Source organism: Pseudomonas sp. Pse1 (assembly GCF_024519635.1).
Lineage (GTDB): Bacteria > Pseudomonadota > Gammaproteobacteria > Pseudomonadales > Pseudomonadaceae > Aquipseudomonas.
The window spans coordinates 225,143-335,434 of record NZ_JALJRO010000005.1; the positions used below are offsets into that span (position 1 = coordinate 225,143).

Genomic DNA, 110,292 nt, shown 5'->3' on the forward strand with positions numbered 1-110,292 from the left:
TCCGGCTTGCAGGTTTATAAGCCAAAGCATATCCAGCGAATGATCGATCGCACGGGTGCCCAGGAAATACTGCTCGCAATCCCCTCCTCGAATCGTGGCCGCCGCCGTGAAATCCTCGGGTTTCTGGAAAGCTTCCCATTGCATGTTCGCAGCGTCCCGGGATTCATGGATCTGGCCAGCGGTCGAGTGCAGGTCGATGACATCCAGGAGGTCGATATCGCCGACTTGCTCGGTCGTGACGCTGTACCTGCGCAAGGCGACCTGCTCGAGCATTGCATCAAGGACCAATCGGTTCTGGTAACAGGGGCGGGCGGCTCCATTGGTTCGGAGTTATGCCGGCAGATACTCACGCTACAGCCCACCACGCTTTTGTTGTTCGAACACAGCGAATTCAACCTCTATTGCATTTTGTCGGAACTGGAGCAGCGCATCGCCCGCGAGTCTCTTTCAGTCCGGCTGTTGCCAATCCTGGGGTCGGTGCGAAATCAGCACAAACTGCTGGATGTCATGAAAACCTGGCACGTCGATACGGTCTATCACGCGGCGGCTTACAAGCATGTTCCCATGGTCGAGCACAATATTGCCGAAGGTGTACTTAACAACGTTATTGGTACGCTCAATACTGCCCAGGCCGCCCTGCAGGCAGGTGTGGCGAACTTCGTACTGATTTCCACGGACAAGGCGGTGCGCCCAACCAATGTGATGGGCAGTACCAAGCGCCTGGCCGAGCTGACCCTACAGGCATTGAGTCGCGAACAGGCGCCGGTGATGTTTGGTGACAAGACCAACGTGTCTCGGGTCAACAAGACTCGGTTCACGATGGTGCGATTCGGAAACGTACTGGGATCTTCCGGCTCGGTCATTCCGCTTTTCCACAAGCAGATCAAATCAGGCGGACCGCTGACGGTTACACACCCGAAAATCACTCGCTATTTCATGACCATCCCGGAGGCCGCGCAACTGGTGATACAGGCCGGCTCGATGGGGCAGGGGGGGGACGTGTTTGTACTGGACATGGGCGAACCAGTGAAAATCGTCGAGTTGGCAGAGAAAATGATCCATCTGTCCGGCTTGAGCGTACGTTCCGACAAGAATCCCCATGGTGATATTTCGATTGAGTTTTCCGGCCTGCGCCCTGGCGAGAAACTCTACGAAGAATTACTGATCGGGGACAACGTTGCACCGACTCAACACCCGATGATCATGACCGCCAATGAAGATCACCTGTCCTGGGACGTGCTCAAGCTTAAATTGACCGAGTTACTCAGCGCTGTTGAACACGACGACTACGCTCGCGTTCGGCAACTCTTGCGTGAGACAGTCAGCGGTTATGCGCCCGATGGCGAGATCGTCGACTGGATCTATCAGCAACGTCGTCTTGAGCCCTGATTGTTACACACGCTGCAACGTACGGTTTTTTGACAGATCACTTCCATGACCTAAGTTTGAGAAGCAGCTTCGGAAAGCTGCTCTTCCCAACTAGGTCATGGAGTGTCACCTATGCGCAATAGCTACTTCTACTCTCTGGTTTTCGCCCTGCTAACCAGCCTTTCCATAACGACGAATGCCGCTCCTGCAGCGAAGAGCGAGCCAGCTCCTGCCGCAGTTGTGCAACCTTCGTCTGCGGCGATGTCGGCAAAACTGGATTTGAACAAGGCGGACGCTGCCACCTTGCAGCGTGAGCTCGCCGGAGTTGGAGCGACCAAATCGCAAGCAATTGTTGCATATCGTGAAAGCAACGGAGCTTTCAACTCGGTGGACGAACTGTTGGAGGTCAACGGTATCGGCAACGCGATACTCGAGAAAAATCGCGAGAAGCTCGAAGTGAACTAAGCGGGCAATATCGTTTCGGAGGCCGGTCATTGACCGGCTTTTTTGTGTCAGCCATCCAGGATTTGCCGAGGCATAACGCTCGAGCGCCAATACTTGCGTCATTCCCGCAGAGAAGGTTAAGGACGTTCAGCCGACCAGAATTTTCACTTGATTGAGTTCTTGAGGTGCGTTCGGGAGACATTGAGGATTCGCTGTGCAAGCAGCGGATTCTCGACGCTGCGTGACAGCAGCAATGCACCGACAAGCGTCGACATGATAACCACACTCTGATCATCTGCGCTGTCGTTACCGAGTGCGTTCGCTACCTGTTCAAGGCGCGCATCGAGCACTGCGTCGGTCGTTGGACTCGGTTGGCCGCGCAAGCCGAGTTCCGAGGACATGGTCGGTAATGGGCAACCTTCGTGAGGGGTGGTTTGATGCCATTCGGACAGGTAGCTGTCGATGAAAGCTTCCAGTGGACGGTCCTCTGCAAACAGCTTTGCGCAATGAGCATCCAGCTCAGTACCTGCCGCTTGCAAGGCCTTTTCAACCAGTTCGTCTTTGGAGGCAAAGTGTGAGTAGAAACCGCCGTGAGTCAGGCCCAATGCCTTCATCAGGGGTTGCAAACCAGTGGCGCCAATTCCGTCGCGACGAAAGCGTGCAGCGGCTTCCTTGATGATTCGCTCATGGGTCTGGGCCTTATGGTCTTGCGAGTAGCGCATCAGTAATCTCCATGATAATGCGCCATATTAACCAAGCTTGATGGAATGGTGATTGTACTTCTACTCGCAAATGCCATGCAGATGCAACCAAGTTATGCCGCGCTAGCTGTGGTATCGCTGTTGATAGCGGAAGTTAGCAACTGGCGCGGTCATCTCTTAGCGGTCTTGAGCGTCTTTGGCGTCCATCTCTGCGTTACGCTCGGCCACGCGTTTACGTTGCTCATCGGTCAGTTCAACTTTGTTCGCGGTATCCCGCAACATCATTAAACCTCCGACGATCGATCCGATCGCTACCACCAGAATCAACCAGGCATACCAAGGCATAGGGCTCTCCTTAAAGATACGTGTCGAGGCGAACGGTTTCGCGTAGATATCTCACGTACTTCTTTTTTGAGTCATAGCACAGCCCAACGTTCCCTTCGAGGTCTTGGGTACTTGAAGTCGGCTTCAAGGAAATACTTCGGCATCTTTGAGGAAGGACGCTGCCTCGTCCTTGGCGGAAAGCCGAGGTGCTTGATCCATTTGCCAGTCGATGGCGAGGTCAGGGTCATCCCAGCGAATACTCCGCTCTGCCGCAGGTGTGTAGTAATCAGTGGTTTTATAAAGAAACTCGGCAAACTCGCTCAGCACTACAAATCCATGGGCGAAGCCTTCTGGAACCCACAACTGGCGATGGTTATCTGCCGACAATCGAACCGCGGCCCATTTTCCAAAGTGTGGTGAGCTTCGGCGAATGTCCACCGCAACGTCCAGCACTTCACCAGCCGTTACACGCACCAGCTTGCCCTGGGTGTTTTCAAGTTGGTAATGCAGGCCGCGTAGAACACCCTTTTGCGAACGGGAGTGGTTGTCCTGCACAAACTGGGTGGTCAATCCCGTCGCCTGCTCAAACGCCCGCGCATTGAAGCTCTCGTAAAAGAAACCTCGCTCGTCACCGAAGACCTTTGGCTCGAGAATTAGAACACCGGGCAGATCGGTAGGGACTACATTCATCACTTTCTCCAGCATTAGATATTGATGGTCGACATTCTTACCCAAACTGTCGGTCGAATGCGAACAATCGCCTCCGTGGAACACCAGCGCTGTGAGTCCCGAAGCAGTTGCGTTGCAGGTCACTCTTTACACTTTCTTTATGCCAGGCCCGCCCCCTCGATCTCGCACCTTTACGCCCTGACCACAGAAAATTCCTCCACACGCGGCAATACGCCGTAACACGGAGAAATTCCATGAGCGTTCTGGACGGGGTGTCCCTGCTGTTGGCAGTGGGACTGTTCATTTATCTGTTGGTTGCGCTTTTGCGCGCGGATCAGGGGTAGGGCGGCTATGCACAGTTATGACTATTGGCTGATTGTTGCCTTCTTTGCTCTGGTGTTGATCCCGGCACCGTTTTTGGGGCGTTTCTACTACAGGGTGATGGAGGGCCAGCGTACCTGGTTGTCGCCGCTGCTCGGGCCGGTCGAGCGGGGTTGTTATCGTCTGGCCGGTGTCGATCCGCAAACCGAACAGAGTTGGCAGAAGTACACCCTGGCCTTGCTCGCCTTCAACCTTGCGGGATTTTTGTTGCTGTTCATGATCCTGTTGTTTCAGGACCATTTGCCGCTCAATCCGCAGAACCTGCCGGCCCAGGAATGGACCCAGGCCTTCAACACTGCAGTCAGTTTCATGACCAATACCAACTGGCAGTCCTACAGTGGTGAGGCCAGCCTAAGTTACTTGAGTCAGATGGTCGGTCTCACGGTGCAGAACTTTGTCAGCGCGGCGACCGGCCTCGCCGTGCTGATCGCGCTGTGCCGGGGGATTGCTCGCAAGTCGACGCAGACCTTGGGCAACTTCTGGGTCGATATGACCCGCGCCACGCTCTACGGTTTGCTGCCACTGTGTCTGTTGCTGGCACTGTTTCTGGTCTGGCAGGGTGTCCCACAGACGTTCGCTCAGTACGTGAATGCACTGACCCTGCAAGGTGTTGATCAAGTTGTTCCTCTGGGGCCGGCTGCGAGTCAGATCGCGATCAAGCAATTGGGCACCAACGGGGGCGGTTTCTTCGGCGTCAACTCGGCCCATCCGTTCGAGAACCCGACGGCCTGGAGCAATCTGTTCGAACTTGCCTCGATCATTCTGATCCCGGTGGCGCTGGTGTTTACCTTCGGCCATTACGTCAAGGATCTGCGCCAGAGCCGGGCAATCATTGCCTGCATGTTGGCCCTGTTCCTGATCGGTGGTGCCGTGTCGTTGTGGGCCGAGTACCAACCCAACCCTCTGTTGAACAACGTTGCGGTGCAACAGACAGCGCCACTGGAAGGTAAAGAAGCGCGCTTCGGCACCACAGGCACGGTGCTCTGGTCAGTGACCACCACGGCAGCCTCCAATGGTTCGGTCAACGGCATGCACGACAGCCTCAATCCGTTGAGCGGCATGGTGTCCCTGGTCAACATGATGGTCGGCGAAGTGATTTTCGGCGGGGTGGGTGCAGGCCTCTATGGGATGTTGCTCAACGTGCTGATCGCGGTGTTTCTTGCCGGGCTGATGATTGGCCGAACCCCCGAGTACCTAGGCAAGAAACTGCAGGCCAGGGAAGTACAGTTGCTCGTGGTGACGCTGCTGGTGATGCCGTTGGGTGTACTGGTGCTGGGTGCCTTGGCAACGAGTCTGCCAGGTCCGGCCGCGACCATCAGCAACCCCGGCCCTCACGGTTTCAGCCAATTGCTCTATGCCTACACCTCGGCCAGCGCGAATAACGGTTCGGCCTTCGCCGGGCTGGGCGCCAACACGCCCTTCCACAACCTGATGCTCGGTCTGGGGATGTTGATTGGACGCTTCGGTTACATCCTTCCAGTGTTGGCACTGGCGGGCAGCCTGGCGCTGAAAAAGACCGCGCCGATTGGCCAGAACAGTTTCCCGACCCATGGTCCGCTGTTCGTGACGCTGTTGACCGTGACCATTTTGCTGGTGGGCGGCCTGACCTTCCTGCCGAGCCTGGCGCTGGGTCCCATCGCTGAACACCTGAGCCTGGGCTTCTGAGCCTCTTTTTCTGGAGCTGGATGATGAACATGCCCGCAACCAAAGCCGCCGCCGCCAAGGCGCCGGCGCAACCCAACACCGCGATCTCGGCCCTGTGGCGGCCGGCACTGGTGCAAGCCTTCGTCAAGCTTGATCCTCGGCAGTTGAAGCGTTCACCGGTGATGCTGGTAGTCGAATTGACCGCGATACTCACCACCCTGTTGTGCCTGGTCCCGGACACTGCGGTGCCGACCCTGGTCGCGGCGCAAATTGCCCTGTGGCTGTGGTTTACCGTGTTGTTCGCCAACTTTGCCGAAGCTCTCGCCGAGGGTCGTGGCAAGGCTCGGGCTGACAGTCTCAAGGCCGGGAGCGAAGGCCTCAGCGCCCGGCGCAAGCAGGCCGATGGCAGTTTTCAGGTGGTGCCCGCCACCAGCCTGCGCAAAGGTGATGTGGTGCGGGTTGCAGCCGGGGAAATGATCCCGGGGGACGGCGAGGTCATCGAGGGGATTGCCGCCGTCAACGAAGCGGCGATCACTGGTGAGTCGGCCCCGGTGATTCGAGAGTCGGGTGGTGATCGTTCGGCGGTCACCGGTAATACGCGACTGGTGTCTGACTGGCTGCTGGTGCGCATCACCGCCAACCCCGGCGAATCGACGCTGGACCGGATGATCGCCCTGGTCGAAGGCGCCAAGCGCCAGAAAACCCCCAACGAAATCGCACTGGATATCCTGCTGATCGGCCTGACCATGATCTTCCTGGTAGTGGTCGTGACCCTGCAGCCTTTCGCTCACTTCGCCAATGGCAGCCTGCCGCTGGTGTTCCTCGTGGCGCTGCTGGTCACGCTGATTCCCACCACCATCGGCGGCCTGTTATCGGCCATCGGTATTGCCGGCATGGACCGTCTGGTGCGCCTCAACGTGATCGCCAAATCCGGCCGTGCCGTGGAGGCTGCGGGGGACGTGCATGTGCTGTTGCTGGACAAGACGGGCACCATCACCTTTGGCAACCGTCGTTGTTCGGCCATTTATGCCGCGCCCGGCGTGACTGCCAAGGAACTCGCCGAGGGGGCATTGTTCGCTTCGCTGGCCGATGACACGGCTGAAGGCAAATCGATCGTCGAGTACTTGCGTGGGCTTTATCCACAGGCTGAGCCGACCGCCGACGCCCTGACCGCCGTGCCCTTCAGTGCTGAAACCCGGTTATCCGGTGTGGACTATCAGGGCCGTGTGTTCCGTAAAGGCGCGGTGGATTCGTTGCTGGCTTTCATCGGCCAGAGCCGTGGCGACCTGCAACCGGCGATGTCGCGGGAAATTGAGCGGATTGCCCAGAGTGGTGGTACGCCGCTGCTGGTGTGTGCCGATGGCAAGTTGTTGGGTGCGATCCATCTCAAGGATGTGGTGAAGCCCGGGATCCGCGAGCGCTTCGCCGAGCTGCGCAAGCTGGGGATTCGCACGGTCATGGTCACTGGCGACAACCCTTTGACGGCAGCGGCGATTGCTGCCGAAGCGGGGGTCGACGATGTCCTGGCCGAAGCGACGCCGGAGAAAAAACTGGCACGCATCCGCCACGAGCAAAATGACGGCCGCCTGGTTGCCATGTGTGGCGACGGTGCCAACGACGCGCCGGCGCTCGCTCAGGCGGATGTCGGCATGGCGATGAACGATGGCACCCAGGCGGCACGGGAGGCGGCGAACATGGTCGACCTCGACAGCGATCCGACCAAGCTGCTGGACGTGGTGCAGGTCGGCAAGGAATTGCTGGTGACCCGTGGGGCGCTGACCACCTTTTCCATCGCCAACGATGTGGCCAAGTACTTTGCGATCCTGCCGGCGCTGTTCGCCTCGATTTATCCACAGCTTGGTGTGCTCAACATCATGCATTTGAGCAGCCCGCAAAGCGCGATTGTTTCGGCCATCGTCTTTAACGCGCTGATTATTGTCGCGCTGATTCCTCTGGCCCTGCGTGGTGTGCGGGTGCAGGCCGCGAGTGCGGCCCATCTGCTGCGGCGCAACCTGCTGATCTACGGGGTTGGCGGGATCGTCGTGCCGTTCGCCGGGATCAAGCTGATCGACCTGCTATTGACCGCGCTGCACCTGGTGTAAGCGCTGCGTGCCGCGCCAGGGGGCGCGGCGCTCAAACTGATTCGAGGGTTTCGCCATGTCCACAATGATTCGCCCAGCCTTGAGCCTGCTGCTTCTGATGACCCTGATCACCGGCGTCGCCTATCCCCTGGCGGTGACCGGTATCGCCCAGCTTGCCTTTCCTGAGCAGGCCAACGGCAGCCTGCTGCGGGACGCGGACGGCAAGGTGCGTGGTTCGGCACTGATCGCCCAGGATTTCGTCGGTGATGCCTGGTTTCATCCACGGCCGTCAGCGGGTGGGTTTGCTACCGTTTCCAGCAGCGCCAGCAACCTCGCTCCGAGTAATCCGGCATTGGCCACGCGAGTGATCGAGGCGGCCACTCAGCAGCAGGTTGCAGGACAGGGGCCGGTGCCGCTGGCCTTGCTGACCACTTCCGGCAGCGGCCTGGATCCGCACTTGCCACCTGAGGCGATTGCCTATCAACTGGCGCGGGTTGCCGCTGCTCGCAACCTCTCGCAGGCCACTCTGCAACAGTTGCTCGAGGCGCATATAGAGCGGCCGCTGGTAGGCCCGCCAGTGGTGAATGTGCTGGAATTGAACAGGGCTTTGGAAAGGTTGTAGCTGTTGATGGATCCGTTAATTCGAACAAAGAGAGTTCCCGATGAGTGATTCCGGCCGCGCCGACGCATTGCTGGCTGATTTACCCCGCGAGGGGCGCGGCCGACTCAAGGTATTCCTGGGGGCCGCTCCAGGAGTGGGCAAAACCTACGCCATGCTGCAAGCCGCCCACAGCCTCTTGCGCCAGGGCGTGACAGTCATTGCGGGCGTGGTGGAAACCCACGGCCGTGCTGAAACCGAGGCCTTGCTCGCCGGCTTGCCGCAGCAGCCATTGCTGCGCAGCGAATACCGTGGCGTACAGTTGGAGGAAATGGACCTCGATGGCCTGATGCTGGCCAAGCCGAAGCTGGTACTGGTGGACGAGTTGGCCCACAGCAATGCCCCCGGCAGTCGACATGCCAAGCGTTGGCAGGATATTCAGGAACTGTTGGCCGCCGGGATCGACGTCTATACCACGGTCAACGTGCAGCACCTGGAAAGCCTCAATGATCAGGTGCGCGGCATAACCGGCGTGCAGGTGCGCGAAACCCTGCCCGATTGGGTGTTGCAGGAGGCCTATGAACTGTTGCTGATCGACTTGCCACCCCGTGAGCTGCTGGAGCGTTTGCGTGATGGCAAGGTGTACGTGCCCGAGCAGGCGCGGGCGGCGATCGACGCGTTCTTCACGCAGACCAATCTCACTGCGCTGCGCGAACTGGCGATGCAGACGGCGGCGGCGCAGGTCGATGATGACCTCAGTCGCGGCTATCGGCAATTGGGCCAGGCGGCGCCGGCGGTGCGCGGGCGTTTGCTGGTGGGGGTCGACGGCGATGCCCAGGCCGAGCGCCTGGTACGCCATGCCAGTCGCGTCGCGCAGCGTCGGCATTTGCCCTGGAGCCTGGTGCATGTGGACAACGGCAGCGTACGCGATGAGCAGGCGCGGCTGCGCCTGCAAAGCGCCCAGCAACTGGCCGAACGGTTGGGCGGCGAAGTGGTGTTGCTGCGGGCGGGTGAGGTGGCGAAAACCTTGATCCAGCATGCTGCCGAACGGCGCGCCAGCTTGGTGCTGGTCGGTCAGTCCCAGCCGCGTCTGCGGCGCCGGCTGTTCGGCGGTGGACTGGCTTCACGGTTGTTGCGCAATGCCCGTGGCCTGGAAATCAACGTATTGGACAGCGACGAAGAACAACATCAGCCGCGCCAGCGTCCGGTGCAGTCGCTGGTGTGGTTCGATTACGCTCTGGCACCGGTGGCGACGGTGCTGGCCAGCGCCCTGGCCTGGGCCGTGTCGAGTGTGTTGCCGCTGCCGAACATCTCCCTGGTGTTTCTGGCCGCCGTATTGCTGGTGGCGGTGCGCAGCAGTCTGGGGCCGGCGCTGGTGTGTGCGGTGCTGTCTTTCCTGACCTACGATTTTCTGTTCATCCCGCCGAATTTCTCCTTCGCGATTCAGCGTGAAGAGGACGTGCTGACTCTATTGTTTTTCCTGCTGATGGCGGCGCTCACAGGCAACCTCGCCGCACGTCAGCGCCGGCAATTGCAAGCGCTGCGCGATACTCAGGAGGAAACCAGTGAACTGCTCGATCTGTCGCGCAAACTGACTGCGGCCACCGATCGGCAGGCGGTGGTCAGTGCCGCGGCGCAGCACCTGCTGGGCTGGAACGATCTGCAGCTGTGCCTGGTAAATCGGGACGGGCAGGGCGGCTGGAAAGTCGAGACGGGCGGCCCGCTGCAGTTCAATGAAGCCGAGCGCGCCGCCGCCGATTGGGCCTGGCAGCACGATCAGCCGGCGGGCATGGGCACCGGGACGTTGCCCTTCGGACGTTGGTGGTGGTGGCCGTTGTCGGTGGATGACGGTCCCCTGGGTTTGCTGGGTGTTTGCCCCAAGGCGGGAGAGGTGTTCAGCGCCCAGCGCCGACGCTTGCTGACCGCACTGAGCCAACCATTGGCCCAGGCATTGGCCCGGGCCCGCCTGGCCGAGGACCTGGAGGCCGCGCGCCTGCATGGCGAGACCGAGCAGTTGCGCAGCGCCTTGCTGGCCTCGGTGTCCCACGATCTGCGCACGCCATTGACCTCCATGCGCGGCAGCATCGACAGTTTGTTGGCCTTGGGCGAGGCTATCCCGCTGGAAGATCGTCGAGAGTTGCTCGAAGGCACCCGCGATGAGGCCGAGCGACTGGATCGCTACATCCAGAACCTGCTGGACATGACTCGCCTGGGGCATGGTGCGCTGAAGCTTACGCGCGACTGGGTGGCTCCGGCCGATATCGTCGGCAGTGCGCTCAACCGACTGCGCGCGGTGCTGGCGCCGCTGCAGGTGATCATCGAGGTGCCGAGCGAGTTGCCGCTGCTGTTCGTCCACGCCGCGTTGATCGAGCAGGCGCTGGTCAACGTGCTGGAAAACGCCGCGCGTTTTTCTCCCACCCACGGCCGCTTGCAAGTGAGTGCGGGCGCTGGCGACAGCGAAGTGTTTTTTTCGGTCAGCGATGAAGGTCCGGGGATTCCGAAGGACGAACGAAGCAAGATCTTTGACATGTTCTACACCGCGGCGCGGGGTGATCGGGGCGGGCAGGGCACCGGGCTGGGCCTGGCCATCTGCCAGGGCATGGTCGGTGCCCATGGCGGGCGGATCAGCGTGGCCAGTGGCATTCAAGCGCGGGGCACCTGCATTACTCTGCACCTGCCCCTGCAGGAGCAACCGGGGCTTGAGGGTGAAGCCTGATGCCTGCTGCGCTACTCTCTTGCCACTAACCTGAGCTGAATTGAATACATGACGCAGACCGCGACCATCCTGGTCATTGATGATGAGCCGCAGATTCGTAAATTCCTGCGTATCAGCCTCGCCTCCCAGGGCTACAAAGTGCTGGAGGCGGGCACCGGCGCCGAGGGCTTGGCCCTGGCGGCGCTGAACAAACCGGACGTGCTGGTGCTCGACCTGGGCTTGCCGGACATGGACGGCCAACAGGTGTTGCGCGAATTTCGCGAATGGTCGACGGTGCCGGTGCTGGTGCTGTCGGTGCGCGCCAGTGAAGGCCAGAAGGTCGAGGCGCTGGATGGCGGCGCCAACGATTACGTGACCAAGCCGTTCGGTATTCAGGAGTTCCTCGCCCGAATTCGTGCGCTATTGCGCCAGGCACCAGGCGCAGAGGCACCGGAGGCGGCACTGAAATTCGGTCCATTGACGGTGGACCTGGCCTATCGACGAGTGCAGCTCGACGGGGTCGATGTCGCATTGACCCGCAAGGAGTACGCGGTACTCGCGCAACTGGCGCGTCACGCCGGCCGGGTGATTACCCAGCAGCAACTGCTCAAGGACATCTGGGGGCCTACTCATACCGAGGACAGCCACTATTTACGCATCGTCGTCGGGCATCTGCGCCAGAAACTGGCAGATGATCCCACCCGGCCGCGGTTCATTCTGACCGAGGCGGGTGTGGGCTATCGCTTGCTCAGCGAGACGTGAACCATTGTTCTTTGCAGATCAGTCGCGCTCATTCTCGTAGCGGTCCAGGGTGTCCCGCGCAATCTCACGTCCCAGGGCGATCAACTCCGGCGCCTTGTAGAACTCGAAAAACCGGCAGACCCGTTTCGGCACGTTGATCAGGACGTCCGGTGGATAACCGGCGATCTTGTACTGCGCCAGGGACGTTTGCATCACCTCAAAGCTTTGGTTGATCAGGTCCAGCAATGAGGCGGGGCCGACGTTATCGATGATAAACGAGCCGGTGGCCGACTTTGGCGCACCTTCGTTTTCCGGACCGTTGGCCGGTTGCTGGGCTTCGGGTTCGGCGGGCTCGATCCAGGGGTTGAACTCCGCGGCTTCACTGCGCAGTGCTTCCTGTTCCAGCAAAAGCAGTTGCTCGGCCTGTTTGCGGCGGAACGGCATATGCGAGCCGAGAGAGTTGAGCAGGCTGTCGAAGCGGCTTTTGAAGGCTGCCGGACGCTGGATCACTGGCAGTTGGTAGTGTTTCTGGTTGGTCGAATTGAGATTGACCGCGATGATCAGGTCGCAATGGCTCGACACCACCGGCACGATCGGCAAGGGATTGAGCAGGCCGCCATCCACCAGCATGCGGTTGCCCTGCATCACCGGGGTGAACAGGCTGGGAATCGCCGCCGAGGCACGCATGGCCTGGTGCAGGCAGCCTTCCTGGAACCAGATTTCCTGCTGGTTGGTCAGGTCGGTGGCTACGGCGGTGTAAGGGATGCGCAGCTCTTCAATGTTGATCTCGCCGACAATCTTGCGGATCTGCCCGAAAACTTTTTCACCCCGTATAGCACCCAGACGAAAACTGACGTCCACCAGGCGCAGGACATCGAGGTAATCCAGGCTTTCAATCCAGTCACGGTAATCGTTCAGTTTGCCAGCCGCGTAGATGCCGCCCACCACGGCCCCCATGGAGCAGCCAGCGACACAGGCAATGTCGTAGCCGCGTCGTTCAATTTCTTCGATGACCCCGATATGGGCATAACCCCGGGCGCCACCGGAGCCGAGTACCAGTGCGACGCGCTTCTTCATGTAGGTGTTCCTTGCCCAAGCAGGTTTTAACAATGCACCTTTTCGGGGGCGTGCTTCAATCACACTGACTCGTTCATGCCGTTTTTTCGACACTGCATGACGGCAGATGGGTATTCTCGCCGGCGCTATTGTTTCCAACGCTCAGGCAAGGCACTTTTGCTCGCGTTGACCGTCATACCCAGCACGATTGTTTTTCTACCTTGAGGTGTCTTTGATGAAAGCATGGATTTGTCTGCCATTGGTTGCGTTGCTGTTGGCCGGTTGCGCAGGAAAGACCGCCTATCGCGATAGCTGCGCCAGCCAACTGGATGCCGCCTGGAAAGAACTGGACTTGGCCAAGGCCGAAGGATTTGCCGGCACCGTGAGTTATTCCAAGGCCCTGTCGCTGCTGACCGGCGCCAAGACCCAGCAGCAATTCGAAGCCTTTGAAGGTTGCAGCAACAAGGCTGAGAAAGCGCGCTTCTACATTCGCGAATCCCGCGCCGGTCGTTGAGTTCCGGTTGATCCGGGGCAATACCGGTGTCTGGAGTTGTGCCGATCATGGGTGCAATGGGGTGAAGGTTGAGTGTGGAGTTCGGTATGTCAGTGTTGGTTGATCGGTTGGTGGCTCAGGTGCTGGGCGTGCAGGTGCGATTACTGGCGTGTCAGGCGCGCTTGAGTGCCAGGACCGACCCAGAGGCTTTGCACGATTTACGCACCACGGTTCGCCGCTTGCGCAGCCTGTTACGGCCCTTGCGTGGCTTGCCCGGGGTCGAGCAACTGGAAGCAGCGGCGGCGAGCGTCGGCGAACTGACCACGCCGCTGCGCGATCGTGAAGTGTTGGCCGCCTATCTGCTCGAGCAGGGGCATATGCAAGCGGCCGAGCAGCGGATTCGGCAAATGGCCACGGCCTTTCCCGAAGTAGCGGACAGCGCTCAACTGTCGCAATTGCTGATGGTGCTCGATGTGTTCCCACGCTTTTTGCGAGCCTCCCAACGCCAGGGGTTGCTCAAGGGCTTGCGCGGGCGTATCGAAAAGCGCCTGGCCAAACAATGGAAAACCCTCGACCGGACCCTCCATGACCCAGCCCATGATCGGCATCGCCTGCGCCTGCTGATCAAGCGTGTGCGGTACGCCATCGAAGCCTACCCCGAACTTGACCGTTTGCCGGCCGCCGCCATGCCGCGGCTCAAGGCGGCGCAAAGTGCCCTGGGCGACTGGCATGATTGCTGGCAATGGCTGGCGCGTGTCGAGCACGAATCGGACTTGGTGCCCTGCGTTGCGGTCTGGCAGCAGACCATGCTTGAGGCACAGGAGCGCGCTGATCGGGTGCTCGACAAGTTGAGTGCGGCCTGCTTCAAATCTTGAAGCGGCGGCGTATCTGTCAGTCACTTTGGCCTAAACAGGTGCTGTGTAGAGCCTTCGGGCTGGGTAAGATCGGACAATTCCTACGCCCTGTTCCGAGGTTTCCATGCGCTTTTCAGAATTGATCGATGCGGTTCGGCGCTCACCTGCCGGGTTGGTGATCCCTGCCCAATGGAGCCAGGGACGCGCCAGTTTTGGCGGCCTGGTCGCGGCTCTGCAGTACGAAGCCATGCGTGCCAGGGTCCCGGCGGATCGCCCGGTGCGCTCGCTGGCGATCACCTTCGTCGGACCGGCCGCGCCCGACGTGCCGATTCAGTTTGAAGTGGAGGTGCTGCGCGAAGGCAAGGCCGTGAGTCAGGTACTGGGACGCGCCATGCAAGATGGCCAGGTGGTCACGCTGGTACAGGGCAGCTTCGGTGCCTCGCGTGCTTCCGAAGTCGAGATCGCGGCCGCTCCTGCGCCGCAAATGAAGCATTGGGACGATTGCCAGGAGTTGCCGTACATCCCGGGAGTGACGCCCGAATTCATGCGCCATCTGGCGATGCGCTGGAGCATCGGCGGCTTACCGTTTACCGGCAACACTTCGCGGGAAATGGGCGGCTGGGTTCGATTGCGCAATGAAGTCGAAGCGCAACCGCTCAGCGAAGCCTGCATCCTGGCGCTGGTCGACGCCTGGCCACCGGCGCTGTTGCCGCACCTGAAAAAGCCCGCAGCCGGCAGCACCCTGACCTGGACCATCGAATTCGTCCAGCCGTTGCTCGAGCTCAGTACGCTGGACTGGTGCAAGTACTGCGTCACCACCGAGCATGCCCGCGATGGTTACGGGCACGCCGCGGCGGCACTGTGGAGTGCCGAGGGCAAGTTGATTGCTTTGAGCCGGCAGACGGTGACGATCTTCGCCTGATGCCGCTCAGCGGCGGTGGCGCTCACGCCAGGCGCGCCACCAGCCGCCACTGAGGACATAGCGCGGAAAGGTCAGGAACTGCTCGACCAGCAAGCGCGAGAGGGCGTCCTTGCGATCACTGAAAGGTTCGGCCGCCTCCGCTTCCAGGCTGTGCCCATGGCGCTGCAGACCCAGTGCGGCGAGCAACCCGATGATGCCAATCGCAACGTTGGTGAAGCTCAGGCTGAACACGCCGGACACGATCAACAGAAACGCCAGGATAAACAGCGGCACGGCAATCAGATGCAGGACCAGGTTGGTCGGGTGCTGGTGATTGTTCGGGTAGGCCCGCCATTGCCAGGCGGGAAGGTTGGGGTGACGTTTGCCCATGAAGCTACTCCTCGATCCGTGTGAAACACATGGTTGAAGAATAGGCCGGCCCGCGGTGGCCGGCGAATCAAGGTTGGCTATCGAGTTGATAGTGGGCCTTTCAGTTAAAGCTTGAGCTGGCCGATCGCCTTGTTCAGTTGGCCGGCCAAGGTCGCAAGCTCGTGGCTGGTGGTCGCCGAATCCACGGTCTGCTGCACGGTGTCCTCGGTTACATCGCGAATACTCACCACCGCGCGATTCATCTCTTCGGCAACCTGGCTCTGCTGCTCGGCGGCCACCGCGATCTGGGTATTGCTTTCCCGCATCTGTGCCACGGCGCCAGTGATTTTTGCCAGCGCGCTTCCCGCTTCCTGCGCCTGCTGCACGCAGTCGTCGGCTTTGAACGAACTCTCCTGCATGAAATCCACGGCGTCGCGGGTCCCGGCCTGCAGCGCTGAAATCATCCGGGTGATTTCGTCGGTGGAACTCTGCACGCGCTTGGCCAGGTTACGCACCTCATCGGCGACCACTGCAAAGCCGCGGCCCATTTCGCCGGCGCGGGCGGCTTCGATGGCGGCGTTGAGGGCCAGCAGATTGGTCTGCTCGGCAATGCTGTGAATCACGCTGACCACGCCATTGATTTTCTGGCTGTCCTCGGCCAGGCGCTGGATCATCTCGGCGGTCTGTTGCACACCGGTGGACAGCCCGGCGATCGAGTCCTGCACCCGGCTGACCACTTGCTGGCCGCTGCCTGCGAGGTTGTCGGCGGTTTGCGACAGATCACGGGTGGCGCCCGCGTGTTGGGCAATGTGATGAACCGTGGCGGACATTTCGTTGATCGCCGTGGCGGCCTGGTCGGTCTCGCTTTGTTGACCGAGCATGCCATGACGCACGTCGTTCATGCTGCTGGCCAGGCGTGCGGCGCCAATATCGAGTTGGCGTGCGGTGTCGGCCACTGTGGTTACGACCCGTTGATAGCCGGCCTGCATGGCGTTGAAGGCGCTGGCCATCTGACCCACTTCATCGGCGCAGGACAGCGGTACGCGAGCCGCCAGGTCGCCGGTTTTCTCCACGTGCAGCATCACATCCTTGAGGGTGTTGAGTTGGCTGAGCAAAAAGCGGATCAACAACTGCGATGCGCCGAGCATGGCCAGCATCAGGATCAACACGGCCAGCGCATAGTTCATGAAGCGGTCGCTGAAGACCTGGGTCAAGCTGGGGCCGTAGGCCAGTACGGCCGTGCGCTGACCCTCAGCACCGGGCACGACTTCGGCGCCGATCAGCAGGTCGCGGCCAAACACCGGCATGGAGTTGAGCGGTACCCAGCCGCTGGCCTGGCTCAGTTGGGGCAAGGGCTGTTGGTTCAGGGTTGGAATTTGCTCCGATCCGTAGCTCAGCAGTGAGTCGGATTTCGGCAACGCTTGATCGGCGGGCCAGTGACGGATCAACTGCGCCTGTGCCTCGGCACCCTGGCGTGCCGCCTGATGGCGAGCCTGTTGCTCAAGCTGCACCGCGTACAGCACCAGGAGCAGGGTGGTGACGAAGGCGACGGCATTGACCGCCCAGAATTTGTACTTCAGCGAGATATTGCTAAGCCAGGCACCCATGGAGGTCTTCTCTGATAGCGGAAACAACATTGGCAAGGTGCCATCATTGTGCCGCTATGAGAGACGCTGTGTCTTGATATGGGTCAAGAGTCGCTATCGGCAAGCGTAGGCAAAGCGAAAAAAGCCCGTGCGCATGCAGTGCTATGGGTTGCAAGATCTTCGATGCTTTCGCCCCGATGCAGCGCCACTTCTCGCAGGACCTCAGTCAGGTAAGCCGGCTCATTGCGGCCATTCTTCGGCTTGGGGCGCAGGCTGCGCGGCAGCAAGTAAGGCGCATCGCTTTCCAGCATCAGACGACCACGGGCAATCTCGCGCACCAGTGGGTGCAAGTGGGTGCCACGGCGTTCGTCGCAGATCCAGCCGGTGATGCCAATGTGCAGGTCCAGATCCAGGTAGCTGAACAGGGCTTTCTTTTCACCGGTGAAACAGTGCACCACGGCGGCGGGCAGGCGGTCGCGGAAGTCCCGCAGGATCTCCAGCAGGCGCTGGCTGGCATCGCGTTCGTGGAGGAACACCGGCAGTTGCAATTCAACCGCCAATGCCAGGTGTTCTTCGAGGACTTTCTCCTGCTGCGGGCGTGGCGAAAAATCGCGATTGAAATCCAGCCCGCATTCACCCACGGCGCGCACGCTCGGTTGCTTGAGCAAGTCGCGCAGGTGCCGGGCGCTGTCGGCATTCCAGTCGCTGGCGCTGTGAGGATGAATGCCGGCGGTAGAGAACAGGCGCTGGCCGCCTTCATCCAGTTGCTGGCACAGTTCCAGGGCTTGTTCACTGCCCTCGACACTGGTGCCGGTGAGCACCAATTGGCAGACGCCGGCGGTGTAGGCGCGATCAAGTACCGCCTGGTGTTTGTCGGCGAAACTGGGGTTGGTCAGGTTGACGCCGATATCGATGAGTTGCATGGTGCTACCCTGGGTCTGCGGCCGGAAAGCATAGCAGAGCTGTAGATTTATAAGAAAAACCAAGAACTACAAAGAGTTAAAGCTGTCTTTTGATGCCGGCAGTGCGCCGCGTCGGATTTGTCTTCCGTCGTTGCTCCTGCCTCCGCTCGTTGCCAGCGCTCCAGGCGCTCTGTTTCTGTCGACCTTCTGCCGATTTTTTCCGGCAGTGGGACAGTATTCTTTCCGGAGAACGGATGACGCGACTCCAGGTTTTACTCGTGCTGTGCTTGTCGATGCTGCTGCCGTTTCCGGCGCAGGCGCGGCTGGCCGGGCCAGTGGAAGCGCTGCCGTCGGCCAAGGTTCGTGACTTGGCGCAGATCCGCGCCAGCCGCGTGCTGCGGGTGCTGGTCAATCAGAGCCGCAACAGTTCCGCAGAAGTCCAGGGCCAGAGCATCGGCATGGAATACCATCGTCTGCGCGCTTTCGAGCAGTACCTCAATGGCCATGCCCGGGATGGCCAGGAAATCTCCCTGAAGATTATTCCCAAGGCTAAAGATCAACTGCTTGGCGCCCTGCAACGCGGCGAAGGCGATCTGGTAGCCCCGGGTGAGTTGCTCGACGCGCAAAGTATTCATGCGGTCAGCAGCAGTGAGCCGATTGTCAGCAACGTGCCGTTGCTGCTGGTGGGGATCAAGGGCGAACGTCGCTATACCAAGCTTGAGCAACTCTCCGGCAAAACCCTGGCGCTGCCCACTGGGAGCGCCGCTGGCGAGGCAATCAATCAGATCAACCAGAAACTGGCGCTACGCAAGTTGCCACCGGTGACCATCGAGTGGGTCGATCCGAGCCTGGCGGTCGAGGACGTGCTGGAGATGGTCCAGGGCGGGATTTTCCACCTGACCATTGTCGAGCAACCGATTGCCGAGCGCTGGGGCAAGATCCTGCCAAAACTGCGTTTCGATCGTCAGGTGCTGATCAGTGAGCCGGGGGAGGAATACTGGTTCGTACGCCGCGACGCGTCGATGCTGCGAGCCAGCATCGACCGTTTCCTGACCACCTACAAACCGCCGTCCGACCAGGACGTGGCCTTCCTGCGGGTCTATCGCCGCCTGTATCAGGTACGCGATCCGCTGGCGCGCGCCGACCGGCAACGGCTGGAGAAGGTGCGCAGCGTCCTGCAAAAGCACGCCCGGGAGCAAGGCATGGACTGGCTTAATCTCGCGGCGCTGGCGTTCAAGGAGTCGGCGTTGCAGCCCACTGCCCGCAGTGGCAGCGGTCCGACCGGACTGATGCAAATTACCCCGTCTGCGGCGCAGCGGGTCGGGGTCAACAATGTTCAATCCTTGGACAACAACGTTCAGGCTGGAGCGAAGTACCTGGCCTTGATTCGCCGCAAGTTTTTCGCCAGCCCCAAACTCAACGAGCGTGAGCGCATGGCGTTTGTCCTGGCCGCCTACAACATCGGTCCGGAACGGGTCCAGGGCATGCGCGCCGAGGCCCGGCGTCGCGGCTTGAATCCCAATCAGTGGTTCTTCCAGGTCGAGCGCATTGCCATGGAGCAGGTGGGAATGGGCCCGGTCAGCTACGTGAACAGCGTGAACAAGTATTACTTGGCCTATGACCGGCAACGAGAGTCGTTGGAGCCGCAGACGCAGAAAGTTGTGTCTCGTAAGTAATCGAAAAAGTTGATTTGTTTGCGGAGGTTTTTGCGCTTTTCTCATTCATTTTACTGTTTATGATGGCGGCCAACCAACACACTCTCACTTGGATGGCAGAGCATGAACACAATGATCAACAAGGTACTTTCCACTCGCGCCGGCTACGGCCTCACCGTGGTGCGCCTCTTCGTCGGCATCATCTTCGCAGCCCACGGCGCGCAGAAACTCTTTGGCCTGTTCGGTGGCTACGGGATTGCCGGGACGGCGCAGTACATGGAAAGCATTGGCCTGGCCCCGGGCCAGTTGATGGCGATCCTGGCCGGCGGGACCGAATTCTTTGCCGGACTGGCGTTGATCATCGGCCTGCTGGTGCGCCCGGCCGCCCTGGGGCTGACGGTCTTGTCCCTGGTGGCGATCTTCTCGGTGCACATCAGTAACGGCCTGTTCATGGTCAACAACGGCTACGAGTTTGCGCTGGCATTACTGGGCGGCAGTATCGCGGTGCTGGTGGAAGGGGCCGGCAAGTTGTCGGTAGACCGTGCCATCGTTGGCTAAGTGCTCTGGCTCAAGGCTAAGGCCCGCATTGTGCGGGCCTTTTTTGTTATTGGCGATTCTTGACACTGTCCGGTCAGCTTCTCTAGGATATTGTCATGCGCCGATTTAAACAGCTACTTGCGGGGCGCCAGGTGACCTATCCGTTGCCGTCAGAAGCTGCAGCAAGCTTCGAAATACCGCTAAAGCGCTGGTTCGGTGTTGCCTCTCACCTGCCATGCAGACCTCTGGGGCAGAGACACGACATAATGAATGCACTACACCCGCCAGTACGTCCCGCGCCGATCACGGCCCATTTGACTCAACGCAACCCGAAAATCCTGCTTGGCGGTAATCACCAGCCGACGCTGTTGCGTTATCTGGACGGTTGGCCACGGCGCAACAATGGCCCGGCGGCCTTCCTGATCCAGTTCGTCGAAGACGGTGAGTCACTGGCGCGCTTTGCCAGCGACAGTTTCGATCTCGCGGTGATCCAGTCGCCCTCTGCCGAAGAGGCCGGCGAAGTGATCACGCAATTGGTGCGTGTGGCCCGTCAGGGTTTGATTGCTCGCCGCTGAATGTCAGGGGTAGTCGATCGCGGTGATGTAGACGAACTGCTCGCCTTCCGGTGTCTGCACCCGCACTTCCGCATCCAGCGCTTTACCAATCAAGGCTCGCGCCAGCGGTGAGTCGATGCTGATCAGGCCTTGCTTGAGGTCCAGTTCGTCCGGGCCAACGATGCGATAGCGTGACTCCTTGCCCTGCTCATCCTCGATGGTCACCCAAGCGCCGAAATAAACTTTGTTCGGGTCGCTGGGTTTTTCGCTGACCACTTTGAGCGCTTCCAGGCGCTTGGTGAGAAAGCGCACCCGGCTGTCGATCTCGCGCAGCATCTTCTTGCCGTAGGTGTATTCGGCATTTTCCGAGCGGTCACCCTGGGCTGCGGCTTCGCTGACGGCCTGGGTCACTTGGGGCCGACGCACGTGCCAGAGCTCATGGAACTCGGCACGCATCCGCGCTTCGCCTTCGGGTGTGATCAGGGCAGTGCCGGCAGGACGAGGAGGGCGGTAACGGCTCATTGCGGTTTCTTGTGTGGGGAAAGCATCGAGTCTATCAACCCTCGCGCAGGACTGTCAGCGGGCTGGCGTTCAATGCTCGTCGCGTGCCGAACACACCGGCGCCGCCGACCAGCACGGCGCCGATTACCGGTAACACGAGCAACCAGGGATGGGGCTGCCAGGGCAGATCGAAGGCGAAGCGATACAGCACCAGGCTGACCAGTTCCGATCCCAGTGCCGCCAGCAAACCGCTGACCGCACCGAGCAAGCCGAATTCGATCCGCCGAGCCTTGACCAGCAGATGCCGCTCCGCACCTAGCGCCCGCAGTAGCGCGCCCTGGCGAATGCGCTCGTCCAGCGTCGCCTGCAAGCCGGAAAACAGCACGGCCATGCCCGCGGCTAAAACGAACAGCAGCACGTACTCCACCGCCAGGGTCACTTGCGCCAGGATACTGCGCAATTGCGCCAGCAGCGCCTCGACCTGCAGGATGGTCACCGCGGGAAACGCCCGCGACAGCTCGACGATTTGCTGATCGTGACCGGCTGCCAGGTAAAAGCTGGTCAGGTAGGTTGCCGGCAGATCCTTCAAGGTGCCGGGTTGGAAGATCATGAAGAAGTTCGGCTGGAAGTTGTCCCAGTTGATGCTGCGCAGGCTGGTGACCCTGGCCTCGCGGTTGACCCCGGCGACAGTGAACACCAGATGATCGCCGAGTTTGAGCTTGAGGCTCGCCGCGACTTTGCCCTCGACTGAAACACCGGGAATGCCGTCTTCGGGTTGTGCCGACCACCAGTTGCCTTCGGTGATGGCGTTGCCCGATGGCAAGTCGGCAGCCCAGGTCAGGCTCAGGTCGCGTTGAATGGCTCGGTCGCCTTCGCTGTCCTTGCTGACGATGCCGCGCACCGGTTCGCCATTGATGCTGATCAGGCGTCCCGGTACCACTGGATACAGCGGCGCCGATTGCGCCGAGAGGTTGACCAGGCGCTCGGTAAACGCCTGCTTCTCAGCCGGCAGAATATTCAGCGCGAAGTAATTGGGAGCATTTTTCGGCAGCTGGTTTTGCCAGGTGTCCAGCAGCTCGCCCCGCAGCAGGGCAATCAATGCCATCGACAGCAGAATCAGGCCGAACGCCAAGGATTGCCCCGCTGCCGCCAGCGGATGGCGCAGCAGTTGGCCCAGGCCCAGGCGCCACGGGAGGGAGGCGCGCGCCAACAGGCGGCGCAGGCTCTTGAGCACCAGCAGCAATAATCCACCTAGCACCAGTGCGGCAATCACTCCGCCGCCTAGCAATGCGAAAGTCAGTACCAGGTCCAGGCTCAGGCGCCACATGATCAGGCCGAGCGCGGCCAGGGCGGCGCCATAAACCATCCAGGTGCTTGAGGGAATGGGCAGCATGTCGCGACGCAATACCCGCAGCGGCGGTACGCGGCCGAGAGCGGCTAAAGGTGGCAGGGCAAAACCGGCCAAAGCCACCAGCCCGGTGCCGATCCCGGCGATGGCGGGAAGCAGGCCGCCTGGTGGGACGTCGCTGGGCAATAGCTGGCCCAGCAGGGCAAAGAGCCCCAGTTGGGCGACCCAGCCGATGACGGCACCGCTGATGCTGGCTAGCAGGCCCAGCACGGCCAGTTGCAGGGTAAACAGCAGCAAGGTTTCCCGGCGCGACAAGCCAAGGCAGCGCAACAGCGCGCTGGCGTCGAAACGCCGGGTCGCGAAGCGGCTTGCCGAGAGCGCGACCGCAACCCCGGCCAGCAACACTGCCACCAGGCTCGCCATGTTCAGGTAGCGCTCGGCCTTGCCAAGGGCGCCGCCAATTTGTCGATTGCCGTCGCGAGCGTCCTGCAGGCGCTGGTTGGCCGCCAGTGCGGGGGTGACCTGTTGCCGGTAGGTTTCCAGGGCCGTGGCGTTGCCGCGCCACAGTTCGCGGTAGCTCACGCGACTGCCGGGCTGGACCACGCCGGTGGCGTCCAGGTCCGCGAGGTTGATCATCACGCGCGGCGTGAGGCTATAGAAGTTGCCGGCTCGATCAGGCTCGTACGTCAGCACTCGGGTCAGGCGCAGGGATTTCATGCCGACGTCGATGCTGTCGCCAATGTGCAGGTCCAGCGCGGTGAGCAGGCGTGCCTCGACCCAGGCTTCACCCGGCTGCGGACCACCACCGGGTTGCTCCGGGGCAAATGGCTCGGGTGCGCTTTTCAGTTGGCCACGCAGAGGGTAGGCGCTGTCGGCCGCCTTGATGCTCGACAGTTGGATGCCCTTGTCGGTGGCGATGACGCTGGAGAACTCGACGACTTGCGCATGCTGCAGGCCTAGGGTCTTGCCGCCTTCTATTTGCTCCGAACGGGCAGGTGAGCTGCCCTCAAGGAGCAAGTCGGCGCCGAGGAATTCGGTGGCGCGCAACAGCATCGCCCCGTTGAGGCGGGCGCCGAAGTAGCCAATGGCGGTGCTGGCCGCTACGGCCACCACGAGCGCGAAGAACAGGACCCGCAGTTCGCCGGCGCGGGCATCGCGCAGCAATTGGCGGATGGCGAGGCTGAACAGGCGCAACAGCGGCAAACGTGCCATCAAGGCTCCAGGGGGGCGACCATCAGGCCGGCTTCAAGGCGGATCAGGCGGTGGCAACGATGGGCCAGGCGCTCGTCGTGGGTCACCAGCACCAGGGTCGTGCCGCTTTCCTTGTTCAATTCGAACAGCAGGTCGCTGATGTGCTCGCCGGTGTGGGTGTCGAGGTTGCCGGTGGGTTCATCGGCGAACAGCACATCAGGCTCGGCGGCAAAGGCCCGGGCAATGGCCACCCGTTGTTGCTCTCCGCCGGACAGTTGGCGCGGTGAATGGCTCAGGCGTTTGCCCAGGCCGACCCGGCGCAGCAACTCGGTGGCGCGCTCGCGGGCGTCTTTGCGGCCGTCGAGCTCCAGCGGCAACATGACATTTTCCAGGGCATTGAGGCTGTCGAGCAGTTGGAACGACTGAAAGACGAAACCGACATGTTCGGCTCGGATGCGTGCACGCTGGTCTTCGTCCAGTTGGCTCAGGGCCTGGCCCGCCAGGGTGACTTCACCACTGCTGGGCAGGTCCAGTCCGGCCAGCAGGCCGAGCAGGGTGGACTTGCCGGAACCGGAGCTGCCGACAATGGCCAGGCTGTCGCCCTTGTTCAGTTCGAGGCTGAGTTGGTGCAGGATGGTCAGTTCACCTTCCGCGCTGGGAACCACTTTGCTAAGGTTCCGCGCAGTGAGAATGCTTGCGCCCATGGAGAGTCCGATGCGTGTGTGGTTTTTGAGTGCTGGCCTGGCCCTGATGTGCATGGCCCAGAACGCAGCGGCGGGTACTGTCCTGATCGTTGGCGATAGTATCAGCGCGGCTTTCGGCCTGGATACCCGGCAGGGCTGGGTTGCGCTGCTCGAACAGCGGCTGCGCGACGAGGGTTACGACGATACGGTGATCAATGCGTCCGTCAGCGGCGACACCAGTGCCGGTGGCCAGGCGCGGCTGCCGGCGCTGCTTGCAGCCCATAAGCCGGAGTTGGTAATCCTTGAGTTGGGAGGCAATGACGGCCTGCGCGGACAGCCGCCAACACAATTGCAACAAAATCTTGCATCGATGATTGATCAGTCGCGAGAGAGTGGCGCCAAGGTGCTGTTGCTGGGCATGCAACTGCCGCCCAATTATGGCCCGCGTTACACCCAGGCATTCGCTCAGGTCTACGACACCCTGGCCAGCGAGAAAAAAGTCCCGCTGGTGCCGTTTTTCCTCGAGGGCGTCGGCGGCAAGCCCGAGCTGATGCAGGCCGATGGTATCCACCCGGCGGCCGGGGCCCAGGACCAGATGCTGGAAAATGTCTGGCCAACGCTAAAACCACTGCTTTGACGCTTTTCTAGCGACGGGCTTTCGGCTAATGTGGCGCCCCCCTGATCTGGAGCCCCCGATGCCGCGTCCCGCCTGGTCCCTGTTTGCCTACCAACTGATCGAGCCTGACGAGCAGCTGGATCTGTTCGCCTGCCAGGAAGTCCGGGTGCATCTGGTGACGCGTCAACTGGAGTTAGGGGGCTCTGCCGACCGTACCCTGTGTGGCACCTTGCTGCCTGCGCAGCCACGCTGGTCGAGCGTGGACCGTCGGGTGTTCCAGGACCAGCGTCTGTGCTCGCTGTGCCGGGCGATCCTCGAATCGCAAAAGCGCGGCACTTCGCCGATCTGGCCGGAACTGCGTTTCGAACTCTAGTTCCCATGACGGGCGGACTGTCGCCCGGCTCCCCGATTGCATGAGCGTCGGTGTACAATCGCGCCTTTAATCTTTCCGTCGACCATGCAAAGGATTTTCCGGATGTTGTCGCGCTTTCCCGCTGTCGCCCGTTGCCTGTCACTTGCCGCCTTGTGCGTGGCGGGTCCCGTTGCAGCGCTGGAGCTGCCTCTGCCGCCGCCGGGCGAGGATATCGTCGGCCAGGTGCAGGTGATCAAGGCCAAGTACGAAGACACTTTCGCTGACCTGGGTACCACCTATGATCTGGGCTACCTGGAAATGGTCGCGGCCAACCCGGGCGTCGATCCCTGGCTGCCGGGTGCCGGCACCGAAATCATCCTGCCAACCCGTTTCATCCTGCCGCCGGGGCCACGTGAAGGCATCGTGATCAACCTGGCCGAGTACCGGTTGTACTACTTCCCCAAAGGCCGCAACGTGGTCTACACCTTCCCGCTGGGTATCGGCCGCGAGGGTTGGGGCTCGCCGATTGCCCATACCAGCATCGTGGCCAAGACCCCAAACCCGACCTGGACCCCACCGGCTTCGATCAAGGCTGAACACGCCGCCGATGGCGACCCGTTGCCTAACGTGGTCCCGGCCGGTCCGGACAACCCGCTGGGGCCGTTCAAGTTCACCCTGGGCACCCCTGGCTACCTGATCCACGGTTCGAACAAGAAGTTCGGCATCGGCATGCGTACCAGCCATGGCTGCTTCCGGATGTTCAACAACAACGTATTGGAAATGGCCAGCATGGTGCCGGTGGGGACTTCGGTGCGCATCCTCAATGATCCGTACAAGTTCGGCATGAGCGGCGGCAAGGTTTATCTGGAAGCGCATACGCCAATTGATGACAAGGGCAATCCGTCGGTGGTGGACAAGCACACCGCGGTGATCAACGCGATGCTCAAGCGTGAAGACATCACCAGCAACATGCGCATGAATTGGGATGTGGTGCGCGATGTGGTCGCCGCTGAAGATGGCCTGCCGGTAGAAATTGCCGTACCGAGCGGCGCTGCGCCGATGGTCTCGAGCACGCCGGTCGAGCTGCAGTAGGCCTGTCAGGAACCTGTCGTAGCCTCAGCGCTGCGGCGGGTTTTTTATTGCCTGGACGAATGCCGGGCAATAAAAAAGCCGACCCAAAAAACGGATCGGCTTGATAACAATCCCGAAGGACTATTACTTGCGGCTAGCTTTTTCCAGCATGCGCAGAGCACGCTCGTTAGCTTCGTCAGCAGTCTGTTGTGCTTTTTGAGCAGCAGCCAGAGCTTCATCAGCTTTACGGTAAGCTTCGTCTGCACGAGCTTGGGAGCGAGCTGCTGCGTCTTCGGTAGCAGTCAGACGTGCTTCGGTTTCTTTCGATACGCTGCTGCAACCGGTAGCCAGAACTGCGGCCAGAGCCAGAGCAGAGAATTTCAGAACGTTGTTCATCGTGTTCCCCTTCAAGGACTTTCTATTAAATAGCTATCACCTCAGAGTGAGGAAACAGCCGGCGTACATACTACCCATTACTTTTAGTAAGTAAACTGACGTAGAGCAAGAAGCAAAAAAAATTGTAGGCGCTGATTCTTTTTCGAGCAACTTTTAATCGTCCTGTATAAAAAGTGCGCAGCCAGGAGGCCCGTCCTCAGCGAGTCCGTTGAAGCCTGCGAGGCAATCTGATAGCAGTTCGCAGTAACGCCCTAAAGTCGCTCTATATTGATTCGTCTACACTTTTGTTGAGGAAATGTGCAGTCTCTCACGTCTGTTTTGCAGTTAGAGGTGACTTTAACTAGCGAGCTTCGTCTCAAGTCTCAATATCCGGCAATGTTCAGGCGACCGCCCACCCAGGCGTCTCGATCGAACGGCCTCGACGTGACGCGTGTCGAACCTTGCAGCAGACATCGTGACAAGCGTGCCTTGAGCATTTACGGCTTTGGTGCCTACTATTTGACACGTGCCAGGCTGCGTGAGATCGATCCAGCTTTTTCTCGGTGTCGCACAGGCACGGGGTGGCGTAGAGGTTCCTTCGCCGGACAAACATCGGTAAGGTAGGGTCAGTTGAAGACCCGCGAGGAGTAGTGATGAGCGAGGCGTTGTCCATCCACCATGACCAGGCTGGTCATCAATTCGAGACCAATGTGGACGGTCATCGTGCCTACCTGACCTATATGGACCTGGGTAAGCAGACCCTGGATATTTATCGCACCTTCGTGCCCAACGCGCTGCGTGGCCGTGGTATTGCCGCCGCGTTGACCGAGCAGGCGCTCGATTACGCAGAAAAAATGGGTTACACCGTCATCCCTTCATGCTCATACGTGGAGCGGTACATGGAGCGTCACCAGCGGCACGCCGCCAAGCTTTGATCAGGATTTCCCAATAAAAACGCCGGGCTGAGCCCGGCGTTTTTGTGTGCGGCAAATGCCGGTCAGGTGCGCTCACGTTTAGGCAGCACATCCTTGAGCTTGGCGTGCATGCTGCGCAACGTGGTTTCGGTCGCGGACCAGTCGATGCAGGCATCGGTGATCGAGACGCCGTACTGCAGCTCGGCGAGGTCCTTGGGAATCGCCTGGCAACCCCAGTTCAAATGACTCTCGACCATCAGGCCGATAATCGACTGGTTGCCTTCCAGAATCTGGTTGGCGACGTTTTCCATCACCAGCGGTTGCAGTGCCGGATCCTTGTTGGAGTTGGCGTGGCTGCAGTCGACCATGATGTTCGGTTTGACCTTGGCCTTGTTCAACGCTTGCTCGCACAGCGCGACACTCACCGAATCGTAGTTCGGCTTGCCGTTGCCACCACGCAGGACCACGTGACCGTAGGCGTTGCCCTTGGTGGTCACGATCGACACGCCACCTTCCTGGTTGATACCCAGGAAACGGTGTGGACTGGAAACCGACTGCAGGGCGTTGATCGCAACGGTTAGGCCGCCATCGGTGCCGTTCTTGAAGCCAACCGCCGAGGACAGTCCGGAGGCCATTTCGCGGTGGGTCTGGGATTCGGTGGTGCGTGCGCCAATCGCCGACCAACTGATCAAGTCCTGCAGGTACTGCGGCGAGATCGGGTCGAGGGCTTCGGTTGCGGTGGGCAGGCCCATTTCGGCCAGGTCCAGCAGCAACTGGCGGCCGATGTGCAAGCCGTCCTGAATCTTGAAGGAGTCGTCCAGGTACGGGTCGTTGATCAGGCCTTTCCAGCCGACGGTGGTACGTGGCTTCTCGAAATAGACTCGCATGACCAGATAGAGGGTGTCCGACACTTCTGCGGCAAGGACCTTGAGGCGCTCGGCATATTCGTGTGCGGCCTTGATGTCGTGAATCGAGCAAGGCCCGATAACGACGAACAGGCGGTGGTCGGTGCCATCCAGGATATTGCGAATGACTTCGCGGCCCTTGGTCACGGTGCGCAAGGCGGCATCGCTCAGGGGAATATCACGTTTGAGCTGGTCAGGGGTGATCAGCGTCTCGTTGGAGGCGACGTTTAGGTCATTGATCGGTAAATCAGCCATCGTGTTACTCGTCAGGTCACGGGTGCCGGCCGCCAGCGATCCCCGCGCGGCGGAGCACAGCATGATTTAAGCGCAGCGGGGAGCCGAACCTTAGCGCGTTAGACGGTGGCTCGACAATGGGCAGGCAGCGGTTTAATCCAGTGCAGGCATCGTAAAAGCCTGGCGAACGGTCTCGTGCGAGTACTCGCTGGCGTGCTGGTCGACCCATTGCAGGGCCAGTGCCTGGCTGCCGGGTTGTTCGCCCTGGAGTTGCTGCTGGCGGCAGTAACGTTCGATCTGGCAGACCTGCTCACCCATGCGGGCCATGAACAGTGTCTGTTCGTCGATGAAGGCGATGCCCACCAGATAACTGTGCTTGCGACGCAGGCACCAGGCTACGTAGCCCAGGTAGCAGACCTGTTCGCTCAGGGTCGGCATGCGCACTTCCAGTGCCGTTCCCTTGCGCCAGGCGCGGTGATAATTGCAAGCCACGCCGCCGAGACTGATAGTGTGCAGCTCTTGCCGAGAGATACATTCATGCTTGCGCAACGTCAGCTCGACAGGCACATCGTCAGGATGAGGAATGAAACGCCCCATGAACACGGACTCCAAATGTCGGTCATTCGACAGTGTTCCCCCCAGTATAGTGGTCGAATCGGATCTGACCGATTTTGACCTCGACCAACAGCTGTTGGCGATGAATGGTGTATCGCTGGTGATTTTCACCAGTGTCGGCTGCTCCAGTTGCCGATGGGCACGCCAGCAACTGCCAACGCTTGGGCTGGATGTCGATCGTTTGTGCTGGATCGATGCTGGCGACAACGGCGGTGCGGTCGAGCGTTACCAGGTCTTTCATTTGCCGGCGTTGTTTGTGGTACGCGACGGTGAGTTTTTTGGCGCAGTCCAGTCGCGCCTGAGCCGCAGCGAACTGAATGCGGCAGTGGGGCAGGCGCTGTGTCGTATTCCTGAGGAGTTGCCATGACAGAATCAGTAGTCAGACCGAAAATCGGCGTTATCGGAACCGGGGCCATTGGCGGCTTCTACGGCGTGATGCTGGCGCGTGCCGGTTTCGATGTGCATTTCCTGCTGCGCAGCGAATTCGCAGCGGTGGCTGAGCACGGCTTGCAACTGCGCAGCGCCGCCCATGGTGCTATCACGCTTAGTCCCGTGCAGGCTTACAGCGCGGCGCAAGACATGCCAGCGTGCGATTGGTTGCTGGTCGGCACCAAGACCACCGGCAACGCCGAGTTGGCGCCCGCGATCATCAAGGCAGCAGCGCCGGGGGCAAAAGTCCTGTTGCTGCAAAACGGCCTGGATGTGGAGGACAGCTTGCGTGATCTGTTGCCCGATTCCCTGCACCTGCTCGGCGGCCTATGTTTCATCTGCGTTCACCGTGCCGGTCCCGGGATCATCGAACACCAGGCGCTTGGGGCCGTCCACGTGGGCTATCACAGCGGTCCGGCAGGGACCGACCAGGCAGCGCGCCAGCAGATCGTGGAGCAGGGCGCGGGACTGTTTCGTGCCGCTGGTCTCGATTCCCAGGCCATGGCCAATTTGCAGCAGGCGCGTTGGCAGAAACTGGTCTGGAATATCCCCTATAACGGCTTGTCGGTTTTACTCGGTGCGAGCACTACGCCACTGATGGCGAGCGAGTACAGCCGGGAACTGATCCAGGCTTTGATGGCCGAAGTGGTGCAAGGTGCACTGGCCTGTGGGCACAGCATGGCCCCGGGCTATGCCGAGTATCTGTTCAAGGTCACCGAGCAGATGCCCGATTATTGGCCGAGCATGTATCACGACTACCTGCATAAACGGCCGCTGGAACTGGCGGCTATTTACCAGGCGCCTTTGGCCGCGGCCAACGCTGCGGGTTGTCGGTTGCCGAAAATCGAGGCGTTGTATCAAGCCTTGCGTTTTATCGATGAGCGAAACGGCTGAGGGGTTCGGCCTGGGGGAAGCAGATGGCAAAGGGCATTGATGACAAGCTGGTGCTGGCGATTTCTTCGCGGGCGCTGTTTGACCTGAGTGAAAGTCACAAGGTTTATCTGGCCAATGGTGTCGAGGCCTACCGGCAGTACCAGATCGAACATGAGGACGAGATCCTCGAACCCGGCGATGCGTTTCCTTTGGTGCAAAAACTGTTGAATCTCAACACGAGCCTGGGCAAGGCGCGAGTCGAAGTGGTGCTGGTTTCGCGCAACAGTGCCGACACCGGTTTACGTGTATTCAACTCTATCCATCATTACGGTCTGGCGATGTCCCGAGCGGCCTTTGTCGGTGGGCGCAGCCCCTATCCGTATCTCAAGGCTTTCGAGTGCGATCTGTTTCTCTCCACACACGCCGAGGATGTGCGAAGCGCGCTGGACGCCGGGTTTGCCGCCGCGACCATCCTTTCCGGTGGCGCCAGTCGCGCAGCCAGCGAGGAATTGCGCATTGCCTTCGATGGTGATGCGGTGCTGTTTTCCGATGAGTCGGAGCGGGTCTATCAGTCCGGTGGCCTGGAGGCCTTTCAAGCAAGTGAGCGTGAAGCGGCGCGTGAGCCGTTGCGTGGGGGGCCATTCAAGGGTTTCCTTGCAGCGCTCAACGCCTTGCAGCGCGAGTTTACCGAAGACAATTGCCCGATTCGCACCGCGCTGGTGACCGCGCGCTCGGCCCCCGCTCACGAACGGGTGATCCGCACCTTGCGCGAGTGGGACATTCGTCTCGACGAATCATTGTTTCTCGGCGGCTTGACCAAGTCGGCGTTCCTCGAGGCTTTCGCCGCCGATGTATTTTTCGACGACCAGGCCGGCCATTGCGAGCTGGCACGCGAGGTGGTGGCCACCGGTCATGTGCCTCACGGGATCAGTAATGAGTTGAAAGTCCGGGCCCCGACTTCCGGGGCTTGAGCGACGCATCGCACTCCTTGCAGCGCTGCTAAGCTGAATCCATCTCCGCCATCCTGGCACTCGAGGAGGTCACATGATTCGTTCGATGTTGTACGCCACTGACCTCGGCCTCTACGCACCTTTTGTCATGCAACACGCACTGGCATTGGCAAGGACATTCAAAGCCGAATTGTATGTGGTCCATGCGGTCGAACCCATGGGACTGTTTGCGGAGTCAGTATTGCAAAGCTATCTGGACGAGCAGGCCCTCAATGAGTTTCACAGTCAGGGTTTGAACACCGTGATGATCAATATTGAGCAGCGGGTGCTCGACAGCTTGCGCGAAGAGTTGGGGGAGGGGCAGCAGGACCTTGAGCTGATCCAATCGGTCAGGGTATTCCAGGGTGATCCGTCTAAAGTCATTCTCGAACAGGCTGAGAAGCTGTCGGTGGATCTGTTGATTCTCGGTAGCCATAGCCACGGGGCCGGCGGGGAGACCCCCCTGGGGCGTACGGCAGCCCGTGTGCTGCAACTGTCGAAGGTGCCGGTATACATGGTGCCGCTGTCCCAACGCCGGCGTCACGATGACATTTGAGGGGAGAGTGCTGGCCTTTTGATGAAAAAGTTCTAGATTTATTCTGCAAACCATTAATATAGTTATATATCGTCGCTGATGCCCGTGGCGTCTACCTGCTTTGAGGGATTCATATGAAGCTTCAACAATTGCGCTACATCTGGGAAGTGGCGCACCACGACCTCAACGTTTCCGCCACCGCCCAAAGCCTCTACACCTCGCAACCGGGCATCAGTAAACAGATCCGCCTGCTGGAAGATGAACTGGGTGTCGAGGTCTTCGCGCGCAGCGGCAAGCACCTCACCCGCGTTACTCCGGCCGGTGAACGCATTATCACCACCGCTGGCGAGATCCTGCGCAAAGTCGAAAGCATCAAGCAGATCGCCCAGGAATTCTCCAACGAGAAGAAGGGCACGCTGTCGATTGCCACCACCCACACCCAGGCGCGCTATGCCTTGCCACCGGTGATCAGTAACTTCATCAAGCAATACCCGGACGTTGCCCTGCACATGCACCAGGGTTCGCCGATGCAGATCGCCGAGATGGCGGCTGACGGCACCGTGGATTTTGCCATCGCCACTGAAGCGCTGGAATTGTTCGGCGACCTGGTAATGATGCCGTGCTATCGCTGGAACCGTTGCGTGGTGGTGCCGCAGGGCCATCCGCTGACCAAGCTGCCGAAGCTGACCCTCGAAGCCTTGGCTGAATACCCGATCGTGACCTACGTCTTCGGTTTCACCGGTCGTTCGAAACTCGACGAAGCCTTCAGCCATCGTGGCCTGACGCCGAAAGTGGTGTTCACCGCTGCCGACGCGGACGTGATCAAGACTTACGTACGCCTGGGCCTGGGTGTCGGGATCGTGGCGAAAATGGCGGTCGACACCAAACTCGATAACGACCTGGTGGTCCTGGATGCCAGCGAACTGTTCGAGTCCAGTATCACCAAGATCGGTTTCCGTCGCGGCACCTTCCTGCGTGGCTTCATGTGCGACTTCATCGAGAAGTTCGCGCCGCACCTGACCCGTGAAGTCATGGCCAAGGCCATCCAGTGCCATAACAAGCAGGAACTGGAAGAGTTGTTCGAAGGCGTCGAACTACCGGTTCACTAAACCCGTCAGACGACCTCGGTGACCGTGAACTGTTGCCGGGTGCCGCCTGCCAGTATCTCAACCTCGTCGCCCTCGAACTTGCCCAGCAGGCTTTTGCCCAGCGGCGAGCGGGGGCTGATGACGGTGATCAACTGCCCCACCAGGTAGACCTTCAATCCCGCTGCGTCGGGTGCCAGGAACAGCCATTGCTGGCGCCCCTGCTCATCCTCCAGAGCCATTAACGCACCGACCTGAATGCCCAACTGATCGTCATAAGGGCGCAGGCTGAGGTTCTGGCACAGCGTCAGCGCCTGGCGTATCTCCTCCACGCGCCTGGCCTGGCCGGCAGCGAGGTAGGAGGCTTCCAGGCCGAGTGTGTCGTATTTGTTTTCAGCAATGTTCTCTTCGTGGGTTGCGGTTTCGTAGGCGGTTTGTGCCGCGCGCCGGGCGATCTCCAGATCGCCTGCGAGCTGTTCCAGGATCAGGCTGTGAACGGTTTGTTTATTCATCTTCAATCGCAGAATTGCTGAACGTTGGCGCGACTTTTTGCGCTGGGAATGTTTTTGTCTTGCGCCAACCAGAACTGACACGTGGGATTGGACTCATTGCGTGGGTTGTTGCGTGCTTGTTCCAGAGACTGCTGCTGTGCCTGTTTGGCGAGGTTTTCCTTATATTGCTCGAACATCGGATTGGGCGCGGCCGACTCGATTGCGACCGGTTTGGGCTGGGCTGCCTGATGAGCGATCTCGGAAAGCGCCGCCAACTGCTCGCCAAACAGCAGTCTGGATAGCAGCCATGCTGTCAGGACAATTGCCACAAATCCCAGCCACATGCCAAGCGCGATGCTGCCGACCACTTGCAGCGGGTTGAGGGTGATTGACACGCTGCGGCGAGCGGGCGGACGGTAGGGCATGGTGGCCTCCTGGCGGGGCAATTTGGGCGACGCTGGATTGTCGCATGAAGATTAATCGACGTCGGCTCTTCTGCCCGCAACGATTTATACGGACAATCGAGGTCTTTGCCCACGGAGCCCGGAATGAAAGTCCACTGGGATATTTTTTGCACCGTCGTCGATAACTACGGCGACATCGGCGTGACTTGGCGCCTCGCCCGGCAACTGGTGGCTGAGCAGTCCTGCGTGGTGCGCTTGTGGGTCGATGATTTGCGTGCGTTCGAGCGCATGTGTCCGGAACTCGACATTACCCGGGATCAGCAATGGCAACAGGGTGTCGAGGTGCGTCACTGGTCGAGCGACTGGCAGCCAACGCCCGCCGCTGATGTGGTGATTGCAGCGTTTGCCTGCCAATTGCCGAGCGCCTATATGGACGCGATGGCTGCCCGAGAGCGGACCCCGCTGTGGATGAACCTCGATTATCTCAGCGCAGAGGACTGGGTCGTTGGCTGCCACGGCCTGCCCTCGGTCAAATTCAAGCAGGTACAGAAGTACTTTTTCTTCCCCGGTTTCCAGGTGGGAACCGGTGGCTTGCTGCGTGAACGCGAGCTGTTGGCCAGCCGCACGCGTTTTCAAGCCAGTGCCCATGCGCAACGTGAGTTCCTGTGGGAGCTTGGGGTGCAGCGTGTCGAGGGCGCCCGATTGATGTCGCTGTTCGCCTACGAAAATGCCGGGCTGGCCGATTGGCTGGACGTCATGGCCAGCGATGCCCGGCCGACGCAACTGTTGGTACCCGAGGGCCGAATTCTGGGTGACGTCGCACGCTGGCTCGGGGTTGAAGGGTTGACGGTGGGGGCGATCGAGCAACGGGGTGCCCTGACGGTGCAGGTGCTGCCATTTGTCAGTCAGGATCAATATGACCGGCTGCTCTGGTCCTGCGATTTCAACGCGGTGCGCGGTGAGGACTCATTCGTACGGGCGCAATGGGCCGCTCGTCCGATGTTGTGGCACATTTATCAACAGGAAGATGACGCCCATCTGGAAAAGCTCGAGGCCTTTCTGGCGCTCTATTGCAGATCCTTGTCGCCTGCTGCCCGGGTTGCGCTAGAGGGGTTGTGGCGTGCCTGGAACACCGGCGCGGGTGTGGCCGCTGCGTGGATTCTAGCCCTGGAACACTGGCCCGAACTGCAAAAGCACGCTGATGATTGGTGTCTGGAACAGGCCTCGCAGCCTGATCTCGCCTCAGCGCTGGTACAGTTTTACCTAAATTGGATATGATACGCGGCCTAGATTTTAGTAAATCCCATCCAAATTCGGATATTCGCAATGAAAACTGGTAAAGAACTGAAACCCGGTACGGTGATCCGTCTCGAAAACGACCCTTGGCTGGTTCAGAAAGCTGAATTCACCAAGTCCGGTCGTAACAGCGCGATCATGAAGACCAAGCTGAAAAACCTGCTGACCGGTTACAAGACCGAGATCGTTTACAGCGCTGACGACAAACTGGACGACGTGATCCTCGACCGCAAAGAAGCGACCCTGTCCTTCATCAGCGGCGACACCTACACGTTCATGGACACCACTGACTACACCATGTACGAGCTGAACGCTGAAGACATCGAAAGCGTTCTGCCATTCGTGGAAGAAGGCATGACCGACGTTTGCGAAGCCGTGTTCTTCGAAGACCGTCTGGTTTCCGTAGAGCTGCCGACCACCATCGTGCGTCAGGTTGACTACACCGAAGGTTCCGCTCGCGGCGACACTTCCGGCAAGGTGATGAAGCCTGCCAAACTGAAGAACGGTACCGAGCTGTCGGTTGCTGACTTCATCGAAATCGGCGACATGATCGAGATCGATACCCGCGAAGGCGGTTCTTACAAAGGCCGTGCTAAATAAGCACCGTTCTTGTAGGCAAGAAAAAGCCCGACCATTGAGTCGGGCTTTTTTGTGCGCGTTTGCCAGGGATCACACGCTGACGTGCAGGCGCACATCGACATTGCCGCGGGTGGCATTCGAATAAGGGCAGACCTGATGCGCAGCATCAACCAGGCTTTGCGCGTCCGTTTGCTCAAGGCCGGGCAGGCTGACGTGCAGGTCGATATCCAGGCCGAAGCCGCCGGGGATCTGGCCGATGCCAACGTGGGCAGTGATCGAGGCGTCGTCGGGGATTTTGCGCTTGGTCTGGCTGGCAACGAATTTCAATGCGCCGATGAAGCAGGCCGAGTAACCGGCGGCGAACAGTTGCTCTGGGTTGGTTGCAGCACCACCGGCACCGCCGAGTTCTTTGGGGGTTGCCAGTTTGACATCGAGAATTCCGTCGCTGGAGACGGCGCGGCCATCACGGCCACCGGTAGCGGTTGCGACTGCGGTGTAGAGGGTTTGCATGACGGGAGCCTCATTCTGAATGGGTGTTTGCGCTAAAGGTTTGCGCGCTAAGTAAGTGCGAGATAAATGTATCGCGCTAATGTTTTGCGCTCAAGATAAATGCTCGAATTTGTTTCGCCGTTCGTCTGTCGAAATCAGCGCGAGCGCGAGGTGACTGTCTGGAAGTGGCGTGGGATCAAGCGTACGGATCGCGTGTCAGGAAGGAATTACAGGCTGTGTTGCAAATGGCTGCGCAGGTTTTGCAGATCCTCTTGCAGTTTGCGCATTTGTTCCAGCGCCAGACCGCTGGCGCCCAGGATGCAGGGCGGCACGTCGCGGGCTTGTTGTTTGAGGGCCTGGCCGCGTTCGGTCAGTTTGACGATCACCACCCGTTCGTCCTCGCGGCTGCGGGTGCGGCTCAACAGGCCTTCGCTTTCCAGACGCTTGAGCAGCGGCGTCAGGGAGCCGGGATCAGTCAGCAAACGGGCACTTATTTCGCCTACCGTCAGCCCGTCCTCTTCCCACAACACCATCATCGCCAGATATTGCGGATAGGTCAGTCCCAAGGCCTGCAGCAGAGGTTTATAGACCTTGGTCATCATCAGGGAGGTGGAGTGCAGGGCAAAGCACAGTTGATTGTCCAACAACAGATTGTCGCAAGGGTCCGGGGTATCGCTCTGGCGGGTCATGTTTAAACCTTGAACGGTGGTCGTGATGAATCTAGTGGGCGAGTGTTTAACGCGCCAGGGATTATTCAGTTACAGGCGGTTGAAGTCGCGCTGCAGTGCCAGATCCCAAGGTGGCACCGGGCTGAAACGGCTCTTGAGGTACTCCAGGAGCAAGCGGCTGCGCGAACTGGCCTGTTGCTCCAGGCGCAAGGCATAGATCCCGGAGTTCTCGGGTTTTGGCAGACCATTGTCGCAGAACAATGGCAGTAATTCGCCACGCAGCAGGTATTCACTGCATAGCCAAGTGGGCAGGTGAGCAATGCCCAAGCCCGAGAGTGCACCGTAGAGGAACGCTTCGGCATTGTTGGCGCTCAAGCGGATGCGTTGCGGCCGATGCAGTTGCATTTGCCCGTCCTGCTCGAAACGCCAGGCGAACGGCGGGGCCAGGCCATCCCAGTCCAGGCCGTCGTGGTTAACCAACTCGCTCGGTTGTTGCGGTGTACCACGACGCTTCAGGTACTCCGGGCTGGCGCAGGCAATTCGCACCATGTTGGCCAAAGGCGTCGCCACCATGCGCGTGTCCGCCAATTGACCTGCGCGCAGGACCAGATCGACTTTGCCCAGGTGCGAGCCGTGCATGTCCACGAAGCTGTCGATCAGGTGCAGTTGCACATCCAGCCCCGGGTAGAGCAGGAGAAAGTCGGCGATCACCGGCGCCAGGTGCCTGCGGCCGAAGGCTGCGGGGGCGTCGACCCGAATCAGTCCTTCAGGCGCGCTGCTCAGGGAGGCGACCTCGGCCCGCGCCAGGCGCAACTCGCCGACAATGCGTCGGGCTCGCTCGGCAAACGCCAATCCCGCTGGAGTAGGACGCACAGCATGAGTGGTGCGCACGAACAATTGGCTGTCGAGCGCCTGTTCCAGACTATCGATACGCCTGGCGACGGCGGAGGGTGTCAGCGGATGGCGTCGGGACGCAGCGGAAAAACTGCCGGTTTCCACGACATCAAGGAATAAACCTAATTGATCGGTGAGCGTTGTGGGGTTCATGGAGGATTGCTTGTGCGAATTTGGCATAGCCATTGTGCGTTGCTGTGCGTTTCCCCGCTAGCCCCGACTGCGTAGGATGCACCCATTGACGTGAGGGAATTTGACCTGTGATTGAGTTGACGATGTACCTGCTGCTCGGTGCAGCCTTGGGGACCGTAGGTGGTTTGTTTGGAATCGGCGGTGGCTTGATCGCCATTCCCGCTCTGGGCGTGTTATTTGGCCTGGATCAGCAGCTTGCCCAGGGCACAGCTCTGGTCATGGTGGTGCCGAACGTGATGCTGGCGTTATGGCGTTATCACCAACGTAATCGCATCGAGTTGCGCCACGCGCTGCCGTTGGCCTCCATGGGGTTCTGCTTTGCCTGGCTCGGTTCGATCTGGGCGGTGGGGGTCGACGCTCAGGTGATGCGCATCGGGTTCGTGGTGTTTCTGGTGGCCTTGTCGGTCTACAACCTGATGCGCATGTTCATGACTGCGGCGGCACCGACTGCGCAGATGCGCTATTCGTGGCCCTGGCTCGGGGTGCTGGGCGCGGCGTCCGGCGTCATGGGTGGCTTGTTCGGGGTGGGCGGCGCTGTGGTCGCAACGCCGGTATTGACCAGCTTGTTTGGCACCACCCAGGTGGTGGCCCAGGGCCTGTCGTTGGCACTGGCTTTACCCAGCACCGGTGTGACCCTGGCGACCTACGCCCTGCACCAGCAAGTCGACTGGCACATCGCGTTGCCCATGGCGGTGGGCGGTCTGCTCAGTATCAGTTGGGGCGTGAAGATTGCCCACGCCCTGCCGGAGCGGCTACTACGCGGTTTGTTCTGCGGTTTTCTGGTGCTCTGCGCGGTGATGCTCGCCTTTAAAGTTTGAAGCCTTCGACGATGTGCTCCGCCAGGCATTCGGTAATCGGCGACGGATTATGCAGATTGCGCAGCAGCATGATGCTCGCCTCGGGCAGTTGGGGCAGGCCTTCGGCCTCGCTGAGGATGCGCATGTCCTGCGGGATCAGGCTTTCCAATTGAGCGGTCACCGCCAGCCCGGCGCTGACCACTGCCATCAGCGCCGACAGGCTCGAACTGTTGTAGGCGATGCGGTATTCACGTCCGGCGGCATCCAGCGCATTACAGGCCCAAAGACGGCAGAAGCAGTCACTGTTGAACATCGCCAGCGGCAAGGGTGATTGCTCGACAGGGTTGTAGCACTGGGCCTGGGCCCAGACAAAACGCTCCTTGCGCAACAGCTGGCCGATTTCGTTGCCGGGTTCGCGGGTCACGATGGACAGGTCGAGGTCCTGGCGCAAGAGAAGTTGCTTGGACGACTCGCAATGCACCTCGATCTGCACCAGCGGGTAGGACTGGGCAAAGCGCGAGAGAATTCCGGGCAGAAAGCGCATCACATAGTCATCCGGCGTGCCAATGCGTACGGTGCCCACCATGTGCGGCTCGCGTAGGGTATTGAACACCTCGCTGTGCAATTTCAGGATACGCCGCGCATAACCCAGCAGCACCTCACCCTCTGCGGTCAGCTTGACCTGACGCCCGTCGCGCTGAAACAGCTGGCGTTGCAGCACATCTTCTTCCAGGCGTTTCATCTGCATGCTGACGGCCGATTGCGTGCGATTGACCATTTCGCCTGCGCGAGTGAAGCCACCCTGGTCGGCAATCGCGACGAAAGTGCGCAGAACGTCGGTCTCGATGCTGGGGAATTGGCTCACTCATCAATCTCCGAGATGTGTTGCATTAGAAACATTCGTTGGATTGATCTTAAACCCGGAGCGAAACTTGAGCCATCCACAACGGAGGGCAAGACGATGAAAGGTCAAAAAGCGTACCAGCAGATTGATTCAGTTTCCCACCCTGGTTTCTCAGCGCACCTGATGCTGGAAAAACTCGGGCGTTGGTATCAACTCCACCGCGAGCGCATGTTGCTCGCCAGCCTGAGTGATGAGGCGTTGAAGGACATTGGCTTGAGCCGGGCGGATGTCGAGCAGGAGTCTGAGCGACATTTCTGGGAAGACCCCATGGGGTTAGGTAAATAGCGCTTGTTGAAATCTTCGGTCACGGCTTCAGCGCATATAGCCGAAGGCTCTGCGTTGAGGCTTGTGCCGTTGAGGACATCGGCGGTCACGGTTCTTTGCTGGGCCGGCATCGTCACCTGGACAAGACTGCGCCCTCATTTTTCGAGGAGTAGTGTCATGGAACGACAAAGAACACCCGTTCGAGCTGGAGCCCGTACCGCCGGTCAACGCCTGCGCAGCGCTGTGGCGCAAGTGAACCGCTGGCGGCAGTTGAGTCAGAACCGCGCCGAGTTGGCGCGCTTGAGTAATGAGCAACTGCGCGACATTGGCCTGAATCGGCTGGATGTGCTTAGGGAGACCTCCCGGCCGTTTTGGGATGACCCCCTCAAACGCTGACCCATCTGCTTGGCCTCGGTCTCGCTTGCCACTAAGGTAAGGGAGTCCCCCCCAAAAAGTCGCGCAATGACTACTTCCCTCGCTTTCTCTCTGAAACAGGCCAGGCGACTGGCGCTCAATGCCCAGGGCTTTTCCGGGCGCCAGCCAGCAGCGCAGGTCAAGTCGACACAGGTCAACCGACTGATCGAACGCCTGGGGGTGTTGCAGATCGACTCGGTCAATGCCCTGGTGCGTTCGCACTATTTGCCGCTGTTTTCCCGCCTCGGCAACTATGCTCCCGAACTACTCGACCTGGCGGCCTGGAGTCAGGGGCGCAAGCGCACCCTCTTCGAGTATTGGGGGCACGAGGCTTCGCTGCTTCCGTTGTCGATGTACCCGCTGATGCGCTGGCGTATGCAGCGTGCGGCGCAGGGTCAGGGGATCTATCAGCAGCTCGCACGTTTTGGGCGTGAGCAACAGGACACCATTCGCCGGGTCTTGGCGTCGGTGGAAGAATTGGGCGCGTTGGGCGCGGGTAGCCTGTCGACGCGTCAGGAGCGGGCCGGACCCTGGTGGGACTGGAGCGCTGAAAAACACGCTTTGGAATGGTTGTTTGCCGCCGGCGAAGTCACAGTGGCGGGGCGCCGTGGTTTCGAGCGGTTGTACGACCTGCCGGAGCGAGTGATTCCCGTATCTATTCTTCAGCAGCCTGTCCTGGGCGAGTCCGAGGCGCAGCGCACGCTGGTGCTGCACGCTGCGGCTGCGTTAGGTGTCGGCACTGAAAAGGATTTGCGCGATTATTTCCGGCTCGGCGTCCTGGAGTGTCGCCAGGCCTTGGCCGGACTTGTGGAGGAAGGTTTGTTGCAACGTTGCGAAGTGCAGGGTTGGAAGCAACCAGGCTACTGCCTGATGGAAGTGACTGTGCCACGCAAGGTCAACGCCAGTGCCTTGCTTTCGCCTTTTGACTCATTGATTTGGGAGCGAAGCCGCACCGAGCGCCTGTTCGATTTTCACTATCGCCTGGAAATCTACACGCCGCCGGGCAAGCGCCAGTACGGCTATTACGTCTTGCCGTTTTTGCACCACGAACGCATAGCGGCGCGGGTCGATTTGCGGGCCGAGCGCGCGTCGAATCGCCTGGCTGTGCATGCGGTGCATGAAGAAACCCGAGGGCTGGATGAGGAGGGTATGCAGGCATTGGCTCTGAATCTGCGGCGTCTGGCCGATTGGCTGGGGTTGTCCAGCATTCAGCTCAATTGCCCCCGCGCCAGTGCGGCGCGGTTGCGGGTGGCGTTGGCGGGCTGATGCAGGTTAGCGGCGAACCTGTTTCAGGGTCTCTGCGATCAGGAACGCCAGCTCCAGTGACTGGTCGGCATTCATCCGTGGATCGCAATGGGTGTGATAGCGATCCGACAAGCCATCTTCAGTAATCGGGCGAGCGCCGCCGATGCATTCGGTGACGTTCTGTCCGGTCATTTCGATATGGATCCCGCCGGCGTAGGTCCCTTCGGCCTGGTGGACCTGGAAGAATTGCTTCACCTCGCCGAGGATCTGTGCAAAGTCGCGGGTCTTGTAGCCGCTGCTGGCCTTGATGGTATTGCCGTGCATCGGGTCGGAACTCCAGAGCACTTTCTTGCCCTCGCGCTCGACGGCGCGAATCAGCTGCGGCAAGTGATCGCCGACCTTATTGGCGCCCATGCGGGCGATCAGGTTCAGGCGACCGGGGTCGTTGTCCGGGTTGAGCACGTCGATCAAACGAATTAAGTCATCGGTATTCATGGTGGGCCCGACCTTGACCCCGATCGGATTGTTCACTCCGCGCAGGAATTCGACATGGGCGCCATCGAGCTGGCGGGTGCGATCGCCGATCCACAGCATGTGGGCCGAACAGTCGTAGTAGTCATTGGTCAGGCTGTCGCGACGGACAAAGGCTTGCTCGTAATTCAGCAGCAAGGCTTCGTGGGCCGTGAAGAAGCTGGTCTCGCGCAGTTGCGGCGAGGAGTCCATACCGCAGGCGCGCATGAAGGCCAGGGTTTCATCGATTCGATCGGCCAGGTGGCTGTATTTTTCTGCCAGCGCCGAGTTGGCGATGAAGTCCAGGTTCCATTTATGGACTTGGTGCAAGTCGGCAAAGCCGCCCTGGGCGAAGGCCCGCAGCAGGTTCAGGGTAGCAGTCGACTGATGGTAGGACTGCAACAGCCGCTCAGGATCCGGTACCCGGCTTTTTTCGTCGAAGCCGATGCCATTGACGATATCGCCACGGTAGGCCGGCAGGGTTACGCCGTCGATGGTTTCGTCGTTGGCCGAACGGGGTTTGGCGAACTGCCCGGCCATGCGGCCGACTTTGACCACCGGACAACCTGCGGCGAAGGTCATGACGATCGCCATTTGCAGCAGCACCTTAAACGTATCGCGAATCTTCGCCGCCGAGAACTCGGCGAAGCTTTCCGCGCAATCGCCGCCCTGCAACAGAAACGCCCGGCCTTGGGTGACCTCGGCAAACTGACGGCGTAACTCCCGGGCTTCCCCGGCAAACACCAGGGGAGGATAGCTGGCCAGGCTCTGCTCGACAGCCTGCAAATGCGCCGCGTCAGGGTAGTGGGGTTGTTGCTGGATCGGCAGTGCGCGCCAGCTTTCAGGGCTCCAGGGTTGGCTCATCACGGTCTCTAGTGTTTACGCTCGGGGCCCTCATGTTATCAGCAAATTAGTGCGTGACCTGCTCCCGACCCTTGGCGGACAATTGCGCTTTTGCCGCAACCGCGGAACAGCCGGGCAACGACCAGGAGAGGAAATGACTGAGGAGCGCGTCGAGCATCTGCTCGCCGAAGTGCACGATGAGTTCGGCATGATTCGCGTGCTGGAAGTGGCGGATTATCGCTTCCTCGAATTTGGTGATGCGATCGAGCAAAGCTGTGTATTCACCGCTGATCCGAGTTGGCTCGAGTACGACTACACCCGCGCCATGTTGATCGGCGCGTTATGCCATGAACAGCCGGAAAGCGCGCTGTTCCTCGGTCTGGGGGCTGGGACGCTGACCCAGGCGTGCCTGAAGTTCCTGGCGCTGGAAGACGTCGAGGCGATCGAGTTGCGCCCCGATGTGCCACGCCTGGCCATCGAGTATCTGGGGCTGGACGATGATCCGCGGTTGTACATCCGTATCGGCGATGCGCTGGAATTGCTGGAAACGGCGGAACCAGCCGACCTGATTTTCGTCGACCTGTACACCGATGTCGGGCCGGGTGTAGGGCATCTGGCCTGGAGTTTCCTGGAAAACTGCCAGAAGCGCCTTAACCCCGGTGGCTGGCTGGTCATCAACCAGTGGGCGACCGATGACGGCAAGCCATTGGGCGCGGCCTTGTTGCGCGGGCTCTATCACCGACATTATTGGGAGTTACCGGTAAAGGAGGGCAACGTCATCCTGCTGGTGCCTGCCGATCTCGATCAAGGGTTGGATATCGCGGGGCTCAGCGCCCGCGCCGACGCCCTGGCGCCACGCCTGGGTTATTCATTGCAGCCACTGATCAAGGCGATTCGTCCGGCGACCTAATAGCCCTTGAATACTCCACTGCGTTTCTCGATCAGCGAGCGCAGGCCTTCTTTGGCGTCCTCACTGTTGAGCAGTTTTTTTGCCAATAGCGGCAAAGCCAGGGCGGCTGCAGCCTCGCCTTCGAGGTGGGCCTGGCGCGCCGACTGCAAGGTTGCCTGAACGCCCAAGGGCGCCTGGCGGGCGATGCGTTCGGCCAGCTCAAGGGCGCGCGGCAGCAAGTCCTCACTGGCCATCACTTCCTGCACCAGGCCCATGTGCAAGGCATCGTGGGCATCGAACTCGTCCCCGGTCAGCAGCCAGCGCATGGCATTGCCCCACCCGGACAGCCGATGCAGGCGCAGCGTCGCGCCACCAAAAGGAAAAATCCCGCGCTGGACTTCCAACTGGGCAAAGCGGGTGTTGCTGGCGCACAGGTTAATATCGGCGGCGAGCATCAATTCGATGCCGATGGTCAGGCAGTACCCTTGAGCCGCGACAATCACTGGTTTGCTGACTCGTGGGCCGGCGAACACCCCCCATGGGTCGCAACCGCCAGCTGGTACCTGCCAGCCCTGGGCCAGGGATGCGCTGGCGCTGGCCAGGTCGAGTCCGGCAGTAAAGTGATCGCCGTGGGCAAACACCACCGCGACGCGGGCCTCGCTGTCCGCTTCGAATTCGCCATAGGCCAGGCTCAGGGCGTTGAGCAGTTCGATATCGAAGGCGTTGCGCTTGGCCACGCGGTCGAGTCCGATCAGCCAGACATGACCGCGCCGTTCCCGGCTGACACGACTGCAATCCGGTTGATTCATGCTGGCAATCCTCGGGCGGGTAGGGGCGTCTCGGAGCGACGGCACCAGTCTGCAGGGTGAACCGTTTAAGCTTGATGACCAGCAGGACCGGGCCTTTGAAAAATAGACCCTTGTACGATTATCCGCAAAGCCTGGGACACTCCTGCGTTAGCTGGCGTTTTCATATAAATAAAGCTCCCTTTTTTAACGAATTCCGGTATAGTACGCGCCGGCCTTTAGCCGGGCCGCGTTTAGGTAGCGCAATTCCCCGAAGTCAGCTTCGGCTGCACGTCCGCCAGCGGACTCTTCCTTGACGATTCTTTTTCATTCATTCGTTTTCGCAAATCCCCGCCGACAAAGCTGCCAGGGCGACTCTTGAGTCTCAACACGGCATGCGCAGCTTTGGAGCATGGGTCTTTGCGGATGCACTTAGAGGCAGACCCATGACCCAGGAAATCGGCGGCTTCGCCGCTCTTGAACTTCACCCTAGTATTGTCGCTGCAGTAGTCGCTACCGGCTATGAAGAGCCTTCGGCCATTCAGCAGCAGTCGATCCCGATCATCCTCGCCGGTCACGATATGATTGGTCAGGCGCAAACCGGTACCGGTAAAACCGCTGCCTTTGCCCTGCCTATCCTGCACCGCATTGATCCGTCCAAGCGCGAGCCGCAAGCTCTGATCCTGGCCCCAACTCGTGAGTTGGCGCTACAAGTTGCAACCGCTTTCGAAACCTACGCCAAGCAAATGCCGGGCGTAACCGTTGTGGCTGTCTACGGCGGCGCGCCGATGGGCCCACAACTGAAAGCAATCCGTAATGGCGCACAGATTGTTGTCGCCACTCCGGGCCGTCTGTGCGACCACCTGCGTCGCGACGAAAAAGTACTGGCGACCGTGAACCACCTGGTTCTCGACGAAGCCGACGAAATGCTCAAACTGGGCTTCATGGACGACCTGGAAGTCATCTTCAAGGCAATGCCGGAAAGCCGTCAGACCGTACTGTTCTCGGCCACCTTGCCACAGTCGATCCGTGCCATCGCCGAGCGCCACCTGCGCGATCCGAAGCACGTGAAGATCCAGAGCAAGACCCAGACCGTGACCGCGATCGAACAGGCTCACCTGTTGGTTCACGCTGACCAGAAGACCTCGGCTGTATTGAGCCTGCTGGAAGTGGAAGATTTCGACGCACTGATCATGTTCGTGCGGACCAAGCAAGCGACCCTGGACCTGGCCAGTGCCCTGGAAGCCAAAGGCTACAAAGCCGCTGCGCTGAACGGTGACATCGCCCAGAACCAGCGTGAACGCGTGATCGACTCCCTCAAGGATGGCCGTCTGGACATCGTTGTTGCGACCGACGTTGCTGCTCGTGGCCTGGACGTTCCGCGCATCACTCACGTGTTCAACGTTGACATGCCGTACGATCCTGAGTCCTACGTTCACCGTATCGGCCGTACCGGCCGTGCCGGTCGCGAAGGTCGTGCGCTGCTGCTGGTGACTCCGCGTGAGCGCCGCATGCTGCAAGTGATCGAGCGTGTAACCGGGCAAAAGGTTGCTGAAGTTCGCCTGCCTGACGCACAAGCAGTCCTGGACGCGCGCATCAAGAAGCTGACCAACAGCCTGTCGCCGCTGGTGGCCGACGCCGAATCGACTCACGGTGATCTGCTTGATCGCCTGACCGCCGACATCGGTTGCAGCCCGCGTGCCCTGGCCGCAGCCCTGCTGCGCAAGGCAACCAACGGTCAAGCGCTGAACCTGGCCGCGATCGAGAAAGAGCGTCCACTGGTGCCGAACAACGCCCCGCGTGGCGATCGTCCAGAGCGTTCCGGTGATCGTCCGGACCGTGGTGATCGTGAGCGTCGTGCGCCGATCCCGCTGGCCGAAGGTCGTGCTCGTTGCCGTACCGCGCTGGGCGCGCGTGACGGTATCGCCGCCAAGAACCTGCTGGGCGCCATCCTCAACGAAGGCGGCCTGGCCCGCGAAGCTATCGGTCGTATCCAGGTACGTGACAGCTTCTCCCTGGTGGAGCTGCCGGAAGATGGTCTGGAAAAACTCCTGACCAAGCTGAAGGACACTCGCGTTGCTGGTAAGCAGTTGAAACTGCGTCGCTATCGCGAAGATTGATCTGCTCTCGGGCTGATTGATCGAAGATAAAAAAATCCCCGACTGGTTCGGGGATTTTTTTTGCCGTTAGCAAAGCCCAATCAATTAACCGAAGCGATAAATGTCCATGCCCAGGGCGCCAAGAGTGAACCCTTGATGGGCAATGCTGAAATCACCGCCTGCGCCACGGGCAAAGTACAACGGCAGCAGGTGTTCATCGCTGGGGTGGCTGCGTACTGCATGCGGTGCTTGCCGGCGATAGTCATGCAACGCGGCCTCATCGTTGGCCGCCAGCTTGTCGACCATCCAATCACGAAATGCCAAGGCCCAAGGCTCCACGCTCTCGGGGCCGGCATGCCAGTCCAGTTCGCGCAGATTGTGGGTAATGCTGCCGGAGCCGATCAGTAGCACGCCCTGTTCCCGCAAGCTGGATAGCGCGTGGCCGATGCGCGTCTGCAACTCGGGGCCAGCCTGGCTCGGCAACGAAACTTGCACCACCGGAATGTCGGCGTGCGGATACATCAGCGACAACGGCACCCAGACGCCGTGATCGAACGGCCTGCGGTCATCCAGTGTCGCTGGCAGGCCGTCTGCAGCCAGCAGCTCGGCCACCTCGGCTGCCAGTTGTGGCGCGCCCGGCGCAGGATATTGCACGGCAAACAGGGCGGCGGGAAATCCACCAAAGTCATGCCAGGTTTCCGGGTTCTGGCCACTGCTGACCCGCAGATCGCGGCTTTCCCAGTGGGCGGAGATGATCACGATGGCTTTGGGCGTTGGTAGTTCATTGGCCAGGCGGGCCAGGGCCGGCCCGCTGGCGCCGGGCTCTAGCGCCAGCATGGGGGAGCCGTGTGAGATAAACAGGCTGGGGAACATGGATAGGGTCCTGAGCGTTAAGATGGAACCATCTTCAGTCAGATCATTGATCTAAATCTAATATAAGTTTTAGGGCATATTGATCGAATTTTCAGGGTGATGCATGCAGCCGGAATTTTGGCAAAAGCGTTGGGCCGACAATCAGATCGGCTTCCATCAAGCGCAGATCAATCCATATTTGCAGCGGTACTGGTCGCAGTTGAATCTTGCCGATGACGCGCAGGTGCTGGTGCCCTTGTGCGGCAAGAGCCTGGATATGCTGTGGCTGGCAGGGCAGGGCCATCAAGTATTGGGGGTAGAGTTGTCGCGCAAGGCGGCAGAGGATTTTTTTGCCGGGCATGAGCTGACGCCGAACGTGACTCAGCGTGGCGCTTTCACGGTATTTGAGGCCGGAAATATCCGTCTATGGTGTGGCGATTTTTTCGCTCTGGAGGCAACTGATTTGGTCGAGTGTGCGGGGCTCTATGACCGGGCGGCGCTGATCGCCCTGCCACCGGCCATGCGTGAACGGTATGCCGCGCATCTGCTGAAGATTCTTCCTTCAGGTGCTCGGGGCCTGTTGATCACCCTTGAGTATCCGCAGGTGCAAATTGAGGGGCCGCCCTTTGCGGTGCTCGAAGGAGAAGCTGAGGTCTTGCTGGGTGGGCGCTGGCGCCTGCAAACCCTGGAGCTAGCCGATATCCTCGGCGAGAGCCCGAAGTTCCTCAAGGCTGGCGTCGCTGGCTTGCAGGAGCGGGTTTATCTTCTCGACTCCAACGGCTGAGTCGTATGGGCACAAAAAGGGCGACCGAGGTCGCCCTTTTACTATTTCGCCTGGATCAGCCGCGACGACGCAGTGCGTCGATACGCTCTTCCAGCGGCGGGTGGCTCATGAACATGCGAGCGAAGCCTTGCTTGAGACCGCCATTGATGCCGAAGGCATTCAGGGTGTCCGGCATGTGCACCGGCAAGCCTTGTTCCGAACGCAGCCGCTGCAGGGCACCGATCATAGCGCTGGTACCGGCCAGGCGGGCACCGGCTTCGTCGGCACGGAACTCGCGCTTGCGCGAGAACCACATGACGATTGCGCTGGCGAGGAAGCCCAACACCAGTTCAGCGAAGATGGTCGCGATGTAGTAGGCAATGCCCTGGCCTTCTTCATTCTTGAAGATCACCTTGTCGACAAAGTTGCCGATGATCCGTGCAAAGAACATCACGAAGGTGTTCACCACCCCCTGGACCAATGCCAGGGTGACCATGTCGCCATTGGCCACGTGGCCGATTTCGTGTGCCAGTACGGCCTTCACTTCATCCGGCGAGAAGCGCTCCAGCAAACCTTGGCTGACCGCCACCAGGGCGTCGTTCTTGTTCCAGCCGGTGGCGAAGGCGTTGGCCTCGTAAGCCGGGAAAATACCGACTTCGGGCATCTTGATCCCGGCTTCGCGGGACAGTTGCTCAACAGTTTGCAGCAGCCATTGCTCGTGGCGAGTACGCGGCTGGCTGATGATTTGCGTGCTGGTGCTCATTTTCGCCATCCACTTGGAGATGAACAGCGAGAACAGCGAACCGGCGAAACCAAAGACTGCACAGAAAATCAGCAGCTGATTGAGGTTGAGATCAACCCCGTTGGCCGCCATGAACCCGTTGAAGCCGAAAAGGCTCAGGGTGATGCTGGCAATCAGCACGACCGCCAGGTTAGTGGCCAAAAACAGCAGGATGCGCATCATGGTTGTAGAAATCTCCTCATGCTAAAGATGTAGCTTACTGCGGGGTATATAAGGTGATGCACCGGGCTATTCAACCGGGTGACTATTTCAAACTGTGTCCTACAGCCAAATTCTAGATGCTTGCAGGATATTTCACGCATGGCTTGCGGTGAAATTCGACGCGCATTTTCGTACGTGGGGCCCCGCGAGCAAGTGCAAACGGCCAATCGCATCAGGACGTAAGCGCAGCGGGCGGGTGAGGCAGGAGGATATGTTGCTGAATCAGTCATCGGGGAGTCAGTCATGCACTCCCTGACGACGGCGTGATTACTGGCGATAGGACTTCAGGAAGTTGCCGATGCGTCCGATCGCCATATCCAGATCGTCCACTCGCGGCAAGGTCACTACGCGGAAGTGGTCTGGCCATGGCCAGTTGAACGCGGTGCCCTGGACCACCAACAGCTTTTCCGAGAGCAGTAGATCGAGGACGAATTTTTCATCGTTGTGGATCGGGCAGATTTTCGGGTCGATCCGCGGGAAGGCGTAGAGCGCGCCCATGGGTTTGACGCAACTGACTCCCGGAATGTCGTTGAGCAATTCCCAGGTGCGATTGCGCTGTTCCAGCAGGCGGCCCTGGGGCAAGACCAGGTCGTTGATGCTCTGGTAGCCACCCAACGCCGTCTGGATCGCATGCTGGCTCGGCACGTTGGCGCACAGGCGCATATTGGCCAGCATATCGATGCCTTCGATGTAGCTCTGGGCGTGGTGCTTGGGACCGGAAATGGCAATCCAGCCAGAGCGGAAGCCTGCCACTCGGTAGGACTTGGACAGGCCATTGAAGGTCAGGCAGAGCAGGTCTGGCGCCAGCGAGGCGGTGCAGATGTGCACGGCGTCGTCGTAGAGGATCTTGTCGTAGATCTCATCGGAGAACACCACCAGGTTGTGCTGACGCGCCAGTTCCAGCATGCCCAGCAAGACTTCCCGCGAGTAGACCGCGCCGGTCGGGTTGTTCGGATTGATGATCACCAGCGCCTTGGTGTTCGGAGTGATCTTGGCCTTGATGTCGGCCAGGTCCGGGAACCAGTCGGCGCCTTCGTCGCACAGGTAGTGCACGGCGTTACCGCCGGCCAGGCTCACCGCGGCGGTCCACAGGGGATAGTCAGGGGCCGGCACCAGCACTTCGTCACCGTTGTTCAGCAGGGCCTGCAGCGACATCACGATCAGTTCGGAAACGCCGTTACCCAGGTAGATGTCTTCGATGCCGACACCTTCGACCTGCTTCTGCTGGTAGTACTGCATGACGGCCTTGCGCGCGCTGAACAGGCCTTTGGAGTCGCTGTAACCCTGGGCAGTCGGCAAGTTGCGGATGACGTCCTGAAGGATTTCATCGGGTGCTTCGAAACCAAAAGGTGCCGGGTTGCCGATATTCAGCTTGAGGATGCGATGGCCTTCCTCTTCCAGGCGTTTGGCGTGCTTGAGCACCGGGCCGCGAATGTCATAACAGACGTTGGCGAGCTTGTTCGATTTGCTGACCTGCATGGCGATGTGTTCCCGAAAATGAACGATCCAGACGTTGTGTGCACTACCGTACTGGGAGTCCTGCGCTCTCACGTGGACCCGGCGCCTCGCAACACCGCAGCAAAATCCGTTTGAATGCGTGTAGCGTGGCTGCCAGACTGGCGTTTGACGAGGCGCAATCATACGTGCCGCCTGATCCGTGGAAAAGGTACAGATCGGGCTTTTTAAATTGCCGAGGCAGGACTATGGAAAAGTTGGAAAAAACCCTGGAGGAATGGCGTGCGATGCTCGACCCCGAGCAGTACAACGTGTGTCGCCTCAAAGGCACCGAGCGACCATTCTCGGGCAAGTACAACGGGACCAAAACAGCGGGTGTTTATCACTGCATCTGCTGTAACGAGCCGTTGTTTGACTCTGAGACGAAATTCGATTCAGGTTGCGGCTGGCCGAGCTTCTACGCGCCCATTGGCGAGAGTGCCATGGTCGAAATCCGAGATATCAGCCACGGAATGATCCGCACCGAAGTGGTTTGTGCCAAGTGTGATGCGCATCTGGGACACGTGTTTCCCGATGGTCCGCCACCGACCGGTTTGCGCTATTGCATCAACTCCGTGTGCCTGGATCTGGTACCGCGCGACTGACAGGGCAGTGGCTGGTCATCGAAGGGGTGGCCGGCCGTGCGCACAATTTCACGGGTAATTAAATTGCGCACAATCAAATTGCTCGCTATGTTTACATCTTCCTTTTTACTGCGCGGAGCCTGCCCCCATGGCCGATAACCTGTTGAGCATTCCTTGTACCACCATCAAGGGCGAGCAGAAGACCTTGGCGGATTTCGCCGGCAAGGCGCTACTGGTGGTCAACACCGCCAGCAAATGCGGGTTCACGCCGCAGTACAAGGGGCTCGAAGAGCTGTGGCAGACCTACAAGGATCAAGGATTGGTCGTACTGGGTTTTCCGTGCAATCAGTTTGGTAAACAGGAGCCGGGTAACGAGGGGGCGATCTCGGAGTTCTGCGAGTTGAATTTCGGCGTGAGTTTCCCGCTGTTCAAAAAAATCGAGGTCAACGGCAGCGACGCCCATCCCTTGTTCGTCCAGTTGAAAAAGCGCGCACCTGGCGTGCTGGGATCTCAGGGCATCAAATGGAATTTCACCAAATTCCTGATTGGTCAGGACGGCACGTTGGTCAAACGGTTCGCCCCGGCCACCAAGCCGCAGGACCTGACCCGCGAGATTGAAGCCCTGCTCAAATGAATGATCAGCCAAGCGATTCGCTGGCGCTCGACAGCCAGCTGTGTTTCAAGCTCTACGCGGCGTCCAGGGCAGTGATTCGGGGTTATAAACCGATGCTCGACCAGTTGCGCCTGACCTACCCGCAGTACCTGGTGATGCTGGTGTTGTGGGAGTGGCAGGCGCAAATGCCGGAGCAGCCGACGGTGAAGGCCCTGGGTGAGCGATTGGCTCTGGATTCCGGGACGCTGACGCCCTTGCTCAAACGTCTGGAGCAGATGCAGTTGGTCCAGCGTCAACGTTCACCGCGAGATGAACGCGAAGTGCATTTGAGTCTTGCACCAGCCGGTCAATCACTGCGTGATCAGGTGGCGCCGCTCAAGGCGCGATTGTTGTGCGACAGCGGCGTCGACTTGCAGCAATTGAATCAGTTGCGGGTGGGGCTTGATCAGTTGCTGGGGCAGATCAAGGCACTTTCCTGAGGGGCACCCACAGGTCAAGCATGGCGGCCAGTTCCTCGCGGCGAAAGGGCTTGGCCAGGTAGTCATTCATGCCCGCTGCCCGGCAGCGCTCACGCTCTTCGGGCATGGCATTGGCGGTCAGGGCAACAATAGGAAGATCCGGCCAGCGTCCGCTGCGGCGGATGTGTCGGCTGGCTTCATAACCATCCATCACCGGCATGTTGCAGTCCATCAGAACCAGGTCAAAACGGTTCAGTTCCAGTTGGTCGAGCGCCTCGGCTCCGTGCGACACCACCATCACGTCCGCCCCCAATTTGCCCAGCATACCCTTGGCGACCAATTGGTTGACCGGGTTGTCTTCGACCAGCAGGACTCTTCCCCGTTGTTGTACGGCGTTGATCAGTTGCAGCGTTTGCGGATCCTCGTCCTGCCCGGCGTTCAGTGCGTGGCGCAATCTCTGGTACAGCGCATTGCGTGCCAACGGCCGAGCCTGTTGTTGCAGAGGGGCAAGGGCGATGCTCTCTTCGTTGGGCATGAAGTTGCCGTAGGCCGTCACCAGCAGGATGGGGGCGGCAATTGTCGGTCGCAGGCCAAACAGGCATTCAGCGCAATCGGTGATCAGTACGTCAGTTTCGAGACCGCTCAATGGAGCGTCGAGAGGGTATTGCTGGTAATCCAGACCCCAGCCGGGCAACAGGCTGTCGAGCAGTTCGGCGAGGCCGCTGTTGGCCGAGGTGATTGCGATGACCTTGCCTCGCAGTGGCGCTGGTGCGAGTGCCGGAACATGGGTGGGCAGGGGCAGGTCGGCGCGGAACTGGCTGCCGAACCCGGACTCCGAACTGATGCTCAGGCGCCCTTGCATGGCGTTGCACAGATTGAAGGTCAACGCCAGGCCCAGTCCGGTTCCACCAAACTGCCGTGTGATACCGGCGCCGGCCTGGGTAAACGGCTGGAAAATCCTGATCTGGGCCTCTTGCGGGATGCCGATTCCGGTATCGCACACCTCAATTCTGATGCCCTCTGCAAGCTGACTCAGGCGTACGTCCACTCGACCGAAACGGGTAAATTTGAGGGCGTTGGACAACAGGTTGCTGACAATCTGCCGTACCCGGGTTGGATCGCCGATTACCTGGAACGGAAAGCTCGGGTCGATCAGGCAGGTCAATTCAACATTGGGTGCAGCGTTTTGCGAGAGCAGATTGGCGGTGTCCTCCACCAATGAGCCGAGGTCGAAGGGAATACGTTCGAGTTCCAGTTGGCCGGCATCGAATTTCGAAAGATCGAGAATGTCGTTGAGCAACTCGACCAGCACTTTTCCCGAATCATGGGCAATCGAAAGTTGCTGGCGTTGCTCCGCGTTCAACGGGCTGTCGAGCGACAGGGCAATCATGCCCAGCAGGCCATTGAGCGGCGTGCGGATTTCATGGCTCATGTTGGCCAGGAAAACCGAGCGCGCCTGGGCCATATCCAGTGCTGTCTGCCGCGCGATTTCCAGCTCTTCGTTGGAGTCCGTCAGCCGGCGATTGATGGCTTTCAATTCGGCGGTACGCGAGGAAACGATGTTTTCCAACTGTCCCAGGTAGTCGGTCAGACGATTCTCGGCTGCGCGCCGTTGCTGGATTTCGGTGGTCATGTTGGCGAACTGCTGATTGGCGACTTTGACCAGCACGCCAATTTCATCATTCTGATGCCGCTTGGGGCATTCGAGTGGCGGTTGCTCGGCGATACGCGGATCGCGCCCACTCAATTCGCGAATGACGCGCACCAGTGGCTTGGTGAGCATGACATAGAACAACGCCAGGAGAATGCCGCTCAATATCAGGCTGCGGGCAAATCCGTTGAACAACGTGACTTCAGCCCGGCGAAGGAATCGGCTGCCGAATGCGTAGGTGTCTACTTCAAGTTGCAGCGTCCCGAGGGATTCGTCCGGCAAGTGCTCGAGGAACAATCGTTCCTGGAACAGGCGGTTGGCACCGAACAGGTAGTCGCTGACCAAGCGGTAAGAACTCTGCGTGGGCGCGCGTTTTACGTTGGCCAATACCGTACGGTTATTGTCGGTCAGTTGTGCGCCGATCACCGCAGGCGAGCGCAGCAGTCCCAGCGTCAGTTCCTGGGCGAGTTCGGCATCGATGTTGTAGGCAATGCGTGACGCGGGGCTGTGACTGATTTCCAGCAGCGAGAGTATTTCCCGGTTGATGGACGCGTCTTCGCTGGCATAATCGATGCCTATTTGTACCAGGCTAAGCACCATACCCAGAACGAAACCGACCAGCACGGTGAATTTGGCTTGCTTGTAAGAGAGCCGGTTGGTGAATTTGATATCCATCGGGTGCTGAACCACTTCCGTTTCCGTTCTGGGCCAAGCATAGCTGATCATGAATGTGCATCGGGAGTTCCTGGACTGTCTGAACACCGCCGCCCCCCAACATTATCGTGAACGTGCCTGAGGAGAAGTCGTGGACTCTCGATTGAATGCCTTTCTAGAACGCGCCGATGCGGTACTGGCTCGCATCGAGCCACTGTTGCCCATGCAGCGCAGCGCCATCGACTGGACGCAGTGCCTGGCCGCCCGCTGGCAGCGCGAAGGCCGCGGCGGGTTTCTGTTGCCGCTCGAGGTGAGTCTGGACATGCGTTTGTCCGACTTGATCGGTGTCGACAAGCAATTGGAGCAACTGGGGCGCAATACTCGGCAATTTCTCGATGGCATGCCCGCCAACCATGCGCTGCTCTGGGGCTCCAGGGGGACGGGCAAGTCGTCGCTGGTGCGGGCCTTGTTGGCCGAACACGCCGGTAGCGGTCTGCGCCTGATCGAGATCGAGCGCGATCACTTGGCGGATCTGCCCCGTGTGGTCGAGCAAATCGCCAAGCTGCCGCAACGCTTTGTATTGTTCTGCGACGACCTGTCCTTTGAGTCGGGCGAGGGTGATTACCGGGTGCTTAAAAGTGTGCTCGACGGCTCGCTCGAGCAGGCGCCGGACAACGTGCTGCTATACGCCACTTCCAACCGTCGCCATCTGGTGCCGGAGAAAGAAAGCGATAACGAAAACTGGAAAATGGTCGACGGCGAGCTTCACCCGAATGAGGCGGTGGAAGACAAGATCGCGCTGTCCGATCGATTTGGCCTGTGGTTGTCGTTCTACCCCTTTACCCAGGAACACTTTCTCGACGTTGTGGAGCATTGGATCGGGCAGTTGGCCGCGAAGGCCGGACTGGCCTGGCAACGTGATGAAGAACTGGAGATCCTCGCGGTGCGCTGGGCGACTGGACGGGGCAATCGTAACGGGCGTTGCGCCTATCAGTTCGCCCGCTATTGGGTCGGGCTTAAATTGTTGGAGCACAAGGCATGATCGATTTGCAGAACAGCGGCGCAGGCCTTGACGGATATCGTCTGCTTTGCGCGCAGTTGGAGTCGCTGCTGGCCGATGAGCGCGATTTCATCGCCAATGCCGCGCAGTTCTCGGCGTTTTTATTCAACCAGGTCGAGGACCTGAACTGGGCCGGTTTCTACCTCAACCGCAATGAAGAGTTGGTGCTTGGGCCATTCCAGGGACAAATCGCCTGCGTGCGGATTCCTTTCGGGCGGGGTGTCTGTGGTGCGGCGGCGGCGACCCTCAGCACTCAGCGCGTAGAGGACGTGCATGCGTTTCCTGGGCATATCGCCTGCGACAGCGCCTCGAACAGTGAGTTGGTGGTGCCGTTGGTCAAGGATGGCAAGCTCGTCGGCGTGCTGGATCTGGACAGTCCGTTGTTGGCGCGATTTACCCTCGACGACCAGGCCGGTATCGAGCAATTGGCGGCGATTTTCCTGCGCCTGACTGACTGCTGATCAAGCGCCCAGGCCCGCCTTGGCCAGCAGTGCCTGCGGGTCTACGGCATCAATTTGTTGCGGTTGAAGAAATCGGTCGGCGTATTGCTGGTAGATTTTCTCGTTGACGAACAACGCGAACAGCTCCGGATCGATGTGCGCATCACGACACATGAAGGCCATGATGCCCAGCGCTTCGCTCAGGGTCTTGGCCTTCTTGTAGGGGCGGTCCGCGGCCGTCAGCGCTTCGAAAATATCTGCGATGGCCATCATTCGTGCAGGCAGGCTCATCTCTTCGCGTCTGAGTTGGCGCGGATAGCCGGTTCCGTCCATTTTTTCATGGTGGCCACCGGCAATCTCCATGACATTGCTCAGGTGCCCGGGAAACGGCAAATGGCTGAGCATCAGGATCGTCTGCACCATGTGGTGATTGATAATGTAGCGCTCCTCGCGGGTCAACGTGCCTCGGGTAATGCTCAGGTTGTACAGTTCACCCCGGTTGTATTTGTACGGTGGAACGTCGAGTTTGAAACCCCAGGGGTTATCCGTTGGAATGAGTTCGGCAGCGTCGCGCTCGTATAAGTGCTCGGGTTTATCCGCCAACAGGGACTCGACGACGGGTAGCACGGGGGCGTGGCTACGAGCCTGGCGACGGTTTTCTTCCCAGGACACACCCAGGCGATCATCCAGGGTCCGACTCCAGGTCCGTTGGGCAATGTCGTGCAAGCGCTGTAGATCGGCATCGGCCATCGCTTCGCCACCCAGGTTGCTGCGGGCGACGAAGGCAAAGTCGTCATCCAGGGCGGCGAGGGTGGCATCACGTACCTCAGCCAGCTGCTGCGGGCTTTCGCCTTGGGCGACACCCTGCCAGTAGGCTATCCACGCATCGCGCTTGACCACCTCGAAGCGCGTGCGGATTTCATGTATTCGGTCATTGAGCGTTTCAAGCTTGGTTGCCTTGTCGACCACATATTCGGGCGTTGTGACTTTTCCGCAGTCATGCAGCCAGGCGGCGATGTGCAACTCCTCCCACTGGTCCTCCGTCGGATCGTAGCCGATGAATTCCGGTGCCTGGCTGGCGGCGGCAGCGTGGGCGAGCATCAGCGTCAGCGCCGGGACCCGTTGGCAGTGGCCGCCGGTGTAGGGGCTCTTGGCGTCTATCGCACCGGCCATCAACTTGATGAAAGAATCCAGCAAGAGTTTTTGACGAGCCTGCAGGCGCTGGCTTTCAATACTTACGGCGGCCGCTCCGGATACTGCGCGGATGAATGCGATGCGGTCCGGCCGCAGTTTCTCCAGATCGGCTTGAGCGCCGCTGTCGGGCAGCAGCAAAACCAGTGTGCCGACGGTTTCGTTATGCTGGTTGTGCAATCGAATACCGATCAGATGCACGCTGGGGGTTTGCATCGACAGCAATACGCTTTGCAAATCACCGGCCTGTTCGAAGCCCAGCGTTTTGACCACGGAGTCCTCGTCCATTAGCTTTTGCAGCCAAGTAGGCGCGTCGGCGCTCTCCGGTTCGTGGCTACGAATGTTCAACGCCTGGAGTGTCTGTGATTCGCCATCGATCACCAGGCCGTGGGGTATCAGGCGGGTGCCGTCGCTTTCACGCAGATAGATCAATCCCGCCTGTGCCTGTGCAATCTTGACGGTTTCGAAGAGTACGCGTTGCAGCAGCGGCTCGAAGCGGGTCTCGGCGGACAAGCTGTCGGTTATTTCGAAGAAGCTTGCCAGCGTGTCCTTCATGCGGGCCATCGAGACGCTCAGTTGGTCGACCTCCAATACGGGGGAGCGGCGAGCCATCGGATAATTGAAGTCGAAACTGCGAATGGCATCTGCTTCCCTGACCAGTGCGCGCAAGGGTTTGACCAGAATTCGCGAGGTCAGCCAGCCCAGCGGCACACACAGCAGCAATGTCGCCAACGTAATCAGCGCACCCTGCCAGCGCACCCGGAAGGCGTCGGCCAGTAGCTCATCCTCGGGCACCATCACCGCCAACTGTAATCCACGCGGACCTCCCTCTTGCATACTGCTGCGGGCAAAAATCCACGGGCGTTGATTGATGTCCAGGCGATTGCCTTGCGCGTTGTTGTTCAATAACGCGCCCAACGCCGGGCTCAAGTCACTGGCCTTGGCCAGATGGCTACTCTGGCCTTCGATGATCAGTTTGTTGCTATCGGGATAGGCGATGGCATTGGTGTCGCCGTCGAACAATGCGACTTCGGTGCTGGGTGTGACTTTGTGCCTGGCCAGAGTCGCCGACAACTGGGCCAGGGTCAGGTCCGCGCCCAATACGGCATTGGCGCCGATTCGACGAGCGAGAGTCGTGCCGATGTTGTGGGTCGAGAAGAAAATATAGGGTTCGGTGGTGATTTGCTCATCACGGGCACCGGCACTCTTGAACCAGCTACGAGTGCGTGGGTCGTAGGTTTCCTGCGGATTTTCCACGCTTGCCAGCAACTTCAGAGTCGGATCGTAGAACAGTGATCGGGAGTGGCTGATCCCGGTCAAACTGTCGCGGTCAATACTCCAGACCTGGTAGGCCGCTCCGTCAGGCGCTCCCAACGCGCTTTTCAGCGAGTCGCTGCGCAATGGGCGGACCATGAAGAAATCACCATCGGCGTAGCCGACGTAGAGAGAGGCGAGTTCGTGGTTGTCGATAAGTGCCTGGCTGAAAGACGTGAGCAATTCCAGTCGATGTTGGAGATCCGGACCTTGAACCGCCGGATTGTGCACCAGCAGATTGAGCAGATGACGAATGGGTTGATAGGTAGCCTGCAGATCGTCGCGCACGTCCTGCTCTATGCGCGCAAAAAGCTCCTCGCTGCTGGATAGAATGATTTGTGTGGTTTGCCGGTAATTAAAAATGCCCAGGACAATGCCCGTGAACAGCAGCAGGAGCGTGAACATCACGCTGATATGAACATGCAGCGGAAAGCGGCGTGTTTCCTGGAGCAGTGAGTTGGGCATTGCAGGGGGCTCTCCGAAGTCAATACGCACTGCCAAGCGAGCAAGCATAGTTAAGCCGGTGGCTATTTGCCGTGAATCCTCGCGTCAGATAACGACCAGCCTGGCAAACGTACGCAGGCTGGTTGGCAGAGCATCAGGGAGTGTAGTGCGCCGCAGAATGGCGAAGCAGTGCTCGCTCCAGTTCGAGCATGGCTTTATCGACTTCCGCGATACAGGCGCTCAGGTTTTCAAGGCTGAAGTCCGTGTGGCACATTTGCTCCAGTGCTTCACAGCTGTCCATGAGCCTGTTGGCCTGGACGATGCGTGCTGCGCCCTTGATTTTGTGCGCGATATCGACGAACGCCTGGCTTGGACTGTCTGCCGGTAAGTCAAGCAGTGCCTGGCGATCAAGGCGATTGCTCTTGAGCAGTTCGTTGCGCAGTCGTTGAGCGAGATCTTCGTCCCCTCCAGTCAGAGTCTGCAGGCTCTCGGCGCTGAAAGGCTGGTTTTCGGGGTTCGCCCAGCGGGCTGCCAGGCATTGGTTCAGCGTCGTCAGGCTGACGGGTTTGAACAGGCAGTCATTCATCCCGGCTTGCAGGCATCGTTGTTTTTCCTCGGGTTGGGCGTTGGCGGTGAACCCCAATACCGTACAGGGGGCGTGTCGCTCTTCTTGTTCGACCTCGCGAATGGCCCGACACAGCTCATAGCCATTCATCACAGGCATATTGCAGTCTGCGATCACCAGGTCGAAAGGCTGCGCCCGCCATGTCCGAAAACCCGCCTCCCCATCGTTGGCGGTGATGCAGTGATGGCCGAGAAAGGCCAATTGCTGGCTCACCAGTAACCGGTTCGCCGGATGGTCATCGACGACCAAAATATTCAAGGACGTCTGGGCAGGGGTGAACAAGGCGGCTTGCGTAATGATCGCGCTGGGCGCGTCAGGCAATGCGCTCACGTGCAGGCAGACCCGAACCTGGGTGCCAACGCCTGATTGGCTGCTCAGGTGCAGATTGCCCCCCATCATCTCGCAGAGGCTGCGGCAGATCACCAGACCCAATCCTGCGCCGCTCCTGGCCTGCTGGCCGTTATTGTCGGTTTGCACAAAAGGCTGGAACAGTCTTCGTTGATCGTCTTCACTGATGCCCGCGCCCGAGTCACTGACCTGGAGCTCCATGGACAACTGGTCCGAGTCTTCTACGGCCTTCAGTCGCACAGTGATTTCGACTTTGCCCTGCTCGGTGAACTTGATAGCGTTGCTGATCAGGTTTGACACTATCTGTTTGAGGCGCAAAGGGTCTGTCATGACATCAGGCTGTTGATCGCGACTGGGGAAGTCCAGGACCAGGTCGAGATTTTTTTGCCGGGCAAGTCCCTCGAAGACTTTGACCACTCCTTCCAGGGTTTCGCCGAGATTCACCCGTTCCGGCACCAGGCTCAAGCGACCAGATTCGATTCGGGCAATGTCGAGAATGTCACCAATGAGCTCCAGCAGGTCCTTGGCCGAGTCATAGGCGACCTTTATGGCAGACCGGTCCAGGGCATCATTGCCATCGCGCTTGAGTGTCAGTTCCAGCATGCCAATCACCGCATTCATCGGCGTACGGATTTCATGGCTCATCGTGGCCAGGAACGTACTCTTGGCACGGTTCGCGGCGTCTGCCCGTTCTTTGGCGGCTCTGAGCTCATCAAACAGCCGACGTCGCTCGCTGATGTCGACCCAGCCACCGATGATGCCCTGAACTTCGCCCGTAGAATCCCGGTAGGGCAGTACCCAGTGATAGATCGTGAGTTTTTTGCAGCCGATGTTGAGGGTCCGATCAACAATCAAGGGGGCGCCTTCGGCCACCACTCGCTGGTAGTCAGCCTGGTATTCGCGTGCTTCGAACGCGTTGCTTATGGCGCCTTGCATAATGGTCTTGCCAATAACGTCTTCGCGTTTGGCGCCAAAGGTTTCCAGATAGCTGTCGTTGCAACTTTGCAGCAGCCCCTGGCGGTCACGGACATAGATGGGATGGGGTGTGCCATTAACCAGAGTGCGCATGAACTCCAATTGATCATTGAGCGCGCGCTCCGCCTTGCGCCGCTGTTTGATCTGGCGTCGCATGTGAGTGTTCCAGGCCAGGAGCAACAGCAGGGAAAGGCCACTGACAAGCGCCAGTTGGAGCAACAGGCGCTGATAGTTGCGCCATATACTGCTGGAGGTGCCGGTGTAACCGCGCCAGCGGCTGTTGATGATGCCCAACTCTTCGGGGCTGATGCTCAGGAGAGCCTTGTCGAGGATCGCGCTCAGTTCGGTGGCGTTGCGCGCTGTGGCAAGTGACACGGCTGCTTGCTGGGTACCGACAGTTGCGCTGATCTGCAGCTTATCCTCGAAGACCTGCGACGAAATGAAGTGGTTGGCGATTACCAACGAATCGACGGCGGCTTCGACCTGACCCTTGACCAGTAACTCCACGGCGCTGAAGGTGTCCGGCGTTTCCACCAGATGAATGTTCGGGTGCTCGAGTCTCAGGAAGTCGTGCAGTGGATTGCCTCGGGTGAGGGCGAGGGACTTGCCGGCCAGTTGATCAAGATTGAGCGCACCAGCCGCACTTTTGCGGGTTATCAGGACGTAGGAGTTCTCAAGGTAGGGGCGTGAAAAACTGAGGCGCTGCTCGTATTCCGCATTGGGCACCAGGGCCGCGATCAGGTCGACCTGACCTTCTTCGATCAGGTTGACCATATTGCGTTCGCTTTGGCTGCGATGAATTTCGAATCGCAATCCGGTCCTCAGCCTGATCAATTCAAGGAGATCGGCGGTAATTCCTCGTATGTTTTGCTCAGCGTCGAAGAAGGTCAGCGGCGCGGAGCCATCGCTGACCGCTACCCTGACGACTGGATGCTGCGTCAGCCATTGCTCCTCGCGGTCGGTCAACTGGAGCTTGCGGTCGGTGAGCAGGATGTCGCTGCCTGCGCTCCAACGCTTGGCGATACTCTCTCGTTCACGGGTCGGTATTCCTTTGAGCACCGCATTGATGATGGGCAATAGGTCCTGATTGTCGTTGCTAACCGCAAAGCTGAAGCCAAAGGCTTCGTGTTTACCGAAGTTAGCCATTCGCACGTTTTTCAGGTAGCCCTTGTTGATCATGTAATGTGTTGAAACGGTATCGCCCAGGAATACGTCGGCCTCGTCGAAAGCGACGGCATTTATGGCGTTTTGGAAAGACGGGTACGGAGTAATGGTGGCCTTGGGGTACAAGGCGCGCACTACCTCCATCGGCAGATAGTGATAGACCATGCTCAAGCGCATGCCGGCAAGACCCTCGGTCAAGGGGCGACTTTCGGTTTCCCGAGTGACCAGCACAGGTTGATCAATGGCGTAAGGCGTGGACAGCTCAATGTCCGAGCGCTGGGCCTCATACCCATTTGCCGTACCGAGCATATCCACTTCGCCTGACTCGAGTGCGCGGATCGCGGTGTCGCGGTCGGGGTAACGACGAATGCTGATGGGCAGGCCCAGTGTAGTGCTGAGGATGCCGGCGTAATCGGCGGTGAAACCTTCGTAGTCGCGCCCGCTGGTTGTCAGATCGAAGGGCGGGTAGTCAGGCGAGGATGTGCCCAAAATCAGATTGCGCTTGTTTTTTATCCACTGCCATTGGGCTTTATTCAGTTGGACATCCATTTGATTGGCGGTCGAGCGGCTGAGCAGTGTGTAATGACCTGCGCCGGGCTCTGCGGCGGACACTGAGACACTCAGGAACAGGCCGGTGCCCAAATAAAGCAAATAGTCCTTTAACGACCTAGGCATCCTGTTTCTCACACTAGAGCGTTGCGTTTTGCCATTTCGATCAGCTCGACCAGGGATCTGGCCTTGAGTTTCTGCATCAGTCTTTTTTTGTAGGTGCTTACAGTTTTATTGCTGAGGAACATGCCCTTGGCGATTTCCTTGTTGCTGCGACCTTGGGCAAACAGTTGCAGAACCATCAGTTCGCGATCATTGACGGACTTGAACAGGTCAAGCTCGACCGACTGTTCTTCGTTTCCGCGAGTCGGGTTCAGTGCATGACTGGGAAAGTAGTGATAGCCAGAGAAAACGGCGTTGATTGCACTGACCAGTTCACTGAGATCTTCCTGCTTGCAGACGTAGCCGCAAGCACCGGACTGCATGCAACGAATGGCAAACAGTTTCGGGCACTGAGCGGTTAGTACCAGGATTTTTAGCGGCGTGTTCATGGTGTTGAAGCGAGAAAGAATTTCCAGACCATCCAATTTGGGAATGCTGATATCAAGAATGATAAGGTCCGGCATACATTCGCGAATCATTTGCATGGCGTCGACACCATTGTCGGATTCACCGACGACTTTGTAACCCTCATGCTCCAGCAACATACGAACTGCAAGGCGAATGACGGGGTGATCGTCGACAATAAAAACGGAGTTCATAATCAATTCCCATACGTGCGCGAATAAAGCGAGCACCTTAGCTCAGATAGCCGAACTGACGTATTAACCGAAGCCCTCACGGATGCAATCTAGGACTTGTCCTACAATAGAAAAGGTAGGGGATTACGAGGCAGCAGGGTAGTTGAGTAGGTGGGGGGAAGTGAGCGGTTGATTAATGGTGTTAGTCAATGCAAGCCACCTTCATTGAAGTGTGACCTGCACCGGGGTCAAAGTGCTTCATCAGGTATTTCTTTTTGCATGGCGTGTGATTGTGTTTAGCCCGTTTGAATGATGTTATTCAGAGGAGTCAATAGAAGTATAAGTTCAGAATGTTTCAGTGGCTTTCTCATGCAGCCCAGTAGAGGCAGGCGTTGGGCATGTGCAGATTTCTTTAATGCCTCGAGTTCGGCTATTTCCAGGCAGCTCAGGAGTATGGCGTGCTCAACTAAACCACGCTGGTGAGCAATTCGAATCAACTCAAGGCCCGGGCAGTCAGGAAGGTGCTGGTCGCACAATAATAATTCAAAGGGATGAATGGCAAATTGCATCTGCTGCAAGGCGTTGGCAGCGCTGTCGGCCGTCGTGATGTGAGTGAACCCATAAGTTTCCAATAGGGATAGGGCTGCCTTGAGTTGAAAGGGGTGGTCTTCCACCAGCAGGACTCTACAGTTGTGTTTGAACATGGGGCTCTCCGTTAAAAGAACTCAGTGTAGATTTCCGGTGTTGCACTTTTTATTGTTGAAAGTGGTTTCTTGTGGTCTTGGCTGTCGTAATGATTGCAGGGCGTGAATTAAACATGATGTTTATCGTGTTCAGAAGTTTCGAAAAATGTCGGAAACACGTCGAGCGAGAAACTGAACAGTGACTGGCTCGTGTTGTGCAGTCACTGTTCGATACCTTTTATGAGTGGCTTGAGCGCCCTGTCATTTCCAGTGCCATGTCGCTTGCATAGCTGTCGGTCATTCCGGCGATGAAATCGATCATGCGTAAGAATGAAGCATGTAGGGAGCCTTGAGGGTCGGGCGCATTGTTACCCAGCAGATCGAGTATCCGTCGGTTCTTGAACGAAGCCGCGCGGCCACCGTGCTGCTCCAGGGCTGCCCCGCAGAAACCATTCAACAAAATTTCCAAGGTCGTGTAGGCACCGATTTCATGCAGGGTCTTGCGCTTGTCCTGAAAGATTTTCTTTCGGGCCATGTCCTTGGCATTGAGTACGCAACGTTTGGCAGGTCCGTGCATGTGCTCGACCAGGTCGCCTTGCAGTGTGCCTGCCAGGAGCGCGTCCTGCTGTTCGACAAATGCTCGTGCTGCTGCATTGGTCAGGTGTTCGATGGCCTTGCCACGCAGAATCGCCAGTTTGCGGCGACGAGAATCATTGGCACCCAGTTGCCGGTAAGTTTCAGGCAAATCATCTCCGACCAGGCCGAGCAATAGCGATTCAACCTCTGCGTACTGCAGAAGCTCCATCTCCAGGCCATCTTCCAGATCGATGAGGGCATAGCAGATGTCATCCGCCGCTTCCATCAGGTAGACCAGTGGATGACGTGCCCAGCGTTGCTCTTCGAGTTGAGGCAGGCCGAGTTTCTGAGCGATTTGCTCCAGCAGGGGCAGTTCGCTCTGATAGCAGCCGAACTTGTGTTTCTTGTAGCCCAGCGAGTCGGCGTGGCGCGCCGTCCAGGGATACTTGAGGTAGGTGCCGAGCGTTGCATAAGTCAGGCGGGTGCCGCCGTCGAACTGGTGATATTCCAGCTGGGTCAGCACCCGGAAACCTTGGGCATTGCCCTCGAAGTTGAGGAAGTCGTTGCGCTCGACTTCGCTCATCGCATCCAGCCAGCCCTTGCCCGCAGCTTGCTGAAACCAATAGCGAATGGCGTCCTCGCCGGAATGACCAAAAGGTGGGTTGCCAATGTCATGGGCCAGGCAGGCGGACTGCACCACCATGCCCAGGTCACTGGGTTCGCACCAGTCAGGCAGGGCACTACGAATGGTTTCACCGACCCGCATACCCAGCGAGCGCCCTACGCAACTGACCTCCAGCGAGTGGGTCAGGCGGGTATGGATGTGGTCATTGCTTGAGACGGGGTGAACCTGGGTCTTGCGGCCCAGGCGGCGAAAGGCGCCGGAAAAGATGACCCGGTCGTGGTCTTTGTGAAACGGGCTGCGGCCGAGCTCCTGCGGACTGTGTACAGGTTTTCCCAGGCGTTCACGATTAAGCAGGGTTTGCCAATCCAAGGCTGATTGCTCCGTCTGATGACTGATGCGCTAGCTTCCCGCGTCATTTCACAAGCTGCAAGCGCAACCGAGCTTCTGGCTAATGAAACCCGGTGCGCTATCTATCAGTTTTTTCGAGCGCTACCGATGATCAGCTTGATCAGCGGCAGCAGAGTGGTGCCGAGTCTAACCATTCGGCTGGCACTGCGAATTCCGCTACCCTTGGCACCCTTACCGGTGAGAAATCCGAGCAAGGTAACGGCTGCCACGCCCCAAAGTGGCGCATGCTTGATGCCCAGGCCGTCTTGAAAACTTTGGCCCATGCCGCGAACACGCTGCAAGGGCTGGAGCAATTGTCGGGATTCGTGGCGCAGTTCCTGGCGATGCATTTCCATGCGCAGGCGAATCAGGGCCTTGCGCATTTCCTGACGTGAACTGTTTCTGGGGATTTCGGGAAGGTTCATGGCAACAAGCGCTCCCTGTCGTTGGCCAGCTCTTCGAGGGTGGCATGGAAGGGCGAGGACTCGTCAAAAATCGCCGCTTTCAGGCGCAGTCCACAGAACATCGCCGCTAGCGCGTAGAACACGCACAGGCCAATGATTGCCGTGAGGCGATAGGTGTCCCACAGCAAAATCATCACCAGCGCCGAAAGTCCCACCAATAACAGCAAGGCAAACACCAGCGCCAGGCCGGCGAACAGCAACAGGCTTACCGTGCGGGCTTTTTGCTCTTGCAACTCGATGCCGAACAGTTCGACATGGCTGTGCAGCAGCCCCAGAAATGCGGCACCCAGGCGTCGCGGCGAAGCGCCAGGAGTGGTCTCGGTCGAACCGGATTCACCGATAGCCATATCAGCGCCGTGTCGCCAGCAGGCCAATGAGGAATCCGACGCCGGCGGCGATGCCTACCGACTGCCAGGGATTGGCCTGCACGTAGTCTTCAGTGGCAGTGACTGCCGCCTTGCCACGCTCGGTCAGGGATTCCTGGGTCAGTTGCAGGGTTTCACGGGCACGCAGCAGACTTTCATGGATCTGTTCGCGCAATTCATCGGCTTGATCACCCGCCAGGGTCGCCGTGTGTTCCAGCAGGCGCTCGGTATCGCTGACCAGTGTCTGAAAATCGTCCATCAGGATTTCTTGAGCAGTCTTTGCCGTTTTGCTGGCCATGTTGATCTCCATAGGTGGCGTGTCAAAGGTTCGAGTATGGGCCTTGCACGAAGGTTCAGTGCAAATGGCTGGTACAGCTTTTGCTATGTCATGGTGCGTCGGCCAGCCCTGTTGTCCTGAAATCGGGCGCTCTACGCAAAAACCATAACCTAAATCATAGAAACCCGCGGAACATCCAGGCAACGATGGATCATGTTTAAGTCCATGCGCCAAAACGGTTCATTTCTGAACACAGTAAAGACCAGGGCTGGTCTTATCTTGGTGCGCATGTCGGCTCGACGAACTGCTTTGGTGCTTTTTGCGTTTTGAAGGTCTGCCCAACCCATGGAAAATTTGCAAAGTGCAGTGGATACCCTGATCCACAGTTCCAATACGCTCTTCATATTGATCGGTGCGGTGATGGTCCTGGCCATGCACGCCGGGTTTGCGTTTCTGGAGGTGGGCACGGTTCGTCAAAAAAACCAGGTGAATGCGCTGTCGAAGATCATCAGTGACTTCGCAGTGTCGACGCTGGCCTACTTCTTTATAGGCTACTGGATATCCTACGGCGTCAATTTCATGCTGCCGGCCAGCGCGCTCAGTGCCGATCATGGTTACGGCCTGGTGAAGTTTTTCTTTTTGCTGACGTTTGCTGCAGCCATTCCGGCGATCATTTCCGGCGGGATCGCCGAGCGGGCACGCTTTGTCCCGCAGTTGTGCGCAACGGCGTTGATCGTAGCGTTCATCTATCCGTTTTTCGAAGGCATGATCTGGAATGGCAACTTTGGCTTGCAAGCCTGGTTGCAGGCACAGTTCGGCGCCAGTTTTCATGACTTTGCCGGCTCGGTTGTCGTACACGCCATGGGCGGTTGGCTGGCGCTGGCGGCCGTGCTGTTGCTGGGGCCGCGTAATGGTCGCTACCGCGAAGGGCGATTGGTCGCGTTTGCCCCGTCGAGTATTCCGTTCCTCGCGTTGGGTTCATGGATTCTGATCGTCGGTTGGTTCGGCTTTAACGTCATGAGTGCCCAGACGTTGCAAGGCGTCAGTGGTCTGGTGGCGGTCAATTCGTTGATGGCAATGGTCGGGGGCACGATGGCGGCCTTGATTGTGGGGCGCAATGACCCTGGTTTCCTGCACAACGGTCCGTTGGCCGGACTGGTGGCAATCTGTGCCGGCTCCGATCTGATGCACCCGGTGGGCGCACTGATTACGGGCGCCGTCGCGGGGGCGCTGTTTGTCTGGTGTTTTATTGCTGCGCAGAACCGCTGGAAAATCGACGACGTACTGGGTGTCTGGCCGTTGCACGGTTTGTGCGGAGCCTGGGGCGGGATTGCCTGCGGGATCTTTGGCCAGAGTGTCCTGGGTGGCCTCGGGGGTGTCAGCCTGATCAGCCAGTTGATCGGCACTGCGCTGGGGATATTGGTCGCCCTGCTGGGAGGCTTTGCGGTCTATGGGGTGATCAAGGCCTTGCATGGTCTGCGCCTGAGTCAGGAGGAGGAGTATTACGGCGCCGACCTGTCGATTCACAAGATTGGCGCGGTCAGTCAGGATTGAGGATCTGTGCAGGTTGAGGGGGCACACCCGGCTAGGCTCGACGAGGTTGGGTGTGCGGCCTAGAATAATCACCCGATCCTTCCCGGTTTGTATGTCATGCCTCCTGAATGCCAGTTGTTCGGCACCCTTGGTTGCCATCTGTGTGAACTCGCCGAAGACGTGCTGATGCCACTGGTCGAGCACGGACTAATGGTGGAGTTGGTGGACATTGCCGAGCGCGAGTCCATGGTTGAGGCCTATGGCTTGCGGATTCCAGTGTTGCGCAGGGTCGATACAAGTGCCGAGCTGGACTGGCCGTTCGACGCTGATCAGGTTGTCGCGTTTCTGCTCTAAATCTCCCTCGTTTCCTTGCGCGTAACGTCCCCGTTGGTCGTGCCTATCCAGTATCCCGTTGGCGCCCGCCGATTTATTCCTGTACTGTATGCCTGTACAGTTATTTGGTTTTCGGGCGGCAGTTGGCTTGCCTGAACAGGTGCGACGGAAAAGAGAGGGGCGCGACATGATCAAGGTCGAACAGTTGAAAGCCAGCGTGAATCGGATGTCCGCCGATGTGGTGCGTGAGGCGGTGCGCGAGCTGCAGCTTGATGGCCTGGTGACGGAAGGAAAGACACCCTTCAATAAAGTCCATTTCAATACTTGCTTTGCCGAGATTGAAGCCTTGTTTCAGCGGGCTGGCTATCACCGGCAACTGGATGTTGTCGGGTATCAGGGTTTGCTTTACGCACTTTATGATCCGGGGCGCTGGGAGGCGGTGGACGTGTTGCGCTGGTTGAAGGAGTTCACCGAGGCTGCGGTGGTGCGTGAGTCAATGACTGCCTGAGGCCTGCCACCGGCGATCGCGTATTAGGTGTAGAGGGGCTCGTTGCTGGATAATGCCCGTCTGCAAAAACGGTCGAGCCTTTCTATGTCCACCCCAATGTTTTCCGCCGCACACAATCAGGCCAGCACGCTGTACCTGCCTCCGGGCTCCTGGGTAACCGTGCTCGACTGCCTGTGTGAACACTTCAGTGCCATTAGCCGTGAACAGTGGCTGGACCGGATTGCCCGAGGGCGCGTACTGGACGCGCATGGCCAGCCGATTGCTTTTGACCTGGCATATAAAGAAGGCCTGCGAGTCCATTATTTTCGTGAAGTGCCCGATGAAAAACACATACCGGTGGAGGAAGCGATCCTGTTTGCCGATGAGCATCTGGTGGTCGCCGACAAGCCACACTTCCTGCCGGTGACCCCGGCGGGTGAGTATGTCGAGCAGACGTTGCTTCGGCGCTTGATCCGGCGTCTGGATAACCCCCATTTGGTACCGCTGCACCGTATCGACCGGCACACCGCCGGGCTAGTGCTGTTTTCCGCCGATCCACGGAGCCGCTCCGCGTATCAAGCGTTGTTCCCCACGCGGCAGATCGACAAGCACTATGAAGCGATCGCCAGGGCGCTGCCGCAATTGTCCTTTCCGTTGGTGCACAAGAGTCGACTGGTCGATGGCGAACCGTTTTTCCGCATGCAGGAGGGGCCTGGCGTAGTCAATACGGAGACGGCGGTAGAGGTCCTGGAAAAGAACGGCGAGCTATGGCGCTATGGGCTGTATCCGGTCACGGGCAAAAAGCACCAGTTACGCGTTCACATGACGGCGCTGGGTGCCAGCATCTGCAACGATCCGTTCTATCCCCATGTGGTGAAAGACGCCGTGGACGATTATGCCCATCCATTGAAGTTATTGGCCAAGGGGTTGCGCTTTACCGATCCGCTCAGTGGTCTGGAGCGGACGTTCGAAAGCCGGATCAAGCTGGCCTGGTGAGAGGTTTTTACTGGCCCAGATGCAACAATGCCCACGCGGGGCGGGCATTGAGCGCAGGGTCGACGCTTACAGGTCTTTAACGGTGCGAACCTGATCCTTGTTGATACGGGTTTGCTTGCCGTCCAGTTGCTCGAACTCGTAGAAGCCGGTGTCGGAATCAAATTTAGGGGTATCGACCGACTGGATTTCGCGACCGTCATTCAAGGTGATGACTGCAGGCGATGAGCAACCGGCGAGCGTGGCCAGGCCCAGGGCGAGCATGAAAGTGGCGAGTGTCCGTTGAGTCATGAGAGGTCTCCGCAAGTGAATTCTAAAAGAGTCTGAACTTAAGACGTGAAGCACGCCGGCAAGTTCCTTGACGTCGTCATTCTGACAGGGGGTCATGCAGTGCTAACAGTTCGGGTGTATTGAGATTGGCCAGGCGTCGATCGTTCTCCGGACACTGTAAAGACCGGGCGCCAAGCGTGCGCATGATCTTGCCGGGACTGCGCTCACCATTGTTCCAGGCACGTTCGAACTCATCCGCCAGTGCAACCGGAATGACGCAAAGCAGTGGTTCCCAGTGTTCACCCTGACGAAGCATCAGCGGTTTTTCAGGGTGCTGGAGGGCCGTATCAAGCATGTCCTGCAACAGCTGCGTGTCGATCCGTGGTACATCGCATGGCAGCACCATCAGATGGCTATGCCGGGCGGCTGCAAGGCCTGCACGTATGCCTGCCAGTGGGCCGGGGAAGTCGTTGATTTCGTCATGCACGAGTCGGTCGGCATATTGGGCGTAGCGTTCAACATTGCGATTGCAGGAAATGAGCAGATCATCCGTCATGTCGCGCGTGCGCTCGTGCAGGTGAGCGATAAGCGGCTGGCCATGCCATTCCAGCAGCCCTTTGTCCTGGCCATTCATGCGCTGGCCGCGGCCTCCAGCCAGGATCAGAATCGAGCAGGTGAATGACTGGAAGTTCGAGACCATGGGGCATCTCCATCGGTGCGGCAAAGTAAACTGGCGCTGTGATATAACACCGGGCTGTTTCTCCTACAACTGGACGAGCCTATGAAAGCCAAGGCTGAAGTGCCTTTCGCCCCGCTGAACATTGCAGTGCTGACCGTCAGCGACACCCGCACGCTTGAAACCGATACGTCCGGACAGGTCTTCGTCGACCGCCTGGGCGCGGCCGGACACAATCTGGCTGCACGGGTGTTGCTCAAAGATGACCTGTACAAAATTCGTGCACAAGTGGCCACCTGGATTGCTGACGATGTGGTTCAAGTCGTGTTGATTACCGGCGGCACCGGGTTCACCGGTCGTGACAGCACACCGGAGGCCGTCAGTTGCCTGCTGGACAAGCAGGTGGACGGCTTTGGTGAGCTGTTTCGCCAGATATCGGTGGCGGACATCGGCACCTCGACGGTCCAGTCCCGCGCGTTGGCAGGTCTGGCCAATGGCACGCTGGTGTGCTGCCTGCCGGGTTCCACCAACGCAGTGCGCACTGGCTGGGATGGAATTCTCGCTGAGCAACTGGACTCGCGCCACCGCCCGTGCAATTTCGTACCGCACCTGAAACAGGCGGCACCTTGTGAATCCCGTGGGTAAGCCTGGCAAAAGCGGCAGTTTGCTGCCGGTTGAAGTGGCACTCGCCCGTCTGCTGGAAATGGCCGACGCGACGCCGATACTCGAGCGTGAGCGATTGCCGCTGGCGGCGACCGAGGGGCGGGTGCTCGCCGAGGATCTGCAGTCTACCCTGGACTTGCCGCCCTGGCCCAACAGCGCCATGGACGGCTACGCATTGCGCGTTGCCGATTGGATGGGCGAGCCCTTGGCGGTCACGCAGAAAATCTTTGCGGGTATGGCCCCTGAGCCGCTGCAGCCAGGCACTTGCGCGAGAATCTTCACCGGTGCTCCGGTACCGGCCGGCGCTGACTGCGTGGAAATGCAGGAGAACGCCGAAGTGCTGGCCGACCAGCGCGTGCAGTTCAGCGAGGCGCTTCATCCCGGGCAGAACATCCGCCCGCAAGGTCAGGAAACCACGGTTGGCGAGTTGGTACTGAGCGCCGGTACCCGCCTGGGACCGATCGAGCAGGGACTCGCAGCGTCACTGGGGTGTGCGGAATTGGACGTGGTGCGCAAAGTGCGCGTCGCAGTCCTTTCGACGGGCGATGAGTTGGTTGAGCCTGGTCAGGCGCTCGGTCCGGGACAGATTTACAATAGCAACCGGGTGTTGCTGTGTAGCTGGCTGAAGCGCTTGGGCTGCGATGTCGTGGATGCGGGAATTCTCCCCGATAACCTGCAAGCCACCCGTGAACGTTTGACTGCGCTGGATGGGGTCGACCTGATTCTCTCCACCGGTGGCGTGTCGGTCGGTGAAGCCGACTTCCTCGGCGTCGCCTTACGTGAGGCCGGTGAGTTGACCTTGTGGAAATTGGCGATCAAACCCGGAAAACCACTGACGGTTGGCCATTTTCAGGGCGTGCCGGTGATCGGACTGCCAGGCAACCCGGCTTCGACACTGGTGACGTTTGCCCTGCTGGCGCGCCCCTATCTGCTGCGTCGCCAAGGTGTACAGGAGCTTACGCCGTTGCAATTCCGGGTGCCTGCGGGATTCGACTGGCCGAAAGCGGGTAATCGTCGAGAGTACCTCCGTGGTCGCCTGGAGCAGGGGCGGGCAATTATCTACCGCAATCAGAGCTCGGGTGTGCTGCGCAGTGCGGCTTGGGCAGAAGGCCTTGTCGAAGTGCTGGAAGAGCGAACCCTGGGCGAAGGTGACTGGGTCAATTTCATTCCGCTAAGCGAAGTTCTCGGCTGAAGCGCCTCGTCAGGCCGGCAATGCCTGGTATTGCCTGGGCCTGGCGTGCGGGTTGTGCGCTCCGTCAGTTGAGCAACGCTACCAGTTGATCGAAGCGGCTGTTGGCAATCCAGCAGGCCAGCCCGATCAGCACGGTGATGATGCCCGTTGAAAACCCCAGCCTGTTCCTGATGGATTTCAGCTCCTCATGGAGCTGATGCTGGTGCTTGCGCAGCTCGTTCAACTGAGTCTCCAGTTCCGCGATGCGAGGGCCCATATCGGCTCCTTTTTGAGGATCGTGGGAGTGCGCTTGTTGATCGCCCCTGAGCACCGAATCTGCCAGATTGGCATTGATGGCCGGGGTTGCAGGAGTTTTTGCGATGGAGCGGGTTGCTGCCTGTAACACGGTTCCATTCATATGCCTGTTCGTCCTTGTATGTTTCCAATTGGTTCCAGATGACTGCCGACACACGGTGTTCCAATATCAGTGCACCGTCAATCCGGCTAATTCGTCACTGGCTGTAAGAAAAAACTCGATGTTTAGCGCAGTTCATAAGGGCTGGTGGGACGATTGCGCCCCGGTATTTCATTTTTGACGGATCCTTTCTCACTCGCGCATGGTCAACATCTGTCAGATGTCAGGTAATCAATGGGGACAGATGATGAGTGAGCGAAAGGCACTGTTGATTTTGCATGGCAAGCAGGCGCTGAACGAGGAGGTTCGGGCCGCGGTGGAGGAGAAGCGCCAGCAAGGCTGGGAGTTGGCGGTTCGCCTGACCTGGGAAGCTGGCGATGCGCAACGCCTGGTGCAGGAGGCCATAGCCGCGGGTTATAGCCAACTGATTGCCGGTGGCGGCGACGGCACCTTGCGCGATATTGCCGAGGCGATGGCGGCCGACTCAGGGCAAGCCAGCCTGGTGCTTCTGCCCCTGGGCACGGCCAATGATTTCGCTCGTGCCGCCGGTGTTTCCCTGGAGCCACGCGAAGCGTTGTCGCTGCTCGATGTGCCGGCCCGCGCCATCGATCTGGGGGAGGTTGGCGGACAGGTGTTCTTGAACATGGCAACCGGTGGATTCGGGAGTCAGGTCACGGCCAATACCTCTGAAGATTTGAAGAAGATGCTCGGCGGCGCAGCCTATCTGTTCACCGGACTGACTCGTTTCAGTGAGCTGCATGCCGCCTATGCCGAGTTGCAGGGACCAGACTTTCACTGGCACGGCGAGTTACTTGCGCTGGGAATTGGTAACGGTCGCCAGGCCGGGGGCGGGCACGAACTGTGCCCGCAGGCGTCGATCGACGATGGCTTGCTGGATATCAGCATCCTTCCTGCCCCCCAGGATGTGGTGGGCACGCTCAAGGACCTGGTGGCCGATGGCTGGGGGCTGGACAACCTGTTTGTCCGTGCACGGCTGCCATGGGTCGAGATCAAGGCAGCGGAAGGGCTCTCCATCAACCTCGATGGCGAACCACTGGACGGTGACAACATGCGCTTTGCCATACGTCCAGGTGCCTTGCGAGTGCACTTGCCGCAGGACTCGCCGTTACTCCAGAGCTGACCCGTTCAGTCGTCGAGGCTGATGATTTGTTCTCGCACGGCAAACAATACGAGACCTGCCACGTCGAAGATCTGCAGTCGCTTCATGATCTGCGAACGGTGGGTTTCCACGGTTTTGATGCTCAGCCCCAAACCGCCGGCAATCTCGCGGGTGGACTTGCCGCGCACGATCAGGCGCAGGATTTCCAGTTGTCTTGCGGTCAGTTCATGCGCACGTGTGGATACCATGGAAGGGGGGTGCCCTTGACCGAGCGCCTGATTGATCACGGTGTGAGCGATGGCCGGGCTCAGGTAACGTTCATTATCGCGCAAGGCTGCAAGCGCATGCTCCAGTTCGGTTGCCGTGGTGTCCTTGAGCAAATAGCCATGGGCGCCGGATTCCAACGCACGCATGATCATCGCCGGGTCAGTGTGCATCGACAGGATCAGGACCTTGCACAGTGGCCGCTGTGCTTTGAGTGTGGCCAATGCCTCAAGCCCTCCCACCTGCTTCATGGACAGATCCAGCACAACGATGTCGGGATTCAGGATCTGGACCATTTCCACGGCCTGGGCACCATCCTCGGCCTCGCCAATCACGCGGTAGCCGGGAATGTCCATGACCATCGCGCGCACCCCGGCGCGGATCAGTGAGTGGTCGTCCACCAGCAGCAAGTTACAAGTCAATGGGCAACCTTATTCGTGTTGGCTCGTTGGAGGGTGCGGGGTGTCCAGGGAAACAGTGCATCGATTTGCGTGCCCTCGCCTGGCGCGCTGGTAATCGTCAGTGTGCCGCCGAGTTGTTCAACCCGTTCCGCCATGCCCGACATGCCGCGTTGACCCTCCTGGGCTGGACAAGTGGCCGGGGCAAAGCCTTGCCCATCATCACTGATGCGCAGCGCGAGCCCTTCTGGTGTGCGTTGCAGGCGGATCCACAAATTGTTGGCCTGGGCGTGGCGCAGAACATTGGTCGTGGCTTCCTGGGTGATGCGGAACGCTGCCACGGCCATCTCCTCGGCAATTCCATTGAGCTGTTGCTGGCACTCCAGGCTCCAGTGCACGCTGGTTTTGGCCAGCGTCTTGAGCAGATGGGCGCGTAAACTGGCTTCCAGACCCAGGCTGGAAAGTTGCCTGGGGTTGAGCGCTGCGGACACATCGCGCACTTTTGCCAGGGTTTCTTCCAGGGTCTCGCCCAGTGCACCGCAGTGGCTTTGCAGTTCCGCCGGCAGGCGGCGCCGCAGCCATTCGTTTTGCAGTTTGGCTGCGGTCAGTAACTGGCCGATATCGTCGTGCAATTCGCGACTCAATCGATGACGTTCGTTCTCCTGAACCTGCAACAGGCGGTCGGCCAGCTCCTGGGGTTGGAACTTGATCGACCTGCGCAACCGCAGGTACTGGTGAAACACGCCGCCCGCTGCGCTCAGGCTCAGCACAACCAGGGGCAGTGGCAATGGCAGGGACAGGTAATAGGTCGCCAGACAACCCAATGCCGTGCCGATGCAGAGCAATAGGGTCAGTCGCTGAACGTTTTGTCGAGAGGGGCGCCAGGCGGTGACTGATCTGAGGCTGGCGTGCATGGCGCGGAGGACCCATGGATGTTCGTTGTGGGCTGGCCGGTCAGGTGGATTGACTGGAGTGGTCGGCTTCAAATCGGAGCAGTCTGCAAGTCAACAACGAGTTTTGCACTGTAAGGATCGGGTGCCGCTCTGGATCCAGAGTGCCATTAATGTAGCGTCAATTATTTGGTGCGCATGTTACCACCTAATAGATGCCGGGTCGCGCCATGGAACCGGCCAGCTTGCAACTTCATCGTCGGCCGGCTTTGGGGGCAGAGGGGGGCGGCGGGCCGTCGGTGGATCTCACGCGCGCTTTGCCTGTAACGGGGGAGCAAAGCCAGTGGCAGGAACTGAGAACTGCAAGGGGACGCCGTTGAGGTCCAGGGTCAGGCGCTCCAGGAGGGCTGCTTGCTCCTCGGTGTCAAGGCCGAGTTCGCCCGTATGGAGATCGACCAGTTCAAGTTGCCAGGCCATCAACGTCAGGCACGCCTGCAAGGAATCCAGCGCTTGGGCGTGCAGGTCGACTTGTCGGTGGGCCTGGCTGAGTACGGCATGGATACCGTTGGCGAACCGCGAAACAGTGCCAAGCGCCAGTACATCCGCGCGGTTAGCCAGGACCTGCAACGTATCGAGCAGGCAGCGGACGGCATCCGCATCGTTTCTGATGAGTTGCAAATGGACCAGGCATTCCTCGGATCGGGCGAGCAGTGTCTCGGCTTCGACCAGAAATTCAGGTAGGCGGGGATTCCAGTTTTTCCGTTCGTTCAACATGCTTTTCTCCACGACCTGAAGTCAGGTGATGCAATGGGGCGTCGGGTGAACGGGAGTAAGTTACTGCTAGCCGTCGAACCAAGTCTGTAGGACGGTTCCGGTTTTTCGTCTGTGGCGCTGCGAATTGTCGAAGCGGCGCTGGGCCGCCATTCTCTGATTGAGTGTTTTGATGGGGTATCGAAAGGGCCGGGTTTCGGCTCCATGATCAAAAACAAAAGCCTGACTCCATTCATGCAATGAGAATGGCGTCACATTAATGGCAATTAGATATCGCGAATATCAGGGTGGTCCCGATTGCCCATAGGGGAATCCCTGATAAGGGGGCAGCGCAGGTGGATTGCCGGCAGGTGTTGCGCTAAAGAGACGGGAACAATGGCTCACCCAGTAGAGCATGATGTCAGTTCGACATCAATTTTTTTGCCGAAGCCGTTACTTCAGCAGTCAAGATGTGCTCGCGTACGCCGATACGCTGCATGACTGAATTCATCGAACCCCCCCAGGAGTCTTTAATGGCCGGCATTCTCGACACGGTAGATCAACGCACCCAACTGGTGGGTGAGAACCGCCTGGAAATTCTCATGTTCCGCCTCGCCGGTCGGCAATTGTTCGCGATCAACGTGTTCAAGGTTCAGGAGGTCCTGCAACTCCCCAAGCTGACCCTGATGCCACACCGTCATCCCGTTGTCTGCGGGGTGGTCAATCTGCGCGGTCAGACCCTGCCGGTCATCGACCTGTCCCAGGCCATTGGCATGCGCCCGCTGGTGCCCGGGGTCAACAGCACCATCATCGTCACTGAGTACAACCGCTCGGTGCAGGCGTTCCTGGTGGGGGGCGTGGATCGCATCGTCAACATGAACTGGGAAGCCATTCTGCCGCCGCCTTCCAGCGCGGGCCGCCAGCACTACCTGACGGCCATCAGCAAGGTCGACGAGCAGTTGGTCGAGATCATCGACGTGGAAAAAGTCCTGGCGGAAATCGTTCCCTACAGCGCCAAGGTCTCGCGCGAGAAGCTCGAAGACCCGCTGCTGGAGCAGGCTCGCGGACGTGAAGTGCTGCTGGTGGACGATTCCAACGTGGCCCTGGCGCAACTGCGCGAGACTCTTGGCCAATTGGGGGTGAAGATGCACATTGCCAGTGATGGCCTCAAGGCGTTGAGGATGCTCAAAAGCTGGGCGGACAGCGGCGTGGACATGAGCGAAAAGCTGCTGATGGTCTTCACCGACGCGGAGATGCCGGAAATGGATGGCTATCGCCTGACCACCGAAATCCGCAACGATCCGCGCCTGCGCAGCCTGTACGTGGTGCTGCATACCTCGTTGTCCGGCAGCTTCAACGAGTCGATGGTGAAGAAGGTTGGTTGCGACAACTTCCTCTCGAAATTCCAGCCGGACAAGTTGGTCGACGTGGTGCGCCAGCGTCTGTTGCTTGATCAAGTCCCGGCCTGATCATCGCGCAATGACGGCGGGTGGCCAGGCGCCTGGCATCAGCCTTTGATTCAGCGCCAAAGCTCGTATAGGGTGGCGCTTTGCCTAACAGGGAGCTGGCCATGTTGCGTCTGAGTGCGCTTTACCGTTTTCCACTGAAATCCGGCAAGGGCCAGGCCCTGCACCAGGCGAGCCTCGACAAGCTGGGGCTGGCCGGTGACCGTCGCTGGATGTTGGTGGATGAGGCCAGCGGGCGCTTCCTGACGCAGCGTGCGGTGCCGAGCATGAGTCAGTTGTCGGCGCTGTGGAATCCTGCCGGCGGCTTGACCCTGGCCGCGCCCGGGCATTCATCGATTGAAGTGGACTTGCCCGCCGACGATGCCCAATTGCGTGGCGTGACCATCTGGCGCGATACCTTGCGCGTTCCGGACGCCGGCGCTGCTGCTGCGGCCTGGGTCAGCGAGTTCATTGGCAAGCCGACTCGACTGGTGCAGGTGCCGGAAGATCGTGCGCGCCTCACCGAGGCGGGTTATGGCCGGGACGATGACAAAGTCGCTTTCGCCGACGGCTATCCATTGTTGTTGATTGGTCAGGCGTCGCTGGATGATTTGGTACAGAAGGTCGGTCGCCCGCTGGAAATGCTCAGGTTCCGGCCGAACCTGGTGATCGAGGGCGCAGAGGCGTTCGCCGAGGATGGCTGGAAACGCATCCTGATCGGCGACGTCGAGTTTCGGGTGGTCAAGCCGTGCTCGCGCTGCATCCTCACCACCATTGATCCGCAGACTGGCGTGCGCAGTGAGGACCGCGAGCCACTGGCAACGCTGCAGAAATACCGCGCCCAGACGGATGGCGCGATGTTCGGGCAGAACTTGGTGAATAACGCCAACGGCTTGCTCGAAGTCGGCATGCCGGTGACCATTCTCGAATGAAACCTTAAGCCCTGAACGCAAAATGCCCGTGTCCTGCGACACGGGCATTTTTGTTTTAGCGGATTGCCTTAAGCGAGGTATTCGCACAGATAGGCCGTGTCGACCGCGACTTTCAGCTGGAACTTGCTGTTGGCCGGGACGTTGAACTGGCTGCCGGCGGCAAAGGTCTGCCAGTCGGTGCTCTCAGGCAACTTAACGGTCAGCGCACCGGAAACCACGTGCATGACTTCGCGCTGGCTGGTGCCAAATTCATATTCGCCCGGTGCCATGACGCCGATGGTAGCCGGACCTTCGGCGGTGCCGAAGGCGATCGACTTGACGGTGCCGTCGAAGTACTCGTTGACTTTAAACATGGGCGGTTCCTCGAAAAGGGCTAAAAAGGCCGGCCAGTATGCACAAGGCCATTTCGCCCGTCACCTGTTGCCCTCAAGGATTGGCCGGCAGTGTCAGCGGCAGCAGGCGCGCGGTGTTGCGCGCATCCTCCAGCGCCCGGTGTTGTTGCCCGCTGAATTGCAGGCCGGCCAGTTGCAGGGCGGCATTGAGCCCCAACGGCCGCTCCAGGCGCCGGGCCTTGGCGAAGCGCTGCTTGAGGTTCATGTGCGGCACGCGGCTCAGGGCGCTGTCGAGTTGCAGGCGCTGCCATTCCTGAAGCAATTGCCGACGATCGTAGTCGCCCCAACTGGCCCAGCCTTCCAGGCGGCTGTGGTGCTGGCCGAGCCAGCGCTCGAACAGCGCCCAGACCTCGGCCAGCGGCTGGGCCGAGTCGATGTTGGCCTGGGTGATATGGGTCAGTTCCCGACAGAATGGCGTCAGCAGGGGGCGTCGCTGGGGCCGCACAAACCGCTGGAAATGGTCCAGCTCGCGGCCCTGGCGATTGACCAGGGTGGCGCCGATTTCGATGATTTCCATCTCTTCAATCGGCCAGCCACCGTCATCGGTTGTTGCTTCAAGATCAATTACCAGCCAATGAGGCATCGCCGCTTTCCTGATATCCGCGCACTGATGTGGCTGAGCGTAGCCAAACCCGGCGGATCCGCCTAGCGGCTTATTCAACCTCCAGCAGGATCTGGCGGTTTTTCACCTGGTCGCCCGGGTTGACCTGCAGGCGTTTGATCACCCCGTCAATGCCGGCCTTAAGCGGGTGCTCCATCTTCATCGCCTCCAGCACCAGCAGCAGTTGGCCCTTGTTGACCTGGCTGCCTTCGCTGACCAGCACATCGACAATCGCCCCATCCATCGGCGCTTTCAGTGTGCCGCTGGCAAGGCTGGTCTGGCCGGCGACAGGCGCCAGGGTCAGATCCTGCAGCACCAGGGCGCCCGGGCGGGTCCACAGCCACAGTTGCCCGCCGTTAAAGGCATAGGGATAGCGTCGGCGCAGGCCATTGATCTGTAGATGGGCGACTCGCGGGGTGATCTCCAGCAGGTGCAAGACCACGGATTCGCCCGCCACTTGAACACTCAACTGTGCTTCGCCCAGCGCTGCTATTTCAGTGCCCCAGCGTGCCTCCTGCAGGCCGATCTGCTGTTGCAGCGGCGCGCCGCTGTTGTTGCGCCAACCATTCAGTCCGGGCGCATGGACGCGAGCCGATTGGTGATAGAACAACGCCGCCGCGACTGCCAACTCCGCGGCACTGGGCGCGTGGGGCTTCAGGCTCGGATGGTCGTGGAAGTGCTCAGGGATAAAACCGGTGCTGAATTCCCCGGCGACGAAACCCGGATGATCAAGCAGCGCCGCGAGCAGGCGCTGGTTGGTCTGCACCCCCAGCAGGACCGAGTCTTCGACCGCCCGCAGCAATTTACGCCGGGCCTCCTCGCGGGTGGCTCCCCAGGCAATCACCTTGCCCAGCATAGGGTCGTAGAAGGGACTGACCTGCTGGCCTTCGAGCAGGCCGTGGTCGATGCGCACCCCGTCTTCCAGAGCCGGCGCCCAGTGGCTGATCTGTCCGGTCTGCGGCAGGAAACCCTGGGCCGGATCTTCGGCGTACAACCGCACTTCGATGGCATGGCCGTTGATTTCGACCTGCTCCTGGGACAACGGCAGCGGCAAGCCTGCGGCGATATTCAGTTGCCAGGCCACCAGGTCCAGCCCGGTAATCAGCTCGGTCACCGGATGCTCGACCTGCAGGCGGGTATTCATCTCCAGGAAATAAAACTGTCCACGGCTATCGAGCAGAAACTCGACGGTGCCGGCGCCGACGTAGTTCACCGCTCGGGCTGCCTTGAGTGCCGCCTCGCCCATGGCCCGACGCAACTCGGGCGTCATCACCGGGCACGGTGCTTCTTCGATGACTTTCTGATGCCGGCGCTGGATCGAACAATCGCGTTCCGCCAGGTACACCAGCTGGCCGTGCTGGTCTCCGAACAACTGGATTTCCACATGACGCGGATCGATCAACGCCTGTTCCAGGATCAACTCGTCACTGCCGAATGCATGCAGGGCTTCGGAGCGAGCCGTGCGCAGTTGTTCCGGCAACTGTTCGGCACTCTCCACCAGGCGCATGCCCCGTCCGCCACCCCCGGCGCTGGCCTTGATCATCAACGGAAAACCGATGCGCCCGGCCTCGCGCGCCAAGGTCGCATCGTCCTGCTCGGCACCCTGGTAACCGCCAATGCACGGTACGCCGGCGTCAAGCATGGCGAGCTTCGACAGGCGCTTGCTTCCCATCAGTTCGATGGCTTCAGGGCTTGGACCAATAAAAATCAGGCCGGCTTCAAGGCAGGCAGCGGCGAATCCGGCGTTCTCCGAAAGAAAACCGTAGCCGGGATGGACCGCATCGGCACCGCTGCGCCGGGCGGCGTCGATGATCGCTGCCGAATTGAGGTAGGACTGGGCCACGGCAGACGGGCCGATGTGCACGGCTTCATCGGCCAGGCGAACGTGCAGGGCGTCGGCATCGGCATCGCTGAATACTGCCACCGTACGATAGCCCAGGGCTTGGGCGGTGCGCTGGATGCGGCAGGCAATTTCACCGCGGTTGGCGATGAGGATTTTGCGCAAGGTCGGCATGCTTGAGTTCCCCAAGGGTGAGTGGTCAGGAGGCCCAGTTCGGTTTGCGTTTTTGCACAAAAGCCAGAGTGCCTTCGATGCCTTCCGCACCGGTCACGGCGGTGCTGAACCATTCGGCGGCCTGGTCGAGCAAAGGGCCCAGCGGCTGTTCGGAGCTGGCCAGCAACAGCGCCTTGGTGACGGCATTGGCCCCCGGCGCGCAGCGCAGGACATCGACGAGCACCGCATCGAGGCGTTCGGCCAGCGCTTGCGGGTCGTGCTCGACAAAGTGCACCAGTCCCAGGCGATGGGCTTCGAGGCCATTGAAGCGGGCGGCGGTGAGGGCCAGGCGCCGGGTCTGGGTCAGGCCGATGCGTTGCACCACGAAGGGGGCGATCTGCGCGGGGAGCAGGCCCAGGCTGGTTTCTGGCAGACCGAATTGCGCCTGGTGATCGGCCAGGGCGATGTCACTGACGCAGGCCAGGCCAAAACCACCGCCGAGCACTGCGCCTTGCAACACGCAGATCAGCACTTGCGGGGCGTGCTGGGCTTCCTCCAGCAATGCACCGAAGGCGCGATTCAATTCGCGGTAGGCGTCAGCGCCCTGAGCGCGGGCGTTAGCCATGTCCTTGAGGTCGCCACCGGCGCAGAAGTGGCCTCCGGCACCGCCGAGCACCAGCGCGCGAACCTGTCGGTCATCACGCACCGCGGCCAACACTGCGCGTAATTCGCTGACCATTTGCAAGCTCATGGCATTGCGGCAATCGGCGCGGTTCAGGGTGATGTGCAGCACCGCGTTATGCAGTTCAAGCAGCAGGGTCTGGCAAGCGGGGAGGGCGGTCATTTTTTCTTCCCCGGCAGGATGCCCATCAACTTGCAGATGATCCCCAGCATGATTTCGTCGGCGCCACCGCCAATCGACACCAGGCGCACGTCACGGTAGGCGCGGGCCACCGGGTTGTCCCACATGAAGCCCATGCCGCCCCAGTACTGCAGGCAACTGTCGGTGACTTCGCGGCCCAGACGCCCGGCCTTGAGCTTGGCCATTGACGCCAGGCGGGTGACGTCCTGGCCGCGGATGTATTGCTCGGTGGCCTGATAGACCAGCGCCCGCAGGCATTCGATTTCGGTGGAGAGTTCGGCAAGGCGGAAGTGGATCACCTGGTTATCGATCAGGGCATTGCCGAAGGTCTTGCGCTCCTTGCAGTACTCGATGGTGCTGTCGACGCAGTACTCCAGGCCCTTGATCATGTTGGCCGCGCCAAACAGGCGTTCTTCCTGAAACTGCAGCATCTGCATCATGAACCCGGCGCCTTCATGGCCGATGCGATTGCGCTGCGGTACTCGCACGTTGTCGAAAAACACTTGGGCGGTTTCCGAGCTGCGCATGCCCAATTTGTCCAGGTGCGAGCTGAGGGAAATTCCCGGCGTGTTCATCGGCACCATGATCAACGATTTGTTGATGTGCGCCTTGTCGTCCGAAGTGTTTGCCAGCAGGCAGATGAAGTCGGCGCTTGGCGAGTTAGTGATCCACATCTTGCTGCCGTTGATTACGTAGTCGTCGCCGTCCTTGCGGGCGGTGGTTTTCAGTCCGGCGACGTCGGACCCGGCGCCGACTTCCGAGACGCCGATACAGCCGACCTGCTCGCCGGTGATGGCCGGGCGCAGGAACTCGTCACGCAACTCATCGGAACCGAAGCGCGCCAGCGCCGGGGTACACATGTCGGTCTGTACGCCGATCGACATCGGAATGCCGCCGCAGCGAATGGTCCCGAACTCTTCGGCGGCAACAATCGAATAGCTGTAGTCCAGCCCCATGCCGCCGAATTTTTCCGGCTTGGAAATGCCCAGCAGACCGAGGTCGCCGGCCTTGCGGAAAATCTCGTGGATGGGAAAACGCCCGGCCTTTTCCCACTCGTCGACGTGGGGATTGATCTCGCTGTCGACAAACTGTCGAACGGTGCGGCGCAGTGCTTCGTGTTCCTGGGTAAAAAGCATTTTTATTGTTCTCCTTGGGCCGGCCTAGAACCGGGCGACACCGAAACTGTTGGGTTGCAGTGGCCGAACCTCGGCTTCGTGGCAAATATCCAGCAGGTAACCGAGCAGCGTGCGGGTGTCCCGTGGGTCGATCAGCCCGTCGTCCCACAGGCTGGCGCTGCCGTAGAGCGCGGTGGACTGGCTGTCGAGTTTCTGCGCAGTGACCTGTTCGAGCATGTCCAGCACCTTGGGGTCGGGCACCAGGCCTTCCTTGAGTTGCCGCGCCTCGGTGACGATGCGTAGCACCTTGCCGGCCTGGGCACCACCCATCACAGCGGTGCGGCTGTTGGGCCAGGCAAAGATGAAGCGCGGATCGAGGCCGCGGCCGCACATTGCATAGTTGCCAGCGCCGTAAGAACCGCCGACCACGATCGTCAGTTTTGCCACCCGCGCGTTGGCCACCGCCTGAATCAGCTTGGAGCCGTGCTTGATCACCCCTTGTTGTTCCGACTCGGTGCCGACCATGAACCCGGTGGTGTTGTGGAAGAACAATAAGGGGGTCTGGCTCTGGTCGCAGAGCTGGATGAACTGCGCGGCCTTGCTCGCGCCCTGCGGGGTGATCGGGCCGTTGTTGCCGATGAAGCCGCAGGACCGACCCTGGATTTTCAGATGGCCGCAAAGGGTCTGTTGGTCGAACTCGCCCTTGAATTCCAGGAACTGCGAGCCGTCGGCAATCCGCGCGATGATTTCGCGCACGTCGTAGGGCTTTTTCGGATCCTGTGGAATCAGCCCCAGCAGTTCTTCGATGGGGTACAGCGGCTCGTCCCAGGTGCACGACGTGGCCACTGGCAGGCGCGCGTTCCACGGCAGCAGACCGACAATCTCACGCACCAGGCGAATGCCATCGGCGTCATTTTCGGCCAGGTACTCGGCGGTGCCGGCGATTTGCGCGTGCATCTGCGCGCCACCCAATTCCTCGTCGGTGGCGATTTCGCCGGTGGCCGCCTTGAGCAGCGGCGGGCCGGCGAGAAACAGCTTGGCCTTGCCACGCACCACCACCACGTAATCCGAGAGCCCCGGCTGGTAAGCACCACCGGCGGTGGCCGAGCCGTGGACCACGGTAATCTGAGGCAAGCCCATGGCCGACATCCGCGCCTGGTTGGCAAAGCTGCGAGCACCCTCGACGAAAATCTCTGCGGCGTAGTTGAGGTTGGCGCCGCCACTTTCCGCCAGGGTGATCACCGGCAGTTTGTTCTCCATGGCGATCTGTTGCAGGCGCAGGGATTTTTTCAGGCCGCTGGGGGAAATCGTGCCGCCCTTGATCGCACTGTTGTTGGCCACCACCAGCGCACGCACGCCGGACACGTAACCGATCCCGGCGATCAGGCCACCGCCCGCCTGGCTGCCGTCCTTGTCGTCATGCAATTTATAACCGGCCAGGCTCGCCAGTTCGAGGAACGGTGCCCCCGGGTCGAGCAACAGGTTCAGGCGTTCGCGTGGCAGCAATTGGCCGCGCTTGTCGAACTTGGGCTTGGCTTCGGCTGCCTTGTCCAGCAGCTTGCGCTCCAACTGGCGGATTTGCTCGATGCCCGCCAGCATCGCCTGGCGATTCTCTGCGTAGGCTTGGCTTTGCGGGTCGAGTTGAGTTTCGAGTATCGGCATCGATCAGTCTCCATCCCTCAGCACATCGGGCAGATAGGCGCGATGAAAACCGTTGAATGACTCGCTGTGCTGCGCTTTGTGCAGCGGCCACGCCCGGCTTCCCAGGCTCGCCGCGCCGTCGATGCGCAATGTGCTGCCGCTGATGAACGACGCGGCCGGACTCAGCAGGAAGACGATCGCCGCGCTGACTTCCGATTCGGTGCCGATACGTTTGAGCGGCACGTGTTCGCGCAGGGTCGGGATCACCGCCTTGAACGCACCTTCGTAGGTGTCCATGCCGCTGGAGGCAATCCAGCCGGGGGCGACGGCGTTGACCCGGACCCCGGCATAGCCCCATTCGAACGCAGCAGTCTTGGTGAAATTGTCCATGCCCGAGCGCGCTGCGCCCGAGTGGCCCATGCCGGGCATGCCGCCCCACATGTCGGCGAGCATGTTGACGATGGCGCCGCCGCTTTTGCTCATCGACTGGTTGAACACTTCGCGGGCCATCAGGAAGCCGCCCACCAGATTGGTGCGCATTACCGTTTCAAAGCCTTTCTGGTTGATCGACGCCAGGGGCGCGGGGTATTGGCCGCCGGCATTGTTGACCAGGCCCTGGATCGAGCCGTGATCTTCGATCAGTTTTTTCACCAGTTGCCTGACTGAGTCTTCCTCACGGATATCGCAGGTGTGCCAACTGGCCTGACCACCGTCCTCGATGATTTCCATGGCCACCGCTTGCAGCTTTTCCGGCTTGCGCCCCACCAACACCACGTGGGCGCCGAGGGCCGCCAGTTCGTGCGCGGTGCAGCGGCCGATGCCGCTGCCACCACCGGTGACGATAATGGTCTGGCCGGCAAACAGATCGGGTTTGAAGATTGAATCAAATGCCACGGCGACAGCCCTCTAGTTGACTTGGTCAGCGATGTGTTGCGGTACCGGAATCTGGATTTCCAACAACTGCTGGGCAAAGGCCTTGCCCTGTGGGTCGATCCGCAGGCTCGCCACGCCACCGCCACCAAGGGCGTTTTCCAACAGGAAATTCAGGCTATGGCTACCTGGCAGATACCAGCGCTCGACCCGGCCGTGGATCGGGTCGAGCACATGGCGCATCCAGTCAACGACCACCTCGGGAGTCAGCGCCTCGGCGATCCATGGCAGGTAATCGGGCGAGCGGGCCATAACCCCGATATTGCTGTGATTACCCTTGTCGCCGGATCGCGCCACCGCCAGTTTTACCAGCGCCACACTGGCGTCCGCCTGGCCCTGGGGTTTGGGCGTTATGAAGGGCAAGGGCAGGTCGGCGCTGTCGAGATGATCAAGGGCGGGCAGGACGCAGGGGTGGCGATGGCCTTGCAGGTCGACGGTCAGGGTGCAGGCGGATTTGTCGATGAGAAAGGAGAACAGGCGGATTAGTGGATAGACCGTGGGGCGACCACCGACGATGCCGGTCAAGCCAGGTGCCATGCCGGTGGCAGCCTGGGCGATCTCCCGGGAAAACAGCACTAGCGCCTGTTTGCTCGGATGCCGCACGGCGAGCTTGATCACCACTTCGCGGCTGTCCTGGCGCTGGCCATGGGGGCCGTAGGTCGCTTCGCTGCCCAGCAGTTCGATATTCACCTCGGTGTAGGGCGCCCAGCCGCGCTGCTCGAACATCTGCGACGTTTTATTGATGATCGCTTCGCTCACTCGATGGGCCTTGGCGACGGCGTCGATGCCGGCGATCAGGCAACTGGCGGTGCAGCGAAAGCCGTCCGGGTAAGTGGCACTGACTTTGTATTGCGCGGTCGGTGCGAGGCCCTTGGCGCCGTGTACCTGGACCCGATCCTTGCCCTGCTGATGAAGTTTCACCTGGCTGAAATCGCAGATCACATCCGGCAGCAGGTAGGCCCGTGGGTTGCCGATCTCATACAGCAGTTGTTCGCCCACGCTCAACGGGCTGATCAAGCCGCCGGTGTCGGGCGCCTTGCTGACGATGAACTGGCCGTCGTCCTGCACCTCGACCACCGGGAAGCCGATGTGCTCGTAGTCCGGCACTTCGCGCCAATCGGTGAAATTGCCGCCGGTGCACTGTGCGCCGCACTCGATGATGTGCCCGGCCAATGCCGCCTGGGCCAGTTTGTCGTAGTCCTGCCAGGACCAACCGAACTCATGCACCAGGGCCGCGCTGACCACGGCGCTGTCGACCACCCGTCCGGTGATGACGACGTCCGCACCCAGTCGTAGCGCTTCGACAATGCCCGGGGCGCCGAGGTAGGCATTGGTCGACACACAGAATGCCGGCAAGGGCGCATCGTTGAACATCTCCCGTACCCCGCTGGCCGCCAGTTGCGGGAATTGCGGCTGCAGGTCGTCGCCCAGCAGCACGGCAATTTTCAGCGCCAGTCCGGCCTTGTCGCAGGCGGTTTGCAGGGCGGCGGCGCAGGCCTGTGGATTGACTCCGCCGGCGTTGCTGATCACCCGAATTCGTTGCTCGGCGATGGCCGGCAGCAGCGGCGCGAGGACTTCGACGAAGTCACTCGCGTAGCCGGCCTGGGGATCTTTCATACGTGCCCCGGCCAGCAGTGACAGGGTGATTTCTGCCAAGTAGTCGAACACCAGGTAGTCCAGGGCGACGCCTTCAACCAGTTGGGCTGCGGCGGTGGAGGTGTCGCCCCAAAAGGCACTGGCACAACCGATACGCACGGTTTTATTCATGGCAAGCCTCCGACGGAAGTGCTTCGAGGCTACCAAGCAAGCGCTTGGTTTGTAAAGTCCGATCAGATCTTCTTCCCAAGCGCTTGCTTGGTTGCCGCGTCGGGCTTAAATTGCCCGCGCAGCCCACAGCGTTCGTGGTGCGTGCGCACAGGTGATCGAGCGACTGTAGGAGAGAATGGGTGGACGAGCAAAAAGCCCTGCTGGTAATGCGTGAACTGGTCGACAGCGGCCAACTGACCGACCCCGACAGTGCGCGCGGCAAATTGCTGCAGATGGCCGCCCACCTGTTTCGCAACAAGGGCTACGAACGCACCACGGTGCGCGACCTGGCCAGCGCGGTGGGTATTCAGTCCGGGAGCATTTTTCATCACTTCAAAAGCAAGGATGAAATCCTGCGGGCGGTGATGGAGGAAACCATTCGCTACAACACCGCCTTGATGCGCACCTCGCTGGCCCAGGCCGGCAGCGTGCGTGAGCGAGTGTTGGCGCTGATTCGCTGCGAACTGCAATCGATCATGGGCGGCAGCGGCGAGGCGATGGCGGTACTCGTCTATGAGTGGCGATCCCTGTCCGAGGAGGGCCAGGTTCAGGTGCTGGCATTACGCGATATCTACGAGCAGATCTGGTTGCAGGTGCTGGGTGAGGCGAAAGAGGCAGGTTTGATCCGCGGTGACGTGTTCATTACTCGACGCTTCATGACGGGTGCGCTGTCCTGGACCATCACCTGGTTCCGTCCCGATGGCAGTATGAGCCTCGATCAATTGGCCGATGAGGCGTTGCTGCTGGTGCTCGCGGAACAATGACATTTCAGTCAAAACGCATTAAATAGCCATCATTGCGTTGTCTAAGCCGGAGTAACCGCCTAACTTAGTCGAGTAAGTGCATTTCAAGGGTGGTTCAAACCGATGTATTCGCCAGTTCGGATGGCTTCTCGGGTGGTGTTGGTGGCGCTCTGCGCGCTGCTGGTGGCGCCGACCTGGGGCGCGCAGGTGGTGCGTATCGGTGCGGCCCATTTTCCGCCCTACACCATCCGCCCCGAAAACGGCATCGACATCGGTTTGTTGCCGCAACTGATCGTTGCCTTGAACCAGTTCCAAAGCGACTATCAATTTGTCCTGGTCCCCACCTCCATCCCGCGGCGCTTTGGTGACTTCCAGCAGGGGCGGATCGACATGGCGATCTTCGAAAATCCGCAATGGGGTTGGCAGGAGATAGCTTACACGGCCGTCGACATGGGCCTGGAAGACGCGGAAGTATTCGTCTCGCAACGCTTGCCAGAGCGCCAGCAGAGCTATTTCGATGACCTGAAGGACAAGCGTCTGGCGCTGTTCAACGGCTATCACTACGCCTTCGCCCAGTTCAATGCCGACCCCCGCGACCTGATCAGTCAGCATAACGCTACCTTGACCTACTCCCATGACAGCAACCTGCTGATGGTGCTGCGTGACCGTGCCGACATCGCCTTGGTCACCCGCTCGTTCTTCAGCGACTACCTGCTGCGCAATGACGGCGTCGGGCCGAAACTGCTGGTCTCGGAACGGATTGACCAGATCTATCACCACTACGCCTTGTTGCGGCCACAGGCGCCGATCAGTGCGGCGGCTTTTGCGCGGATGCTCCAGGGATTGCGTGACAACGGCCAGATGCTGAAGATTTTCGACCCGTACAAAATTGCCCTGGTCGCCGTGCCCCCGAGCTGAAATGGAACTAGTAACGGGCGAAGGTGGCGCCTCGGGTGTCGGAAACTTCTCGGCAATGCACCAGCGCATCGCGAATCATGAAGTTGACGAGGGTCGGCGAGACACCCAGTTCCCTGGCGATGTCCTTTTGTGGCACGCCGTGCAGGCGGTACATCTCAAAGGCATAGCGGGTGCGGCTCGGCAGTTCGCCGAGGGCATCGGCGATCGTTTCCAGGGTGCGGAAGTTGCTGTGCGAGATTTCCGGCGACGCACCGTGGATGACCACATTCAAGCCTTCCTCTTCAGGCCCTGAGTACTTCTGCTCCAGTGCCTGCTTGCGGTAATGGTCGATCGCCAGGTTGCGTACGATCTGGAACAGATAGCTCAGCTGCGCCTTGAACGAGGATGTGATGTGTGGCGCCGACTGCAAGCGAAAGAATGCGTCCTGCACAACGTCTTCAGCACGGGAACGGCAACCGGTAATGCGCGCTGCGATTTTCACCAGTACCGGCCGGTTATCAACAAATGCCTGCAGTAGCGGTGAGTCGTACCTGCCGTGGGAAACGTTTTCCATCATGGAAGTCACCTTGTCGCAAAAAGTTGGTAGGACGACCAGCGTTTCGGAACCGTCCTACGATCCAGCGACAAGCTATGACTAATGATAATAATTGTCAATTAGGAATGGTTATTGATTCTGTCCTGGGACGGGTTTTCGAACGATTGCACATCGATCAGACCGTCGCTATTCATGGACCGATTGGCTGCTCCTGTAAGTCGGTGCCCGATGCTGGGTCTGCATCGATTGGCAACGTGTTTTTCGCGGCCTCACTTCGGCCCGAGTATCTTCGTCAGTTTGTCCGGTGACGGGGCGCCTTGTTGCTGTTGCAACTCGCCCTTGTCATCCATGTAGAAAATCGCCGGGGTGGCGGACAGTTCCAGTTCGTCCATCAGGCGCATGTTGTCGTCGAGCTTGGCCTGGACGTCGGCAGGGATGCTCTTCAAGGCTTTCAGCGTGCTTTTCTTGCCGGCTTTTTCATGTTCATCCAGAGCCTTCGCCGGGTCCTTGCTGGCCAGCAGTGCGGCGGACTTGCCCGGGCTGTCTTCGCGGATGATGCCGACCATGATATGCCGCAGCTGCACCTTGCCGGCCTTGACCCAAGGCCGAGCCTGTTCCCAGAACATGGTGCAGTAGGGGCAGTTAGGGTCGCTGAACAGGTACACCACGCGAGGCGCATTCTTGTCGCCGTCAGCGATCCAGTGGCTGGCGTCCATCTTCGCCCAGACTTCCTTGGCCATCGGCGCATAGACCAGTTTCTGCAGAGGCTCGGCGCTCAAGTCTTTGCCATCGGCGTCGTACAGGTTGCCCAGCAACACGTGTTTGCCGTCCGGTGTCAGGTAAAGGGCCATGCCGCGATTCTGGTACTGCGCGGCATACCCGCGCAAGCCGTCCGGAGCATCGAAGCTGCCGATGATTTTCGCGCCCTTGGCCTCGATCTTGCGGAGCGCCTCGGGCAGCTCTTCAGCCTGCAACAAAGGGCTCTGCAGCAGGGCGGTGCCCAGGGTCAACGTCAGCAGGTGGCGGAAGCGGGGCATGGCAATTTCCTTGTTGTATGGGGCTGAGTGGCTGCGTCGGGGCTGCCGAAGTTTTCCAGCGCCCGGGCCAGACTGGCATCAGAGAGTTCGCCGAGATGGCTGGCCAGCAGACGACCTTCGGCGTTATAGAAAAGGGTGGTAGGCAGCGCCATGGAGCCAACGGCCTGGCCCAGGCGACCACCGCCATCGAACAGGATATTGGTCAGGCTCAGGCCCTGGGTGGCGAGGAAGGTGCTGACGCTCTGCATGCTTTCGCCTTGATTGACGAACAGGAAGGTCAGGTCCGGGCGCTGTTGCTGGGCGTTTTCCAGCACCGGCATCTCCCGGCGGCACGGCGGACACCAGGTCGCCCAGAGATTGATCACCAGCGGGCCACCCTGATAGTCCGTGAGTTGCACGGTTTCCCCGGCGGCGTTGCGCAAGGTGATGTCTGGCAATCGGGTACCCTGTTCGTAGAGGTTCAGCGACAGACTCGCCAACAGCCAGAACATCAGACCGGTGCCGACCCCATAACCCAAAGGCTTGCGCAGGCCCGCGCGGCGCCAGCCCCACAGGACGGTCGCCAGTAACAGGACAATGACCCCGGGCCAGACCAGGAAGCCGCCGTCACGCAGGTCGATGATCTGCCACGGATCACCGTGGTAGTGAGCCCAATAGGCAATCACAAAGCCGACGCGGGCGGCGAGCAAGCCCAGCAGGAACAAACCGAACAGCACCGACTCGGGATTTTCACCGCCACGTTTGGCCACTCGCCAACCGACAAAAGTCGCCAATGCCAGGGCACTGATCAACAGCAAGTGATTGAGCGCGATGGCGAACGTGCCCAGGGTAAAAGTCAGCATCAGCGGGCGTCCCGGGTGATGTTCCAGCGATGCAGGAAGCCAGCGGCATCGACTTCACCGGTAATCCGCTGGCTACGGCGTTCTTCGCCATCGGCACCGATCCACAACAGGCTGGGTGGCCCCGGCACTTTGTAGCGTGCGAGCAGCTCGCGGCTCGCGGGATTGTCGGCGGTCACGTCAAGGCGCACCAGGCGCACATCCTTGAGTGCAGCCATGACCTCGGTCTTGCCGAACACCTGTTTTTCCATGATCTTGCAGGACACGCACCAGTCGGCGTAATAGTCCAGCAGCACCCATTGACCCTGGCCCCGAGCGGCGTCCAGTTCAACCTGCAACGCGGCGGGGTTGTCGACGGTGACAAAGGCATCGTGGGCGCTAGGGCTGGCTGCAGTGCCAGAGGTTTGCCCGCGATAGATCTGCAAAGGTTTGAACAGGTCGTCCGTGCCGCCCGCAGCCCCCACCAGCAACACCGCGCCCCACACCCCTGACAGCAGGGCCAGACTGCCAAACAGGTAGGCGACGCGACCGAAACCGCCGGTCTGGCGCCAGGCGCTGTAGGCGATGATCAGCAGCAACGCGCCCCACAGGCCGACCCACAGCGACTCATCGAGCACCGGGCGCACCATGACCAGCGCGGTGCCGAGAAACAGGAAGCCGAATACGCCTTTGAGCAGGTTCATCCAGGTGCCGGGCTTGGGCAGGAAACGATTGCCCACCGTTACCAGTAACAGCAGTGGCAGGCCGATCCCCAGGCCCATGGTGAACAGGATCAAGCCACCGTGCAGGGCGTTGCCGCTTTGGGCGATATACAACAGCGCGCCGGCGAGCGGGGCGGTCATGCACGGGCCGACCAGCAAGCCGGACAGGGCGCCGAGGATTCCGGCGCCGAGTAGACTGCCGCCGCCCTGTTTGCGACTGGCGTTTTCCAGGCGATCACGCACAGCGACCGGCAATTGCAATTCGAAAAAGCCAAACATCGGCAGGGACAACAGCACAAAGATCAGTGCAAAACTGCCCAGCAACCAAGCGTTCTGCAGCAACGCCTGCAGGTTGGCCCCGAGCATCGCGGCGAGCACGCCGAGGGCCGCGTAGACCAGGGCCATGCTCACTACATAACTGCCGGCCAGAGCAAACCCACGCTTGGCACTGGCGCCACTGCCGACGATCAGACCCGCAAGAATGGGCAGCATCGGCAGCGAACAGGGGGCAAAGGCCAGCAACAGGCCCAGGCCGAAGAACACCAGCAGGCTCCAGCCCAGTGCGTGTTGTTGCAGTCCGCTGGCGAGGGCCTGGTCTGGGGCTTCAGAGGCGGCGTCTGGCGGGGTGCCGCCAAGGTCGACAACCTGGGTTTGTGGCGGGTAGCACAGGCCGGCATCGGCACAGCCCTGATAGCCGACCTTGATTTGACCGGTGGCGCCGGCCGGGATCTTCAGTTCCAGGCCCTGGCGATACACCTGCTGGTCACCGAAGAACTCGTCACTGTGGTCCTCGCCCTTGGGCAGCGCGGGTTTATGGGCGTCGGCCAGGCCGTTGAAGGTCAGGCGTTTCTGGTACAGGTAATAGCCGTCGGCAATCTGCCAGAACAGTTGGGTTTCCCCGGATTCCAGGCGTTCGGAGGTCAGGACGAAGGCTTTGCCCACAGGCAGGAAGTCAGGTTTGCTTTCGAACGGATTGGACCCGGCCTGGGCCAGGCTGGCAAAAAAAACCAGGAACAGTAGAAACAGACGACGCATGGGCAAACCTTATTACCGGTACAAGTGGAGGCACGATGACGGCTGGCGATTAACCGATGATTAACCGCGCTGTCCTTGTGGAGCAGGCGACTGGGGCATAATGTCCGCTTAATCGGCAGTTGTCTTAATCACCCTTTTTCAACAGGTCACACCATGCACGTACTTGTCTGTGAAGATGATGAGCTGATCGCCAGCGGCATTGTAGCCGGACTCACTGCCCAGGGCTTGACCGTAGAGCACGTGGCCACGGCGTCGGCTGCGCGGGCCATGCTCAAGGTCGCCGAGTTCGATGTGATGGTGCTCGATCTGGGTCTGCCCGATGAAGATGGCCTGAAACTATTGCAGCAATTGCGTCACCAGGGCCTGGAGATTCCGGTACTGATTCTCACCGCACGCGACTCGGTGACTGATCGCGTCGATGGCCTGCAGGCGGGCGCCGACGACTACCTGCTCAAACCCTTCGACCTGCGCGAACTGGCTGCGCGCCTGCACACCCTGTTGCGCCGGGTGGCGGGGCGCAGCGTCAATCTGATCGAGCATGGTGCCCTGAGCTACGACCCGAGCAGTCGCGAAACCCTGCTGGCCGGGCAGCCGGTGGACTTGTCCCGGCGCGAGCAATCGCTGCTGCAAGCCTTGCTGCATAACCGTGGGCGAGTACTGTCCACCGAGCAATTGAAAGACAGCGTGTACGGCTTCAACGATGAGTTGGAGAGCAATGCCCTCAATGTGCACATCCACCATCTTCGGCGCAAACTCGGCAATGGCATCGTCGAGACAGTGCGCGGCCTAGGCTATCGCCTCGGTCCTGCCGACGGCCCCGAGCCGCGCAAATGATGAGTTTGCGTTTGCGTCTGAGCCTGACGCTCGGCGTGGCTTTTGCGATGATCTGGGCCTTGGCGGCCGCCTGGATGCTCAGTGATCTGCGCAATCAGATGATGTTTTCCCTCGATCAACGGCTGGTCGCCTCGGCACGCATGGTGGCCGGTCTGTTGGAGCAATTGCCGACCCTGCCGAGCAAGGGCGAGGGTACCCATTTCAGCGCCGAGCAGTTGACCGTTCCGGGCGGCATGGCCTGCCAGGTCAGTTCCCTGCGCGGCGAAATCCTCGCACGCAGCCACACCACCCCTGAGCAAACCCTGGAAGCGGAAAAAATCGGCTTTCATGACCAGATGATCGACGGTGTGCGCTGGCGCAGTTTCACCCTGGTGCGCGACGACCTGCGCATCACCACGGCCGATCGCCAAGTGGAACGCGAAGCGCTGAACATGTCGGTCCTGCTCACTGCCTCAGTGCCGGTGGGCGTGGCGCTGTTGGGGTGTCTGTGTCTGTTGTGGCTAGGCATTGGCCAGGGCCTGGCACCGCTCAACCGCATGCGCGATGCCCTGATGCGGCGCAGCGCCGACTCACTCGAGCCATTGCAGGTGCAGCCGCTGCCGAGTGAGTTGCAGCCCTTGCTGGAAACTCAGAACCAATTATTCCAGCGGATCGGCAGGACCATCGAGCGTGAGCGTCGGCTGACCGGCGACGCAGCCCACGAATTGCGCAGTCCGCTGACCGCGATCAAGACCCACCTGCAAGTGGCGCGTATGACCGAGGGCGCTGCCCGCGATCAATCCCTGGCCCGCGCCGAAGAAGGAGCCGATCGTCTGCACCGGACCCTGGAGCAATTGCTGCTGTTGGCCCGGGTCGAGGGCAGCCTGTCGTTTGACGACGGGGTGCAGTGCAATGCCGAACAGGTGGCGCGCCTGGCGATCCAGGATGCGTCGAGCGGAGACCGTGCGCGGATTCGTCTGCAACTGCCCGCGAGTTACTCACAGGCGCCGCTACAAATGCCGGCGGTGCTGGCGATTGCCGCATTACGCAACCTGCTGGACAACGCCCTGCGTCACACGCCCGACGACGCGCCGGTGGAACTGAGCCTGGAAACCATCGGCAATCGCCTGCGTTTCCAGGTCCGCGACCATGGCCCGGGCATCGCCGCCGACGACCTGCAACACCTGACCCAACGCTTCTGGCGTAACAGCACGAGCAACGGTTGCGGACTGGGCCTGGCGATTGTCCAGGCAATCGTCCAGCGCTGTGGCTGTGTCCTGCATTTCGACAGTCGCCCGGATGGCCTGCGGGTCGAGTTGACCGTACCGTTGCAAGCCTGAAAACCCATGAAGCCCCAGACCACATTCCAGGTCTGGGTGATGCGCCTCAGGCTTGCCGCTTGATTGCTTGCAGGGTGTAGCTCAGCGGCAGGCGCCACGGTGCTTGCTTGAGGCGATATTCGCCGCGGTCGTCGCAGACCATCTGCCCCGGCAGGGCTTCCCAGGGAATGCTCTGATGCTCCACCAGGCCACTGATCTGCAGGCCATGCTTGAGCAGGGCGCTGATGATCTCGCCCATGCCGTGATTCCACTCATGGGACAGTGTGGCGGTCAAGGTCTGGTCGGTTTCGACATAGGTGCCGGGGTCATCCCAGGCCAGCGGCGTCTCGCATTCGAAGTAGGGTTGTTCGACGGACAGCAGGTCCTGGCGGCTCTCGTTCAGGGTCCACAGCATCGGATGGCCTTCACGAATGAACAGCCGTCCGCCGGGCTTGAGTAGATGGCTCACGGTACGCGCCCAGCGGTCGATGCTGGGTAGCCAGCACAAGGCGCCGATGCCGGTAAAGACCAGATCAAAGCCGCCGGCCGGCAGTACCTGGGGCACGTTGTCGATTTCCGATTCGAGGTAATCGATGGCCGTGTCGCAACGCCTGGCCAGTTCTCGCGCCTGGTGCAGGCTGGCCGCCGAGAAGTCCACCCCGCTCATTTGCGCGCCGAGGCGCGCCAGCGACAGGGTGTCGGTGCCGATGTGGCATTGCAGGTGGATCCCGCGCAAGCCGGCGATGTCACCGAGCAACGGCAGATCGAAACGCACGACCTCGGAGAGAAAGCGCGGATCGTCGACAAAGGACTGCACCGCGTACTCCCCGGACGCCGCATGCAGCGGCGCGCGGTCGTCCCAGTTGGCTTTGTTGTGCTTGATGTAGTCACTCATGTGGAGACCCGATCCTTGTCTGTCCTGAGGGGGAGGCGGGCAGACTAGCATCGGGTTCTTCATCGGTTCCTGAGGGTTTTTGTAAGCATCCTCAGGATTTCTGCAGCAGCGCGTTCAACAGTTGGTCAATGTTGCCCGAGAGCTCGGCCAGCGGATCGTCGCCATCGGTGCTCAGCACCAGCAACTGACTGCCTGCCGCCGTAATCGCAGCCTTCAGCGCATCTGACGGCTGGCGATGGTGCAGGACCAACGCCACATCGTTGTCCTTCAGGCTGGCGCTCAGCTGTTGCAGGGCCTCGGGCGTCCATTCGTTGTCGGTGCGCGCATCGACACCCGCCGACTCCAGATTCAGGCCGCTGATCAGATAGTCAAAGTGATCGCTGAGGCTGAACACGCTGAGGTTGTCAGCATCGGCCAGTTTCGCCTCGCTGTCGGCGCTGAGTTTGAGCAGGCGTTGCTTGAAAGTGGCCAGGTTGCTGTCGATCTTCGCCTTGGCGTCGGGCACCAGGCGTACCAGGTCGGCGGCGATCACGTCGGCCATGCGTCCCAGGTTGTTGCTGCTCATCCAGGGTTGGCTGTTCAGGCCGTCGCTCTTGCCCGGTTGCAGGGCGACCCCGGGCAGCGCGCCATCCACCGGGCGCGCGGCGTCGATTTCGACGATGCGGATATTGCTGCGCCGGGCGTTGGGGTAGAGCGGGTCATCGGGCCACAGCGAGCGCAGGCCGATCACCGCATCAGCGTCCAATGCGAGCTTGTGCAGGGCCGGGGCGCCGCGTCCGGTGAAATACGACGCCTGGCGCGAGCCCGGCAAATTGGCCGGTGCCGCCCGTTCCAGACTGATGTCGGTACCCTCGACCAGGCTGCTCGCCAGGCCGTAGGTGATCGGCAACGAAGCCAGTACCAGGACCTTATGGCTGGAGGTCGCGCCATGCAGTGCGGTATTGCCGATGCCGTTGCTGGCGACCACGCGCATCGGTTCGAAACGGTCGCTGGCGAAGGTGCTGTTGGCCAGGCCGCAAAGAGCGAGGGCCAGGGTCAGTTGGCGCAAGGTAAAAGACATTTATCCAATATTCCCTTTGAGGCTGGGGACCACGCCGCGCGCGATGGCGGCCAGGGCGAAGGCCATGCCGGCCACCAGAATGATTGCCGCGCCGGAGGGGATCGGCAGGTCGAAGACGATGGGCGCAAGAATCCCGCACAGGGTGCTGATGGTTGCGATCAACACCGAGCACCAGAAGAAACCCTTCAGCGACTGGCTCAACAGGCGCGCGGCAGCGGCCGGGATCACCAGCAGCGCGCCCACCAGGATGGCGCCGATGACTTTTACTGCCGCTACAGTGATCAGCGTTACCAGGATCACGAACAGGTAATCGAGGGTTTTCACTGCCACGCCGCGAACCGCCGCCAATTGCGGGTTGAAACTGGCGAGCATGATCCGGTTGTACAGCGGCAGGCTCAGGCCCATCACCAGCGAGCCGACGATGGCCAATACCAGCAAGTCATTGCCGTTGACCGTCAGCACCGAGCCGAACAGCACGTTCTCGAGAATGTGCACGTTAATCTTGCCGGCGAGGATCAACAGCAGGCTGGCGCCCATGGCCAGGGACACCGAGAGGAAGACTCCGATCAGGGTGTCCGGGGCGAGTCCTGTGCGGTTGCGCAGGTAGTTGAGCAGAATGCCAAACAACAGGCAGTAGCCGAACAGGCTGCCGTAAGGACCGGTGTAGGGTTCGCCGAGCAAAATGCCGATGGCCACGCCGGTGAGAGCCGCGTGACCGACTGCCTCGGAGAAAAACGCAAAGCGCTTGACCACCACCAGCGTACCCAGCCCGCCCAGGACCGGGCCGATCAGCAGGCCGGCGAGCAGGGCGTTGACCACAAACCCGTAGGCCAACGCTTCTGGCAGGTAGCCGGAGGACGCCCAGCCCTGGATCATCAAACGAAAGGCTTCGTAACTCATCACGCCGCGCTCCCGCTGGTCCGTGGGTGGGTGGAAAACAGGCTCAGCAGGCGTTCCGGAGTCAGCGCCTGTTGCGGCGTGGCGTCGAACAGTACCCGGCGATTGAGCCCGGTGACGCGATCGGCCAGGCGGCCAACGGCTTCCAGGTCGTGCTCGATCCACAACACGGTGATTCCGGCCTGGCGCCAGTCGTTGAGCAGGCGCTCGAATACCTGGATTCCGGCTTCGTCGAGGGCTGACATCGGTTCGTCGAGCACCAGCAGTTGCGGGGCCGGAATCAGGCCCTGGGCCAGCAGCACCCGCTGGCGCTCGCCGCCGGACAGCGCGCCCATGCGCCGCTTACGCTTGTCTTGCATGCCCACGCGTTCCAGCGCGGCGTCGATGGCAGCGCTGTAGTGGCGGCTGATGCCGAGAAACGCCGGGCGCCGCTGGCACATGGCGGCCATGAAATCGTCGACGGTCATCGGCAGTCCTCGATCGAACTCCAGCGCCTGCGGCACGTAACCGATAGTGCCTGGCTCGCCGGGCCATTGCAGGCTCAGGCGACCCTGATGGGGCATATGGCCGAGCAGGGTCTTGATCAGCGAGCTCTTGCCGCCACCATTGGGGCCGACCAGCGCGTGCACGCTGCCGGGCTGAACCTGGAAACTGACGCCCTGGAGAATCGTGGTGCGGCCGAGGCTCAGGCTGACGTCTGAAAACTCCACGGCGGGACCGGCCAGCGACACGCTGAGGTTTTGCTGGATGGTCATGCGCCGGCCTCCTGAATCGCCCGGACGACAGTGTTGAGGTTGCCGGTCATTTCTTTTTCATACTTCTCGGCGCTGTATTCACCGTAGGAAATGTGCGACAGCGGGTAGAGTTTTACTCCCGATTCACGCTGGATGGTGTCGACATACGCAGACGGGAAATCCATCTCCGAGAAGATCACCTTGACGTCCAGTTCGCGCAGTTGGTCGATGGTTTTCTTCAACTGGCTCGGGCTCGGCTCGATACCGTGGGCCGGCTCGACCACAGCGGTCACTTCCAGGCCGAATTCACGCAGCAGGTAGTCGTAGGCGGCGTGAACCGTGGCCACCCGCAGGTCGGCATTGGGTGCGGAGGTCAGTTTGGCCAGGGCGTCGGCGCGCATCTGCCGCAGGCGTTTGCCATAGGCGCGGGCGTTCTGGGTGTAGGTCTTGGCGTTGTCCGGGTCGAGCTTGCCCAGCTCACGGGCGATGTTGTTGACCTGGGCAATGGAGGCGCTGATTGACAGGAAGGTGTGCGGGTTAACCACTTTGCCGGCGCCGCGTGCGGCAATCCCGGTGGCGGCCAGCAACGGCACGTTCTCGTTGGCTTCGATCACCTTGACGTTGGGGGTTTCACTGGCGGCGATCATGCGGTCGGCGAAGTCGTCGTGGCCGACACCGTTAAGCACAATCACATCGAGGCCGGCGATACGCTTGATGTCTTCGGCGCGGGGTTCGTAGGCATGGGGGTTGAAGCCCGCCGGAATCAGCGGCACCACTTCCGCCTTGTCACCGACGATATTGGCCACGTAGCTGTAGTACGGATGCAGGGTGATACCAATGCGCAGGCGTTTGGCCTGATCGGCGCTGGCCAGGGGCATGATGATCAAGGCCATGAGGCCGATCAGCAGGTGCTGCAAAAAACGAGGACGTGAAGATGAACTGGACATGGGCAAGCGGTCTTCTCTCGGAGGAATGCGCAAATCAGTGTTTATGCTGACGGGTGACACCGGCGTCGAATTGAGCGACGACCTGTTTCCAGCCCGCGCTGCTTAATGCGCTGTCGGCCAGGTCGCCAGGGGCTTTCAGGTCTTTGCTGCGATTGAGCCAGATGTCCGGCTCGGCTTTGCCTTCGGCGTTCAGGCGCATCAGGAACGAACCGGCCACTTCAGGGGCCTGGCTCTGGCCAAAGTAGGCGTTGCTGTCGAGCAACTGCCAGGCATGGCCGCCACGGCTGACCGAGCTGGCGTCCTGGGCAAAAGGCGCAAAGCCTTCGTCGGCAAGGAGTTGCGGGGTCGGCAGGGCCTGTTGTTCTTCGCGCAACAGCTGGATTTCGTCGAGGGTCACCCGCAGGTCGGCGTAAATACCTTGCTCGGCAGCGCTGAGGTCGCGGCGGGCATCCAGTTGATGGGACTCGACGCTGCTGATGACCTGGGATTCGCCGCGCCAGAGCACAACCGAGCCGGCAACCGCGAGGATCGCCAGGCACAGCAGCAGGACATATAGGGTTTCGTGGCCGGCACCGGCCGGGCGCACGAGTTGGGTGGTGGGCGTGCTCATGGGGCCTCGATATCCGCTTGGTCGATTTCGACCACGTGGCCTGGGCCGGCGTCGAACAGGACGTAGAATTCAGCGCCGGGTTTTTTGAAGGTCACGGTCGAATCGGCGCCGAGCTTGCCCGGGACCAGGATGGTCTCGTCATAGCCGATCACATCCAGGGTCACCCCCGGTGCGCCGCTGCCATCGGAAAAACCACCGGTGCAGCGAATCTGCTCGGCATCGATGGCCTTGCATTCGCACATTGGGTTGTGGGCCAGTGCCTGTGCGCTGAAACCTGCGCCCAAAGCCAGAAACAGTGCACTGCCAAGCAGGCGCAGTGGGGAATTACGGCGGGCAACGGTCATGGTTTGCCTCCTTGTTTGTTCAGCCAGGCGAGGGTCGCGGGGGAAGCGTTGGCGAGCGGTACGGCGGCCTGGTGCATGCTGCCGTCCCAGCCTTCCATGGTGATCCAGATTTCGGCGTCGGCGTTGGTCTTCTGCGGGATCGGCAGGGTCGCGCCCATGCGATAGGGCGAACCAAAGAAAATCACTCCGGCGGCGCGCAGGCTGCGGGGTTTGCCGATACGCAGATACGTAGCCTTGACCTCACTGATACAGGCCTGGCACAGCGCTGCGTTGAAGCTCTTCATGTAGCCCGCCGGCCCGGAGTTGAGCGGCGCTTCGTTGCGCAACTCAGCCAGTTGCAGGCTCCAGGGGCCGACCTGGATCTCGCCGATTTCACGTTCGCCCAGGCCGCTATCGCCACGAAATAGTGCGACGTCGGCGAAGTACTTGGGCATGAATCCCAGCGGGATCAACAGCAGCAGGATGTTGATATGAAAACGATACTTGTGCCAAAGCTGGCTCAAGCGTGACGGTTGTGGTGTTACGGCGCTGACCTTGCTCACAGGTTGCCCTCTGGCGAGTTGCTGTTCATGGCTGCAACCGGTTGTTCAACCTTGGCCGCACGGGGTGGCTTGTTGCTACGTTTCAGGGCATTGGCGGTGGCCAGGGCGGTGCGCTTGGTCCAGATCAGCAAGCCGCTAAGGACCATCATGCTCAGCACCAGGCCGAAGAAGAACCAGATCATCTTGATCCACAGGCCGCCAAAGTCGCCGGTGTGCAGCGGACGCATGGATTCGGTGACGAACTCCAGCCCGGTGCGGTCCGACAGCAGGCGCGAGGCATCGATCTCGCCGTTGTAGGGGTTGATGGTGGCGGTCTGGAACATCAGCGGATACCAGCCACGGCCACCTACGTTCAAGTGGCTATAGGCATTGCTCGGCAGGCTGACGAAGCTTGCCTCGAGCCCGGGGATTTTCTCCTGGGCGATGAGGATGGCGTTGTCCAGGTCGATGATTTTTGGCGGTGAACCGTCCGCCGAGACCGGCACGCTTTCGCGGGCGACCACTGGAATCACTGGCTCGCTGGAAATCGAGATGTGGTTGTCGAACAGCAGCGCTTCGATCAGGAACCAGATGCCGGTGACCGAGATGACCGCGATGAACCAGATCGACCAGATCCCGCTCAGGCGATGGAAATCGCCCCAGAAAATCCGCGCGCCATGGTTGAAACGCAGGGTCGGCTTGAAAAAGCCTTTCCAGAACTTTTTGTACACCACCAGGCCAGTAATTAACGACACCAGCAGGGGAATGCCGAGGAACGACACCAGGTACCAGCCCCAGCTGAATCCATTGGTGAAGGGCACCAGCCACCAGCCATGCAAGGCCCGAGTGAAGGCTTCGAAGTTGAAGTCCGGGCTGATGCCCTGGATAACCCCCGTGTAGGGGTTGACGTAGACCGACACCGAACGCCCATCCGGATAGCTCACACTGGCGGTCAAGGCGAAGTGGGATTCATCCGAGCGGCTGATGGATTCGACGATGGTTTGCGGCTCGGCCTTGTTGATGGCGGTGAGCACCTGCTGGTAACTGAGCAGTTCGGCATCATCGGACGGCTTGCTGGCGCGAACATCGGGGTTGGCCAGCCAGACAATTTCCTGGCTGACAACGGCCAGGGTGCCGGTGACGCAGACGATCAGCACAAAGAACCAGATGGGCAATGCCAGCCAGCTGTGCACCAGAAACCACAGTTTGGAGCGGGATTTCTTCGACATGAATGAGGGTCTTGATTCGATGAGAGGAGCGGTGCGGGGGCACCGTTATTCCTGAAAAGCCGGCCGTAGCTTTTGCCTACGCGGCGGGCTGCATCTAGTTAAGACGAATGAGAATCAAAAAACCCGAAAATTAAGATGAAACCAAATGTTTCTAAATGGCTTTCAGAAAGCTGGAGGGGGCGCGCAGAGGCCCCGTCGGCCTGCACTGGTGCGTGTAAGGCCGAGCTTCTATGGGGAGTTTTATTATTGAGGCTTGAACATGTCCTTGGCCCGCTCTTCGATCTGCGCGTGAGTCAGCTCTTCCTTGTGGGTGGCGAGAAACCACAGGTGCCCATAGGGGTCTTTCAAGGTGCCCGAGCGGTCGCCGTAGAATTGGTCCTTGACCTCTGAAACGACAGTGCCACCGGCGTTGATTGCCTGGAGGTAGCTTTTATCGACATCTGCGACATAAAGATGTAGCCCGACGGATGGCGACGCATCCGGATTGCGCAGTGGGCCTTGATCGCAGGGCGTGCCCAGCATGATGGGGAAGCCGCCGATCCGCAGCTCAGCATGGCCGACGGTTCCGTCCGGCATTGACAGGCGCATGACTTCGGTCGCGCCGAAGGCTTTCTTGTAGAACTCGATGGCTTCGGCGGCCTTGGCGATGCCGAGGTAGGGGGTGATGCACTGGAAACCGTCGGGAATGGGTTTGACGCTCATGACCGTTCTCCTTTATTGGGCGGGACGTAGCAGGGCGGTGTGCGGTCAACTCACTATAAGCCAGCCTCACCCGCCCATAGATGTGCCCGACGGGGTGCAGAAAGTGCCATCAAAGTGCCGTTTGGTCATGTTCAAGTCTCGGGCTTGAGCAGTTGCGCCCCGGAGCCCTGTTCGCCGAGTACATCGGCGTAGTTACGCAGTGGACAGGCTTCCATCGACAGGCAGCCACAGCCGATGCAGCCATTGAGCTTGCTGCGCAGCAAGGTCAATTGCCGGATGCGCTCATCCAGATCATTGCCCCACTTTTCCGACAGCAGCTTCCAGTCCGCGGCATTCGGCGCGCGATGGTTGGGAAGGGACTTGAGCGCCTCGCCGATTTCTGCAAGGGGAATGCCCAGGCGCTGCGCCACCTTGATCAACGCCACCCGGCGCAGCACTTCGCGCGGATAGCGTCGCTGATTGCCCTGGTTGCGATTGCTGTGGATCAGCCCCTTGGACTCATAGAAGTGCAGGGCGGTAACCGCCACGCCACTGCGCTCGGCCAATTGCCCGACACTGAGTTCCTTGTGCAGGTATTCTTTTTCAATCATCTCGTTTGTCGCTTGACCTTTACTTAACTGGAGGTTTTATCCTGCCCGCCTTCAACTCGCAAGTTGCGATCGACGCGCCAGGGGGAATCCTCATGCAATCGCTGGAAAAAAATCGCAGTTTCACTCAATTGATCGAATTTGATGTCGAACCTGATCAACAGCACGCTTTAGTGCTGGCGTTGTCGGCGCAGACCGAGCATCTGGCGCAGCATAGTCAAGGGTTTCTCAGTGCCAGTGTGCAGGCCAGCGACGATGGCCGGCGGGTGCTCAACTATCTGCAATGGCAATCGCGTGAAGCTGGAGAAGCGGCTTTCCAGGGGATAGAGAGTGGCGAGCGGGATTTCTGGCAATTGATCCGGGCTCACCAGGCCAAAGGCGTCACCTTCGGCAGCTTCCAGGTCCTGCGCAGTATTGAACGCAGTGAGGACAATGCCCTGCACTGCAGTCTGGTGAGTTGAATCGGTTAAAACGCCGATAACGACTATCGAGCGCGATGATTTTTCTCCCGTGAGGTCCACGAGTAGCCTGTGTCCATTGCCCAGCGCCGCTCACAGGACCTTTTCGATGAACACTCTTCTTGCTCTCTCGCTGCTCAGCGTCGTAACGGTGCTTGCCGGTTGTGCCAGCCATCCCGCCCCGGAACTGCGCCCCTACACGGCCGCGGAACAACGTGAGCTATCTCTGGAAGCGCTTAACCGTCGTGGCCTGTCCTTTGATGAGTACCAGGCGAAAAAAGCCGAGCTGCTCGGCGAGCCGCGTAAAAACTATGGCTTCGACCAACAGGGCGAGATGAACGCCGAGCGCGGCCGAGTGCTGCAGGGGCGCGCCAGCTGAGTGACTGTACCGCTCGAAGTTTTCCCCAACTGTGCGTGGGCTTCGCACAGGGGCTGCGATAGGGTCAATATCTGACTGCCCTGATGGAATCGCACCATGACCCTCTCCCTGGATTTACTGCTGGGCTTTGCCCTGTTTGCGCTGGTGACGTCGATCACTCCCGGACCGAACAACACCATGCTGCTGGCGTCCGGTGTCAATTTCGGGTTCAACCGCACCATTCCCCACATGCTCGGCATTACCTGCGGTTTTTTCATCCTGGTGCTGGCCGTCGGCTTTGGCCTGGGCGCGGTCTTTCAAAGCTATCCTGTGCTGTACAACGTGCTGCGCGTCGTGGGTGCGAGCTATTTGTTGTACCTGGCATGGAAGATCGCCCATTCCGGGCCGGTCTCGGATTCCGCGGACGGCCAGGCTAAACCTATCAGTTACCTGGGCGCGGCGGCCTTTCAATGGGTCAATCCGAAGGCTTGGATCATGGCCATTGGTGCCATCAGCACCTACACCCCGCTGCAGGGTTATTTCACCAATGTGATCGTGATTGCGGGGGTATTTGCTTTGATCAACCTGCCCAGTGTCGGTGTCTGGGTGGTCTGTGGCAGCCTGTTGCGCAATGTCCTGCGCGATCGCCGCTGGCTGCGTCTGTTTAACTGGGGCATGGCCTTGCTGTTGGTTGCGTCGCTGTACCCTATGCTGCATGAAAGCTTCGGTTGACGAGTGCTTCAACCCGGAGTCCGATGCCTGTTAAGCTGAACTTCAGGAGCGTTCCTACGCACTTTTAAATGAAGTTGTCTTTCTTTAACTGCATCCGATCAGGCATTGCTGAATTCTTCTGTGATCCGCCGCCTTTTCAGGCGTGATGTGACGCAGATTCATTCCAGAGCTGATGATCCGGGAACCCGCTCTGCGAGCCTTTTATGAATAATCGTCCTTTATATTTCGACTACGCCGCCACGACGCCTGTGGATGAGCGGGTCATTCAGGTCATGGTTGAGTGCCTGGGATTTAACGGTAACTTCGGCAACCCGGCATCCAGTTCCCATGCGTTTGGCCAGCAGGCCAGGCGTTCGGTCGAGCTGGCCCGACAGCAAGTCGCCGACCTGGTAGGCGCGCAAGCGCAGCAGATCGTCTGGACATCCGGCGCCACCGAATCCAATAACCTGGCCCTCAAGGGGGTTGCCCAGGCCCGAGGCTTTGGCGGCGGACACATTGTTACCAGCCAGATCGAACACAAGGCCATCCTCGACACCGCCCGGCAATTGCAGGACAGCGGGATCGAGGTCACTTACCTGCTGCCGGATGCCGAAGGGCTTGTCACGGCGCAGGCAGTCAGCGAGGCGCTGCGCGAAGACACCTTCCTGGTCTCGGTCATGTTGGTCAATAACGAACTCGGCACGCTCAACGATATACCCGCCATCGGCCAGACAGTCCGTGAACATGGGGCGTTGTTCCATGTCGATGCGGCGCAGGGGGCGGGCAAAGTGGCGATCAACCTGACCGAGTGGCCAGTGGACCTGATGTCGTTTTCGGCCCACAAGCTCTATGGTCCCAAGGGTATCGGCGCGTTGTACGTCGGACCGCGGGCCGAGCAGCGCCTGCAGGCACAAATCCACGGCGGTGGGCATGAGGGCGGTTTGCGCTCCGGAACCCTGGCGACCCATCAGATTGCGGCGATGGGGGCGGCCTTTGCCTTGGCGGCCGAGCATTTTGCCGAAGAAGCGGCGACTATTGTCCGCCTGCGCAGCCGTTTGCTTAAACAACTTGGCGCAATCGCCGGGTGCTGCCTGAATGGCAGCGCAACACAGCGCATTCCCCATACCCTGAGCCTGACCTTCAGGGAAGGTGAGTTCAACGGCCAGGCACTCAGCGCGTCCATTGCGTTCTCGGCGACCTCGGCCTGCAACTCCGCGAGCAATGCGCCTTCCCATGTGCTCCTGGCGCTTGGCCTTGATGCCCGCAACGCAGGACGGACGATCCGCCTGAGCCTGGGACGCTTCACCACCGAGCAGGACATCGATCAGGTGGCCCAGTTGATCAAGACAGCGCTCGCCAGTCCACCGGCGTTCTGGGCTGCTCCCCAACCCTGAGGCGTCGACCACGAGTCAGCGCCTTATAACGATATTCCAGTGGTTAGCAGGAGACATGATGAGTACGCAGCCTTTGACCCAGGGAACGGTTCCCCAGCGCCTGACCCACGTCCGCGAGTTGATGCGCCGGGAAGGCATTCACGCATTGCTGGTGCCGTCCGCCGATCCGCATTTATCGGAGTATCTGCCGGGCTATTGGCAGGGACGTCAGTGGCTGTCGGGCTTTCATGGCTCGGTCGGGACCCTGATCGTGACTGCCGACTTCGCCGGTGTCTGGGCTGACAGTCGATACTGGGAGCAGGCGAGCAAGGAACTCAAGGGCAGCGGGATCGAGTTGGTCAAGCTGCAACCGGGTCAGCCAGGTCCCCTGGACTGGCTGGCCGAACAAACTCCCGAAGGCGCTGTGGTGGCGGTGGACGGTGCAGTGATGGCCGTGGCTGCGGCGCGAACCCTGGGTGGCAAGCTGGAGGAGCGCGGTGCCCGCTTGCGCACCGACATCGACCTGCTCAATGCAGTCTGGAGTGATCGTCCGAGCCTGCCAAATCAGCCGATCTATCAACACTTGCCGCCAGAGGCGACGGTCAGCCGCGGCGAAAAGCTCACTAAGCTACGTGAAACCCTGAAGGCGCGCGGTGCCGATTGGCATTTCATCGCCACCCTGGACGACATCGCCTGGTTATTCAACCTGCGCGGCGGCGACGTATCGTTCAACCCGGTGTTTGTGTCCTTTGCCCTGATCAGCCAGGAGCAGGCAACCTTGTTCGTGGCGCTGGGCAAGGTCGATGCGTCCCTGCGCAAAGTCCTAGAACAGGACGGGGTTACCCTGCGCGATTACACCGAAGTGGCGCAGGCATTGGCGGCGGTGCCAAGCGCTGCAAGCCTGCAAATCGATCCGGCGCGAGTCACTGCCGGATTACTGGCTCACGTCGGCGGTGGCGTGAAGTTGGTCGAGGGGCTGAACCCGAGCACCTTGGCCAAGTCGCAGAAAAGCCTGGCCGATGCCGAACACATCCGTCAGGCCATGGAGCAGGATGGCGCGGCCCTGTGCGAATTCTTCACCTGGCTCGACAGTGCGCTGGGCCGTGAGCGCATCACTGAATTGACCATTGATGAGCACCTGACGGCGGCGCGTACCCGGCGTCCGGGTTATGTTTCGCTGAGTTTCAACACCATTGCCGCGTACAACGCCAATGGAGCAATGCCGCATTACCATGCAACGCAAGAAGAACACGCTGTCATCGAGGGCGACGGGCTACTGTTGATCGACTCCGGTGGCCAGTACCTGGGCGGCACCACCGATATCACCCGGATGGTGCCGATTGGCACACCGACCGTGGAGCAGAAGCGCGATTGCACGCGAGTCCTCAAGGGTGTGATTGCGCTGTCGCGTGCGCGCTTTCCGCGGGGCATCCTGTCACCCTTGCTCGACGCGATTGCTCGCGCGCCAATCTGGGCCGAAAGCGTGGACTACGGGCATGGCACCGGGCATGGCGTCGGTTACTTCCTGAATGTGCATGAAGGCCCGCAGGTGATTGCCTATCAGGCTGCCCCCGCGCCGCAAACAGCGATGCAACCCGGGATGATCACTTCCATTGAGCCGGGGACCTATCGTCCCGGGCGTTGGGGCGTGCGCATCGAGAACCTCGTATTGAACCGCGAGGCGGGGAGCAGCGAGTTTGGTGAGTTCCTTGAGTTCGAAACCCTGACCCTGTGCCCGATCGACACCCGTTGTCTGGACGTCACGTTGCTGACGTTAAACGAGCGTGAGTGGTTCAACGGTTATCACGCCGAAGTACGTCGACGCTTGAGCCCGTTGCTGGATGCTGCCGCGTTGGAGTGGCTGAACACCCGGACCGCCCCGATCTAGCAGAAATACGCGCCATTGCCGGTGTCG

The 110,292-nt window shown here is 60.1% G+C and carries 117 protein-coding genes (1 of these 117 running past the window's edge); 55 read left to right on the forward strand and 62 right to left on the reverse strand.

What is annotated here, in order from left to right:
- A protein-coding gene (locus NR126_RS10215) for a nucleoside-diphosphate sugar epimerase/dehydratase (protein WP_256830142.1) crosses the window boundary here: on the forward strand, nt 1-1,389 show its 3' portion. 606 nt of this gene lie to the left of the window's left edge; only the last 1,389 of its 1,995 coding nucleotides appear in the window; the start codon falls outside the window, past its left edge; its stop codon occupies nt 1,387-1,389.
- 111 nt (nt 1,390-1,500) lie between these two features.
- The gene (locus tag NR126_RS10220; protein WP_256830143.1) at nt 1,501-1,833 is read left to right on the forward strand and encodes a helix-hairpin-helix domain-containing protein; all 333 of its coding nucleotides are present in this window, start codon (nt 1,501-1,503) and stop codon (nt 1,831-1,833) included.
- A 143-nt stretch (nt 1,834-1,976) separates the two neighbouring features.
- Here the strand turns inward: NR126_RS10220 and NR126_RS10225 are convergent, their stop codons facing one another.
- The 3 genes from NR126_RS10225 to rfbC form a co-directional block, all read right to left on the reverse strand.
- The gene (locus NR126_RS10225; RefSeq protein ID WP_256830144.1) at nt 1,977-2,534 is read right to left on the reverse strand and encodes a TetR/AcrR family transcriptional regulator; all 558 of its coding nucleotides are present in this window, start codon (nt 2,532-2,534) and stop codon (nt 1,977-1,979) included.
- A gap of 156 nt (nt 2,535-2,690) precedes the next feature.
- Nucleotides 2,691-2,858, reverse strand: coding sequence for a DUF2897 family protein (locus NR126_RS10230; RefSeq protein ID WP_071554261.1), 168 nt, complete (start codon nt 2,856-2,858; stop codon nt 2,691-2,693).
- A 123-nt stretch (nt 2,859-2,981) separates the two neighbouring features.
- On the reverse strand, nt 2,982-3,527 hold the full coding sequence (gene rfbC, locus NR126_RS10235; protein ID WP_256830205.1) for a dTDP-4-dehydrorhamnose 3,5-epimerase: 546 nt from the start codon (nt 3,525-3,527) through the stop codon (nt 2,982-2,984).
- A gap of 233 nt (nt 3,528-3,760) precedes the next feature.
- Here rfbC and kdpF point away from each other — a divergent pair, with 233 nt between their 5' ends.
- Genes kdpF through NR126_RS10265 form a run of 6 tightly spaced genes read left to right on the forward strand, consistent with a single transcriptional unit; the run spans nt 3,761 to nt 11,667 of the window.
- Nucleotides 3,761-3,850: a K(+)-transporting ATPase subunit F gene (kdpF, locus tag NR126_RS10240; RefSeq protein ID WP_081786396.1), complete on the forward strand. Its 90-nt coding sequence runs from the start codon at nt 3,761-3,763 to the stop codon at nt 3,848-3,850.
- Nucleotides 3,851-3,857: 7 nt separating this feature from the next.
- Entirely contained in the window at nt 3,858-5,552 is a 1,695-nt protein-coding gene (kdpA, locus tag NR126_RS10245; RefSeq protein WP_256830145.1) for a potassium-transporting ATPase subunit KdpA, read from the forward strand.
- A 23-nt stretch (nt 5,553-5,575) separates the two neighbouring features.
- Complete coding sequence (kdpB, locus tag NR126_RS10250) at nt 5,576-7,633, forward strand: potassium-transporting ATPase subunit KdpB (protein ID WP_256830146.1); 2,058 nt, start codon at nt 5,576-5,578, stop codon at nt 7,631-7,633.
- A gap of 55 nt (nt 7,634-7,688) precedes the next feature.
- The gene (gene kdpC, locus NR126_RS10255) at nt 7,689-8,234 is read left to right on the forward strand and encodes a potassium-transporting ATPase subunit KdpC (protein WP_256830147.1); all 546 of its coding nucleotides are present in this window, start codon (nt 7,689-7,691) and stop codon (nt 8,232-8,234) included.
- A 40-nt stretch (nt 8,235-8,274) separates the two neighbouring features.
- Nucleotides 8,275-10,926, forward strand: a complete 2,652-nt coding sequence (locus tag NR126_RS10260) for a sensor histidine kinase KdpD (protein WP_256830148.1) — start codon at nt 8,275-8,277, stop codon at nt 10,924-10,926.
- A gap of 48 nt (nt 10,927-10,974) precedes the next feature.
- The gene (locus NR126_RS10265; RefSeq protein WP_027620128.1) at nt 10,975-11,667 is read left to right on the forward strand and encodes a response regulator; all 693 of its coding nucleotides are present in this window, start codon (nt 10,975-10,977) and stop codon (nt 11,665-11,667) included.
- 18 nt (nt 11,668-11,685) lie between these two features.
- Here the strand turns inward: NR126_RS10265 and NR126_RS10270 are convergent, their stop codons facing one another.
- Nucleotides 11,686-12,723: a patatin-like phospholipase family protein gene (locus NR126_RS10270; RefSeq protein WP_027620129.1), complete on the reverse strand. Its 1,038-nt coding sequence runs from the start codon at nt 12,721-12,723 to the stop codon at nt 11,686-11,688.
- 214 nt (nt 12,724-12,937) lie between these two features.
- On the opposite strand from NR126_RS10270, the gene NR126_RS10275 reads away from it, so the two are divergent.
- The 3 genes from NR126_RS10275 (at nt 12,938) to NR126_RS10285 (ending at nt 14,971) form a co-directional block, all read left to right on the forward strand.
- Entirely contained in the window at nt 12,938-13,216 is a 279-nt protein-coding gene (locus NR126_RS10275; protein WP_027620130.1) for a hypothetical protein, read from the forward strand.
- 86 nt (nt 13,217-13,302) lie between these two features.
- Nucleotides 13,303-14,070 carry a CHAD domain-containing protein gene (locus NR126_RS10280; protein ID WP_256830149.1) on the forward strand — a complete coding sequence of 256 codons (768 nt, stop codon included), beginning with the start codon at nt 13,303-13,305 and terminating at the stop codon, nt 14,068-14,070.
- Nucleotides 14,071-14,173: 103 nt separating this feature from the next.
- Nucleotides 14,174-14,971 (forward strand): acyl-CoA thioesterase II, encoded by a 798-nt coding sequence (locus NR126_RS10285; RefSeq protein WP_256830150.1) that lies wholly within the window; start codon nt 14,174-14,176, stop codon nt 14,969-14,971.
- A 6-nt stretch (nt 14,972-14,977) separates the two neighbouring features.
- On the opposite strand, the gene NR126_RS10290 is transcribed toward NR126_RS10285, so the two are convergent.
- From NR126_RS10290 to NR126_RS10300, 3 genes are all read right to left on the reverse strand, one after another.
- A complete protein-coding gene (locus tag NR126_RS10290; RefSeq protein WP_027620133.1) occupies nt 14,978-15,340 on the reverse strand; it encodes an Mpo1-like protein in 363 nt (120 codons plus the stop codon).
- Nucleotides 15,341-15,444: 104 nt separating this feature from the next.
- Nucleotides 15,445-16,926 carry a methyl-accepting chemotaxis protein gene (locus NR126_RS10295; protein WP_256830153.1) on the reverse strand — a complete coding sequence of 494 codons (1,482 nt, stop codon included), beginning with the start codon at nt 16,924-16,926 and terminating at the stop codon, nt 15,445-15,447.
- An 83-nt stretch (nt 16,927-17,009) separates the two neighbouring features.
- Entirely contained in the window at nt 17,010-17,828 is an 819-nt protein-coding gene (locus NR126_RS10300) for a TatD family hydrolase (RefSeq protein ID WP_256830154.1), read from the reverse strand.
- Nucleotides 17,829-18,061: 233 nt separating this feature from the next.
- Between NR126_RS10300 and NR126_RS10305 the strand changes: the two genes are divergently transcribed.
- The 3 genes from NR126_RS10305 (at nt 18,062) to NR126_RS10315 (ending at nt 20,574) form a co-directional block, all read left to right on the forward strand.
- On the forward strand, nt 18,062-19,483 hold the full coding sequence (locus tag NR126_RS10305; RefSeq protein ID WP_027620136.1) for a transglycosylase SLT domain-containing protein: 1,422 nt from the start codon (nt 18,062-18,064) through the stop codon (nt 19,481-19,483).
- 102 nt (nt 19,484-19,585) lie between these two features.
- Nucleotides 19,586-20,020 carry a DoxX family protein gene (locus NR126_RS10310; protein WP_256830155.1) on the forward strand — a complete coding sequence of 145 codons (435 nt, stop codon included), beginning with the start codon at nt 19,586-19,588 and terminating at the stop codon, nt 20,018-20,020.
- Nucleotides 20,021-20,265: 245 nt separating this feature from the next.
- Entirely contained in the window at nt 20,266-20,574 is a 309-nt protein-coding gene (locus NR126_RS10315) for a hypothetical protein (RefSeq protein ID WP_027620138.1), read from the forward strand.
- Between the two features lie 3 nt (nt 20,575-20,577).
- Here NR126_RS10315 and greB read toward each other — a convergent pair whose 3' ends face one another.
- Genes greB through NR126_RS10330 form a run of 3 tightly spaced genes read right to left on the reverse strand, consistent with a single transcriptional unit; the run spans nt 20,578 to nt 24,297 of the window.
- Nucleotides 20,578-21,075 (reverse strand): transcription elongation factor GreB, encoded by a 498-nt coding sequence (greB, locus tag NR126_RS10320; RefSeq protein WP_027620139.1) that lies wholly within the window; start codon nt 21,073-21,075, stop codon nt 20,578-20,580.
- 34 nt (nt 21,076-21,109) lie between these two features.
- Nucleotides 21,110-23,614 (reverse strand): ABC transporter permease, encoded by a 2,505-nt coding sequence (locus NR126_RS10325; protein WP_256830156.1) that lies wholly within the window; start codon nt 23,612-23,614, stop codon nt 21,110-21,112.
- Nucleotides 23,614-24,297: an ABC transporter ATP-binding protein gene (locus NR126_RS10330; protein ID WP_027620141.1), complete on the reverse strand. Its 684-nt coding sequence runs from the start codon at nt 24,295-24,297 to the stop codon at nt 23,614-23,616. Before NR126_RS10330 ends, NR126_RS10325 begins: the two co-directional genes overlap by 1 nt.
- Before the next feature lie 10 nt (nt 24,298-24,307).
- On the opposite strand from NR126_RS10330, the gene NR126_RS10335 reads away from it, so the two are divergent.
- The 3 genes from NR126_RS10335 to NR126_RS10345 all read left to right on the forward strand — a co-directional run bounded on the left by NR126_RS10335 (nt 24,308) and on the right by NR126_RS10345 (nt 26,336).
- The gene (locus NR126_RS10335; RefSeq protein WP_027620142.1) at nt 24,308-24,913 is read left to right on the forward strand and encodes an arylesterase; all 606 of its coding nucleotides are present in this window, start codon (nt 24,308-24,310) and stop codon (nt 24,911-24,913) included.
- 58 nt (nt 24,914-24,971) lie between these two features.
- Nucleotides 24,972-25,265 (forward strand): hypothetical protein, encoded by a 294-nt coding sequence (locus NR126_RS10340; RefSeq protein WP_027620143.1) that lies wholly within the window; start codon nt 24,972-24,974, stop codon nt 25,263-25,265.
- A gap of 102 nt (nt 25,266-25,367) precedes the next feature.
- Nucleotides 25,368-26,336, forward strand: coding sequence for a L,D-transpeptidase family protein (locus NR126_RS10345; RefSeq protein WP_027620144.1), 969 nt, complete (start codon nt 25,368-25,370; stop codon nt 26,334-26,336).
- A gap of 123 nt (nt 26,337-26,459) precedes the next feature.
- On the opposite strand, the gene oprI is transcribed toward NR126_RS10345, so the two are convergent.
- Nucleotides 26,460-26,711 carry an outer membrane lipoprotei OprI gene (oprI, locus tag NR126_RS10350; RefSeq protein ID WP_003172710.1) on the reverse strand — a complete coding sequence of 84 codons (252 nt, stop codon included), beginning with the start codon at nt 26,709-26,711 and terminating at the stop codon, nt 26,460-26,462.
- A 632-nt stretch (nt 26,712-27,343) separates the two neighbouring features.
- On the opposite strand from oprI, the gene NR126_RS10355 reads away from it, so the two are divergent.
- Complete coding sequence (locus NR126_RS10355) at nt 27,344-27,625, forward strand: GNAT family N-acetyltransferase (RefSeq protein ID WP_027620145.1); 282 nt, start codon at nt 27,344-27,346, stop codon at nt 27,623-27,625.
- Nucleotides 27,626-27,687: 62 nt separating this feature from the next.
- Here NR126_RS10355 and NR126_RS10360 read toward each other — a convergent pair whose 3' ends face one another.
- Both NR126_RS10360 and NR126_RS10365 read right to left on the reverse strand, forming a co-directional pair.
- Nucleotides 27,688-28,764: a 3-deoxy-7-phosphoheptulonate synthase gene (locus tag NR126_RS10360; protein ID WP_256830159.1), complete on the reverse strand. Its 1,077-nt coding sequence runs from the start codon at nt 28,762-28,764 to the stop codon at nt 27,688-27,690.
- Between the two features lie 132 nt (nt 28,765-28,896).
- Nucleotides 28,897-29,340 (reverse strand): PilZ domain-containing protein, encoded by a 444-nt coding sequence (locus NR126_RS10365; protein ID WP_256830160.1) that lies wholly within the window; start codon nt 29,338-29,340, stop codon nt 28,897-28,899.
- Between NR126_RS10365 and NR126_RS10370 the strand changes: the two genes are divergently transcribed.
- From NR126_RS10370 to cysB, 5 genes are all read left to right on the forward strand, one after another.
- Entirely contained in the window at nt 29,339-29,725 is a 387-nt protein-coding gene (locus NR126_RS10370; RefSeq protein WP_105753774.1) for a co-chaperone YbbN, read from the forward strand. The genes NR126_RS10365 and NR126_RS10370 overlap by 2 nt on opposite strands.
- Nucleotides 29,722-30,681: a putative 2-dehydropantoate 2-reductase gene (locus tag NR126_RS10375; protein ID WP_027620149.1), complete on the forward strand. Its 960-nt coding sequence runs from the start codon at nt 29,722-29,724 to the stop codon at nt 30,679-30,681. The genes NR126_RS10370 and NR126_RS10375 overlap by 4 nt, the downstream gene beginning before the upstream one ends.
- Nucleotides 30,682-30,704: 23 nt before the next feature.
- The gene (locus tag NR126_RS10380; RefSeq protein WP_256830161.1) at nt 30,705-31,631 is read left to right on the forward strand and encodes a 5'-nucleotidase; all 927 of its coding nucleotides are present in this window, start codon (nt 30,705-30,707) and stop codon (nt 31,629-31,631) included.
- A gap of 73 nt (nt 31,632-31,704) precedes the next feature.
- Nucleotides 31,705-32,205: a universal stress protein gene (locus NR126_RS10385; protein WP_256830162.1), complete on the forward strand. Its 501-nt coding sequence runs from the start codon at nt 31,705-31,707 to the stop codon at nt 32,203-32,205.
- 113 nt (nt 32,206-32,318) lie between these two features.
- Nucleotides 32,319-33,293 (forward strand): HTH-type transcriptional regulator CysB, encoded by a 975-nt coding sequence (gene cysB, locus NR126_RS10390; RefSeq protein WP_027620152.1) that lies wholly within the window; start codon nt 32,319-32,321, stop codon nt 33,291-33,293.
- Nucleotides 33,294-33,298: 5 nt separating this feature from the next.
- On the opposite strand, the gene NR126_RS10395 is transcribed toward cysB, so the two are convergent.
- Nucleotides 33,299-33,781 carry a GreA/GreB family elongation factor gene (locus tag NR126_RS10395; protein WP_027620153.1) on the reverse strand — a complete coding sequence of 161 codons (483 nt, stop codon included), beginning with the start codon at nt 33,779-33,781 and terminating at the stop codon, nt 33,299-33,301.
- Between the two features lie 2 nt (nt 33,782-33,783).
- Entirely contained in the window at nt 33,784-34,185 is a 402-nt protein-coding gene (locus tag NR126_RS10400; protein ID WP_256830163.1) for a hypothetical protein, read from the reverse strand.
- A gap of 123 nt (nt 34,186-34,308) precedes the next feature.
- On the opposite strand from NR126_RS10400, the gene earP reads away from it, so the two are divergent.
- Both earP and NR126_RS10410 read left to right on the forward strand, forming a co-directional pair.
- The gene (gene earP, locus NR126_RS10405; RefSeq protein WP_256830164.1) at nt 34,309-35,442 is read left to right on the forward strand and encodes an elongation factor P maturation arginine rhamnosyltransferase EarP; all 1,134 of its coding nucleotides are present in this window, start codon (nt 34,309-34,311) and stop codon (nt 35,440-35,442) included.
- Nucleotides 35,443-35,490: 48 nt separating this feature from the next.
- Nucleotides 35,491-36,060 carry an elongation factor P gene (locus NR126_RS10410; RefSeq protein ID WP_002554550.1) on the forward strand — a complete coding sequence of 190 codons (570 nt, stop codon included), beginning with the start codon at nt 35,491-35,493 and terminating at the stop codon, nt 36,058-36,060.
- Nucleotides 36,061-36,129: 69 nt separating this feature from the next.
- On the opposite strand, the gene NR126_RS10415 is transcribed toward NR126_RS10410, so the two are convergent.
- The 3 genes from NR126_RS10415 to NR126_RS10425 all read right to left on the reverse strand — a co-directional run bounded on the left by NR126_RS10415 (nt 36,130) and on the right by NR126_RS10425 (nt 38,243).
- Nucleotides 36,130-36,549, reverse strand: a complete 420-nt coding sequence (locus tag NR126_RS10415; RefSeq protein WP_027620156.1) for an organic hydroperoxide resistance protein — start codon at nt 36,547-36,549, stop codon at nt 36,130-36,132.
- 206 nt (nt 36,550-36,755) lie between these two features.
- Nucleotides 36,756-37,217 (reverse strand): MarR family winged helix-turn-helix transcriptional regulator, encoded by a 462-nt coding sequence (locus NR126_RS10420; RefSeq protein WP_027620157.1) that lies wholly within the window; start codon nt 37,215-37,217, stop codon nt 36,756-36,758.
- 69 nt (nt 37,218-37,286) lie between these two features.
- Complete coding sequence (locus tag NR126_RS10425; RefSeq protein WP_027620158.1) at nt 37,287-38,243, reverse strand: LysR family transcriptional regulator; 957 nt, start codon at nt 38,241-38,243, stop codon at nt 37,287-37,289.
- Nucleotides 38,244-38,350: 107 nt separating this feature from the next.
- Between NR126_RS10425 and NR126_RS10430 the strand changes: the two genes are divergently transcribed.
- Nucleotides 38,351-39,100 carry a sulfite exporter TauE/SafE family protein gene (locus NR126_RS10430; protein WP_027620159.1) on the forward strand — a complete coding sequence of 250 codons (750 nt, stop codon included), beginning with the start codon at nt 38,351-38,353 and terminating at the stop codon, nt 39,098-39,100.
- Here the strand turns inward: NR126_RS10430 and NR126_RS10435 are convergent.
- A complete protein-coding gene (locus NR126_RS10435) occupies nt 39,090-39,944 on the reverse strand; it encodes a LysR substrate-binding domain-containing protein (RefSeq protein ID WP_256830167.1) in 855 nt (284 codons plus the stop codon). The genes NR126_RS10430 and NR126_RS10435 overlap by 11 nt on opposite strands.
- 96 nt (nt 39,945-40,040) lie before the next feature.
- On the opposite strand from NR126_RS10435, the gene NR126_RS10440 reads away from it, so the two are divergent.
- The 3 genes from NR126_RS10440 to NR126_RS10450 all read left to right on the forward strand — a co-directional run bounded on the left by NR126_RS10440 (nt 40,041) and on the right by NR126_RS10450 (nt 41,927).
- Nucleotides 40,041-40,268 carry a DUF1127 domain-containing protein gene (locus NR126_RS10440; RefSeq protein WP_027620161.1) on the forward strand — a complete coding sequence of 76 codons (228 nt, stop codon included), beginning with the start codon at nt 40,041-40,043 and terminating at the stop codon, nt 40,266-40,268.
- A 156-nt stretch (nt 40,269-40,424) separates the two neighbouring features.
- The gene (locus NR126_RS10445) at nt 40,425-40,643 is read left to right on the forward strand and encodes a DUF1127 domain-containing protein (protein ID WP_256830169.1); all 219 of its coding nucleotides are present in this window, start codon (nt 40,425-40,427) and stop codon (nt 40,641-40,643) included.
- Nucleotides 40,644-40,709: 66 nt separating this feature from the next.
- A complete protein-coding gene (locus NR126_RS10450) occupies nt 40,710-41,927 on the forward strand; it encodes a winged helix-turn-helix domain-containing protein (RefSeq protein ID WP_256830171.1) in 1,218 nt (405 codons plus the stop codon).
- A gap of 6 nt (nt 41,928-41,933) precedes the next feature.
- On the opposite strand, the gene NR126_RS10455 is transcribed toward NR126_RS10450, so the two are convergent.
- The gene (locus NR126_RS10455; protein ID WP_105753770.1) at nt 41,934-43,280 is read right to left on the reverse strand and encodes a class II 3-deoxy-7-phosphoheptulonate synthase; all 1,347 of its coding nucleotides are present in this window, start codon (nt 43,278-43,280) and stop codon (nt 41,934-41,936) included.
- A 133-nt stretch (nt 43,281-43,413) separates the two neighbouring features.
- Here NR126_RS10455 and NR126_RS10460 point away from each other — a divergent pair, with 133 nt between their 5' ends.
- Nucleotides 43,414-44,169, forward strand: a complete 756-nt coding sequence (locus NR126_RS10460) for a spermidine synthase (RefSeq protein ID WP_027620165.1) — start codon at nt 43,414-43,416, stop codon at nt 44,167-44,169.
- On the opposite strand, the gene NR126_RS10465 is transcribed toward NR126_RS10460, so the two are convergent.
- Nucleotides 44,166-44,957, reverse strand: coding sequence for a crotonase/enoyl-CoA hydratase family protein (locus NR126_RS10465; RefSeq protein WP_027620166.1), 792 nt, complete (start codon nt 44,955-44,957; stop codon nt 44,166-44,168). The genes NR126_RS10460 and NR126_RS10465 overlap by 4 nt on opposite strands.
- 422 nt (nt 44,958-45,379) lie before the next feature.
- Here NR126_RS10465 and NR126_RS10470 point away from each other — a divergent pair, with 422 nt between their 5' ends.
- Complete coding sequence (locus NR126_RS10470) at nt 45,380-47,053, forward strand: DEAD/DEAH box helicase (protein ID WP_027620167.1); 1,674 nt, start codon at nt 45,380-45,382, stop codon at nt 47,051-47,053.
- A gap of 84 nt (nt 47,054-47,137) precedes the next feature.
- Here NR126_RS10470 and NR126_RS10475 read toward each other — a convergent pair whose 3' ends face one another.
- Complete coding sequence (locus tag NR126_RS10475) at nt 47,138-47,905, reverse strand: class III extradiol ring-cleavage dioxygenase (protein ID WP_256830173.1); 768 nt, start codon at nt 47,903-47,905, stop codon at nt 47,138-47,140.
- Nucleotides 47,906-48,008: 103 nt separating this feature from the next.
- Between NR126_RS10475 and NR126_RS10480 the strand changes: the two genes are divergently transcribed.
- Nucleotides 48,009-48,668 (forward strand): thiopurine S-methyltransferase, encoded by a 660-nt coding sequence (locus NR126_RS10480; RefSeq protein WP_256830174.1) that lies wholly within the window; start codon nt 48,009-48,011, stop codon nt 48,666-48,668.
- 55 nt (nt 48,669-48,723) lie between these two features.
- Here the strand turns inward: NR126_RS10480 and htpX are convergent, their stop codons facing one another.
- Both htpX and NR126_RS10490 read right to left on the reverse strand, forming a co-directional pair.
- Nucleotides 48,724-49,611 carry a protease HtpX gene (gene htpX / locus NR126_RS10485; RefSeq protein WP_027620170.1) on the reverse strand — a complete coding sequence of 296 codons (888 nt, stop codon included), beginning with the start codon at nt 49,609-49,611 and terminating at the stop codon, nt 48,724-48,726.
- A gap of 306 nt (nt 49,612-49,917) precedes the next feature.
- Nucleotides 49,918-51,129, reverse strand: coding sequence for a pyridoxal phosphate-dependent aminotransferase (locus NR126_RS10490; protein WP_027620171.1), 1,212 nt, complete (start codon nt 51,127-51,129; stop codon nt 49,918-49,920).
- 224 nt (nt 51,130-51,353) lie between these two features.
- Here NR126_RS10490 and msrB point away from each other — a divergent pair, with 224 nt between their 5' ends.
- From msrB to NR126_RS10505, 3 genes are all read left to right on the forward strand, one after another.
- Nucleotides 51,354-51,749, forward strand: coding sequence for a peptide-methionine (R)-S-oxide reductase MsrB (msrB, locus tag NR126_RS10495; protein ID WP_027620172.1), 396 nt, complete (start codon nt 51,354-51,356; stop codon nt 51,747-51,749).
- Nucleotides 51,750-51,876: 127 nt separating this feature from the next.
- Nucleotides 51,877-52,362 (forward strand): glutathione peroxidase, encoded by a 486-nt coding sequence (locus NR126_RS10500; RefSeq protein WP_027620173.1) that lies wholly within the window; start codon nt 51,877-51,879, stop codon nt 52,360-52,362.
- A complete protein-coding gene (locus tag NR126_RS10505; protein WP_027620174.1) occupies nt 52,359-52,820 on the forward strand; it encodes a MarR family winged helix-turn-helix transcriptional regulator in 462 nt (153 codons plus the stop codon). Before NR126_RS10500 ends, NR126_RS10505 begins: the two co-directional genes overlap by 4 nt.
- On the opposite strand, the gene NR126_RS10510 is transcribed toward NR126_RS10505, so the two are convergent.
- Complete coding sequence (locus NR126_RS10510; protein ID WP_081786401.1) at nt 52,804-55,125, reverse strand: response regulator; 2,322 nt, start codon at nt 55,123-55,125, stop codon at nt 52,804-52,806. The genes NR126_RS10505 and NR126_RS10510 overlap by 17 nt on opposite strands.
- Nucleotides 55,126-55,255: 130 nt before the next feature.
- Here NR126_RS10510 and NR126_RS10515 point away from each other — a divergent pair, with 130 nt between their 5' ends.
- Together NR126_RS10515 and NR126_RS10520 are read left to right on the forward strand one after the other, a co-directional pair.
- The gene (locus tag NR126_RS10515) at nt 55,256-56,146 is read left to right on the forward strand and encodes an ATP-binding protein (RefSeq protein ID WP_027620176.1); all 891 of its coding nucleotides are present in this window, start codon (nt 55,256-55,258) and stop codon (nt 56,144-56,146) included.
- Nucleotides 56,143-56,625, forward strand: a complete 483-nt coding sequence (locus NR126_RS10520) for a GAF domain-containing protein (protein ID WP_027620177.1) — start codon at nt 56,143-56,145, stop codon at nt 56,623-56,625. The genes NR126_RS10515 and NR126_RS10520 overlap by 4 nt, the downstream gene beginning before the upstream one ends.
- On the opposite strand, the gene NR126_RS10525 is transcribed toward NR126_RS10520, so the two are convergent.
- The 8 genes from NR126_RS10525 to NR126_RS10560 form a co-directional block, all read right to left on the reverse strand.
- A complete protein-coding gene (locus NR126_RS10525; RefSeq protein WP_256830176.1) occupies nt 56,626-59,574 on the reverse strand; it encodes an HD domain-containing phosphohydrolase in 2,949 nt (982 codons plus the stop codon). It lies immediately after the preceding gene.
- 133 nt (nt 59,575-59,707) lie between these two features.
- Complete coding sequence (locus tag NR126_RS10530; protein WP_256830178.1) at nt 59,708-63,340, reverse strand: transporter substrate-binding domain-containing protein; 3,633 nt, start codon at nt 63,338-63,340, stop codon at nt 59,708-59,710.
- Nucleotides 63,341-63,348: 8 nt separating this feature from the next.
- Nucleotides 63,349-63,975, reverse strand: a complete 627-nt coding sequence (locus NR126_RS10535; RefSeq protein ID WP_105753763.1) for a response regulator transcription factor — start codon at nt 63,973-63,975, stop codon at nt 63,349-63,351.
- Between the two features lie 275 nt (nt 63,976-64,250).
- Entirely contained in the window at nt 64,251-64,658 is a 408-nt protein-coding gene (locus NR126_RS10540; RefSeq protein ID WP_027620190.1) for a response regulator, read from the reverse strand.
- A 217-nt stretch (nt 64,659-64,875) separates the two neighbouring features.
- Complete coding sequence (locus NR126_RS10545) at nt 64,876-66,207, reverse strand: deoxyguanosinetriphosphate triphosphohydrolase (protein WP_027620191.1); 1,332 nt, start codon at nt 66,205-66,207, stop codon at nt 64,876-64,878.
- Nucleotides 66,208-66,311: 104 nt separating this feature from the next.
- Complete coding sequence (locus tag NR126_RS10550) at nt 66,312-66,650, reverse strand: hypothetical protein (protein WP_256830179.1); 339 nt, start codon at nt 66,648-66,650, stop codon at nt 66,312-66,314.
- Nucleotides 66,647-67,036: a phage holin family protein gene (locus tag NR126_RS10555; RefSeq protein WP_027620193.1), complete on the reverse strand. Its 390-nt coding sequence runs from the start codon at nt 67,034-67,036 to the stop codon at nt 66,647-66,649. The genes NR126_RS10550 and NR126_RS10555 overlap by 4 nt, the downstream gene beginning before the upstream one ends.
- Before the next feature lies 1 nt (nt 67,037).
- Nucleotides 67,038-67,352, reverse strand: coding sequence for a YqjD family protein (locus NR126_RS10560; RefSeq protein WP_027620194.1), 315 nt, complete (start codon nt 67,350-67,352; stop codon nt 67,038-67,040).
- Nucleotides 67,353-67,676: 324 nt separating this feature from the next.
- On the opposite strand from NR126_RS10560, the gene NR126_RS10565 reads away from it, so the two are divergent.
- The 4 genes from NR126_RS10565 (at nt 67,677) to NR126_RS10580 (ending at nt 70,680) form a co-directional block, all read left to right on the forward strand.
- Nucleotides 67,677-68,885 (forward strand): ammonium transporter, encoded by a 1,209-nt coding sequence (locus NR126_RS10565; protein ID WP_256830180.1) that lies wholly within the window; start codon nt 67,677-67,679, stop codon nt 68,883-68,885.
- Between the two features lie 96 nt (nt 68,886-68,981).
- Nucleotides 68,982-69,218, forward strand: a complete 237-nt coding sequence (locus NR126_RS10570; RefSeq protein WP_027620196.1) for a glutaredoxin family protein — start codon at nt 68,982-68,984, stop codon at nt 69,216-69,218.
- Nucleotides 69,219-69,384: 166 nt separating this feature from the next.
- Nucleotides 69,385-69,705 carry a transcriptional regulator gene (locus NR126_RS10575; RefSeq protein WP_256830182.1) on the forward strand — a complete coding sequence of 107 codons (321 nt, stop codon included), beginning with the start codon at nt 69,385-69,387 and terminating at the stop codon, nt 69,703-69,705.
- Between the two features lie 84 nt (nt 69,706-69,789).
- Complete coding sequence (locus tag NR126_RS10580; protein ID WP_105753759.1) at nt 69,790-70,680, forward strand: pseudouridine synthase; 891 nt, start codon at nt 69,790-69,792, stop codon at nt 70,678-70,680.
- Nucleotides 70,681-70,746: 66 nt separating this feature from the next.
- Here NR126_RS10580 and NR126_RS10585 read toward each other — a convergent pair whose 3' ends face one another.
- Together NR126_RS10585 and mobA are read right to left on the reverse strand one after the other, a co-directional pair.
- Nucleotides 70,747-70,968, reverse strand: coding sequence for a YgdI/YgdR family lipoprotein (locus NR126_RS10585; RefSeq protein ID WP_027620199.1), 222 nt, complete (start codon nt 70,966-70,968; stop codon nt 70,747-70,749).
- Between the two features lie 76 nt (nt 70,969-71,044).
- On the reverse strand, nt 71,045-71,647 hold the full coding sequence (gene mobA / locus NR126_RS10590; protein WP_027620200.1) for a molybdenum cofactor guanylyltransferase MobA: 603 nt from the start codon (nt 71,645-71,647) through the stop codon (nt 71,045-71,047).
- Between the two features lie 81 nt (nt 71,648-71,728).
- Between mobA and moaB the strand changes: the two genes are divergently transcribed.
- Both moaB and glp read left to right on the forward strand, forming a co-directional pair.
- On the forward strand, nt 71,729-72,268 hold the full coding sequence (moaB, locus tag NR126_RS10595) for a molybdenum cofactor biosynthesis protein B (protein WP_027620201.1): 540 nt from the start codon (nt 71,729-71,731) through the stop codon (nt 72,266-72,268).
- Nucleotides 72,252-73,478 carry a gephyrin-like molybdotransferase Glp gene (glp, locus tag NR126_RS10600; protein WP_027620202.1) on the forward strand — a complete coding sequence of 409 codons (1,227 nt, stop codon included), beginning with the start codon at nt 72,252-72,254 and terminating at the stop codon, nt 73,476-73,478. Before moaB ends, glp begins: the two co-directional genes overlap by 17 nt.
- Before the next feature lie 64 nt (nt 73,479-73,542).
- Here glp and NR126_RS10605 read toward each other — a convergent pair whose 3' ends face one another.
- Nucleotides 73,543-73,875 (reverse strand): hypothetical protein, encoded by a 333-nt coding sequence (locus NR126_RS10605; protein WP_256830183.1) that lies wholly within the window; start codon nt 73,873-73,875, stop codon nt 73,543-73,545.
- A 244-nt stretch (nt 73,876-74,119) separates the two neighbouring features.
- On the opposite strand from NR126_RS10605, the gene yegS reads away from it, so the two are divergent.
- Nucleotides 74,120-75,013, forward strand: coding sequence for a lipid kinase YegS (yegS, locus tag NR126_RS10610; protein ID WP_027620204.1), 894 nt, complete (start codon nt 74,120-74,122; stop codon nt 75,011-75,013).
- 5 nt (nt 75,014-75,018) lie between these two features.
- Here the strand turns inward: yegS and NR126_RS10615 are convergent, their stop codons facing one another.
- From NR126_RS10615 to NR126_RS10625, 3 genes are all read right to left on the reverse strand, one after another.
- A complete protein-coding gene (locus NR126_RS10615) occupies nt 75,019-75,678 on the reverse strand; it encodes a response regulator transcription factor (RefSeq protein ID WP_256830184.1) in 660 nt (219 codons plus the stop codon).
- Nucleotides 75,675-76,568, reverse strand: coding sequence for a sensor histidine kinase (locus NR126_RS10620; RefSeq protein WP_256830186.1), 894 nt, complete (start codon nt 76,566-76,568; stop codon nt 75,675-75,677). The genes NR126_RS10615 and NR126_RS10620 overlap by 4 nt, the downstream gene beginning before the upstream one ends.
- A 282-nt stretch (nt 76,569-76,850) precedes the next feature.
- Nucleotides 76,851-77,318: a hypothetical protein gene (locus tag NR126_RS10625; RefSeq protein ID WP_256830188.1), complete on the reverse strand. Its 468-nt coding sequence runs from the start codon at nt 77,316-77,318 to the stop codon at nt 76,851-76,853.
- A gap of 509 nt (nt 77,319-77,827) precedes the next feature.
- Here NR126_RS10625 and NR126_RS10630 point away from each other — a divergent pair.
- On the forward strand, nt 77,828-78,763 hold the full coding sequence (locus NR126_RS10630) for a chemotaxis protein CheV (protein WP_256830190.1): 936 nt from the start codon (nt 77,828-77,830) through the stop codon (nt 78,761-78,763).
- A gap of 101 nt (nt 78,764-78,864) precedes the next feature.
- On the forward strand, nt 78,865-79,671 hold the full coding sequence (locus NR126_RS10635; protein WP_256830191.1) for an MOSC domain-containing protein: 807 nt from the start codon (nt 78,865-78,867) through the stop codon (nt 79,669-79,671).
- A 68-nt stretch (nt 79,672-79,739) separates the two neighbouring features.
- Here the strand turns inward: NR126_RS10635 and NR126_RS10640 are convergent, their stop codons facing one another.
- The 8 genes from NR126_RS10640 to NR126_RS10675 form a co-directional block, all read right to left on the reverse strand.
- Nucleotides 79,740-80,024 carry a pyrimidine/purine nucleoside phosphorylase gene (locus tag NR126_RS10640; RefSeq protein ID WP_027620210.1) on the reverse strand — a complete coding sequence of 95 codons (285 nt, stop codon included), beginning with the start codon at nt 80,022-80,024 and terminating at the stop codon, nt 79,740-79,742.
- 73 nt (nt 80,025-80,097) lie between these two features.
- On the reverse strand, nt 80,098-80,646 hold the full coding sequence (locus NR126_RS10645; protein WP_027620211.1) for an exonuclease domain-containing protein: 549 nt from the start codon (nt 80,644-80,646) through the stop codon (nt 80,098-80,100).
- Nucleotides 80,647-80,716: 70 nt separating this feature from the next.
- Nucleotides 80,717-82,678, reverse strand: coding sequence for an acetyl/propionyl/methylcrotonyl-CoA carboxylase subunit alpha (locus tag NR126_RS10650; RefSeq protein ID WP_256830192.1), 1,962 nt, complete (start codon nt 82,676-82,678; stop codon nt 80,717-80,719).
- 25 nt (nt 82,679-82,703) lie between these two features.
- A complete protein-coding gene (locus tag NR126_RS10655; protein WP_256830193.1) occupies nt 82,704-83,501 on the reverse strand; it encodes an enoyl-CoA hydratase/isomerase family protein in 798 nt (265 codons plus the stop codon).
- Nucleotides 83,498-84,655 carry a citronellyl-CoA dehydrogenase gene (gene atuD / locus NR126_RS10660; RefSeq protein WP_027620214.1) on the reverse strand — a complete coding sequence of 386 codons (1,158 nt, stop codon included), beginning with the start codon at nt 84,653-84,655 and terminating at the stop codon, nt 83,498-83,500. The genes NR126_RS10655 and atuD overlap by 4 nt, the downstream gene beginning before the upstream one ends.
- Before the next feature lie 24 nt (nt 84,656-84,679).
- Nucleotides 84,680-86,296: a geranyl-CoA carboxylase subunit beta gene (gene atuC, locus NR126_RS10665; protein WP_027620215.1), complete on the reverse strand. Its 1,617-nt coding sequence runs from the start codon at nt 86,294-86,296 to the stop codon at nt 84,680-84,682.
- Between the two features lie 3 nt (nt 86,297-86,299).
- Nucleotides 86,300-87,169 carry an SDR family oxidoreductase gene (locus tag NR126_RS10670; RefSeq protein ID WP_105753751.1) on the reverse strand — a complete coding sequence of 290 codons (870 nt, stop codon included), beginning with the start codon at nt 87,167-87,169 and terminating at the stop codon, nt 86,300-86,302.
- 12 nt (nt 87,170-87,181) lie between these two features.
- On the reverse strand, nt 87,182-88,972 hold the full coding sequence (locus NR126_RS10675) for an acyclic terpene utilization AtuA family protein (RefSeq protein WP_027620217.1): 1,791 nt from the start codon (nt 88,970-88,972) through the stop codon (nt 87,182-87,184).
- Between the two features lie 179 nt (nt 88,973-89,151).
- Between NR126_RS10675 and NR126_RS10680 the strand changes: the two genes are divergently transcribed.
- The gene (locus NR126_RS10680) at nt 89,152-89,775 is read left to right on the forward strand and encodes a TetR/AcrR family transcriptional regulator (RefSeq protein WP_027620218.1); all 624 of its coding nucleotides are present in this window, start codon (nt 89,152-89,154) and stop codon (nt 89,773-89,775) included.
- A gap of 102 nt (nt 89,776-89,877) precedes the next feature.
- Nucleotides 89,878-90,672 carry an ABC transporter substrate-binding protein gene (locus NR126_RS10685; protein WP_256830194.1) on the forward strand — a complete coding sequence of 265 codons (795 nt, stop codon included), beginning with the start codon at nt 89,878-89,880 and terminating at the stop codon, nt 90,670-90,672.
- Nucleotides 90,673-90,679: 7 nt separating this feature from the next.
- Here NR126_RS10685 and NR126_RS10690 read toward each other — a convergent pair whose 3' ends face one another.
- The 4 genes from NR126_RS10690 to dsbD all read right to left on the reverse strand — a co-directional run bounded on the left by NR126_RS10690 (nt 90,680) and on the right by dsbD (nt 94,819).
- Nucleotides 90,680-91,228 (reverse strand): RNA polymerase factor sigma-70, encoded by a 549-nt coding sequence (locus NR126_RS10690; protein WP_027620220.1) that lies wholly within the window; start codon nt 91,226-91,228, stop codon nt 90,680-90,682.
- 248 nt (nt 91,229-91,476) lie between these two features.
- Nucleotides 91,477-92,244, reverse strand: coding sequence for a thiol:disulfide interchange protein DsbG (gene dsbG / locus NR126_RS10695; protein ID WP_027620221.1), 768 nt, complete (start codon nt 92,242-92,244; stop codon nt 91,477-91,479).
- Complete coding sequence (locus NR126_RS10700; protein WP_256830195.1) at nt 92,220-93,086, reverse strand: TlpA disulfide reductase family protein; 867 nt, start codon at nt 93,084-93,086, stop codon at nt 92,220-92,222. Before NR126_RS10700 ends, dsbG begins: the two co-directional genes overlap by 25 nt.
- Entirely contained in the window at nt 93,086-94,819 is a 1,734-nt protein-coding gene (dsbD, locus tag NR126_RS10705; RefSeq protein WP_256830196.1) for a protein-disulfide reductase DsbD, read from the reverse strand. Before dsbD ends, NR126_RS10700 begins: the two co-directional genes overlap by 1 nt.
- Before the next feature lie 153 nt (nt 94,820-94,972).
- Here dsbD and NR126_RS10710 point away from each other — a divergent pair, with 153 nt between their 5' ends.
- Together NR126_RS10710 and NR126_RS10715 are read left to right on the forward strand one after the other, a co-directional pair.
- Nucleotides 94,973-95,653: a response regulator gene (locus NR126_RS10710; RefSeq protein ID WP_027620224.1), complete on the forward strand. Its 681-nt coding sequence runs from the start codon at nt 94,973-94,975 to the stop codon at nt 95,651-95,653.
- Nucleotides 95,650-96,972 (forward strand): ATP-binding protein, encoded by a 1,323-nt coding sequence (locus NR126_RS10715; RefSeq protein ID WP_105753748.1) that lies wholly within the window; start codon nt 95,650-95,652, stop codon nt 96,970-96,972. The genes NR126_RS10710 and NR126_RS10715 overlap by 4 nt, the downstream gene beginning before the upstream one ends.
- A 46-nt stretch (nt 96,973-97,018) precedes the next feature.
- On the opposite strand, the gene NR126_RS10720 is transcribed toward NR126_RS10715, so the two are convergent.
- From NR126_RS10720 to soxR, 11 genes are all read right to left on the reverse strand, one after another.
- Complete coding sequence (locus tag NR126_RS10720; RefSeq protein WP_027620226.1) at nt 97,019-97,846, reverse strand: bifunctional 2-polyprenyl-6-hydroxyphenol methylase/3-demethylubiquinol 3-O-methyltransferase UbiG; 828 nt, start codon at nt 97,844-97,846, stop codon at nt 97,019-97,021.
- A 91-nt stretch (nt 97,847-97,937) separates the two neighbouring features.
- Entirely contained in the window at nt 97,938-98,906 is a 969-nt protein-coding gene (locus tag NR126_RS10725) for a metal ABC transporter solute-binding protein, Zn/Mn family (protein ID WP_027620227.1), read from the reverse strand.
- Nucleotides 98,907-99,806, reverse strand: coding sequence for a metal ABC transporter permease (locus tag NR126_RS10730; RefSeq protein ID WP_027620228.1), 900 nt, complete (start codon nt 99,804-99,806; stop codon nt 98,907-98,909).
- On the reverse strand, nt 99,806-100,558 hold the full coding sequence (locus NR126_RS10735) for a metal ABC transporter ATP-binding protein (RefSeq protein ID WP_256830197.1): 753 nt from the start codon (nt 100,556-100,558) through the stop codon (nt 99,806-99,808). Before NR126_RS10735 ends, NR126_RS10730 begins: the two co-directional genes overlap by 1 nt.
- Nucleotides 100,555-101,484 (reverse strand): metal ABC transporter substrate-binding protein, encoded by a 930-nt coding sequence (locus tag NR126_RS10740; protein ID WP_372826228.1) that lies wholly within the window; start codon nt 101,482-101,484, stop codon nt 100,555-100,557. The genes NR126_RS10735 and NR126_RS10740 overlap by 4 nt, the downstream gene beginning before the upstream one ends.
- A gap of 34 nt (nt 101,485-101,518) precedes the next feature.
- Nucleotides 101,519-102,094: a DUF6162 family protein gene (locus tag NR126_RS10745; protein WP_027620231.1), complete on the reverse strand. Its 576-nt coding sequence runs from the start codon at nt 102,092-102,094 to the stop codon at nt 101,519-101,521.
- Nucleotides 102,091-102,438, reverse strand: a complete 348-nt coding sequence (locus NR126_RS10750) for a hypothetical protein (protein ID WP_027620232.1) — start codon at nt 102,436-102,438, stop codon at nt 102,091-102,093. Before NR126_RS10750 ends, NR126_RS10745 begins: the two co-directional genes overlap by 4 nt.
- Complete coding sequence (locus NR126_RS10755) at nt 102,435-102,941, reverse strand: thiamine pyrophosphate-binding protein (protein ID WP_306218772.1); 507 nt, start codon at nt 102,939-102,941, stop codon at nt 102,435-102,437. Before NR126_RS10755 ends, NR126_RS10750 begins: the two co-directional genes overlap by 4 nt.
- Before the next feature lie 35 nt (nt 102,942-102,976).
- The gene (locus tag NR126_RS10760; protein WP_105753745.1) at nt 102,977-104,188 is read right to left on the reverse strand and encodes a PepSY domain-containing protein; all 1,212 of its coding nucleotides are present in this window, start codon (nt 104,186-104,188) and stop codon (nt 102,977-102,979) included.
- Between the two features lie 243 nt (nt 104,189-104,431).
- On the reverse strand, nt 104,432-104,890 hold the full coding sequence (locus tag NR126_RS10765) for a VOC family protein (protein WP_256830198.1): 459 nt from the start codon (nt 104,888-104,890) through the stop codon (nt 104,432-104,434).
- A 131-nt stretch (nt 104,891-105,021) separates the two neighbouring features.
- Nucleotides 105,022-105,480 carry a redox-sensitive transcriptional activator SoxR gene (soxR, locus tag NR126_RS10770; protein WP_256830199.1) on the reverse strand — a complete coding sequence of 153 codons (459 nt, stop codon included), beginning with the start codon at nt 105,478-105,480 and terminating at the stop codon, nt 105,022-105,024.
- Between the two features lie 92 nt (nt 105,481-105,572).
- Here soxR and NR126_RS10775 point away from each other — a divergent pair, with 92 nt between their 5' ends.
- The 5 genes from NR126_RS10775 to NR126_RS10795 all read left to right on the forward strand — a co-directional run bounded on the left by NR126_RS10775 (nt 105,573) and on the right by NR126_RS10795 (nt 110,265).
- Nucleotides 105,573-105,938 (forward strand): antibiotic biosynthesis monooxygenase, encoded by a 366-nt coding sequence (locus NR126_RS10775; protein ID WP_105753744.1) that lies wholly within the window; start codon nt 105,573-105,575, stop codon nt 105,936-105,938.
- A gap of 106 nt (nt 105,939-106,044) precedes the next feature.
- Nucleotides 106,045-106,314 (forward strand): hypothetical protein, encoded by a 270-nt coding sequence (locus NR126_RS10780; protein WP_027620238.1) that lies wholly within the window; start codon nt 106,045-106,047, stop codon nt 106,312-106,314.
- Between the two features lie 96 nt (nt 106,315-106,410).
- Entirely contained in the window at nt 106,411-107,025 is a 615-nt protein-coding gene (locus tag NR126_RS10785) for a LysE family translocator (protein WP_105753743.1), read from the forward strand.
- A gap of 203 nt (nt 107,026-107,228) precedes the next feature.
- The gene (locus NR126_RS10790; protein WP_256830200.1) at nt 107,229-108,398 is read left to right on the forward strand and encodes an aminotransferase class V-fold PLP-dependent enzyme; all 1,170 of its coding nucleotides are present in this window, start codon (nt 107,229-107,231) and stop codon (nt 108,396-108,398) included.
- A 58-nt stretch (nt 108,399-108,456) separates the two neighbouring features.
- Complete coding sequence (locus NR126_RS10795; protein ID WP_256830201.1) at nt 108,457-110,265, forward strand: aminopeptidase P family protein; 1,809 nt, start codon at nt 108,457-108,459, stop codon at nt 110,263-110,265.
- Nucleotides 110,266-110,292: the final 27 nt, after the last annotated feature.

Coding starts and splice junctions, on each gene's coding strand:
- NR126_RS10365 (WP_256830160.1), bottom strand. CDS start 29,340: ATGGGGCGTTTCATTCCTCATCCTGACGATGTGCCTGTCGAGCTGACG.
- NR126_RS10565 (WP_256830180.1), top strand. CDS start 67,677: ATGGAAAATTTGCAAAGTGCAGTGGATACCCTGATCCACAGTTCCAAT.
- NR126_RS10260 (WP_256830148.1), top strand. CDS start 8,275: ATGAGTGATTCCGGCCGCGCCGACGCATTGCTGGCTGATTTACCCCGC.
- NR126_RS10460 (WP_027620165.1), top strand. CDS start 43,414: ATGACTGAGGAGCGCGTCGAGCATCTGCTCGCCGAAGTGCACGATGAG.
- NR126_RS10635 (WP_256830191.1), top strand. CDS start 78,865: ATGTTGCGTCTGAGTGCGCTTTACCGTTTTCCACTGAAATCCGGCAAG.
- NR126_RS10575 (WP_256830182.1), top strand. CDS start 69,385: ATGATCAAGGTCGAACAGTTGAAAGCCAGCGTGAATCGGATGTCCGCC.
- moaB (WP_027620201.1), top strand. CDS start 71,729: ATGAAAGCCAAGGCTGAAGTGCCTTTCGCCCCGCTGAACATTGCAGTG.
- kdpA (WP_256830145.1), top strand. CDS start 3,858: ATGCACAGTTATGACTATTGGCTGATTGTTGCCTTCTTTGCTCTGGTG.
- NR126_RS10560 (WP_027620194.1), bottom strand. CDS start 67,352: ATGGCCAGCAAAACGGCAAAGACTGCTCAAGAAATCCTGATGGACGAT.
- NR126_RS10465 (WP_027620166.1), bottom strand. CDS start 44,957: ATGAATCAACCGGATTGCAGTCGTGTCAGCCGGGAACGGCGCGGTCAT.
- NR126_RS10715 (WP_105753748.1), top strand. CDS start 95,650: ATGATGAGTTTGCGTTTGCGTCTGAGCCTGACGCTCGGCGTGGCTTTT.
- NR126_RS10655 (WP_256830193.1), bottom strand. CDS start 83,501: ATGACCGCCCTCCCCGCTTGCCAGACCCTGCTGCTTGAACTGCATAAC.
- rfbC (WP_256830205.1), bottom strand. CDS start 3,527: ATGAATGTAGTCCCTACCGATCTGCCCGGTGTTCTAATTCTCGAGCCA.
- soxR (WP_256830199.1), bottom strand. CDS start 105,480: ATGATTGAAAAAGAATACCTGCACAAGGAACTCAGTGTCGGGCAATTG.
- NR126_RS10285 (WP_256830150.1), top strand. CDS start 14,174: ATGCGCTTTTCAGAATTGATCGATGCGGTTCGGCGCTCACCTGCCGGG.
- cysB (WP_027620152.1), top strand. CDS start 32,319: ATGAAGCTTCAACAATTGCGCTACATCTGGGAAGTGGCGCACCACGAC.
- NR126_RS10690 (WP_027620220.1), bottom strand. CDS start 91,228: ATGATGGAAAACGTTTCCCACGGCAGGTACGACTCACCGCTACTGCAG.
- NR126_RS10375 (WP_027620149.1), top strand. CDS start 29,722: ATGACAGAATCAGTAGTCAGACCGAAAATCGGCGTTATCGGAACCGGG.
- NR126_RS10300 (WP_256830154.1), bottom strand. CDS start 17,828: ATGCAACTCATCGATATCGGCGTCAACCTGACCAACCCCAGTTTCGCC.
- NR126_RS10700 (WP_256830195.1), bottom strand. CDS start 93,086: ATGCTGACTTTTACCCTGGGCACGTTCGCCATCGCGCTCAATCACTTG.
- NR126_RS10765 (WP_256830198.1), bottom strand. CDS start 104,890: ATGAGCGTCAAACCCATTCCCGACGGTTTCCAGTGCATCACCCCCTAC.
- NR126_RS10325 (WP_256830156.1), bottom strand. CDS start 23,614: ATGGCACGTTTGCCGCTGTTGCGCCTGTTCAGCCTCGCCATCCGCCAA.
- NR126_RS10555 (WP_027620193.1), bottom strand. CDS start 67,036: ATGGCTATCGGTGAATCCGGTTCGACCGAGACCACTCCTGGCGCTTCG.
- NR126_RS10500 (WP_027620173.1), top strand. CDS start 51,877: ATGGCCGATAACCTGTTGAGCATTCCTTGTACCACCATCAAGGGCGAG.
- NR126_RS10645 (WP_027620211.1), bottom strand. CDS start 80,646: ATGCCTCATTGGCTGGTAATTGATCTTGAAGCAACAACCGATGACGGT.
- NR126_RS10620 (WP_256830186.1), bottom strand. CDS start 76,568: ATGCACGCCAGCCTCAGATCAGTCACCGCCTGGCGCCCCTCTCGACAA.
- yegS (WP_027620204.1), top strand. CDS start 74,120: ATGAGTGAGCGAAAGGCACTGTTGATTTTGCATGGCAAGCAGGCGCTG.
- NR126_RS10570 (WP_027620196.1), top strand. CDS start 68,982: ATGCCTCCTGAATGCCAGTTGTTCGGCACCCTTGGTTGCCATCTGTGT.
- NR126_RS10275 (WP_027620130.1), top strand. CDS start 12,938: ATGAAAGCATGGATTTGTCTGCCATTGGTTGCGTTGCTGTTGGCCGGT.
- NR126_RS10490 (WP_027620171.1), bottom strand. CDS start 51,129: ATGCAGGTCAGCAAATCGAACAAGCTCGCCAACGTCTGTTATGACATT.
- NR126_RS10315 (WP_027620138.1), top strand. CDS start 20,266: ATGAATGCACTACACCCGCCAGTACGTCCCGCGCCGATCACGGCCCAT.
- NR126_RS10335 (WP_027620142.1), top strand. CDS start 24,308: ATGCGTGTGTGGTTTTTGAGTGCTGGCCTGGCCCTGATGTGCATGGCC.
- NR126_RS10455 (WP_105753770.1), bottom strand. CDS start 43,280: ATGAGCCAACCCTGGAGCCCTGAAAGCTGGCGCGCACTGCCGATCCAG.
- NR126_RS10290 (WP_027620133.1), bottom strand. CDS start 15,340: ATGGGCAAACGTCACCCCAACCTTCCCGCCTGGCAATGGCGGGCCTAC.
- NR126_RS10410 (WP_002554550.1), top strand. CDS start 35,491: ATGAAAACTGGTAAAGAACTGAAACCCGGTACGGTGATCCGTCTCGAA.
- atuC (WP_027620215.1), bottom strand. CDS start 86,296: ATGCCGATACTCGAAACTCAACTCGACCCGCAAAGCCAAGCCTACGCA.
- NR126_RS10505 (WP_027620174.1), top strand. CDS start 52,359: ATGAATGATCAGCCAAGCGATTCGCTGGCGCTCGACAGCCAGCTGTGT.
- NR126_RS10400 (WP_256830163.1), bottom strand. CDS start 34,185: ATGCCCTACCGTCCGCCCGCTCGCCGCAGCGTGTCAATCACCCTCAAC.
- NR126_RS10675 (WP_027620217.1), bottom strand. CDS start 88,972: ATGAATAAAACCGTGCGTATCGGTTGTGCCAGTGCCTTTTGGGGCGAC.
- NR126_RS10530 (WP_256830178.1), bottom strand. CDS start 63,340: ATGCCTAGGTCGTTAAAGGACTATTTGCTTTATTTGGGCACCGGCCTG.
- NR126_RS10395 (WP_027620153.1), bottom strand. CDS start 33,781: ATGAATAAACAAACCGTTCACAGCCTGATCCTGGAACAGCTCGCAGGC.
- NR126_RS10440 (WP_027620161.1), top strand. CDS start 40,041: ATGAAAGGTCAAAAAGCGTACCAGCAGATTGATTCAGTTTCCCACCCT.
- NR126_RS10790 (WP_256830200.1), top strand. CDS start 107,229: ATGAATAATCGTCCTTTATATTTCGACTACGCCGCCACGACGCCTGTG.
- NR126_RS10380 (WP_256830161.1), top strand. CDS start 30,705: ATGGCAAAGGGCATTGATGACAAGCTGGTGCTGGCGATTTCTTCGCGG.
- NR126_RS10640 (WP_027620210.1), bottom strand. CDS start 80,024: ATGTTTAAAGTCAACGAGTACTTCGACGGCACCGTCAAGTCGATCGCC.
- NR126_RS10420 (WP_027620157.1), bottom strand. CDS start 37,217: ATGACCCGCCAGAGCGATACCCCGGACCCTTGCGACAATCTGTTGTTG.
- NR126_RS10305 (WP_027620136.1), top strand. CDS start 18,062: ATGACGCGACTCCAGGTTTTACTCGTGCTGTGCTTGTCGATGCTGCTG.
- NR126_RS10650 (WP_256830192.1), bottom strand. CDS start 82,678: ATGCCGACCTTGCGCAAAATCCTCATCGCCAACCGCGGTGAAATTGCC.
- NR126_RS10630 (WP_256830190.1), top strand. CDS start 77,828: ATGGCCGGCATTCTCGACACGGTAGATCAACGCACCCAACTGGTGGGT.
- kdpC (WP_256830147.1), top strand. CDS start 7,689: ATGTCCACAATGATTCGCCCAGCCTTGAGCCTGCTGCTTCTGATGACC.
- kdpB (WP_256830146.1), top strand. CDS start 5,576: ATGAACATGCCCGCAACCAAAGCCGCCGCCGCCAAGGCGCCGGCGCAA.
- NR126_RS10270 (WP_027620129.1), bottom strand. CDS start 12,723: ATGAAGAAGCGCGTCGCACTGGTACTCGGCTCCGGTGGCGCCCGGGGT.
- NR126_RS10310 (WP_256830155.1), top strand. CDS start 19,586: ATGAACACAATGATCAACAAGGTACTTTCCACTCGCGCCGGCTACGGC.
- NR126_RS10355 (WP_027620145.1), top strand. CDS start 27,344: ATGAGCGAGGCGTTGTCCATCCACCATGACCAGGCTGGTCATCAATTC.
- kdpF (WP_081786396.1), top strand. CDS start 3,761: ATGAGCGTTCTGGACGGGGTGTCCCTGCTGTTGGCAGTGGGACTGTTC.
- dsbG (WP_027620221.1), bottom strand. CDS start 92,244: ATGCCCCGCTTCCGCCACCTGCTGACGTTGACCCTGGGCACCGCCCTG.
- atuD (WP_027620214.1), bottom strand. CDS start 84,655: ATGCTTTTTACCCAGGAACACGAAGCACTGCGCCGCACCGTTCGACAG.
- NR126_RS10580 (WP_105753759.1), top strand. CDS start 69,790: ATGTCCACCCCAATGTTTTCCGCCGCACACAATCAGGCCAGCACGCTG.
- msrB (WP_027620172.1), top strand. CDS start 51,354: ATGGAAAAGTTGGAAAAAACCCTGGAGGAATGGCGTGCGATGCTCGAC.
- NR126_RS10525 (WP_256830176.1), bottom strand. CDS start 59,574: ATGCCCAACTCACTGCTCCAGGAAACACGCCGCTTTCCGCTGCATGTT.
- NR126_RS10470 (WP_027620167.1), top strand. CDS start 45,380: ATGACCCAGGAAATCGGCGGCTTCGCCGCTCTTGAACTTCACCCTAGT.
- NR126_RS10730 (WP_027620228.1), bottom strand. CDS start 99,806: ATGAGTTACGAAGCCTTTCGTTTGATGATCCAGGGCTGGGCGTCCTCC.
- NR126_RS10520 (WP_027620177.1), top strand. CDS start 56,143: ATGATCGATTTGCAGAACAGCGGCGCAGGCCTTGACGGATATCGTCTG.
- NR126_RS10265 (WP_027620128.1), top strand. CDS start 10,975: ATGACGCAGACCGCGACCATCCTGGTCATTGATGATGAGCCGCAGATT.
- NR126_RS10685 (WP_256830194.1), top strand. CDS start 89,878: ATGTATTCGCCAGTTCGGATGGCTTCTCGGGTGGTGTTGGTGGCGCTC.
- NR126_RS10330 (WP_027620141.1), bottom strand. CDS start 24,297: ATGGGCGCAAGCATTCTCACTGCGCGGAACCTTAGCAAAGTGGTTCCC.
- NR126_RS10540 (WP_027620190.1), bottom strand. CDS start 64,658: ATGTTCAAACACAACTGTAGAGTCCTGCTGGTGGAAGACCACCCCTTT.
- NR126_RS10295 (WP_256830153.1), bottom strand. CDS start 16,926: ATGGGTGCCTGGCTTAGCAATATCTCGCTGAAGTACAAATTCTGGGCG.
- greB (WP_027620139.1), bottom strand. CDS start 21,075: ATGAGCCGTTACCGCCCTCCTCGTCCTGCCGGCACTGCCCTGATCACA.
- NR126_RS10710 (WP_027620224.1), top strand. CDS start 94,973: ATGCACGTACTTGTCTGTGAAGATGATGAGCTGATCGCCAGCGGCATT.
- NR126_RS10230 (WP_071554261.1), bottom strand. CDS start 2,858: ATGCCTTGGTATGCCTGGTTGATTCTGGTGGTAGCGATCGGATCGATC.
- NR126_RS10625 (WP_256830188.1), bottom strand. CDS start 77,318: ATGTTGAACGAACGGAAAAACTGGAATCCCCGCCTACCTGAATTTCTG.
- NR126_RS10280 (WP_256830149.1), top strand. CDS start 13,303: ATGTCAGTGTTGGTTGATCGGTTGGTGGCTCAGGTGCTGGGCGTGCAG.
- NR126_RS10785 (WP_105753743.1), top strand. CDS start 106,411: ATGACCCTCTCCCTGGATTTACTGCTGGGCTTTGCCCTGTTTGCGCTG.
- NR126_RS10535 (WP_105753763.1), bottom strand. CDS start 63,975: ATGAACTCCGTTTTTATTGTCGACGATCACCCCGTCATTCGCCTTGCA.
- NR126_RS10795 (WP_256830201.1), top strand. CDS start 108,457: ATGAGTACGCAGCCTTTGACCCAGGGAACGGTTCCCCAGCGCCTGACC.
- NR126_RS10720 (WP_027620226.1), bottom strand. CDS start 97,846: ATGAGTGACTACATCAAGCACAACAAAGCCAACTGGGACGACCGCGCG.
- NR126_RS10735 (WP_256830197.1), bottom strand. CDS start 100,558: ATGACCATCCAGCAAAACCTCAGCGTGTCGCTGGCCGGTCCCGCCGTG.
- dsbD (WP_256830196.1), bottom strand. CDS start 94,819: ATGCGTCGTCTGTTTCTACTGTTCCTGGTTTTTTTTGCCAGCCTGGCC.
- NR126_RS10225 (WP_256830144.1), bottom strand. CDS start 2,534: ATGCGCTACTCGCAAGACCATAAGGCCCAGACCCATGAGCGAATCATC.
- NR126_RS10450 (WP_256830171.1), top strand. CDS start 40,710: ATGACTACTTCCCTCGCTTTCTCTCTGAAACAGGCCAGGCGACTGGCG.
- NR126_RS10370 (WP_105753774.1), top strand. CDS start 29,339: ATGAACACGGACTCCAAATGTCGGTCATTCGACAGTGTTCCCCCCAGT.
- NR126_RS10385 (WP_256830162.1), top strand. CDS start 31,705: ATGATTCGTTCGATGTTGTACGCCACTGACCTCGGCCTCTACGCACCT.
- NR126_RS10775 (WP_105753744.1), top strand. CDS start 105,573: ATGCAATCGCTGGAAAAAAATCGCAGTTTCACTCAATTGATCGAATTT.
- NR126_RS10740 (WP_372826228.1), bottom strand. CDS start 101,484: ATGTCCAGTTCATCTTCACGTCCTCGTTTTTTGCAGCACCTGCTGATC.
- earP (WP_256830164.1), top strand. CDS start 34,309: ATGAAAGTCCACTGGGATATTTTTTGCACCGTCGTCGATAACTACGGC.
- oprI (WP_003172710.1), bottom strand. CDS start 26,711: ATGAACAACGTTCTGAAATTCTCTGCTCTGGCTCTGGCCGCAGTTCTG.
- NR126_RS10760 (WP_105753745.1), bottom strand. CDS start 104,188: ATGTCGAAGAAATCCCGCTCCAAACTGTGGTTTCTGGTGCACAGCTGG.
- NR126_RS10725 (WP_027620227.1), bottom strand. CDS start 98,906: ATGTCTTTTACCTTGCGCCAACTGACCCTGGCCCTCGCTCTTTGCGGC.
- htpX (WP_027620170.1), bottom strand. CDS start 49,611: ATGATGCGCATCCTGCTGTTTTTGGCCACTAACCTGGCGGTCGTGCTG.
- NR126_RS10415 (WP_027620156.1), bottom strand. CDS start 36,549: ATGCAAACCCTCTACACCGCAGTCGCAACCGCTACCGGTGGCCGTGAT.
- NR126_RS10425 (WP_027620158.1), bottom strand. CDS start 38,243: ATGAACCCCACAACGCTCACCGATCAATTAGGTTTATTCCTTGATGTC.
- NR126_RS10585 (WP_027620199.1), bottom strand. CDS start 70,968: ATGACTCAACGGACACTCGCCACTTTCATGCTCGCCCTGGGCCTGGCC.
- NR126_RS10445 (WP_256830169.1), top strand. CDS start 40,425: ATGGAACGACAAAGAACACCCGTTCGAGCTGGAGCCCGTACCGCCGGT.
- NR126_RS10750 (WP_027620232.1), bottom strand. CDS start 102,438: ATGACCGTTGCCCGCCGTAATTCCCCACTGCGCCTGCTTGGCAGTGCA.
- NR126_RS10605 (WP_256830183.1), bottom strand. CDS start 73,875: ATGAATGGAACCGTGTTACAGGCAGCAACCCGCTCCATCGCAAAAACT.
- NR126_RS10475 (WP_256830173.1), bottom strand. CDS start 47,905: ATGTTCCCCAGCCTGTTTATCTCACACGGCTCCCCCATGCTGGCGCTA.
- NR126_RS10550 (WP_256830179.1), bottom strand. CDS start 66,650: ATGAACCTTCCCGAAATCCCCAGAAACAGTTCACGTCAGGAAATGCGC.
- NR126_RS10510 (WP_081786401.1), bottom strand. CDS start 55,125: ATGGATATCAAATTCACCAACCGGCTCTCTTACAAGCAAGCCAAATTC.
- NR126_RS10780 (WP_027620238.1), top strand. CDS start 106,045: ATGAACACTCTTCTTGCTCTCTCGCTGCTCAGCGTCGTAACGGTGCTT.
- NR126_RS10360 (WP_256830159.1), bottom strand. CDS start 28,764: ATGGCTGATTTACCGATCAATGACCTAAACGTCGCCTCCAACGAGACG.
- NR126_RS10345 (WP_027620144.1), top strand. CDS start 25,368: ATGTTGTCGCGCTTTCCCGCTGTCGCCCGTTGCCTGTCACTTGCCGCC.
- NR126_RS10745 (WP_027620231.1), bottom strand. CDS start 102,094: ATGAGCACGCCCACCACCCAACTCGTGCGCCCGGCCGGTGCCGGCCAC.
- NR126_RS10480 (WP_256830174.1), top strand. CDS start 48,009: ATGCAGCCGGAATTTTGGCAAAAGCGTTGGGCCGACAATCAGATCGGC.
- NR126_RS10220 (WP_256830143.1), top strand. CDS start 1,501: ATGCGCAATAGCTACTTCTACTCTCTGGTTTTCGCCCTGCTAACCAGC.
- NR126_RS10340 (WP_027620143.1), top strand. CDS start 24,972: ATGCCGCGTCCCGCCTGGTCCCTGTTTGCCTACCAACTGATCGAGCCT.
- mobA (WP_027620200.1), bottom strand. CDS start 71,647: ATGGTCTCGAACTTCCAGTCATTCACCTGCTCGATTCTGATCCTGGCT.